General features: G+C 61.8%; 93 protein-coding genes, 3 tRNA genes, 3 rRNA genes, 1 other RNA gene and 1 pseudogene (2 of these 101 cut by a window edge). 68 read left to right on the top strand and 33 right to left on the bottom strand.

Annotated features, from left to right (window positions below; all coding sequences use genetic code 11):
* Positions 1–86, top strand: partial view of a LuxR C-terminal-related transcriptional regulator gene (locus FKL89_RS19460; protein WP_238363436.1) — the end only. 589 nt of this gene lie to the left of the window's left edge; the window shows 86 of its 675 coding nt (coding positions 590–675); its start codon lies beyond the left edge, outside the window; it ends in the stop codon at positions 84–86.
* Positions 87–98: 12 nt separating this feature from the next.
* Here the strand turns inward: FKL89_RS19460 and hemB are convergent, their stop codons facing one another.
* The 5 genes from hemB to FKL89_RS19435 are packed head-to-tail and all read right to left on the bottom strand — an operon-like array spanning position 99 to position 6775.
* Complete coding sequence (hemB, locus tag FKL89_RS19455; protein WP_156864366.1) at positions 99–1112, bottom strand: porphobilinogen synthase; 1014 nt, start codon at positions 1110–1112, stop codon at positions 99–101.
* Positions 1113–1148: 36 nt separating this feature from the next.
* A complete protein-coding gene (locus tag FKL89_RS19450) occupies positions 1149–1742 on the bottom strand; it encodes a 3'-5' exonuclease (RefSeq protein ID WP_162527595.1) in 594 nt (197 codons plus the stop codon).
* A 42-nt stretch (positions 1743–1784) separates the two neighbouring features.
* On the bottom strand, positions 1785–3656 hold the full coding sequence (locus FKL89_RS19445) for a DUF294 nucleotidyltransferase-like domain-containing protein (RefSeq protein WP_156864364.1): 1872 nt from the start codon (positions 3654–3656) through the stop codon (positions 1785–1787).
* The gene (gene pepN / locus FKL89_RS19440) at positions 3653–6307 is read right to left on the bottom strand and encodes an aminopeptidase N (protein WP_156864363.1); all 2655 of its coding nucleotides are present in this window, start codon (positions 6305–6307) and stop codon (positions 3653–3655) included. The genes FKL89_RS19445 and pepN overlap by 4 nt, the downstream gene beginning before the upstream one ends.
* 9 nt (positions 6308–6316) lie before the next feature.
* Positions 6317–6775, bottom strand: a complete 459-nt coding sequence (locus tag FKL89_RS19435) for an FKBP-type peptidyl-prolyl cis-trans isomerase (RefSeq protein ID WP_238363435.1) — start codon at positions 6773–6775, stop codon at positions 6317–6319.
* A gap of 285 nt (positions 6776–7060) precedes the next feature.
* On the opposite strand from FKL89_RS19435, the gene FKL89_RS19430 reads away from it, so the two are divergent.
* From FKL89_RS19430 to FKL89_RS19380, 11 genes are all read left to right on the top strand, one after another.
* Positions 7061–8695, top strand: coding sequence for a hypothetical protein (locus FKL89_RS19430; RefSeq protein WP_156864361.1), 1635 nt, complete (start codon positions 7061–7063; stop codon positions 8693–8695).
* Positions 8696–8698: 3 nt separating this feature from the next.
* Positions 8699–9439, top strand: coding sequence for an alanyl-tRNA editing protein (locus FKL89_RS19425; RefSeq protein ID WP_156864360.1), 741 nt, complete (start codon positions 8699–8701; stop codon positions 9437–9439).
* A gap of 187 nt (positions 9440–9626) precedes the next feature.
* On the top strand, positions 9627–12755 hold the full coding sequence (locus FKL89_RS19420) for an AfsR/SARP family transcriptional regulator (RefSeq protein WP_156864359.1): 3129 nt from the start codon (positions 9627–9629) through the stop codon (positions 12753–12755).
* Between the two features lie 59 nt (positions 12756–12814).
* The gene (locus tag FKL89_RS19415) at positions 12815–14674 is read left to right on the top strand and encodes a TPM domain-containing protein (RefSeq protein WP_156864358.1); all 1860 of its coding nucleotides are present in this window, start codon (positions 12815–12817) and stop codon (positions 14672–14674) included.
* 24 nt (positions 14675–14698) lie between these two features.
* Positions 14699–15511: a DUF3667 domain-containing protein gene (locus FKL89_RS19410; RefSeq protein WP_156864357.1), complete on the top strand. Its 813-nt coding sequence runs from the start codon at positions 14699–14701 to the stop codon at positions 15509–15511.
* 382 nt (positions 15512–15893) lie between these two features.
* Positions 15894–16304, top strand: coding sequence for a DUF4189 domain-containing protein (locus FKL89_RS19405; protein ID WP_156864356.1), 411 nt, complete (start codon positions 15894–15896; stop codon positions 16302–16304).
* A gap of 52 nt (positions 16305–16356) precedes the next feature.
* Positions 16357–18987 (top strand): hypothetical protein, encoded by a 2631-nt coding sequence (locus FKL89_RS19400; RefSeq protein ID WP_156864355.1) that lies wholly within the window; start codon positions 16357–16359, stop codon positions 18985–18987.
* Between the two features lie 2 nt (positions 18988–18989).
* Positions 18990–19490: a hypothetical protein gene (locus FKL89_RS19395; RefSeq protein ID WP_156864354.1), complete on the top strand. Its 501-nt coding sequence runs from the start codon at positions 18990–18992 to the stop codon at positions 19488–19490.
* A 98-nt stretch (positions 19491–19588) separates the two neighbouring features.
* The gene (locus tag FKL89_RS19390) at positions 19589–20248 is read left to right on the top strand and encodes a hypothetical protein (protein WP_156864353.1); all 660 of its coding nucleotides are present in this window, start codon (positions 19589–19591) and stop codon (positions 20246–20248) included.
* Positions 20249–20355: 107 nt separating this feature from the next.
* Positions 20356–20673, top strand: coding sequence for a lysozyme inhibitor LprI family protein (locus tag FKL89_RS19385; protein WP_162527594.1), 318 nt, complete (start codon positions 20356–20358; stop codon positions 20671–20673).
* A gap of 1 nt (position 20674) precedes the next feature.
* Positions 20675–21028: a hypothetical protein gene (locus FKL89_RS19380; RefSeq protein ID WP_156864351.1), complete on the top strand. Its 354-nt coding sequence runs from the start codon at positions 20675–20677 to the stop codon at positions 21026–21028.
* Between the two features lie 201 nt (positions 21029–21229).
* Here FKL89_RS19380 and FKL89_RS19375 read toward each other — a convergent pair whose 3' ends face one another.
* From FKL89_RS19375 to FKL89_RS19365, 3 genes are all read right to left on the bottom strand, one after another.
* Entirely contained in the window at positions 21230–22117 is an 888-nt protein-coding gene (locus FKL89_RS19375) for a dienelactone hydrolase family protein (RefSeq protein ID WP_156864350.1), read from the bottom strand.
* A gap of 140 nt (positions 22118–22257) precedes the next feature.
* Positions 22258–23172: a glutaminase gene (locus tag FKL89_RS19370; RefSeq protein ID WP_156864349.1), complete on the bottom strand. Its 915-nt coding sequence runs from the start codon at positions 23170–23172 to the stop codon at positions 22258–22260.
* 37 nt (positions 23173–23209) lie between these two features.
* Positions 23210–27160, bottom strand: a complete 3951-nt coding sequence (locus tag FKL89_RS19365; RefSeq protein ID WP_395706599.1) for a DUF3683 domain-containing protein — start codon at positions 27158–27160, stop codon at positions 23210–23212.
* Positions 27161–27477: 317 nt separating this feature from the next.
* Between FKL89_RS19365 and FKL89_RS19360 the strand changes: the two genes are divergently transcribed.
* Positions 27478–29721, top strand: a complete 2244-nt coding sequence (locus tag FKL89_RS19360; protein ID WP_156864347.1) for an Orn/Lys/Arg family decarboxylase — start codon at positions 27478–27480, stop codon at positions 29719–29721.
* Between the two features lie 416 nt (positions 29722–30137).
* Here the strand turns inward: FKL89_RS19360 and FKL89_RS19355 are convergent, their stop codons facing one another.
* Positions 30138–30623, bottom strand: coding sequence for a hypothetical protein (locus tag FKL89_RS19355; protein WP_156864346.1), 486 nt, complete (start codon positions 30621–30623; stop codon positions 30138–30140).
* A 577-nt stretch (positions 30624–31200) separates the two neighbouring features.
* Between FKL89_RS19355 and accD the strand changes: the two genes are divergently transcribed.
* The 15 genes from accD to grxD all read left to right on the top strand — a co-directional run bounded on the left by accD (position 31201) and on the right by grxD (position 46111).
* On the top strand, positions 31201–32049 hold the full coding sequence (gene accD / locus FKL89_RS19350; protein ID WP_156864345.1) for an acetyl-CoA carboxylase, carboxyltransferase subunit beta: 849 nt from the start codon (positions 31201–31203) through the stop codon (positions 32047–32049).
* A 172-nt stretch (positions 32050–32221) separates the two neighbouring features.
* Positions 32222–33508, top strand: a complete 1287-nt coding sequence (gene folC, locus FKL89_RS19345; RefSeq protein WP_156864344.1) for a bifunctional tetrahydrofolate synthase/dihydrofolate synthase — start codon at positions 32222–32224, stop codon at positions 33506–33508.
* Positions 33509–33514: 6 nt separating this feature from the next.
* Positions 33515–34237, top strand: a complete 723-nt coding sequence (locus FKL89_RS19340; protein ID WP_156864343.1) for an SPOR domain-containing protein — start codon at positions 33515–33517, stop codon at positions 34235–34237.
* A 24-nt stretch (positions 34238–34261) separates the two neighbouring features.
* Complete coding sequence (locus FKL89_RS19335) at positions 34262–34837, top strand: CvpA family protein (protein WP_156864342.1); 576 nt, start codon at positions 34262–34264, stop codon at positions 34835–34837.
* Positions 34825–36330, top strand: coding sequence for an amidophosphoribosyltransferase (purF, locus tag FKL89_RS19330; RefSeq protein ID WP_156864341.1), 1506 nt, complete (start codon positions 34825–34827; stop codon positions 36328–36330). Before FKL89_RS19335 ends, purF begins: the two co-directional genes overlap by 13 nt.
* Before the next feature lie 14 nt (positions 36331–36344).
* Positions 36345–36956, top strand: a complete 612-nt coding sequence (locus tag FKL89_RS19325; RefSeq protein ID WP_156864340.1) for a hypothetical protein — start codon at positions 36345–36347, stop codon at positions 36954–36956.
* Positions 36957–36982: 26 nt separating this feature from the next.
* Complete coding sequence (locus FKL89_RS19320; protein WP_156864339.1) at positions 36983–38167, top strand: O-succinylhomoserine sulfhydrylase; 1185 nt, start codon at positions 36983–36985, stop codon at positions 38165–38167.
* Positions 38168–38230: 63 nt separating this feature from the next.
* Positions 38231–39505, top strand: a complete 1275-nt coding sequence (locus tag FKL89_RS19315; RefSeq protein WP_156864338.1) for a polyhydroxyalkanoate depolymerase — start codon at positions 38231–38233, stop codon at positions 39503–39505.
* Between the two features lie 247 nt (positions 39506–39752).
* A tRNA-Met gene (locus FKL89_RS19310) sits at positions 39753–39829 on the top strand.
* Between the two features lie 413 nt (positions 39830–40242).
* Positions 40243–41776: ribosomal RNA gene (locus tag FKL89_RS19305) — 16S ribosomal RNA — on the top strand.
* A 169-nt stretch (positions 41777–41945) separates the two neighbouring features.
* Positions 41946–42021: transfer RNA gene (locus tag FKL89_RS19300), tRNA-Ala, on the top strand.
* A 48-nt stretch (positions 42022–42069) separates the two neighbouring features.
* A tRNA-Ile gene (locus tag FKL89_RS19295) sits at positions 42070–42146 on the top strand.
* A 314-nt stretch (positions 42147–42460) separates the two neighbouring features.
* Positions 42461–45342, top strand: a 23S ribosomal RNA gene (locus FKL89_RS19290).
* Between the two features lie 164 nt (positions 45343–45506).
* Positions 45507–45621: ribosomal RNA gene (gene rrf / locus FKL89_RS19285) — 5S ribosomal RNA — on the top strand.
* Together the 16S, 23S and 5S rRNA genes with 3 tRNA genes alongside form the textbook arrangement of a ribosomal RNA operon.
* A gap of 238 nt (positions 45622–45859) precedes the next feature.
* Positions 45860–46111, top strand: a complete 252-nt coding sequence (grxD, locus tag FKL89_RS19280) for a Grx4 family monothiol glutaredoxin (protein WP_238363629.1) — start codon at positions 45860–45862, stop codon at positions 46109–46111.
* Here the strand turns inward: grxD and FKL89_RS19275 are convergent.
* Both FKL89_RS19275 and rpoZ read right to left on the bottom strand, forming a co-directional pair.
* Positions 46094–48223 carry an HD domain-containing protein gene (locus tag FKL89_RS19275; protein WP_156864337.1) on the bottom strand — a complete coding sequence of 710 codons (2130 nt, stop codon included), beginning with the start codon at positions 48221–48223 and terminating at the stop codon, positions 46094–46096. The genes grxD and FKL89_RS19275 overlap by 18 nt on opposite strands.
* 7 nt (positions 48224–48230) lie before the next feature.
* Positions 48231–48440, bottom strand: coding sequence for a DNA-directed RNA polymerase subunit omega (gene rpoZ, locus FKL89_RS19270; RefSeq protein WP_156864336.1), 210 nt, complete (start codon positions 48438–48440; stop codon positions 48231–48233).
* Positions 48441–48726: 286 nt separating this feature from the next.
* On the opposite strand from rpoZ, the gene FKL89_RS19265 reads away from it, so the two are divergent.
* From FKL89_RS19265 to FKL89_RS19225, 9 genes are all read left to right on the top strand, one after another.
* Positions 48727–49686 (top strand): serine/threonine protein kinase, encoded by a 960-nt coding sequence (locus FKL89_RS19265; protein ID WP_156864335.1) that lies wholly within the window; start codon positions 48727–48729, stop codon positions 49684–49686.
* Positions 49687–49746: 60 nt separating this feature from the next.
* Positions 49747–50676: a PP2C family protein-serine/threonine phosphatase gene (locus FKL89_RS19260; protein WP_156864334.1), complete on the top strand. Its 930-nt coding sequence runs from the start codon at positions 49747–49749 to the stop codon at positions 50674–50676.
* Positions 50663–51370: a DNA polymerase III subunit epsilon gene (gene dnaQ / locus FKL89_RS19255; RefSeq protein WP_156864333.1), complete on the top strand. Its 708-nt coding sequence runs from the start codon at positions 50663–50665 to the stop codon at positions 51368–51370. Before FKL89_RS19260 ends, dnaQ begins: the two co-directional genes overlap by 14 nt.
* Positions 51371–51702: 332 nt before the next feature.
* Positions 51703–53235 (top strand): threonine ammonia-lyase, biosynthetic, encoded by a 1533-nt coding sequence (ilvA, locus tag FKL89_RS19250; protein WP_156864332.1) that lies wholly within the window; start codon positions 51703–51705, stop codon positions 53233–53235.
* Positions 53236–53406: 171 nt separating this feature from the next.
* Positions 53407–53832, top strand: a complete 426-nt coding sequence (locus tag FKL89_RS19245; protein WP_272953710.1) for a response regulator — start codon at positions 53407–53409, stop codon at positions 53830–53832.
* Positions 53833–53844: 12 nt separating this feature from the next.
* Positions 53845–54213, top strand: coding sequence for a response regulator (locus FKL89_RS19240; protein WP_156864331.1), 369 nt, complete (start codon positions 53845–53847; stop codon positions 54211–54213).
* Positions 54214–54277: 64 nt separating this feature from the next.
* Positions 54278–54793, top strand: a complete 516-nt coding sequence (locus tag FKL89_RS19235; RefSeq protein WP_156864330.1) for a chemotaxis protein CheW — start codon at positions 54278–54280, stop codon at positions 54791–54793.
* A 21-nt stretch (positions 54794–54814) separates the two neighbouring features.
* Positions 54815–57010, top strand: a complete 2196-nt coding sequence (locus FKL89_RS19230) for a methyl-accepting chemotaxis protein (RefSeq protein WP_156864329.1) — start codon at positions 54815–54817, stop codon at positions 57008–57010.
* A 20-nt stretch (positions 57011–57030) separates the two neighbouring features.
* Positions 57031–63285: a hybrid sensor histidine kinase/response regulator gene (locus FKL89_RS19225; RefSeq protein ID WP_156864328.1), complete on the top strand. Its 6255-nt coding sequence runs from the start codon at positions 57031–57033 to the stop codon at positions 63283–63285.
* A gap of 20 nt (positions 63286–63305) precedes the next feature.
* On the opposite strand, the gene rnpB is transcribed toward FKL89_RS19225, so the two are convergent.
* The 6 genes from rnpB to hyi all read right to left on the bottom strand — a co-directional run bounded on the left by rnpB (position 63306) and on the right by hyi (position 68647).
* Positions 63306–63657, bottom strand: an RNA gene (rnpB, locus tag FKL89_RS19220) — RNase P RNA component class A.
* 201 nt (positions 63658–63858) lie between these two features.
* Positions 63859–65046 carry a urate hydroxylase PuuD gene (locus tag FKL89_RS19215; protein WP_156864327.1) on the bottom strand — a complete coding sequence of 396 codons (1188 nt, stop codon included), beginning with the start codon at positions 65044–65046 and terminating at the stop codon, positions 63859–63861.
* 94 nt (positions 65047–65140) lie between these two features.
* Complete coding sequence (gene uraH, locus FKL89_RS19210) at positions 65141–65491, bottom strand: hydroxyisourate hydrolase (RefSeq protein WP_156864326.1); 351 nt, start codon at positions 65489–65491, stop codon at positions 65141–65143.
* A 2-nt stretch (positions 65492–65493) separates the two neighbouring features.
* The gene (gene uraD / locus FKL89_RS19205) at positions 65494–66012 is read right to left on the bottom strand and encodes a 2-oxo-4-hydroxy-4-carboxy-5-ureidoimidazoline decarboxylase (RefSeq protein ID WP_156864325.1); all 519 of its coding nucleotides are present in this window, start codon (positions 66010–66012) and stop codon (positions 65494–65496) included.
* A 98-nt stretch (positions 66013–66110) separates the two neighbouring features.
* Complete coding sequence (locus FKL89_RS19200; protein ID WP_156864324.1) at positions 66111–67601, bottom strand: nucleobase:cation symporter-2 family protein; 1491 nt, start codon at positions 67599–67601, stop codon at positions 66111–66113.
* Between the two features lie 269 nt (positions 67602–67870).
* A complete protein-coding gene (gene hyi, locus FKL89_RS19195; protein ID WP_156864323.1) occupies positions 67871–68647 on the bottom strand; it encodes a hydroxypyruvate isomerase in 777 nt (258 codons plus the stop codon).
* 155 nt (positions 68648–68802) lie between these two features.
* Here hyi and puuE point away from each other — a divergent pair, with 155 nt between their 5' ends.
* Genes puuE through FKL89_RS19180 form a run of 3 tightly spaced genes read left to right on the top strand, consistent with a single transcriptional unit; the run spans position 68803 to position 72274 of the window.
* Positions 68803–69735 (top strand): allantoinase PuuE, encoded by a 933-nt coding sequence (gene puuE, locus FKL89_RS19190; RefSeq protein WP_156864322.1) that lies wholly within the window; start codon positions 68803–68805, stop codon positions 69733–69735.
* A gap of 13 nt (positions 69736–69748) precedes the next feature.
* Positions 69749–71026 carry an allantoate amidohydrolase gene (locus tag FKL89_RS19185; RefSeq protein WP_156864321.1) on the top strand — a complete coding sequence of 426 codons (1278 nt, stop codon included), beginning with the start codon at positions 69749–69751 and terminating at the stop codon, positions 71024–71026.
* Positions 71027–71035: 9 nt separating this feature from the next.
* Positions 71036–72274, top strand: a complete 1239-nt coding sequence (locus FKL89_RS19180) for an ArgE/DapE family deacylase (RefSeq protein WP_156864320.1) — start codon at positions 71036–71038, stop codon at positions 72272–72274.
* Between the two features lie 6 nt (positions 72275–72280).
* Here FKL89_RS19180 and FKL89_RS19175 read toward each other — a convergent pair whose 3' ends face one another.
* The 5 genes from FKL89_RS19175 to FKL89_RS19155 are packed head-to-tail and all read right to left on the bottom strand — an operon-like array spanning position 72281 to position 76041.
* Complete coding sequence (locus FKL89_RS19175; protein ID WP_156864319.1) at positions 72281–73543, bottom strand: dihydroorotase; 1263 nt, start codon at positions 73541–73543, stop codon at positions 72281–72283.
* Positions 73540–74502 carry an aspartate carbamoyltransferase catalytic subunit gene (locus FKL89_RS19170; protein WP_156864800.1) on the bottom strand — a complete coding sequence of 321 codons (963 nt, stop codon included), beginning with the start codon at positions 74500–74502 and terminating at the stop codon, positions 73540–73542. The genes FKL89_RS19175 and FKL89_RS19170 overlap by 4 nt, the downstream gene beginning before the upstream one ends.
* A complete protein-coding gene (gene pyrR, locus FKL89_RS19165; RefSeq protein WP_156864318.1) occupies positions 74502–75014 on the bottom strand; it encodes a bifunctional pyr operon transcriptional regulator/uracil phosphoribosyltransferase PyrR in 513 nt (170 codons plus the stop codon). The genes FKL89_RS19170 and pyrR overlap by 1 nt, the downstream gene beginning before the upstream one ends.
* Positions 75015–75028: 14 nt before the next feature.
* Positions 75029–75484 carry a Holliday junction resolvase RuvX gene (gene ruvX / locus FKL89_RS19160; RefSeq protein WP_156864317.1) on the bottom strand — a complete coding sequence of 152 codons (456 nt, stop codon included), beginning with the start codon at positions 75482–75484 and terminating at the stop codon, positions 75029–75031.
* Positions 75481–76041 carry a YqgE/AlgH family protein gene (locus FKL89_RS19155; protein WP_156864799.1) on the bottom strand — a complete coding sequence of 187 codons (561 nt, stop codon included), beginning with the start codon at positions 76039–76041 and terminating at the stop codon, positions 75481–75483. Before FKL89_RS19155 ends, ruvX begins: the two co-directional genes overlap by 4 nt.
* Positions 76042–76099: 58 nt before the next feature.
* Here FKL89_RS19155 and FKL89_RS19150 point away from each other — a divergent pair, with 58 nt between their 5' ends.
* The 13 genes from FKL89_RS19150 (at position 76100) to FKL89_RS19090 (ending at position 91168) form a co-directional block, all read left to right on the top strand.
* Positions 76100–77572: a cryptochrome/photolyase family protein gene (locus tag FKL89_RS19150; protein ID WP_156864316.1), complete on the top strand. Its 1473-nt coding sequence runs from the start codon at positions 76100–76102 to the stop codon at positions 77570–77572.
* Between the two features lie 49 nt (positions 77573–77621).
* Positions 77622–78410: a 3-hydroxybutyrate dehydrogenase gene (locus FKL89_RS19145; protein ID WP_156864315.1), complete on the top strand. Its 789-nt coding sequence runs from the start codon at positions 77622–77624 to the stop codon at positions 78408–78410.
* A 35-nt stretch (positions 78411–78445) separates the two neighbouring features.
* Positions 78446–78883, top strand: coding sequence for a putative toxin-antitoxin system toxin component, PIN family (locus tag FKL89_RS19140; RefSeq protein ID WP_156864314.1), 438 nt, complete (start codon positions 78446–78448; stop codon positions 78881–78883).
* Between the two features lie 136 nt (positions 78884–79019).
* The gene (gene dusB / locus FKL89_RS19135) at positions 79020–80048 is read left to right on the top strand and encodes a tRNA dihydrouridine synthase DusB (RefSeq protein ID WP_156864313.1); all 1029 of its coding nucleotides are present in this window, start codon (positions 79020–79022) and stop codon (positions 80046–80048) included.
* Positions 80049–80076: 28 nt separating this feature from the next.
* Positions 80077–80340, top strand: coding sequence for a helix-turn-helix domain-containing protein (locus tag FKL89_RS19130; protein WP_156864312.1), 264 nt, complete (start codon positions 80077–80079; stop codon positions 80338–80340).
* Between the two features lie 19 nt (positions 80341–80359).
* Positions 80360–81934, top strand: a complete 1575-nt coding sequence (gene purH, locus FKL89_RS19125; RefSeq protein WP_156864311.1) for a bifunctional phosphoribosylaminoimidazolecarboxamide formyltransferase/IMP cyclohydrolase — start codon at positions 80360–80362, stop codon at positions 81932–81934.
* Positions 81935–81948: 14 nt separating this feature from the next.
* Positions 81949–83217 (top strand): phosphoribosylamine--glycine ligase, encoded by a 1269-nt coding sequence (purD, locus tag FKL89_RS19120; protein ID WP_156864310.1) that lies wholly within the window; start codon positions 81949–81951, stop codon positions 83215–83217.
* Positions 83214–84143: an oxygen-dependent coproporphyrinogen oxidase gene (gene hemF / locus FKL89_RS19115; protein ID WP_156864309.1), complete on the top strand. Its 930-nt coding sequence runs from the start codon at positions 83214–83216 to the stop codon at positions 84141–84143. Before purD ends, hemF begins: the two co-directional genes overlap by 4 nt.
* Positions 84140–84742, top strand: a complete 603-nt coding sequence (locus FKL89_RS19110; RefSeq protein ID WP_162527593.1) for an NUDIX domain-containing protein — start codon at positions 84140–84142, stop codon at positions 84740–84742. The genes hemF and FKL89_RS19110 overlap by 4 nt, the downstream gene beginning before the upstream one ends.
* Before the next feature lie 7 nt (positions 84743–84749).
* Positions 84750–85610: a formyltetrahydrofolate deformylase gene (purU, locus tag FKL89_RS19105; RefSeq protein ID WP_156864307.1), complete on the top strand. Its 861-nt coding sequence runs from the start codon at positions 84750–84752 to the stop codon at positions 85608–85610.
* 270 nt (positions 85611–85880) lie between these two features.
* Positions 85881–86993: an ABC transporter substrate-binding protein gene (locus FKL89_RS19100; RefSeq protein WP_156864798.1), complete on the top strand. Its 1113-nt coding sequence runs from the start codon at positions 85881–85883 to the stop codon at positions 86991–86993.
* Positions 86994–87056: 63 nt separating this feature from the next.
* Positions 87057–90830, top strand: a complete 3774-nt coding sequence (locus tag FKL89_RS19095) for a DUF748 domain-containing protein (RefSeq protein WP_156864306.1) — start codon at positions 87057–87059, stop codon at positions 90828–90830.
* A gap of 110 nt (positions 90831–90940) precedes the next feature.
* Complete coding sequence (locus FKL89_RS19090; RefSeq protein WP_156864305.1) at positions 90941–91168, top strand: YkvA family protein; 228 nt, start codon at positions 90941–90943, stop codon at positions 91166–91168.
* A 47-nt stretch (positions 91169–91215) separates the two neighbouring features.
* Here FKL89_RS19090 and FKL89_RS19085 read toward each other — a convergent pair whose 3' ends face one another.
* The 4 genes from FKL89_RS19085 to FKL89_RS19070 all read right to left on the bottom strand — a co-directional run bounded on the left by FKL89_RS19085 (position 91216) and on the right by FKL89_RS19070 (position 93743).
* On the bottom strand, positions 91216–91944 hold the full coding sequence (locus FKL89_RS19085; RefSeq protein WP_156864304.1) for a hypothetical protein: 729 nt from the start codon (positions 91942–91944) through the stop codon (positions 91216–91218).
* A 97-nt stretch (positions 91945–92041) separates the two neighbouring features.
* On the bottom strand, positions 92042–92635 hold the full coding sequence (locus tag FKL89_RS19080) for a Swt1 family HEPN domain-containing protein (protein ID WP_156864303.1): 594 nt from the start codon (positions 92633–92635) through the stop codon (positions 92042–92044).
* Positions 92628–93044 carry a DUF5343 domain-containing protein gene (locus FKL89_RS19075; RefSeq protein ID WP_162527617.1) on the bottom strand — a complete coding sequence of 139 codons (417 nt, stop codon included), beginning with the start codon at positions 93042–93044 and terminating at the stop codon, positions 92628–92630. The genes FKL89_RS19080 and FKL89_RS19075 overlap by 8 nt, the downstream gene beginning before the upstream one ends.
* Before the next feature lie 396 nt (positions 93045–93440).
* A complete protein-coding gene (locus tag FKL89_RS19070) occupies positions 93441–93743 on the bottom strand; it encodes a putative quinol monooxygenase (RefSeq protein ID WP_007182542.1) in 303 nt (100 codons plus the stop codon).
* Positions 93744–93806: 63 nt separating this feature from the next.
* Here FKL89_RS19070 and FKL89_RS19065 point away from each other — a divergent pair, with 63 nt between their 5' ends.
* A complete protein-coding gene (locus tag FKL89_RS19065) occupies positions 93807–94820 on the top strand; it encodes a GlxA family transcriptional regulator (protein WP_156864301.1) in 1014 nt (337 codons plus the stop codon).
* Positions 94821–95076: 256 nt separating this feature from the next.
* On the opposite strand, the gene FKL89_RS19060 is transcribed toward FKL89_RS19065, so the two are convergent.
* From FKL89_RS19060 to FKL89_RS19050, 3 genes are all read right to left on the bottom strand, one after another.
* A complete protein-coding gene (locus tag FKL89_RS19060) occupies positions 95077–95532 on the bottom strand; it encodes a DUF5343 domain-containing protein (RefSeq protein ID WP_156864300.1) in 456 nt (151 codons plus the stop codon).
* Positions 95533–95626: 94 nt separating this feature from the next.
* Entirely contained in the window at positions 95627–96181 is a 555-nt protein-coding gene (locus tag FKL89_RS19055; protein WP_156864299.1) for a hypothetical protein, read from the bottom strand.
* Positions 96182–96454: 273 nt separating this feature from the next.
* Complete coding sequence (locus FKL89_RS19050; RefSeq protein WP_156864298.1) at positions 96455–97714, bottom strand: extracellular catalytic domain type 1 short-chain-length polyhydroxyalkanoate depolymerase; 1260 nt, start codon at positions 97712–97714, stop codon at positions 96455–96457.
* Positions 97715–97881: 167 nt separating this feature from the next.
* Between FKL89_RS19050 and guaD the strand changes: the two genes are divergently transcribed.
* Genes guaD through FKL89_RS19035 form a run of 3 tightly spaced genes read left to right on the top strand, consistent with a single transcriptional unit; the run spans position 97882 to position 101007 of the window.
* Positions 97882–99189, top strand: coding sequence for a guanine deaminase (gene guaD, locus FKL89_RS19045; RefSeq protein WP_156864297.1), 1308 nt, complete (start codon positions 97882–97884; stop codon positions 99187–99189).
* Positions 99190–99225: 36 nt separating this feature from the next.
* Positions 99226–100119 carry a DMT family transporter gene (locus FKL89_RS19040; RefSeq protein ID WP_156864296.1) on the top strand — a complete coding sequence of 298 codons (894 nt, stop codon included), beginning with the start codon at positions 99226–99228 and terminating at the stop codon, positions 100117–100119.
* 39 nt (positions 100120–100158) lie between these two features.
* Positions 100159–101007, top strand: a complete 849-nt coding sequence (locus FKL89_RS19035; protein ID WP_156864295.1) for an alpha/beta hydrolase — start codon at positions 100159–100161, stop codon at positions 101005–101007.
* A gap of 270 nt (positions 101008–101277) precedes the next feature.
* On the opposite strand, the gene FKL89_RS19030 is transcribed toward FKL89_RS19035, so the two are convergent.
* Entirely contained in the window at positions 101278–102522 is a 1245-nt protein-coding gene (locus FKL89_RS19030; RefSeq protein ID WP_156864294.1) for a multifunctional CCA addition/repair protein, read from the bottom strand.
* A gap of 89 nt (positions 102523–102611) precedes the next feature.
* Between FKL89_RS19030 and FKL89_RS19025 the strand changes: the two genes are divergently transcribed.
* The gene (locus FKL89_RS19025; RefSeq protein ID WP_162527592.1) at positions 102612–103493 is read left to right on the top strand and encodes a lipase family protein; all 882 of its coding nucleotides are present in this window, start codon (positions 102612–102614) and stop codon (positions 103491–103493) included.
* A 22-nt stretch (positions 103494–103515) separates the two neighbouring features.
* Here FKL89_RS19025 and FKL89_RS19020 read toward each other — a convergent pair whose 3' ends face one another.
* Positions 103516–104136 (bottom strand): DJ-1/PfpI family protein, encoded by a 621-nt coding sequence (locus FKL89_RS19020; protein ID WP_156864292.1) that lies wholly within the window; start codon positions 104134–104136, stop codon positions 103516–103518.
* 135 nt (positions 104137–104271) lie between these two features.
* Between FKL89_RS19020 and FKL89_RS19015 the strand changes: the two genes are divergently transcribed.
* From FKL89_RS19015 to FKL89_RS18970, 10 genes and pseudogenes are all read left to right on the top strand, one after another.
* Positions 104272–105795, top strand: coding sequence for an AlkA N-terminal domain-containing protein (locus FKL89_RS19015; RefSeq protein WP_156864291.1), 1524 nt, complete (start codon positions 104272–104274; stop codon positions 105793–105795).
* Positions 105792–106274, top strand: coding sequence for a methylated-DNA--[protein]-cysteine S-methyltransferase (locus FKL89_RS19010; protein WP_156864290.1), 483 nt, complete (start codon positions 105792–105794; stop codon positions 106272–106274). Before FKL89_RS19015 ends, FKL89_RS19010 begins: the two co-directional genes overlap by 4 nt.
* Positions 106271–107188, top strand: coding sequence for a DMT family transporter (locus tag FKL89_RS19005; protein WP_156864289.1), 918 nt, complete (start codon positions 106271–106273; stop codon positions 107186–107188). The genes FKL89_RS19010 and FKL89_RS19005 overlap by 4 nt, the downstream gene beginning before the upstream one ends.
* Before the next feature lie 102 nt (positions 107189–107290).
* The gene (rpmH, locus tag FKL89_RS19000) at positions 107291–107425 is read left to right on the top strand and encodes a 50S ribosomal protein L34 (RefSeq protein ID WP_156864288.1); all 135 of its coding nucleotides are present in this window, start codon (positions 107291–107293) and stop codon (positions 107423–107425) included.
* 38 nt (positions 107426–107463) lie between these two features.
* Positions 107464–107919, top strand: a complete 456-nt coding sequence (locus FKL89_RS18995; protein ID WP_156864287.1) for a ribonuclease P protein component — start codon at positions 107464–107466, stop codon at positions 107917–107919.
* A gap of 80 nt (positions 107920–107999) precedes the next feature.
* Positions 108000–108259 (top strand): annotated as a pseudogene (gene yidD, locus FKL89_RS18990) (membrane protein insertion efficiency factor YidD).
* Positions 108241–109950, top strand: coding sequence for a membrane protein insertase YidC (yidC, locus tag FKL89_RS18985; protein ID WP_156864285.1), 1710 nt, complete (start codon positions 108241–108243; stop codon positions 109948–109950). Before yidD ends, yidC begins: the two are co-directional and overlap by 19 nt.
* 138 nt (positions 109951–110088) lie before the next feature.
* Positions 110089–111408, top strand: a complete 1320-nt coding sequence (gene mnmE / locus FKL89_RS18980) for a tRNA uridine-5-carboxymethylaminomethyl(34) synthesis GTPase MnmE (protein WP_156864284.1) — start codon at positions 110089–110091, stop codon at positions 111406–111408.
* Positions 111409–111565: 157 nt separating this feature from the next.
* Complete coding sequence (locus FKL89_RS18975) at positions 111566–112435, top strand: hypothetical protein (RefSeq protein WP_156864283.1); 870 nt, start codon at positions 111566–111568, stop codon at positions 112433–112435.
* Between the two features lie 119 nt (positions 112436–112554).
* The gene (locus FKL89_RS18970) at positions 112555–113334 is read left to right on the top strand and encodes a cytidylate kinase family protein (RefSeq protein WP_156864282.1); all 780 of its coding nucleotides are present in this window, start codon (positions 112555–112557) and stop codon (positions 113332–113334) included.
* A gap of 134 nt (positions 113335–113468) precedes the next feature.
* On the opposite strand, the gene FKL89_RS18965 is transcribed toward FKL89_RS18970, so the two are convergent.
* Both FKL89_RS18965 and FKL89_RS18960 read right to left on the bottom strand, forming a co-directional pair.
* Entirely contained in the window at positions 113469–114467 is a 999-nt protein-coding gene (locus FKL89_RS18965; protein ID WP_156864281.1) for a hypothetical protein, read from the bottom strand.
* Positions 114468–114476: 9 nt separating this feature from the next.
* Positions 114477–115343 carry the 3' portion of an MBOAT family O-acyltransferase gene (locus FKL89_RS18960; protein ID WP_156864280.1) on the bottom strand. Its footprint extends 558 nt past the window's final position, so 867 of the gene's 1425 nt are visible here — the last part of the coding sequence; its start codon lies off the right edge, out of view; the stop codon is at positions 114477–114479.

Genomic DNA, 115343 nt, shown 5'->3' with positions numbered 1-115343 from the left:
TGCTGGCAATCTTCCGCACGCTGAACGTCAACAACCGCACCGAAGCCGTAGTGGCCGCGACGGCGTTTTTGGCTGACTCCGGCTAGCGCTTCGGGCGGTTACGATCCGTCACCCCGTATCCACCGTGCCGCATCCAACGCCCCATAGGTGAGAATCGCCGATGCTCCCGCTCGCCGGAAGCAGATCAGCGTTTCCAGCAGACACTTTTTGTAGTCGAGCCAGCCGTTGGCCGCGGCGGCTTTGAGCATGGCGAATTCGCCGCTGACTTGATACACGGCTACCGGCATCTTGAATTCGTCCTTCACGCGGGCGAGGATGTCGAGGTACGGCAGCCCCGGTTTCACCATCAGCATGTCGGCACCTTCGGCCACGTCGAGGGCGCATTCACGGATCGCTTCGTCGCTGTTGGCGAAATCGAGCTGGTAGGTTTCCTTGCTGCTCTTGCCAAGGTTGGTGGCGGAGCCAACGGCGTCACGGAACGGGCCGTAAAAGCTGCTGGCGAATTTGGCGCTGTAGGCGATGATTTTGGTCTGGATAAATCCTTCAGCATCAAGTGCTGCGCGCAGGGCCCCGATGCGTCCATCCATCATGTCGCTGGGGGCCACATAGTCAGCCCCGGCACGCGCGTGGCTGAGCGCCTGCTTGACCAGTACGGCGACCGTTTCGTCGTTCATCACGTAGCCGCTGTCGTCGATCAGCCCATCCTGCCCGTGCGAAATGTAGGGGTCGAGCGCAACATCGGTGATCACGCCGATGTCCGGCACGGCGGCCTTCAGCGCGCGCACCGCGCGGGGGATGAGCCCGTCCTCCCGGTAGGCCTCTTCCGCGAGCAGCGTCTTCGGTCCCTCGAACATCGGGAACAGCGCGATGGCGCCGACACCCAGGGTCGCTGCCTCTTTTGCCCGCTCGACGAGGATGTCGATGGACACCCGCTCAACGCCGGGCATGGAGGCCACCACCTGGGTTCGCTGCTCGCCCTCAATGACGAAGACGGGCCAGATCAGATTGGCGGCCGATAGCTGCGTCTCGCGCACCATGTTGCGACTGAAGGCGTCGCGGCGCAGGCGGCGCATGCGCACCGACGGGAAGGCGGGGTGGGAAGCTGCACTCATGCGCCCATTTTAGGCGCCGGCACAGTGCCGGATTGGCTACAGCCAGCGCCGATCGGACTCGCGCGCCTTGAGCGCATCAAAGTGGCGTTCGCCTGCGGGCAGCGCTGCGACCACGCGTTGCAGCAGATGGGCGGTAGCCAGCGCGTCTGCCAGCGCGCGATGCTGGCGGCGGACGGGTAGCCTGAGCGCCATCGTCCACTCGCCAAGACCGCGGGCCTTGATGTGCGGAAACACGCTGGGCGCGATGACCGCCAGATCGAGATGGCGGGCGCCGAACTGCTGTGCCGTCCGTCCGTCGAAATGCGAGGCCAGCGCCGGACGCAGAAAGCCGATATCGAAGCGGGTGTGAAAGCCGACCAGCGGCGCACCGCGCATCCACGCCAGCAAGTCGTCCAGTGCGCGCGCCAGCGGTGCGCCGTCGCGCTGTTCTGCGGCAGTCACGCCATGCAGCGCACGATTTTCATGCGACAGGCCGCTGCCTTCGGCGTTGATACGCTGGAAGTAATCGGTCAGATCAACCGCGCCGTCATGCAAGGCAACGCCACCAATCTCCACGATGCGGTCCTGCTTCGGGTCAAGCCCGGAGGTCTCCAGATCGAGCACCACCCAGCGGGAGTCGGCGCCGGACACAGCCGGAGGGTTGTCTCGTCTGAACCAGTCGAACATCGGATATCAGGGGTAGTCCACAGCGAGGCGTTGCTGCAGTTTCCGTGCCTGTCGGAAGCACTCTTTCAGAATGCGCGCGTCCATCGGGCTCAGATCGTCGATCGCAACCGCATTGGGGGCCGACGCGATACGGCTGCGCTCCTGTGCCCGCATGCGCAGCCCCTGCACAAAACTGAAGGCATCCGCCCATTCGGTGACCTCGCGCGCCTGCAATTTGCCGGCGGCAGCCAGCGCACGCAAGCGCTCCACCGTGCTGGTTGCGGTGCAGGCGTGCGCCAGCGCCAGCACCCGCGCCGCATCGACAAAAGGCCGCACGCCGAAGCGCTTGAGATCGATCACGCGGCGCCCCTCAACATCGTCGGTAGCGCTCAGGTTACCCAGCCAGTTGAGCGGCGGCTCGACTGCCAGCGCATTGTGGGCGAGCTGTTTGAGAAAGCGTTCGTTGGCTGCCGCGCGGGCGAGGACGTCGGCACGCAGTGTCTCGGCCAGGGTGGCGTCACCCCACAGCGGACGCAGGTCAAAGAAAACGTTGGCCTGCAACAGGCTCTGCGGATCGCCGCGTTCGATCCAGCTTGCAAACTTGCTGCGCCATTCGTCAACCGTGAGGGCAAGCGCCGGATTTCCTGCCATGATGTTGCCGCGACATAGCGGGAAACCGCATTCAGCCAGCGCGGCGTTGACCTCTGTCGCTGCGGCAAGCGCACGCTCCCGGTTGCAACTGGCGCCCAGAATGAGGGCATTGTCCTGATCGGTGCTGATGGTCTGCTCGTGTCGCCCCTCGCTGCCGAGTGCCAGCCAGCAACCGTCACCTGGCTTCAGCCCATGCTTCTGCGCCATCAGATCGAGCAGCCGCCGCGTGATCTGGTCGTTGAGGTGGCTGACGAAGCGCGTCATGGTCAACGCCTCAATGCCCTGCGCGATCAGATTGCGGGCAAGCTGACGTGCATCGGCGGCGCAGATAGCCAGCTGTCCAACGCTGCCCGCGCGGCCAATGGCACCGCTGATACCCGTCAGCGTGTGCCGCTGCAGCGCGAACAGATCGCGCTCGGAAACGATCCCGGCCAGCGCACCATCACCGTCAACAACAACGACATGGCGGAAGCCGTGCTCAGCCATCAGCAATGCAGCGTCGGTGGCGGTGGCGTGGACAGGCAGCGTGCTCACCGATGACGTGGCGATGAACGACACCGGCGCGTCGATGTTGCCGCCAGCGAGTACAACACGCGGAATGATGTCGCGCTCGGTGACAATCGCGACTGGCCGGCGAGCGTCGTCGACGATGACGATCGAGCCCACCGCTGCGTCCTGCATGCGGGTCAGGGCGCTGCGGACTGTCTCGCCGCCGGTCGCGCTGACTGGCGGGCGTCGAATCAATGATGCCAGTGTCCTTGGCAGTTGCTGTTCGGCGATTTCATGGGCTGCGTAACTGGCTTGCAATGCGCGGCGCGACCGCTCCAGCAGGAAGGTAAGACGACGGTCACAGAAGTCGGCGAGAACCGCCGAATGTCGCGTCGCCGCCACGAAGTCGGCAGCCGGAACGCGCAGGATGAAGGCTTCGTCTTCGCAAAAGAAACGGCTGATAGTGGGACGTGAAGTTAGCAGGGCGCCCACCGGAAACATTTCACCTGCCGTGAGTTCAAGCGCGCTCAGCGCACTGCTCTCGCCTGGCTGGCCGCGCTCACCGCGAACGCGACCCTGCAACACCAGCCAGCAATCCTGCACCGTAGCGCCCAGTGCGACCAGCGTCTCGCCCGCCGCGTGGTATGACACCCGCGCATGGGCAAACAGCCGTGCCAGCTCGTCCTCGCTCATCTCGGAGAACGGTGCATAGTGCACCAGTGAATCGAGATAGGGGGCGACTGCGGCAGAGGGCTTCATCTGAGAGCGGCGGTGTCTCCGGCCTTCAGCGTCTTCTCGATGATTTCGCGAACGTTGGGCGACAACGCTTCATGCGCTGCCAGCTTGTGCAGATACATGCCCTGCAGTGCGCGGGCAGGTTCCACGCACTTGTACCAGCGCGAGAACGCATCGCAGAAGCGCGCCGCCAGCGACGGGTTCTGCGCATCAAAGCGCAGGATTTGTTCGGCAATGAAGGCATAACCACTGCCATCGCTGGCATGAAAACCTTCCCAGTTCTGGTCGGCGAAGGCCTGCACTACGGCGCGCACGCGATTCGGGTTCTTGCTGTCGAAACGCTCGTGCGCGAGCAGGGCGCGTACCGCCGACACTGCGCTGGTTGCGCCACGGCGTAGCGCGCCCGCTTCAAGCGCAAACCAGCGGTTGAGCATCGACAGATCGTGTTGCCACTGGTCGTGGAAAGCGCTGTACATGCGATCGCGTTCGGGACAAGGCTGGTCGCGCAATGCAGTCATCGCGTTCATCACGTCGGTGAGATTGTCGGCGCCCTGCCATTGGGCGAGCGAGAGTGCGTGGGTTTCAGTGTCGCCAGCGGTGTTGACGAACGCCAGCAAGGTGCCGGCCAGGGCGCGATGCGCCACGGCAGTCACGTCCGGCGACCAAGCCTTGCCGGAGAGCGCAATTCGTTCATGTCCGTAGCGTTCGATGATGGCGGCACGGTGGGTGGTTGCCAGCTGACGCAGCAGTTCTTCGCGCGTCGAGGCAATTGCTGCCGGGTCAATCTCGGCATCACGGTCTGCCAGCTCGCCATGCGACGGAAAAGCGAGCATGTGCGCAATCAGCGCCGGGTCTGTCGCGTAGTCGGCAAGCAAGGCCGCCACGGCATGATCAAGCGCAGCAACAGCGCCGCCGTCGCCGCGCAGCTTGTCGAAGGCACGGAAGAACAGCTCCCGCACTGCTTGCCAGCGTGAGACGCCATCATTGTCGTGCTCCACCAGCGCCGCGAGCTGGGCGTCGCCATAATCGAACGCCACCTTGACCGGCGCCGAGAACGCGCGCAGCAGCGACGGGATCGGCCGTGCCGGAACATCGGCAAAGGCGAAACTCTGCGTCTTTTCCGTCAGATTCAGCACGCGCTCACGGGTGACTCCGCTGCCTTCCTGCAGCAGCGCTACGGCCAGTGGTATCACCATCGGTTGCTTGTCCAGCTGGCCGGGCGTCGGTGGCATTGTTTGCGAGACGTGCAGAATGTAACGGGATTGCGCAGCATCGTATTCGTCGCGCACCTGCAGCTGCGGCGTGCCGGCCTGGCTGTACCAGCGTTTGAATTGCGCGAGATCGATTCCACTGGCTTCTTCCATTGCTGCAACAAAGTCGTCGCAGGTGGCGGCTGTTCCGTCGTGGCGGGCGAAGTAAAGATCAGTGCCTTTGCGATACGCCTCCGCACCAAGGAGGGTATGCAGCATGCGGATAACTTCAGCACCCTTTTCATACACGGTCACGGTGTAGAAATTGTCGATTGCCTCATATTCATCGGGGCGGATCGGATGCGCCATCGGCCCCGCGTCCTGCGCGAACTGGCGTGACTGCATGAACGCCGTCTCGTCGATGCGCATCACCGCCGGGGAGGCGCGGGTTGCCATGTACTGTTGTTCGCGAAAGACCGTGAAGCCCTCCTTGAGCGAGAGCTGGAACCAGTCACGGCAGGTGACGCGATTGCCGCTCCAGTTGTGGAAATACTCGTGCGCGACAATAGCGTCAACGGTCTGAAAGTCGGCGTCGGTGGCGGTGTCGCGATCGGCGAGTAAGAAGCGGGAGTTGAATATGTTCAATCCCTTGTTTTCCATCGCACCCATGTTGAAATCGTCGGCCGCGTAGATCATGAAGCGGTCGAGGTCGTATTCACGGCCGTACGCCTCTTCATCCCAGCGCATGGCAGCTTTCAGGCACGCCATTGCCCAGGTGCAGCGCGGCAGGTTGGCGGTGGTCGAGTAAATCTCGAGTAGCACCTTGCGCCCCGAGGCCGTCATGAAGTGGTCCTGCAGCCGGTCGATCTTGCCGGCAACGAGTGCAAACAGATAGCAGGGCTTTTTGTGGGGATCGTGCCAGACTGCCTCATGACGACCGTCACCGAGATCGCGCTCGCTGACCAGATTGCCGTTGGATAGCAGCACCGGGAAGTCATCGCGCGACGCACGGATAGTGACCTGGTACTCCGACAACACATCCGGCCGGTCCGGGAAGTAGGTGATGCGGCGGAATCCTTCTGCTTCACACTGGGTGCAGAAGGTGCCGTTGGTGACGTACAACCCTTCGAGGGCGAGGTTGGCGGTCGGGTTGAAACTGGTGACGATGGAGAGCCTCGGTTGCTCGCCCCCGGCAGTCAAAACCGCAGCCGCGATGATGATCCGGTCGCCGTTCCCGGACTTCTGCCAGGCAGACGCCGGCAGCGGCTCGCCATTGAGATGCAGGCTGACCAGCGTCAGGTCAGCACCACATAGCTCCAGTGGGGCGGTCACGTCGCCAGCAGCCCCGTTGCGGCGCAGGGAAAGGGTCGATTCGACGCGGGTGGCGAGGGGATCGAGATCGAAGCAAAGTTCGACCCGATCCACAAGGAAGCCCGGAGCGCGGTAATCGCTCCGACGGATCACCGCGTTTTCCGGATGCTTCATGAGGGTTTCCTACTGCTTGGGTGCGGGCACGTAAGGCGACGGCGTAACCGCAGCATTCGGCGTCTTGCCGAGTACCGACATCAGCTCGACGTCGAATACCAGTGTGGCGTTCGGCGGGATGTCGCCGCCGGCGCCGCGCTCGCCATAACCCTTGTCCGGGGGGATGATCAGCGTACGCTGGCCGCCCACTTTCATCCCGGCAACGCCTTCGTCCCAGCCCTTGATGACGCGACCGGCACCGACAATGAAGCCAAACGGCACTTTACGGTCAGCCGACGAATCGAACTTCTTGCCCTTGTTGTCAGGCGCACTGGCATCCCACAGATAACCGGTGTAATGCACGGCAACGGGCGAGCCGGTTTCGGCAAGGGCTCCGTCGCCCACCTTGCGATCAATGATCTTCAGTGTGGTGGGGGCGGCGGACTTTGCCGCTGCAGCCGCAGCGGCCGGCGGCGGGGTCTGGGCCATCACGACTGTGGAGGAGATGGCAACTGCAAGAGCGGAGACTAGGATGGAGACTTTCATAGCGGTGTAACTCTGATCATGGAAGCACCTCCAACGGAGGCGAGGGGTGCAAGTTGACATTGCTGCTGTCGGCGGCGGAGCGTTCGGCAATGCGGGGCTTCCCGCTTTTGCTTGCCGCCGTCCAGACGGAGCGCTATTCTACGTTTTGACCAACGGGTGCTCGCAGTCGCCGGCCACCCGAACATATTTGATGATTGACCGGACACAATGCTTCGTTGGCTAGCCAGTTTGACAGATTCCAGCCCGCTGGGTTCGGTTGGTGGCGCCCGCAAGTTCGCGGCATCGCTGGATCGCGACATCTTCTCGGCGACCGATGTGGTTTGCGCTCAATTGCGCGCCTTTATCAGCGAAGCAGAGCACAAGGAGACGCTTGCCGCGTCGCCATTGCTTGAGCTGGACGCCCGGCTGGAAGCGACGACGACACGACTTGAGCGCGACTATCTCGCCGCCTCACTGCAGTCGCACTCGCTGCGTGAGCGCCTGTGGGATTCCGGCTACGACTGGGCCATGCGCTTCGCCGACGCCTACCGGGCGATTTTGATGCGGGAAACGGCGTCGGTCGCGGGGCGCGCTGCGACCGAATTTGCGCGCGTCGCGGCACGCTTTTTCTGGTTCCGCACGATGGCTTACCGCTTCCGCCTCTATCGCCATGAGGAGTGGATCCCCGGCATCTGGGCCGAGACACACCAGGTGTTCCGCAAGACCTGCGATCTTGGCGTTGATCACGTCATCGTTGATGACATCAGTAATGCCGGCCAACCGACGTTTCCGGCGCGGGCGTTCTCGGTGCTGCTGTTGCTGCGGGTCGGCAATGCCGGTGGCTATACGCCGTCACAGATCCACGCGCTGTATCGCAAGATTGAAGAATTCACGCACGACATCCGGCTGACCGCGCGCCCGGCCTCGGATGGCGGCTTTGCCATCAATCTGTCCGGTACCGATGGGCTCGTACCGCGCCACTCGGTGCCGCAGGGCGGGCAATACCTCTATTGCGACACCACCACCATCCACGCCCGGGCGCTGGCCTGGCTGGATCAGGTCGAAGCCGAGGATGGCGGCCGCAACGTCACCCTTGGCGGATCGCTGTCGCAAAACCCGCTGCTCGCACTGCGCAGCGCGGTGCTGCGCATTGATCCCGAATTCAAGCCGCTGGCTCGTGCCAGCCAGCGCAGCGATGATCGCGGCCGTGTCGCTGCCACGTATGGTGTCAACAAGGTGGCGACCGCCATCTCTTACGACCCGGCGTTGCTGGCATCCAGCATCGAGGGAGATACTTACGAGTACGCCGACGCGCTGGAAATCGAAACCATCGGCACCCTGAAAGCATCCACCCTCAAGCGCCTGCGCCGCGATTTGCCGCCCGACGCGGCCCGGCTCAACCTGCAGTTCTGGCATCTGCGTGATCGCAGCGACACCGGTTTTCGCTGCGTGGTGCCGAACACATCGACGCAGCGGCTGCGGCTGCGCGACATCGCTGTGGTGACGGAGGAAGCGCCCGCCGCCGGCTGGCAGGTGGCGACCATTGTCCGTTTGCTGAAGTTGCCTGCTGGTCACATTGAGCTTGGGTTGCAGGTGCTGTCTCGCGACATCGACATGGTCGAATTGCGCACCCTGCGCTCGCGGCAAGGTCTGTACCGCGACAATGCTGCCACCATGGTGGCCAGCGCCGTATTCAAGGCGATTCGCCTGAAGAGTGCATTCTTCGGGCGACCGATCATGGGCGCCACCTGGATCATGAACACGGTCGACTATCAGGCCAGTGTGGTCTACGAAGTGCAAGGTTCCGGGCGCCGCTACGAGGCCAGCGAAGTGATCAGCGAAGGGTCCGACTGGGTCTGGGTGCGCCCGAACGAATTGAGCTAGTCGGTGACCCAGCTACTGTTTCGCGACGACGCCTATCTGCGCAGCACCACCGCACGTGTGATGACGGTCACCGAGACTGCGCCACGCGACGGCTCGGCGCCGAAGCCCGCCGTGGTCCTGGACCAGACGGTCTGCTACTACGAAAGCGGCGGCCAGCCCGGCGACGCTGGTGAGCTGAGCTGGTCGGGTGGCAGCGCCACGATCATCGACACGCGGCGTGATCGCGACAGCGGCGCCATTCTGCATGTGCTCGCCGAGGGCGCGGTGCTACCCGCCGTGGGCGAAGGCGTGACGGTCACGCTCGACTGGCCGCGCCGCCATCTGCACATGCGCTACCACACGGCGTTGCATCTGATTTGCGCAGCCTTGCCCGGCATTCTCGCGACGGGCAATGCCATTGACACGACCAAGGCGTGTATCGATTTCGATCTCTCCGGCGTTGCCTTTGATCGCGACGCGACCGAAGCGCGACTCAACGAACTGATCGCCGGCAATCACGACGTCACCACACAGTGGATCAGCGACGAGGAAATGGCGGCCCAGCCGGAACTGGTGCGCACCATGAGCGTCGCGCCACCGACCGGCGCCGGCCGCGTGCGCCTGCTCAACATTGGCAATGGCGTCGACCTGCAGCCCTGCGGCGGCACCCACGTCAAAAACACCCGCGAGATCGGCCCGGTGAAGATTGTGAAGGTCGAAAACAAGGGTAAACAGAACCGCCGACTGATCATTCGGTTACAGTAGCTTTTCATTGAAACCCATATTTAACGGGGCACGAGCTGTTATTTTATAAAAAGTCGACTGCGACAGAAATTATCTTCCACGCTTGGACGGATGGGGCTTCTGGAAAAAGCTGATCCTCTCAATTGCCATGACAGCGGCATCGACGGAATCGCGCCGTCGTCAATAATTGCAGTCCTCCGTTGCAGTATTGACCTTCGTTTTGCCCGCTTCGCCCGCTTCTGCTGATCCATCGTCGTTCCCCGCGCCCCGTCTGCCCGCCACGGTCATTGCCCGTCCGGCGTTGCAGCAGCGCATGCGCGACGCCACGGCGCATGGTGCGCTCTGGGTCTGCGGCCCGGCGGGCGCCGGCAAGACGACCGTCGTCGCGCAATGGCTGCGCAGCTCGCGGCGCACCACCGCCTGGCTCCGGCTCGATGCGGCGGACAGCGACCCCGGCGTGCTGTTGCCGCGCCTGCGCGATGCGCTCGCCGCGCACGCCAGCGACGTCGCGCCCACGTTCGCCTACGGCCCCGAGCACCGCGACCAGCTCGCCCGCTTTGCGCGGCTTTTCTTCCGCACCCTGTTTTCGCGTTTGCGCAAACCGCTGGTCTGGGTGCTCGACAACGTGCAGGATGTCGACGCCGAGGTGATCGACACGCTGCTTGATGTGGCGATTGACGAAGCGCCGGAGCTGCTCACGCTGATCGCCATCAGCCGCAGCGAACCGGGCGCGCGGTTTGCACGCCGCATCGCCCATCAGCAGCTCACCGTGCTTGCGCGTGACGAGCTCAAATTCAGCCTCGACGAAACAGCGGCGCTGTTCGACAAGCGCGCGCTCAAGTTGCCGTCCGAAAGCATCGCGCGTTGCCGCGACGAGCTTGACGGCTGGGCTGTGGGACTGGTGTTCGCGAGCGACGCGCTGCGCCACGATGACCGGCGCGCCGGTGCCTCGCCACCGCCATCATCTGCGTCGTCGGCAGCATCGGCGACCTCGCTCGACGCCCCGGCGCTGATGAACTATCTCGCGGCCGATGTGTTCGATCATCTGCCCGCCGCGCAGCAGTCACTGCTGCGCGCCACCGCTTTCCTGCCGCGCTTCACGGCGGCGCAGGCGGCGCAGGTGTCGGGCGACGCCGACAGCGCCGTGCTGCTCGAACAACTGCACCGCCACAACGGCTTCGTCGAGATCGACGCCGGTGCCGAGACGTACTACCGCGTGCATCCGGTTTTCCGCGCCTTCCTGCAACGCCGCCTCGGGCACGGCAATGCAGCGCTGTCATCAACACAATCATGGCAATCGCAACCGTCGCTGCAACAGTTGCGACTGCAAAGCGCCAACCTGCTGCGTGACGTCGGGCAATTGACGGCGGCTGGCGCGCTTTACGCGCAGGGCGACCAACTGGATCGTCTTGCCGACATGATTGAGCAGGAAGCGCTCGCGCTGTTGCGCCAGGGGCAGGATCACACCGTTGTGGAACTGGTGCGGATGATTCCGGCCGCCTCGCCGGTTCTGCAGGAACGGCCCTGGCTGCACTTCTGGCTCGGCGAAGCGCTGGCGCTGACGACGCCCACCGCCGCGCGCGACGCTGCGCTGAGCGCGGAGCGCCTGTTTGCCAGCGTCTCGGGCGACGCCGCCGCGCTCGGTCGCATTCTCGCGGCGGGGACCCTGTTGAGCCTGCACCGTGCCATGCGGCTTGATGTGCAGGCACCGATGGCGATTGCGGAACGCTGCGAGACCGACTTCTTGAACCACTGGCAACGCGTTCCCGGACCGCTTGCGATCTACGCGGCGGCAGCGTATCTCAGCGCGGTCTCCACGCTCAATCGCGGCACGCAGATTCCGCCGGAAATCATGGCGTGGCTGCTTGCCGCGCTGCAACGCGATGGTCCGGCGAACTTCCGGCTGCGGGTGGCGATGATCCTGCACGAACAGTTCTATATCCGCAACGATCTCGCGAGCGCCCGCGCGGTCGAGGTCGCGGCGAATGCCATCTGCGCCCTGCCCGAGGCGCGTGTCGCGGCGCAGCGCATGTGGCTGGTTGGCCTCAGTATCGGCTATGTCTATCAGCGTCGCCTGCCAGAGGCCGATGCCGTGCTCGAACGCGCCGCGCAGCTCGCCAGTGAACTCGGCGATCTCGAATCGCAATGCCACGTCAACGCCTGGCGCATCATCGTGCGCAGCCGTCAGCGCCGCGCGCAGGAGGCGTTGCCGCTGCTGCTGTCGAACGAGCCGGACTTTGCGCGCGTGCAGCCGCTGATCCGCGCCACGCTGTTGTGGGCCGAGGCCAATCTCTTCATTGCGCTCAAGCAGTACGACGCGGCGCTCGCGCGCTTTGACGCCGCGATCAGCCTCTATCACGAAACCAACACCAACGTCGAGCAGGGTCCGATGCTCTGGCTTGGACAAAGCGTGTGCCGGCTGATGCTTGGCCGTTATGACGCTGCGCTCGCGTCGCTGCAACCCTTGCTCGCCTCCGGCATGGGCGGCATGAGTCGCAAGCGGCTCGATGCCTTCGTGCTGGCGATCCGTGCCGCCGTCGCCACCACGCGTCGCGATGTCGATGCGGTCGCACTGTTGCGGGAGGCGTTCACCGCACTGCGCGAGACCGACTACCGCGATGTCATGCACGGTGCCGAATCGGCGGTTGCCGATCTCTGCGCCGCCGCGCTGCGACACCACATCGAGCCGGACTTCGCCGACACCGTGATTCGTCATCGCCAGCTCGAAGCGCCTGCCGGCGCACCACCCAACTGGCCGTATGCGGTGCGCATCGCGTGCCTCGGCGAACTACAGATCGAGACGCGCGATGGCGATGGCAACGAGCGTGCGATGCGCAAGTCGGTTGAACTGTTGCAACAGGTGCTCGCAGCCCTGCCGCAGCCGGCGCCGATTGATCCGCTGATCAGCAAGCTCTGGCCCGGCGATGGCCGCGAAGGCGCGCAGAAGGCATTCGACGCGGCGCTGCACCGCCTGCGCAAACGGCTGGGCAATGACGCCGCGCTGCGTCTGTCGGAGCGGCGACTGTCGTTGAACCAGGGGGTGGTTCATGTCGATCTGCTGGCACTTCAGGCGATGCTGGACGCGGGCAATCCCGATACGGCTGGCACCGGTCTCTCTGCGCACGTCGGATGCGCCACGCAGGTGGCCGCGCTTTACCGTGATCATGTTTTGTCGGCCGTGCATGACGACGCAGTTACCGCGCAGCGTACCCGCGTGTGGACGCAGGTGCGCAACGCGCTCGTGCGCGGCATCGACGCCGCGAAGCTGGCCGGTGAGGCAGACGTTGCCGCGCAGCTCGCATTGCGGCTGCAAACCCTGGAAAACGCCCTCCCGTAGGTCTGGCGTAGGTCAGACACAGGTGGCTGCGCGCCGCGCGCGCCACAACAATCGCGGCCATGAAGCCGCAATGTTTTCCTCCTCTCCCGTCCGATCCAGGTTCCGCCGCATCAACGATCCGTGCAGAAGCCGTCGCCCCCACGCCGCCGCGCCTGCGGCTGCTTACGATCGCCTGTGCGCTCGCATGTGCAAGCCTGAGCCTGCCCGCGGTGCCCGCGATGGCGCAGAGCAAGGCACCCGCGCCGCCGCCCGCACCCGCCGCGAAGCCGACTAAAGCACAGCTCGCCGCCGATCTAGCCGCCGCGTTGCAGGCCTGCTCCTACGACGGCAGTCCGGTCAAGTTCGCGCCGCCTGATTTGTCGCAGGGTTCTGGTGCAGAGGGCACGCGCGTGGTGGCAGAGATCATGAAATACACCGGCCTGCCGCAGAACTTCGACGTGGTGCGCGGCCAGGTGCCCAATGCCGCTGCCGTGATCGTGGCCGGGCCGGACCGCATTCCGCGTCGCGTGATCGCCTACAACCCGCAGTTCATGGGCGATGTGACGCGTGCCACGAAGAACAACAACTGGGCACCGGTCAGCATCATGGCGCACGAGATCGGGCATCACCTCTCGGGCCACACCATCGTGCCCGGCGGCAGCCAGCCGCCGATTGAGCTGGAGGCCGACAAGTTCAGCGGCTTCGTGCTCTACAAAATGGGTGCCTCGCTCGCCGATTCGCTGAAGGCGATCGAAACGCTGGTGCCGGAGCAGGACGGACAGACGCACCCCGGTCGTCGCAAGCGCGTCGCGGCGATTGCCGAAGGCTGGAAGCAGGCCTGTCGCCAGCAGTCGAATCAGTGCGATGGCACTGCGCTGGCAGTGGCACCGACATCGGCACCCGCCGCGCCGCCTGCTGCTGTAGCCGGCAAATCCGAGCCGCCTGCGCCACCCCCGCCGTCCATCAGCGCCAAGGCGCCCGCTGCCCCGATCGCCAAGGTGTCGTCGCCACCCGAGCCAACCGCAGGTCCGATTGCGAAACTCGATGGCGCGGACGTGATCCCGGCGCCCGGCAAGGATGCGATCCCCTCGAAATTTGACCGTTTCGTGATGGACGAAACAGGCCTCGTGCATCCCAACGCAAAGGCGAAGATCGCCAAGGCGATGTATGACTTTGCGAAGGAAAAGGATGTCGAGGTCGTGACTCTCATCGTCAACAGCACACACGGCATGAGCGCTGACGAATACGCCCACGCGATGATGCGACTCTTGCGCGTTGGCAAGATGGAAACGGGCAACGGCGCGGTACTGGTGGTCGCGCCGAAACAGGAAGCGGTGGGCGTCGCGCTGGGGGCCGGGCTGGCTGCGGAAATCGACGAGACCAGCATCAACTCGCAACTGAAAGAGCCGCTCAGCAATTTCTACAAGATGGGCCTCAAGTTCAGCAAGGGCAAGCCGCTCAGCGAAAGCTCGAGCGAACAGGTCGGCAACGCTGCCGATTTCGTGCGCCGCGCCGCAAAAAACTGGGAGTGGCGCATCAACTACCCGGTGTACGAAGACTATGTCGCCGTACGCAAGGCCGAGGAAGAAGCCAATCGCAACGGCAGCCCCTACAACCCGGCGACGTCGAAAACCTTCCGCCGCCTGGTGCGCGTGCAGGGCGTCGTCACCTCGCTCAATGGCGCGAAGGAATACACCCTGCAGAAGGCCGAAAAGTGGCGCAAGCATGTGCTCGAAGCCAGTCGCGTCAGGGGCGGCAACCTCATCGAGCTGAAGACCAGCAGCGGCGACATCCTGTTGATCCACGTCGACGGCTACGCGCAGAAGATGATGACCACGCAGCTCGCCGAAGGCAAGGCCTACCAGTTCACGCTGCGCACGGCCGAGCCGTGGGACAACAAGTTCAACGCGCTCAGCTTCGATGCGTTGCGCTTCAACTGATGGCCGTGGCAACAACGTGAATCAATGCTGAATCCGACAGCGTCACGGGTGAGTGACTCGCCCGCGCGCGTCAGCAACAGCCACTTCGATCGCGATGACTGCCTGAACTGCGGCGTTCCGCTGACGGGCGCTTACTGCGCGGCTTGCGGCCAGAAGAAAGCCGCGCGCATCGGCGGCAGCACGGTACGCAAGGAGGCGTGGAGCCGCTTCCGCTGGTTCGAACTTGATGCCATCAAGTCGGTGTGGAAACTGATCCGCTCGCCGGGCGGCTTCGCGCGTGACTACGTGCTCGGCAAGCGCAGCGCGCAGATGCATCCGCTCGGCTTGCTGCTGCTGATGATCGGCGCGCTCGTCGTGCTGCTTGGCGAGACGCAGTACCTCGTGCCCACGCTCGCGAGCGAGGAGGCGCAGCGCATGTTTGCGCTGGTGCGCGAGTACTCGAAATGGTCGTTCTCGCTCGGCATCATTGCAATCTACGCGAGCGCGATGCTCGTGTTCCGCAAGCGGCTCGGCTACAACGCGACCGAAATCCTCGCGCTCGCGGTGTACATCCACGCCGTCTGCATCGCGCTGCAAATCGTGAACCAGTTGCCGCTCCTCGTCTGGCGCGCGCCCGAGGTTTTGCAGTGGCACCGCAAGTGGTCGCCGTGGACGATGGGTGTCGCGCAGACGCTGATCGTGGTGTTCGCGTTCCGCCAGTTCTTTCGCGTCACGCGCTGGCGCGAAGTCTGGAAGCTCGTGCTCGCAGGCGGCCTGTTCATCGCCGCGAAGTGGGGCGTGCAGCAACTCTACGCCCGCGCCGTCGTAGAGATCGTGCACTGGCAGATGGGCTTGTGACTGGGCTTTTCGAGCACCAAAAGGCTAGTCAACTTTGCGCTGAAACCCATATTTAACGGGGCGTGGGCCTGCAACGCAGCAAAAGTCGACTAAAGGCATAAATGCGCTTCCAGCCCCCATGGAATGGTCATTTCACGCAAGAGCTGAAAGCGAAAAAGCGGCTCGTGCGGCACCACGTAGGCAAGACGTAGGTGCAACGCATGTAGCCCGCGACGCAGCGCGTCCGAACAATGCTCACGTCGCCAATGCCTGTGGGCGAACCGTCGCGGGGCCGCGCTTCGTTGCTGACGCCTGCCTGTTAGCGCGAAGCGCGTGCCGCTGCTGCGGCCTTTCTCACAGGTCTGCGGGTGACCGCATCACGCAAATCGCACGGGATTGACTCATGAATTTGCCATCAAGCCATCGCAACACGCCGTCACGCCGCTGGAAGCACACGCTGGCTGCACTGACGACGCTTTCGACGCTGACAGCATTAACCGCAGGCGCTGCCCACGCCAGCAATCAGTACGGCGCCATCGCATTCAACAAGCAGACACGCGCCTACGGCTACTCCTACAACCACGCATCCCAGGCCGCTGCCGAAGCCGACGCCGTCGCGCGCTGCGCTGGCAGCCAGTGCCGTTCGATGATGTGGTTCGCCAATGGTTGCGGCGCGCTCGCGGTCGGCAGCATTACTTACGGCGCTGGCAGCGGCCCCACCAAGGCCATTGCACTACAGCAGGCGACGGATCGCTGCGGTCGTGACGATTGCAAAGTCCTCACCTGGACCTGCACGGACCGCCGCAACCACTGAGCCGGATACACCCGCGCCCCTGTTCACCCTGTTTCTCCTCCTCCAGAAATCCATGAAGCAATCACCACTCTCCACCGTGTGTCGGGCAATTTGTCGCGCAGCCCTGGCCGTGATCGCCAGCGCGTGCGTCATGACCGCCAACGCGCAAACCATCAGCACGGTGCTGCTCCCGGCTGATCGCGAGGTGTACTCGAAACAGAGCACCAGCGCGACACTCTTCAACGGTGAACCGTTCATTGCCTATAAACGGTGTGCCACCTCCGGTTGTGGTGTGGTGCAGGAAATCGCCATCACTTATTGCGTCAGCAATTGCGGCACGGCCAATCCGGTGTGGCGAGATCGGGTGATCAGCAACGCGCCCAGCTCCGTCTTTGGAGAGTATGTCGCGGCAGCTATCGCACGCGACGGCAATCCGATGATCACGTGGGTGGACGTCTCGTTTGCGGGCGCGAGCCCGAGCACGGTCATGGTCGCGCGCTGCATCGCAGAATGCGATAGCGAACGGCCACGCTACGTCAGTCACCCCGTCGCAACACTGGCGTCGGGATCGCTGGACCGGATCGCGCTGATCGATGCGGGCGCAAGCGGCAGCGGGCAAACGGTGGCGTTTATCCAGACGGCGGAGGGCCAGCGCCGGCTTCGCGTCGCCACCTGCGTCACGGGTTGCGCCTCGGCGAGCGCCACGTACAACATCGCCACAGTCGACAACCAGACCGGACGCACCACCGAAAACCGCATATCGATGACGGCATACGCCGGCAAACCCATCATCGCCTACACCGACTTTGGCAACGACGTCCAACGCTCCGAGCTTCGCGTCGCGCGTTGCACCGGCGCATGCGATACCGCGAGCCCGGCGTACAGCCTGTCGTCAATTTTCGGCGTCACCGATTCCAGGGCGATGAATCTGTTTTCGTCGATCGCAGTCACCGCAGCCGGCGATCATTTCGTTACCTATCAGGCCGTGGTGCCGGTGAGCCCCGACTATCAGGTGCTCACGAAGGTTGCCCTGTGTATGGCCGCTTGTGAAACGGCTGCTCCGACCTACAGTGATCAGGCGCTCTCCTCACCGACGGCTGTGGCGGGCGCGCGTCGCGCTGCCGCCAGCGGTTTCGTCGCCTTTGGACAGGAATCAGTCGCGGTGTTTCATGCCGGACAGGACAACGCTCAGGCGTTGCGCCGCATCGACTACACGCCGGGCGGCCCGATTCCGGCACCGACCACGGTCGATACGCTCACCAGTGGATCGTCAGTGGCCGCCGTTCACGCACTGGGCCGCACCACGCCGTCGCTGCCTGCCTACGTGGTCTACGAATCGCAAAACAGCAGCAACGTGGTGCGTTTCAAGTTGCTCTCGTACGCAGGCGTTGCTGGCAGCGACACCACGCCCGATGCGTTCAGTTTTTCCGACCAGACCGACGTGCTACCGGGCACGGTGGTGACGTCCGATCCGGTCTCAATTTCCGGCATCGACGCGCCTGCGCCGATTTCGGTGACCGGTGGCAGCTACTCGATCGGCTGCACCGCCACCTACATCACAACCGCATCGACGATCATGAATGGCGACATTGTCTGCGTGCGCCACACCTCGTCTGCTTCACTCGCTACAGCCGTGAACACGACGCTCACGATCGGTGGTGTTTCCGATGTATTCACCAGTACCACCCAGTCAACGCCCGTTGATATGACACCGCTCCCGTTCAGCTTTACTGATCAGTTTGACGTGCCGACTTCGAGCACTCGAACCTCGGAGGTCATGTCGGTCAGTGGCTTTCAAGTGCCAGTGCCCATCAGTGTCACGAACGGCAGTTACTCGGTGGGTTGCACTGCAACCTACATCAGCACCGCATCCACCATCGCGCCGAACGACGTGGTCTGCGTTCGCCACATGAGTGCCGCGACACCATTGACGCGGGTCGATACCGTGCTGACGATTGGCGGCGTGTCCGATACCTTCTCGTCCACCACGGCCGCTGCCGGTGGCACGGACAGCACCCCGGACGCATTCAACATCCCGTTGATGTCAGGACTGACTGTCAACACACTGCAACGCTCGGAAACCATCGCCATCCGCGGCATCAACACCGTCGCTCCGGTCTCGGTGGTGGACGGTGAATACTCGATCGGCTGCAGCGGCACATTCACCTCGTCACCGGGCACCATAAGCAATTTCGACACTGTCTGCGTGCGCCGCACGACCGCCGCGACGCCGCGCACTGCGGTGACGGTGAGACTCACCATTGGCGGCGTCAGCGCCACGTGGTACGCCATCACCGCTGGCGGCGCGACGCCGCCCGTGGTGATCGTGCCGAGTCCGATTGCGCACAACGCCTTCCTCGGTGTGCCGTTCACCTCGCCCGCGCCGGTCGTCAGTGGCGGCACCGGGCCGTACACCTTCGTCGCGTACACGTTGCCAGTCCCCGGCTTGACACTGGGTGCTGACGGTGAATTGCGCGGCACGCCGACCTTCCTGGGCAACTACAGTCTCGACTTCTACGTCGTCGACGCGAACGGGCAGACCAGCAATGGTCGCCTGACCGTGAACGTGAGCGCGGCGGCCGTTGCCGAGGCTATTGCCGTGCCCACCGTGAGCGATGCGATCCTGCTGCTGATGGTGATGCTGACCGCCGTGCTGGCCGCGTGGCAGGCGCGGCGCGAGGCGCTTGCGCAGCGGGCGCACTGAGCGTGCGTGCAACACTGCTGGTCGCGATGCTGGTGGCCGGCGTGATTGATGATGCCGCAGCGCAGCCGGCGCAGGTGCTCATCGATCCGTCAGATCAGTACGCGATGACGCTGATGTCAATTTCGCGGCGGACGCCTGCCGCCGAGCTGGATGCCCTCAACGCAAGGCTCGCCGCGCGCAAGGGCGCGAAGATCGTGTCGTGGGAAACCTTCGCAAAGATGATCGGCAACGAGATCAGCCAGTTCGTGCGCCGCAACGACTATCCCGAGGTCGACCTCGCTGCCGCGATGCCACAGGTGTTGCTGCGCTACGAAGGCACGCCAATCGGCATCACCTGGAACGGCGGCCTCGCGATCACCGGCAACGACTATCGCCATGCCGCAAAAACGTTCACCGCGTACAACGCCGATCCCGCATCGGACGCAGCACGCAAGGTCAGCGACCGTCGCCGCGACCCGGTGCATCCATCCAACCACCTCGACGCATTGCTCTACAAACGATGATTGCCCGAAATACGTCCACTCAAAATCACTTGCAACGGCAAGCCCGAACGCCGCGAATCAGCGCCGTGCTGATTGCCAGCGGCCTCGCATACGCATGCTTGCACGCGCCTGCACATGCGCAACCGGCCGACGGATCAAAGCCGCCGCTCGAGATCACCAACGTTTCCAGTGTCAACGCCGACGTCCAGTTCGTGCGCGTTACTGCTGAAATTCACAACCGCAGCGATCGCTGGGCTTGCGCACCACGCATGCTTTTGCGCCTGCGCGATGCACAGGATCAGGACCTGACAGTGACCTCGATTGCCTCGGGCGGTCGCCCCAATGAACGCGAGGAAATGGCGGTCGCGTCGCGGCAGTGGTTGCCGCCGGGCGGCATGTCGCCGGTCGAATATGTGCGCGACCACAAGAACATTTCGGGCAAGGCGGCCAAGGTCGCTGCCCGCGCGGGTGCGCGCGATTGCAGCGGATCGCCACCTGACGTCAAGGTCGAAGGTTTCGCCACCGAGACGACGAGCAAGGGCTGGATCAAGGCCAGTGGCTCCATCGTCGTTGGCGGCGGCACGTGTCGTGCGCCAGCAGCCGTGATCGCGGTGTACGCGCCCGATGGCACCATCCATCGCGTCTACACCGTCAATCCGGTTGCAACGTCCACAGTCGCCAGCGCGGGCCAGCGTTTCGACTTCACGCGGACGTCGATCCCCGTGTTGTCCGACGCGCCGACGATCAAAGTGTGGGGCGATTGCTCTGCCTATCAATGAGTATCGGACGACGTTTGACGCGACATCGAAGCACGTTGCTGCCAGTCGTCGCGCTGGCGATGTTGATCCCGGCTCAGGCGCACGTTCACGCGCAGACGTCTGCGCCCATGAGTGACGCGCAGCTCGTAAGCGCAGCGCGCAAGGCGTACGAGCGGGCGGACGGTACGCTGAACGCCGTGTGGCGGCAGACGCTCAGGCAACTCGACCAGATGGATCGCGAAGCAAATGACCCCGCGCATAGCGTCACCTCCGCTGACCTGCTGCGCGACGCGCAACGCAAGTGGCTGGCCTTTCGTGATGCCGAGTGTCTTGTGCATGGTCAGTTGACCGGAGGCAGTGCTGATCGCCTCGCGTACTTCGGCTGCATGCAATCGCTGACCGAGGCGCGGACTCGGCAGGTGCGCGACATCGCAACGACACCCTGACATGCGCTGGCCGTGGACGTACCGCCGCGACCTCTATGCATCTGTCGACAACGCGGTCAAGCTGACGCGGCAGTGGATTGACGTGCATCACGTCCCCGTGCGCTACATCGAAACCGTGGCGGCGTTCGAGCGCTGGTCAAAGCATCTTGGCGTCTGGTTCTTTTATGAAACCGATGCCCAGCGTTGCCATGGTGAAGAAAGTGATTTGTCCAACGCGATGCGTGAGCGCTTTCTGCGCGCGCTGAAAGAGTCAGGCTATCCCGACGCGTACCTGCCGCTCGTGAGTTTCGCGTTCGACTCGCACGAGACTGTGCTGCGTGACTACTGCGGCAGTTACTTCAATCGCTTGCGCTAGGGCGCGCTGATGCTTGCCGGTTGCGAGCACGCATGGCTTCGATACGCTTGAAACAAAATCCCGGCCAGAGCCGGGATTGGAGTGCCGCGACGCGGGAAATGCACTGAAAACGGACAAATCCGGCGAAATCGGTCGACTTTTACCGTTTTTGCGCCCTTGCCCCTTGCGCAGCAAAGTTTTCAGCAAAAAGCTGTTGTGATGTCACGCCACGCCATTCACCTTGAACCAGGCGATGAGTTCCTTCCACGCGGCCTCGGCTGTCGCCTTGCGATAGCTCGGGCGATAGTCGGCGTTGAAGGCGTGCGGCGCGTCGGGATAGAGGATGATCTTGCTCTTCTTGCCCTTGGCTTTCAGAGCGTCTTCCATCTTGGCGACCGTGTCGTTCGGGATGCCTGCGTCAGCATCGCCGTACAGTCCGAGCACTGGCGCGTTGATCTTGTCGACCAGATCGATCGGGTGCGCCGGAGTCATCGGATTGGAAGCACCCACCAGACGGCCGTACCAGGCGCCACCGGCCTTGACGTTCTGATTGTGTGCGGCATAGAGCCATGTAATGCGGCCGCCCCAGCAGAAACCCGTCACCGCCAGCTTGTCGGTATTGGCCTTGCCGCTGGCCTTTGCGTACGCAACGCAGGCATCGAGATCGGCCATCACCTGCGCATCGGGCACCTTGCTGACCACATCGCTCATGATCTTCGGGATATCGGTGATTTTGGTCACGTCGCCTTGTCGTGCGAACAGCTCGGGCGAAATCGCGAAGTAGCCGAGTTTGGCGAAGCGACGGCACACGTCCTTGATGTGCTCATGCACGCCGAAGATTTCCTGCACCACCAGCACTACCGGGAAACCGGTGCCAGTGGCTGGCATGGCACGGTAAGCGACCATGTCGCCGTCTTTGGTGGGCACTTTCACTTCGCCGGCAACCAGTCCGTCAGCCGACGTGGTGATCGTCTGCGCGGCGACAGGCAGCACTGACGCAGCAAACCCGGCACCGAGCGACGTGACCATGAAGCCGCGGCGGTTCAGTTTGATTTCGGGTACGAGTGCGTTGACTTCGTCCTGCGCGGCGGAATGGGTTTCATGCAGCATGAGGGAACTCCTGAATCTTGTTGGCTGAAAGGGTGGGCTGCCCGGCGGGGCAACCGAGCCCGGCAGGATAGGACAAGACTTGTGCACTTACGTTCGGGTTTGCCAGTATCGGAGCGCCAGGGCAAACGACGGACAAGTGTCTAAAAGATCGACCGCCTGGTCAGCGAGGTGAACATCTCCAGCGCCAGCGAACCGGCGTGGCTGTTGCCGCTTTCCTCCAGCGCGGGCGACCACACACAGATGCCGCATTCGCCGGGCAGGATCGCCACAATGCCGCCGCCGACGCCGCTCTTCGCCGGCAGACCAACACGATAGGCAAAGTCACCGGCGGCGTCATAGGTGCCGCAAGTGAGCATCAGCGCCGACAGTCGCTTGGCAGAGCTCGGGTCCACTACCGTTTCGCCGTTCCACGGATTCACGCCGTGATTGGCCAGAAAACCCACCGCCCGCGCCAGTTCCACGCAACTCATCTCGATCGCACAGTGGTGGCAATAGGCATGCAGCACCTCGCCCACCTTGTTGTGCAGGTTGCCGAAGCTCTTCATGAAATGCGCCATCGCCGCGTTGCGCGATGAAGTGCTGATTTCCGACTGCGCCACCCGCGTGTTGTAGGTGATGTCCGCCACCCCCGCGAGCTTGCGTACAAAGTCCACCAGCGATTGCGCCGCGTTCACGCTGCGGCTTGCCAGCATGTCGGTGATCACCAGCGCGCCGGCGTTGATGAACGGGTTGCGCGGGATGCCGTTCTCGCGCTCCAGTTGTACCAGCGAGTTGAACGGATTACCGGAGGGTTCACGGCCAACGCGTGTCCACAGCGAATCGCCCTCGCGCTGGAACGCCAGCGTCAGTGCAAACAGCTTCGAAATCGACTGGATCGAAAAGCGCTTGCCCGCGTCACCCACCGCATACACATTGCCCGCGACATCAACCACCGCCATGCCGAACTGATCGGCCGCCACATTCGCCAGCTCCGGAATGTAGGATGCCACCTTGCCCTGCCCGATAACGGGCTGCAACGCAGCGTGGATGCGGTCAAGAACGGGCTGGTAGTCCATCCAGCGGATTATGCCGGCCCCCCGGCCCGGTGGTTGCCTACACCAGCACCCGCTCAATGCCGCCGCTGTTGGCGCGCTCGACGTACTCTGCCATCCAGTTTGGCCCGAGCAGATGCTTCGCCATCTCCACCACGATGTAATCGGCGGTGGTGCCGGCGTCATCGTTGTAGCGCGACAGCCCCTGCAGGCAGCTCGGGCAACTGGTCAGAATCTTGACGTCACCGTCGAACTTCTTCTCGCTGCCGTCAGCGGACTTCACCGGGATCGCGCGCAGGGCATCGGCCCCTTTGCGCATCTCGCCTTCTTTGCGGAAGCGTACCTGCGTCGAGATGTCGGGCCGGGTGACGGCCAGCGTACCGCTCTCGCCGCAGCAGCGGTCATTGAGCGCGACGTCTTGTCCCATCAAACCGTTGACCACCTTCATTGGCGCCTGCGTCTTGATCGGCGTGTGGCAGGGGTCGTGGTACATGTAGCGGGTACCCGTCACGCCTTCGAGTTTGACGCCCTTTTCCAGCAGGTATTCGTGAATGTCGAGCAGGCGGCAGCCCGGGAAGATCTTCTCGAACTGGTACTTCTGCAACTGGTCCATGCAGGTGCCGCAGCTCACGATCACCGTCTTGATGTCGAGATAGTTCAGCGTGTTGGCAACGCGGTGGAACAGCACCCGGTTATCGGTGGTGATTTCCTGGCCCTTGTCGTGATTGCCGCTGGCCGTCTGCGGGTAGCCGCAGCAGAGGTAGCCCGGCGGCAGCACGGTCTGGGCGCCGACGTGCCAGAGCATCGCCTGCGTGGCGAGCCCAACCTGGGAGAACAGGCGCTCCGAGCCGCAACCGGGGAAATAGAACACCGCTTCCTGCTCATGCGCATCCAGCTTCGGGTTGCGGATGATCGGCACGACCTTGTCGTCTTCGATATCCAGCAGTTTGCGCGCGGTCTGCTTGGGCAGGCCGCCGGGCATCGGCTTGTTGATGAAGTGAATCACCTGCGCCTTGATCGGCGGCTTGCCGCCTGTCGTCGATGGCGGCCGCTTGGTCTGCGAGCCGATCAGGCCGAAGCGCCGTGCAAGGCCATGCGCGAAGCGCTGCGCACGGTAGCCGGTGTTGACCACCGTACGCTTGAGCAGATTCACGGTCGCCGGATCGCGCGCGTTGAGCAGTGTCATCGCGATTGCGTTACCGGGATTGAACTTCTTCTTGCCTTCCTTGCGCAGCAGATTGCGCATCGCCATCGACACATCGCCGAAGTCGATGTCCACCGGGCACGGGTTCACGCATTTGTGGCACACCGTGCAGTGGTCTGCCACGTCCGCCAGCTCATCCCAGTGCCTGAGCGAGATGCCGCGCCGGGTCTGCTCCTCGTACAGGAAAGCCTCGACCAGCAGGCCGGTCGCGAGGATCTTGTTGCGTGGGCTGTACAGCAGGTTGGCACGCGGCACATGGGTCGCGCAGACCGGCTTGCACTTGCCACAACGCAGGCAGTCCTTCACCGAATCGCTGATGGCGCCGATGTCGCTCGCCTCCAGAATCAGCGACTCGCTGCCGAGCAGGCCGAACGAGGGGGTGTACGCGTAACGCAGATCGCCACCGGGCAACAGCTTGCCCTTGTTGAACCGGCCCTCGGGGTCAACCTTGTTCTTGTAGCGCTGGAACGGCGTGATCTCGTCGTCGGTGAGGAACTCCAGCTTGGTGAGGCCGATGCCATGCTCGCCCGAAATCACCCCATCAAGCGCGCGTGCAAGCCGCATGATGCGCGCGACGGCGGCGTTGGCCTCCTGCAGCATCTCGTAGTTGTCGCTATTGACCGGAATGTTGGTGTGCACATTGCCGTCACCAGCGTGCATGTGCAGCGCCACCCAGACCCGGCCACGCAGGACCTCCTGATGAATGGCCCGCAGCCGCTCGACGATCGGCTTCAGCGCCTCGCCGGCAAAGATGTCTTCCAGTGGCGACTTGATCTCGGCGCGCCAGCTCACCCGAATCTCGTGCGATTGCAACTGGCGGAACAGCGACAGCGCCCCCGCCTCATCGGCGAACGACGGATCCTGGATGAACGGCTCAGTATTGCAGATGGAGGAAGGCCCAACGCCGTTCAGCAGCGCAGCCCATTTGGTGCGGACTGATGCAACCAGTGCACGCGCCTCGGTTACCTTGTCAGCCAGCAGTTCGGCGGAAACGCCGTATTCCTCGTAACGATGCTGCGGCATCGGCCCCGCGAAGAAGCCGAGCAACTGGTCGCACAGCGCAAGCTTGTTCCGGATCGACAGCTCGATGTTGATGCGCTCAATGCCGTCGCAATAGTCGCCCATGCGCGGCAGCGGGATGACCACGTCCTCGTTCAGCTTGAAGGCATTGGTGTGCTTCGAGATCGCGGCCGTGCGCGCGCGGTCAAGCCAGAATTTCTTGCGCATTTCGCCGCTGACGGCAACGAAGCCCTCACCGCCGCGGGCATTGCAGATACGCACCACTTCGGACGCGGCGCGTGCGACAGCGTCTTCATCGTCACCGACGATGTCGCCAATCAGCACCATCTTCGGCCGGCCATGGCGCTTGGCTTTGGTGGCATAGCCAACGGCGCGGACATAGCGCTCGTCAAGATGTTCGAGCCCTGAGAGCATCACCCGCGCATCGCCGGTCTTGGGCAGTGCATCGAGGTAGTCTTTCACCTCCACGATTGACGGCACCGAATCGCGCACCTGACCGAAGAACTCCATGCACACGGTGCGTGTGTGCGGCGGCATCTTGTGCAGCACCCACTTCGACCAGGTGATCAGGCCGTCGCAACCTTCCTTCTGCACACCGGGCAGACCGGAGAGGAACTTGTCGGTGACGTCCTTGCCGAGTCCGATCTTGCGGAAACTCGGGCCGGGGATGATCAGCGTTTCTTCTCGCAGCGGACGCCGCTTCTCGTCCAGGTACTGCAGGTGAAAGGTCGCGTGATTGGCGTCGTGAATCTTGCCGACGTTGTGATCCATGCGGGTGACTTCGAGCCACTCGCCGTCGGGGGTGACCATGCGCCACTGCACCAGATTGTCGAGCGCGGTGCCCCACAGCACCGCCTTCTTGCCGCCGGCGTTCATGGCAATGTTGCCGCCAATGCAACTGGCGTCGGCGCTGGTCGGGTCGCAGGCCCAGACCAGCCCGGCGTGTTCGGCCGCTTCCATCGCGCGCCGCGTGACGACGCCCGCTTCGCATTCGATGACGCCGTATGGCTCGCCGTTGTTGGCGCCACCGGGCAGCGGCTCAAAACGCACCGGGGACAGCGTCTCCAGCTTCTCGGTGTTGATCACCGCCGACAGCCGCGACAGCGGAATCGCGCCGCCGGTGTAACCGGTACCGCCGCCACGCGGAATGATGGTGAGGCCGAGCTCGATGCAGCCTTTGACCAGGCCAAAAACCTCGTCCTCGCTGTCGGGATGCAGCACCACGAAGGGGTACTCCACACGCCAGTCAGTCGCATCGGTCACGTGCGACACACGGGCGAGGCCGTCAAAGGTGATGTTGTCCTTGTGGGTGATGCGGCCGAGCACCTTCAGCACCCGCTTGCGCAGGTCGTAGGTCTCGCGGAACTGCGCTTCAAAGCGATCGACGGCCTTGGCGGCTCGTGTCACCAGTTCGCCGACTTTCTCCTTGCGTGTCTCACCGTCAGCGTCGGCAACATCCACATTCCGCCGTTTCTCCACCTCACCAAGGCGATGCCGTAAAGCCTCGATCAACTGCGCGCGGCGGCGCGGGTTGTCGATCATGTCGTCCTGCAGATAGGGGTTGCGCTCCACCACCCAGATGTCACCAAGCACCTCGAACAGCATGCGTGCGCTGCGACCAGTCTTGCGCTCCCCGCGCAAGGACTGCAACACGTCCCAGGCGTCGTCGCCGAGCAGGCGGATCACGATCTCACGGTCGGAAAAGCTGGTGTAGTTGTAGGGAATTTCACGGATGCGGCTGCCGCCGTCGTCCGCCGCAGCATCGACGTGCGAGGCCTTCTGGGCAATGGTGCGAGGACGCGTTTCGCTGACCGGGGACGCCGCCGTCGCAGGAAGTGCGTGAGGACGCAGAAAGCGGGCGAGACGCTCAAGTGAGCGTGGGCCGACAAGCGAGACGGGCCACAGCGAAGCCTTCATGACGGCAGGGAAAGCACGCGCGGCGTGCCCGAGTGAATGGGGCCGCAGTATATCGCGGCGCAGCATCGCTGAAACCCGCGTAAAACCGCGCGCGCGGTGGGGTTGGACAGTTCGTTTCGGTAGCATTCGGGGTCACGCCCATACGCTGACGCCGTTGTGTCAATCCGGGCGCTTCTGAAGGTACCCGCATGAAATTTCGCTTCCCCGTAGTCATCATCGATGAAGACTGGCGCGCCGAGTCGGCGTCTGGCCTTGGCATCCGCGCGCTTGCCAAGGCGCTGGAGGATGAAGGCATGGAAGTGGTCGGGGGCTTCACCTACGTTGACGTCGGCATGGTCGCCAATCAGGCGGCGCGGGCCTCGGCCTTTGTGGTGTCGATCGACGATGAGGAGATCAACGAGGACGGCGCCGAGAGCACTGCGGTTGTCGAGTTGCGCAAGTTCATTGCGGCGACCCGCCGGCGCAATGCCGACGTGCCGATCTTCCTGTTCGGTGAGACGCGCACCTCGCAGCATCTGCCGAACGAGATTCTCAAGGAGCTGCACGGTTTCATTCACATGTTCGAGGACACGCCGGAGTTCACCGCGCGGATGATCGTGCGCGAGTCCACCAAGTACCTCAAAGCACTGCCGCCGCCGTTCTTCAAGGAGCTGGTGGACTATGCACGCGACGGCTCGTACTCTTGGCACTGCCCGGGGCACTCCGGTGGGGTGGCGTTTCTGAAGAGCCCGGTGGGACAAATGTTCCACCAGTTCTTTGGCGAGAACATGCTGCGGGCCGACGTCTGCAATGCGGTGGAAGAGCTGGGTCAACTGCTCGATCACACCGGCCCGGTGGCCGCCAGTGAGCGCAATGCCGCACGGATTTTTGGCGCCGATCATCTGTTCTTCGTGACCAATGGCACCAGTACGTCGAACAAGGTGGTGTGGCACGCCAACGTGGCGCGCGATGACATCGTGCTGGTCGACCGCAACTGCCACAAGAGCATCCTGCACGCGATCATGATGACCGGCACGGTGCCGATCTTCCTGCAGCCGACGCGCAATCACCTCGGCATCATCGGGCCGATCACGCGCGACCAGTTCTCGCGCGAATCGATCCAGAAAAAGATCAACGCACATCCGCTGGTCAAGGACAAGAAAGCCAAGCCACGGGTGATGACGATCACCCAGAGCACCTACGACGGCGTGCTCTACAACGTCGAGACGATCAAGAAAGAGCTGGCCGGGTACGTCGAAAACCTGCACTTCGACGAAGCCTGGCTGCCACATGCGGCGTTCCACCCGTTCTATCAGGACATGCACGCCATCGGCCCCGGCCGCAAACCTTGCAAGGATTCGATGGTTTACGCCACACAGAGCACGCACAAGCTGCTGGCAGGGTTGTCGCAGGCGTCGCAGATTCTGGTGCAGGACGCCGAGCACCTGAAACTCGACTTCACGCGCTTCAACGAGGCGTACCTGATGCACACCTCCACCTCCCCGCAGTACGCGATCATCGCCAGCTGCGACGTGGCGGCGGCGATGATGGAGCAGCCGGGCGGTGGCGCACTGGTGGAGGAGAGCATCAGCGAAGCGCTCGACTTCCGCCGCGCGATGGCCAAGGTGGATAAGGAATGGGGCAAGGACTGGTGGTTCAAGACCTGGGGGCCCACCAAGTTTGACTCCAACGGCTCCGGCAAGCGCGAGGAATGGTTCCTGAAGCCGACTGACAAGTGGCACGGCTTCGGCAATATCGCGTCCGGCTTCAACATGCTTGATCCGATCAAGGCGACCATCGTCACACCGGGGCTGGACGTCAACGGCCGTTTCTCGAAGCAGGGTATTCCGGCGTCGCTGGTCACCAAATATCTCGCCGAGCATGGCGTCGTCGTCGAAAAGACCGGTCTCTATAGCTTCTTCGTCATGTTCACCATCGGCATCACCAAGGGCCGCTGGAACTCACTGGTCACCGAGCTGCAGCAGTTCAAGATGGACTACGACCAGAACCAGCCGCTGTGGCGGGTGATGCCCGAGTTCGTGCATGCGCACCCGCAGTACGAGCGCGTGGGCCTGCGCGACCTCGCGCAGCGCATCCATGAGGCCTACCGCAAGTACGACGTCGCGCGGGTGACCACCGAGATGTATCTGTCGCCGATGGAACCAGCGATGAAGCCGAGCGACGCCTTCGAGCATCTCGCGCACCGCAAGGTGGACCGGGTACCGGTGGACGAGCTGCAAGGGCGCGTGACCGCCATGCTGGTGACGCCCTACCCGCCAGGCATTCCGCTACTGCTGCCCGGAGAGCGCTTCAACAAGACGATCGTCGATTACCTCAAGTTCGCCCGCGAATTCAACACGCTGTTGCCCGGCTTCGACACCGATGTGCACGGGCTGGTGATGGAGCACGACAAGGGGGTGGAGCGGTATTTTGTCGATTGCGTGAGGGCGTAGTTCACCCCCGTTCGTGGTGAGCTTGTCGAACCATGAACGCAGCTGGTCCCCTCTCCCCCTGTGGGAGAGGGTTAGGGAGAGGGGGATGGTCGCCCTCCAGACACGGGTTGCGGGCGCCACCAGCGCGCTCAGTGGCCGCGCGGGGCCAGTTACCTTTCTTGCTTCGCCAAGAAAGGTAACCCAAAGAAGGCGACCCCAGCGATTCGCTGTTTCCCTCCGGTGCTCGCAACGCGCGGGACCCGCACAAATCGCCCGATGGCGCGCAAGTCTGCGCGCGGTGGGCTCATGGTGCGGGTCTACGACCGCGCGTTGCTCCGCTCCTCGGGGCGAATCCATGGGGACCCCGTCGAACCGAAGCTTGATCGCTTCGCGATGGCGGTCACGGGAACCCGGATGCGAGCATCCGGGCTACACACCTACCAGTTTCGAGGGAAAGGGCTATCTGACCGATACTGCCTCGCGGCTCTAACTTTGGCGTCGTCAGACGCTTGACGCTCTTGGGTCTTGTAGGTCTGTTTGCAGACGACGCACGAGTAGAGCCCCTTTCCGTCAGTGTGCAGTCGGACTAGGCGACTGTCGCCGTCGTAGCACTTTTGACAGTATGCCTGCTCTTGTCTGCTCTGTGTGGCATCCGGCAAAAAGTAACACGGCGGCTCCCAACGAAGGTCGCGTCGCACCCGAGCTTCCTCGCGCAGCGTACGAATTTCCGCATCGCGTTCAAGGATCAGTTGCTGCACTTCAGCCGCGCCGATCTTTGCATCGGCGAGTGCCTCCATCAACTCCGCGAGCTTCAGCTTTAGTTCAGCGCGCTCCAGCGTGATCCCGCTTTCTCGAATTAGCTTGGCAATATCCGTTGCAGCCTTCAAGCTGCCGAACAATGAGCCGATTGCGGCGACGTCCATGGACAGAGCAATTAATCACTTTAATGCGGACTATGCTCGCATCCGAGGCTTCAAACGTCAATTCCAACACTTTGTAAGCGCCACGTTGTATGCGGACCAATCAGCTCGCAGCGTTGTAGCCCGGATGCTGGCATCCGGGTTCCCGTGAACCCCATCGCGAAGCGATCAAGCGTTAGTTCGACAGGGCCCCATGGATGCGCCCCGAGGAGCGGAGCGACGCGCGGTCGTAGACCCGCACGATGAGCCCACTGCGCGCAGACTTGCGCGCCATCGGGCGATTTGTGCGGGTCCCGCGCGTTGCGAGCACCGCAGGAATCAGGCGAATCGTTGGGGTCGCCTTCTTTTGGTTACTTTTCTTGGCGAAGCAAGAAAAGTGACTGGCCCGCGCGGCCACGAAGCGCGCTGGTGGCATACGAACCTCTTCATTCCATCAGACCCTTCGACAAGCTCAGGGCGAACGGAGGGGTGGCCACGGCGCGCGCTGGCGGCACGCACGCCTGTTAGGCGCTTTCCCCCAAATCCGCGACAATCACGCCCTCACGAGAAAACGGAGCGGGTTACCCGCCCATCGCTGCCTATGTCCTGGATCGAGAAAATCATTCCTTCGGTGAAAGGCGATACCGGCGCCAAGCGTGGCGTGCCGGAGGGCCTTTGGCTCAAGTGTCCCTCGTGCGACACCGTGCTCTACACCTCGGACGTTGAGAAGAACCAGCACGTCTGCATGAAGTGCAACTACCACATGCGGATTGGTGCGCGGGCGCGGCTGGCGGCGCTGCTTGACGAGACCGGCCGCAAGGAGATCGGCGCCGATGTGACGCCGGTGGACTCGCTGAAATTCAAGGACAGCAAGAAGTATCCGGACCGCCTGAAGCAGGCGACCGAGGCGACGGGCGAAACCGACGCGCTGGTGGTGATGCAGGGTGCGATCGAGAAGGTGCCCGCCGTAGTGGCGTGTTTCGAGTTCGAATTCATGGGCGGCTCGATGGGTTCGGTGGTCGGCGAGCGTTTCGCACGCGGCGTTGATGCTGCGATCAAGGCCAAGTGCGGCTTCGTGTCGATCGCGGCGTCGGGCGGCGCGCGCATGCAGGAAGGCTTGGCCTCGCTGATGCAGATGGCCAAGACCACGGCGCGGCTGGCCGAGCTGGCTGAGAAGCAACTGCCCTACATTAGCGTGCTGACTGACCCGACGATGGGTGGTGTGTCAGCGAGCTTTGCCTTTGTGGGCGACGTGGTGATCGCCGAGCCGGGCGCGCTGGTGGGCTTTGCCGGCCCGCGCGTGATCGAGCAGACGGTGCGCGAAAAATTGCCCGAGGGTTTTCAGCGGGCCGAGTTCCTGCTCGACAAGGGCGCCATTGATCTGATCGTCGATCGCCGCGAGCTGAAGCCGACGCTGGCGAAACTGCTGACGTCCCTGCGTGCGTCCTGAGCGACCGTCATCGCAGCCTCGTGGGTGTACAGCTTTTCGCTGAAATGACGTCTAAAAAGGGCTCATTGGCGAAATACGGCAAAAGTCGGCTTTCGCCGAATATTCGGCGTAGCCCTGATGAAATAAGCGTTTCAGCGAAAAGCTGCTTGTCCCCATTGCTTCGTTCCACGCCATGACCACGCTCGCTGACTGGCTGGCACGCATCTACACGATCCGTTCCGGGCCTGAGATTGAAATGGGGCTGGAGCGCATCCGGCCGATCTACGAGCGCATGCAGGTGGCGCCGGCTTGTCCGGTGATTCTGGTGGCGGGCACCAACGGCAAAGGGTCGGTGTGTGCTTACATCGACGCCATCCTTCGTGCATCGGGCTACCGTGTCGGCCGCTACACGTCACCGCACATCCATCGCTTCAACGAGCGGGTGGTCGTCAACGGCGCCGAAGCGAGTGATCAGGCGCTGGTCGCCGCGTTCGACGCCGTGGAGGCGGCGCGCGGCGACGTGTCGCTGACTTTCTTCGAATACACGACGCTGGCAGCGTTTCACCTGTTCGCCGCCACCAGGCTGGACGCCTGGGTGATCGAGGTTGGCCTCGGCGGTCGGCTCGACGCCACCAATATTCTCGATGCTGACTGCGCGGTGATCACCAGCATCGGCGTCGATCACACCGAGTTCCTTGGCGAAACGCGCGAGCTGATCGCGATCGAGAAGGCCGGCATCCTGCGCCGCGGCCGTCACGCGGTGATTGCTGAGCCCGATCCGCCGGTGACCTTGACGCATTCGATGAACGGCCACGGCGCCCACGGCCACTATATCGGGCGTGACTTCGGCTGGCACCGCATCGCCGAAGCGCCGCAGCAATGGGGCTTCTGGATCCGCGACCCGGCGGCGGGCGGCGATGGCGTGGCGCATCGCCACGGTTTGCCGATTCCGGCGCTACGCGGCAGCTACCAGCTTGGCAACGCGGCGGCGGCGCTGGCCGCGCTGCACTGCCTGCGTGATCGGCTGCCGGTGGCGCAGGGGGCGGTCAAGCAGGGCCTGCTCGAAGTCGAATGGCCAGGCAGATTCCAGGTGCTTCCGGGGCGACCGGTGACTGTGCTCGATGTCGGGCATAACGCCCATGCGGCGATTGCGCTTGAGCGAGCGCTCGCTGACATGGCGTACTTTCCAGTGACCTACGCGGTGTTTGCCATGCTGCGCGACAAGGACATTGCGGCGGTGATCGACGCGGTTAAGCGCCGTATCGACGAATGGCACATCGCGCCGCTGCCCGGTCCGCGCGGCGCTGACTTGCCGCTGCTGCTGGCGGCGTTGGCGGAAAACGGTATCCCGGATCGCCAGATTCACCGCCATACCGATGTCGCCACCGCATATGCTGCGGCGCGGAAACTGGCAGCCGAAGCCGATAGAATCGTCGTCTTTGGATCGTTCCTCACGGTGGCGCAAGTCTCCGGGGCCTGAGTTTTAATGGCAGCAGCCGCGCCCAATATCGACGAACCGCAACGCGCCGACCAGTTGCGGCGCCGCGCCAATCGCCGGCTGCTTGGGGCGAGTGTGCTGTTGCTGATCGCCATCGTGGCGGTGCCGATGTTCCTCGAACGCGAGCCGCCGCCGCTGCCGGACAACGTGGATGTGCGCATCCCGCCGGTCGAAGGCACCAAATTCGATCCCAAATTTCCCGACGGCAAGAAAGCCGCTGCCGACAAGCCGGCGGAGATCGCGTCGATCAGCGAGCCGACTGGTGCCCAGGCGGGCGCGCCTGCAGCTGTTGCGGCCGCCGTTCCTGACAAGGCTCCGGCCAAGGTGGTGGCCGATACTTCGCCTGCGAAACCGGCAACCGCAACCGCTCCGGCGACCAAAGTTGCCGAGAAACCCGCCGAAAAAGCGCCGACCAAGGCTAACGAGAAGGCCCCAGCCAAGAGCGCACCAGTGACTGCGGCGGAACCGGTGCGCAAGCCCGGTCAACTGGTCGTACAGGTGATCGCCGTGCGTGACCCAACAGCGGCGAAGCAGGCCTACGATCGCGTCAAGGCACTCAAGTTTCCGGTCTACACCGAGAAGATTGACGTGTCCAACGGCGTTGTCGTCCGCGTGCGTGCGGGACCCTACGACAGCAAACAGGCGGCAGAGGCCGCGCGTGCAAAGCTCGCACAGGCGGGTTTCGAGGCCAAGGTCGTCACGCTGCAATAGCGGACGCCGGGACACCAACACCTCATGACCGGCTTTGATATTGCAGTCATCGTGGTGGTGCTTCTTTCTGCGCTGCTGGGGCTGTGGCGGGGTGTGATCCGTGAGGTGTTCGCGCTGGCCGCCTGGATCGCCGCGATTGTCTGCATGTTTCTGTTCGGCAGTCGGGTGGCGCAGATGTTGCCGATGCTGCAGCTTTCCGCCGAAACCGCGTGGCTGCGCTCACTGGCCGGTTATGCGCTGGTGTTTGTGGGCGTATTTCTGCTGCTGAGCGTGATCGGATTCGCGTTCAGCAAATTGGTCAAGGCGGTGGGGTTGTCCTTTGTTGATCGTGCGCTTGGCATGGTGTTTGGTGTGCTGCGCGGTGTGCTGATTGTGGTGCTGCTGGTGCTGGTCGCTGGCGCCACCAGCCTGCCCTCATTCGCCTGGTGGCGTGACAGCGTGACCGCGAAGCCGCTGGCGACGTTCGCGGCGATCCTGCGCAGCAAGTTGCCGGACGATCTGGCAAAACGCTTCAAGTTTCAGCCGGCGACGCCCACCGTCGCCGGTACCGATTTCAAGATGGCGGCGGCTGCCGCAAGGATGCTCCCATGTGTGGTGTGATCGGCATCGTTTCGCACGGCCCGGTGAACCAGTTGATCTACGACGGCCTGATGACGCTGCAGCATCGCGGGCAGGACGCCGCCGGCATCATGACCGCCGATGGCGCGGTGTTCCACCAGCACAAGGCCAAGGGCATGGCGCGCGACGTGTTCCGCACCCGCAACATGCGCGATCTGCTCGGCAACGCCGGCATTGGCCATGTCCGCTACCCGACGGCCGGCAGCGCGGTGAGCGAGCATGAGGCGCAGCCGTTCTACGTGAATTCGCCATTCGGCATCTCGCTCGTGCACAACGGCAATCTCACTAACGGCGAGCAGTTGAAGGCGGATCTGTTCAAGCTCGACGCGCGCCATATCAATACCAACAGCGACAGTGAAGTGCTGCTCAACGTGCTGGCGCTCGAACTCGAACGCGCTGCGGGCGGCGGTCGCGCGCTGACGCCAGAGATGATCTTCAAGGCGGTCGCCGCGGTGCATCTGCGCTGCAAGGGCGCGTATGCGGTGACCGCGATGATTGCGGGCTACGGCATGCTGGCGTTCCGCGATCCGCATGGCATCCGGCCGATGGTTTATGGCCGCAACGAGACAATGGCCGGGCCGGAATATGCGGTCGCCAGTGAAACCGTGGCGCTTGACGTGCTGGGCTTTCAGTTTGTGCGTGACATCGCACCTGGCGAAGCGCTGTTCATCGATTTCGCGGGCCATGTACATGCCCAGCAGTGCGCGCAGAACCCGAAGCTCAATCCCTGCATCTTCGAATACGTTTACCTCGCAAGGCCGGATTCGGTGATTGATGGCATCAGCGTGTACGACGCCCGCGTCCACCTGGGTGCCGAGCTGGCTGGCGAAATCATGAAGCTGCCCGACTGGCAGGACATCGACGTGGTGGTGCCGATCCCCGATTCATCCCGCCCGAGCGCACTGGAGTTGGCCACCCGCATCGGCCGCCCGTATCGCGAAGGTTTTGTGAAGAACCGCTATGTCGGCCGCACTTTCATCATGCCGGGCCACGCCATGCGCAAGAAGAGTGTGCGCCAGAAGCTGAATCCGATCGCCAGCGAATTTGCCGGCAAAACGGTGCTGCTGGTGGACGACTCCATCGTGCGCGGAACGACGAGCCGTGAGATCGTGCAGATGGCGCGCGAGGCCGGCGCGAAGAAGGTGTTCTTCGCCAGCGCTGCGCCGCCGGTGATCTATCCGAACGTGTACGGCATCGATATGCCCACCCCGAGCGAACTGATCGCGGTGGGCAAGACCCATGAGCAGGTGGCCGAAGCGATTGGCGCGGACCGCGTGATTTATCAAAGCATCGACGGCATGAAGCGCGCAATCCTGCAAAGTCAGAATCCGGCGCATCCGGCGAAGATCGCCGACTTCGATGCGTCCTGCTTCGACGGCTGCTACGTCACTGGCGACATCACGCCGCAGTTCCTCAAGGGGCTGGCGGTGGCGCGCGATGAGTCCCGGGGCGAGGTGGTGGGGGCGGATCAGTGAAGGGAATCGCGACTGTGAATCGTTCAGTCAGCGCGATGTTGCTGTGGTTGTGCATTAGCCATTGGTGTCTCGCGCAAGACATCAATGTTCCAGACGGGTATGCCCTGCAGCGTCTGGAAGCCACCGATGGAGGCATTGCGATGCCAATGGGTTGGCACTATCGCAGCAGCGGGACCGCAAGCGGTTGGCTATACACGTTGTCCAAGGAGAAACCCGAGCCCTACTACGAGACCGGTATGCGAATCCAACTGTTGCTCGGCGTGGAAAAGGGCACAAAGCAGCCTCGCGATATGTTTGTTGATGCGCAAATCGTGAAGAAGAAGACCAGTAGTGACGTGGAAGTAATAAAAGAGTGCGCGCTGCCAGCAGACGCAGGGTTCTTTTGGCGCAAGTGCTTGGAGGTCATCGAGCCGATTCAGTTGGGTTCTGAAGCGCCTAAGCGGTTTCATATTCTCTATACCTTTAGCTGGTCGAAAAGTGGAGACATGGTGGTCGTGCAGACTTTCGGTAGCCCGGTGGAAAAGTGGGAAGAACACAAGCCAATTTCCAATGCTATGAGTGGGGCAATACTGATAGGCGCAAACCTCGGAAAGAATGCGGATAGACACTCGCAGCCGAAACCTTAAGTCCGCGACATTTCGAAGAGAGCACAATGAACGATCACGACTACTCCGTAGACACGCTAGCCATCCGCGCGGGTGGGTTGCGTTCGCCTTTCAACGAACATTCCGAGGCGCTGTTTGCCACGGTGAGCTTTGTGCACGAGTCTGCCGAAATGGCCGCGAAGCGCTTTACCGGCGAGGAGCCTGGCTACATCTACTCGCGCTTCACCAATCCGACGGTGGACATGTTCGAGCGTCGCCTGGCGGCGATGGAGGGTGCCGACGCCGCGATCGCCACGTCCACTGGCATGGCGGCGATTTCGACACTGGCGATGACGCTGTGCTCGGCGGGCGACCATATCGTCACCAGCGGCAGCGTGTTCGGTTCAACGCTCAATGTGTTCGGTGCGCCGGTGATGGGCAAGTTCGGCGTCACTTGCGAGGTGGTGAACTCGACCGGGCTTGATGCCTGGGCGAAGGCAATCCGACCCGGCACCAAACTCGTGTTCCTGGAAACGCCGTCGAATCCGATGGCCGATGTGTTTGACATCGCCGCGATCGCAGAGATGGCGCGTAAGGTCGGCGCAACCTTTGCCGTCGACAATTGTTTCTGCACACCGGTGTTGCAGCGGCCACTGGCGCTCGGCGCCGATGTGGTGATTCATTCAGCATCCAAGCACCTTGATGGACAGGGACGGGTGATGGGGGGGGCAATCGTGGGCACGAAGGAGATGTGCCGCGAACGCGTCTACAACTTCCTGCGTACCACGGGCGCGAGTCTTGCTCCGTTCAACGCATGGGTGATTTTGAAGGGCATGGAGACGCTGCCGATCCGCATGCGCGCGCACAGCGAGAATGCATTGGCGCTTGCAGAGTGGCTGGCGGCCCACCCGAAGGTGGCGAACGTGAACTATCCGTTCCTGGCGTCGCACCCGTCGGTGGCGCTGGCGAAGCGGCAGCAGTCGGGCGGCGGCGCGGTGCTCTCGTTCAACGTCAAGGGCGGCAAGACCGAGGCTTGGAAGGTGGTGGACGCAGTGAAGATCATGTCTATCACCGGCAATCTGGGCGATGTGAAGACCACGATTACGCACCCGGCGACGACCACGCACGGGCGCATGACACAGGCGGCACGCGACGCGGCGGGCATTGGTGACGCGTTGATCCGCGTCGCCGTCGGCCTTGAAGCGCAGGACGACTTGCGCGACGACCTGGCGCGCGGGTTGGCGCAGATTTAGACATCGGTCGCAGCGGACGGCTGACAATCAGTACAGAGAAAGTTTTCAGAGGGATCAAGAGTCATGTTGTACGCGTTTCACGAGATGCAGAAATCCCTGGGGGCGCCAATGCGCTTTATGGCCGAAATGGGCATGAACTGGGCGCAATCCGATGGCAATCCGTGGAAGGATCTGCCGCCGAATGATTTTCTGGCGGCGAGTAGCGAGCTGACGATACGGCTGACGAAGGAGTATCCGAAGCTGCCGTTTGGCATTCACACGATCAGTGTCGACGGGCATACACATGCCATCGAAGAGACGGTTGTCGCCGAGAAGCCGTTTTGCCAGTTGCGCCGTTTCAGCAAGGTAGGCGCCAAGGGCGAGCCGCGCATTCTGCTGGTGGCGCCGCTCTCGGGCCATCATGCGACCTTGCTGCGCGATACGGTGCGCTCACTGGTGCAGGATCACGAAGTGTTCATCACCGACTGGCGCGATGCCCGCATCGTTCCGCTGGCGGAGGGGATCTTCCACCTCGATGACTACGTGACCTATGTGATGGAGTTCCTGCGTTCGCTGGGACCGGAAGTGTTTGTGATGTCGGTGTGCCAGCCGACGGTGCCGGTGCTGTGCGCGGTCAGCCTGATGGCCGCGCAGAACGATCCGTTGCGCCCCAAGGCAATGATCATGATGGGCGGCCCCATTGATACTCGCGTCAATCCGTCAAGCGTCAATAACTACGCCACCAAGCATTCGATCGAATGGTTCGAGCGGCACGTGATTTCGCGCGTGCCCGCGAAGTATCCGGGCTTTGGCCGCCGCGTCTATCCAGGCTTCCTGCAGCACTACGGCTTCGTTGCGATGAATCCTGGGCACCACGCCAAATCGCACTGGGAATATTTCATCAACATGATGCGTGGTGATGGCCCGGGCGATACGGATGCACATCGCAAGTTCTACGACGAGTACAACGCGGTGCTCGACCTCGACGCCGCTTACTATCTGGAAACTGTGCAGCGTGTGTTCCAGGAGTTTCGCCTGCCACGCGGTGTGATGGAGGTGCACGGTGAAAAGGTGGCGCCTGCTGCGATCAAGGATATTGGCCTGATGACGGTCGAGGGCGGCGAAGACGATATTTCCTGCCCGGGCCAGACGTACGCTGCTCACGGTCTCTGTTCGAACATTCCGCAATCGAGGCGCAATCACCTGCTGGTGGAGGGTTGCGGCCACTACGGTATCTTCTCCGGCAGCCGCTGGCGCAGCATTGTTTATCCGGCAATTCGCGATTTTGTGGCGAAGGAACGTCTGGCGGCAAAGTCTGGTGAAGTAACTACTACCCCACGCCGTGCCGGCAAGCGTTAATTCGAAAAAATTCTCTTTTTTTCACAAACTGTTGTGAGTATTGGGTTGGCGGGTGATGTTGCTTAAGGAATGGGCGGTGGAATGCTTAAGAGTTAGGCAAAAAGAGGGGGTAAAGAGGGGTTTTTGGGTGGGATGGGGTTGCAAAGGGTTTTTAGCTGTGCCATAATTTCTGTCTTCGCTGATCGAACGCAACGCAGCAAATAACAACGAGTTAGTTGTGCTGAGTTTGAAAGGCAGAAGCCGCAGGCGCGGGGTGGAGCAGTCTGGCAGCTCGTCGGGCTCATAACCCGAAGGTCGAAGGTTCAAATCCTTCCCCCGCAACCAGTTCAGGTCTGACAAAGATTTGGAAATGGTTGCGAAGTCTGTGAAACAAAGACTTGCTTGATGTGGCGTAAGCGCGTTGAGTAAGTTGAGAGAAATAATTTGCGAGGCATTAGAATAGATGCCCCGGAAATGATTTCTCTCGAAAAAGCCGGAAGGCAGATTCGGGAAAGCCTCGAAAGAGGTGAATGGAGAAATCGCTGCTCTTTAAGAATTGAGACAACCGAAACGTGTAGGTACTTCGGAGAATAGCCAGCCGCTCTAGGGTTTGGCGAGCTTCAGAGGTGCATGCACGGATGGGGAGATGTTCTTCTCTGATTGATCCAGGCTTTGCTAAGCCGCCAAAGGTCAGTTAAGGGAGGGATGTCGAAGAACCGTTCAGTGTAATTTTGAGTATTGTGAAATTAGCAGTGATTGAACTGAAGAGTTTGATCCTGGCTCAGATTGAACGCTGGCGGCATGCTTTACACATGCAAGTCGAACGGCAGCGCGGGGGCAACCCTGGCGGCGAGTGGCGAACGGGTGAGTAATGCATCGGAACGTATCCTGTAATGGGGGATAACGTAGCGAAAGTTACGCTAATACCGCATACGCTCGAGAGAGGAAAGTGGGGGATCGCAAGACCTCACGTTATAGGAGCGGCCGATGTCCGATTAGCTAGTTGGTGGGGTAAAGGCCTACCAAGGCGACGATCGGTAGCTGGTCTGAGAGGATGATCAGCCACACTGGGACTGAGACACGGCCCAGACTCCTACGGGAGGCAGCAGTGGGGAATTTTGGACAATGGGCGAAAGCCTGATCCAGCCATGCCGCGTGCGGGAAGAAGGCCTTCGGGTTGTAAACCGCTTTAGTCCGGGAAAAAGGGGTGCGAGGATAATACCCTCGTGCTTTGATGGTACTGGAAGAATAAGCACCGGCTAACTACGTGCCAGCAGCCGCGGTAATACGTAGGGTGCGAGCGTTAATCGGAATTACTGGGCGTAAAGCGTGCGCAGGCGGTCTTGTAAGACAGTCGTGAAAGCCCCGGGCTTAACCTGGGAACTGCGATTGTGACTGCAAGGCTAGAGTGTGTCAGAGGGGGGTGGAATTCCACGTGTAGCAGTGAAATGCGTAGAGATGTGGAGGAACACCGATGGCGAAGGCAGCCCCCTGGGATAACACTGACGCTCATGCACGAAAGCGTGGGGAGCAAACAGGATTAGATACCCTGGTAGTCCACGCCCTAAACGATGTCAACTGGTTGTTGGAAGGGTAACCTTTTAGTAACGAAGCTAACGCGTGAAGTTGACCGCCTGGGGAGTACGGTCGCAAGATTAAAACTCAAAGGAATTGACGGGGACCCGCACAAGCGGTGGATGATGTGGTTTAATTCGATGCAACGCGAAAAACCTTACCTACACTTGACATGCCAGAAATCCTGCAGAGATGTGGGAGTGCCGCAAGGAATCTGGGCACAGGTGCTGCATGGCTGTCGTCAGCTCGTGTCGTGAGATGTTGGGTTAAGTCCCGCAACGAGCGCAACCCTTGTCACTAGTTGCTACATTTAGTTGGGCACTCTAGTGAGACTGCCGGTGACAAACCGGAGGAAGGTGGGGATGACGTCAAGTCCTCATGGCCCTTATGTGTAGGGCTACACACGTCATACAATGGTCGGTACAGAGGGTTGCCAACCCGCGAGGGGGAGCTAATCTCACAAAGCCGATCGTAGTCCGGATCGCAGTCTGCAACTCGACTGCGTGAAGTCGGAATCGCTAGTAATCGTGGATCAGCATGTCACGGTGAATACGTTCCCGGGTCTTGTACACACCGCCCGTCACACCATGGGAGTGGAATCCGCCAGAAGTAGTTAGCCTAACCGCAAGGAGGGCGATTACCACGGTAGGTTTCATGACTGGGGTGAAGTCGTAACAAGGTAGCCGTATCGGAAGGTGCGGCTGGATCACCTCCTTTCTAGAGAACGCGCCTCGAAGACGTGTTTGATGGTCGAAAGACTCTCAGCATGATCTTCCGAAGTGCCTGCACTCGTTTCGGTTGTCTGAACATAAAGAGACACAACCTGTTGCGCTTTGCGCTGCTGGCTGGCTGACAAGCTGGTTTCGGCGGGCGTAAAGCGGCAAGCGGGGGATTAGCTCAGCTGGGAGAGCACCTGCTTTGCAAGCAGGGGGTCGTCGGTTCGATCCCGTCATCCTCCACCACTTTCGATGAGTTGCGCCAGATGGGTGCCGCTGATTAAAAGTTTCGGAGGGTCTTTAGCTCAGCTGGTTAGAGCACCGTCTTGATAAGGCGGGGGTCGATGGTTCGAGTCCATCAAGACCCACCATTCAAATATCGCGGGTTGTGGTCAGGTGCATAGGCATCAGCAATAAAAGTTGTTCAAGCGCTTATTGCTGATGGCTATCCAATCGGTAGTCTCTGTTCTTTAAAAATCTGGAAGAAGTTTGTTCACGCTCATTGATGAGATGAGATGTGGACATGGGTTTAGATTGTATTTTTGGTGTTCCGATACCGGCCGCTTCCGTTGGTCGGGTTGAAGGTTCGGGGCATCAAGTTCTCATACACACCTGTGACGCGGTGCTGTTGTTTGAGTTAACGCCGAAAGGAGTTGACTCAGGTGATGGTGTTTGAGCGTTATAGGATCAAGTGACCAAGCGCACATGGCGGATGCCTTGGCGGCAACAGGCGATGAAAGACGTGTAAGCCTGCGATAAGTCTCGGGGAGCTGGCAATAGAGCTTTGATCCGGGAATTTCTGAATGGGGAAACCCACCCGCAAGGGTACTCCCTGCTGAATACATAGGCAGGGTAGAGCGAACGCAGTGAATTGAAACATCTCAGTAGCTGCAGGAAAAGACATCAACCGAGATTCCCAAAGTAGTGGCGAGCGAAATGGGAAGAGCCTTCACGATTTAGCTGTTGACATAACCAAACGGTCTGGAAAGTCCGACGATACTGGGTGATAGTCCCGTAGGTGAAATGTTGGCGGTGGAACTAGGCGTGAGAGAAGTAGGGCGGGACACGTGAAATCCTGTCTGAAGATGGGGGGACCATCCTCCAAGGCTAAATACTCGTTGCCGACCGATAGCGAACTAGTACTGTGAAGGAAAGGTGAAAAGAACCCCGGGAGGGGAGTGAAATAGATCCTGAAACCGTGTGCGTACAAACAGTCGGAGCTCGAAAGAGTGACGGCGTACCTTTTGTATAATGGGTCAGCGACTTACGTTCAGTTGCGAGCTTAACCGAATAGGGTAGGCGTAGGGAAACCGAGTCTGATAAGGGCGTTTAGTAGCTGGGCGTAGACCCGAAACCGGATGATCTAGTCATGGCCAGGATGAAGGTGGGGTAACACCTACTGGAGGTCCGAACCGACTGTTGTTGCAAAAACAGCGGATGAGTTGTGACTAGGGGTGAAAGGCTAAACAAATCCGGAGATAGCTGGTTCTCCTCGAAAACTATTGAGGTAGTGCCTCGTGTATATCCACTGGGGGTAGAGCACTGTAATGGCTAGGGGGACATGTAGTCTTACCAAACCATAGCAAACTCCGAATACCAGTGAGAGTGAGCACGGGAGACAGTCCTCGGGTGCTAACGTCCGAGGGCAAGAGGGAAACAACCCAGACCGCCAGCTAAGGTCCCCAAGATATGGCTAAGTGGGAAACGAAGTGGGAAGGCATAGACAGTCAGGATGTTGGCTTAGAAGCAGCCATCATTTAAAGAAAGCGTAATAGCTCACTGATCGAGTCGTCCTGCGCGGAAGATGTAACGGGGCTCAAGCCATACACCGAAGCTGCGGATCGTAGCAATACGATGGTAGAGGAGCGTTCTGTAAGCCTGTGAAGGTGTCTCGTAAGGGATGCTGGAGGTATCAGAAGTGCGAATGCTGACATGAGTAGCGTTAAAACGGGTGAAAAGCCCGTTCGCCGAAAACCCAAGGTTTCCTGCGCAACGTTCATCGGCGCAGGGTGAGTCGGCCCCTAAGGCGAGGCAGAGATGCGTAGTCGATGGGAAGCTGGTTAATATTCCAGCACCGATTGTTGATGCGATGGGGGGACGGAGAAAGCTAACCGAGCTGAGTGTTGGATTACTCAGTGAAAGCCTGTAGACGTGCTGCTTAGGTAAATCCGGGCGGCTTAGTTGAGGGGTGAGACGAAACGCTCTTCGGAGTGCCAAGTCGGCGATGCTCTGCTTCCAAGAAAAGCCTCTAAGCTTCAGTCAACAATTGACCGTACCGCAAACCGACACTGGTGGGTAGGATGAAAATTCTAAGGCGCTTGAGAGAACTCTGGAGAAGGAACTCGGCAAATTGATACCGTAACTTCGGGAGAAGGTATGCCCTGGTAGATTGTAGGAGTACATCCGAAGGTCGAGAGGGTCGCAGAGAATCGGTGGCTGCAACTGTTTACCAAAAACACAGGACTCTGCTAACACGAAAGTGGATGTATAGGGTCTGACGCCTGCCCGGTGCTGGAAGATTAAATGATGGGGTGCAAGCTCTTGATTGAAGTCCCAGTAAACGGCGGCCGTAACTATAACGGTCCTAAGGTAGCGAAATTCCTTGTCGGGTAAGTTCCGACCCGCACGAATGGCGTAATGATGGCCACACTGTCTCCTCCAGAGACTCAGCGAAGTTGAAGTGTTTGTGATGATGCAATCTCCCCGCGGCAAGACGGAAAGACCCCATGAACCTTTACTGTAGCTTTGCATGGGACTGTGACGATGTTTGTGTAGGATAGCTGGGAGGCTTTGAAACCGGGACGCTAGTTTCGGTGGAGCCAACGTTGAAATACCAGCCTGATGGCGTTGCGGTTCTAACCTGGCCCCCTGAATCGGGGGTGGGGACAGTGCATGGTGGGCAGTTTGACTGGGGCGGTCTCCTCCTAAAAGGTAACGGAGGAGCTCGAAGGTGCGCTCAGCGCGGTCGGAAATCGCGCTACTGGAGTGTAATGGCACAAGCGCGCTTGACTGCGAGACTGACAAGTCGAGCAGGTACGAAAGTAGGACATAGTGATCCGGTGGTTCTGTATGGAAGGGCCATCGCTCAACGGACAAAAGGTACTCTGGGGATAACAGGCTGATACCGCCCAAGAGTTCATATCGACGGCGGTGTTTGGCACCTCGATGTCGGCTCATCTCATCCTGGGGCTGTAGCCGGTCCCAAGGGTATGGCTGTTCGCCATTTAAAGAGGTACGTGAGCTGGGTTCAAAACGTCGTGAGACAGTTTGGTCCCTATCTGCCGTGGGCGCTGGAAATTTGACGGGGCCTGTTCCTAGTACGAGAGGACCGGAATGGACGTACCGCTGGTGTACCTGTTGTTTCGCCAGAAGCATCGCAGGGTAGCTATGTACGGAAGAGATAACCGCTGAAAGCATCTAAGCGGGAAACTCGCCCGAAGATTAGATTTCCCCGGGGGCTCGACCCCCCTGAAGAGCCGTTCAAGACCAGGACGTTGATAGGTCAGGTGTGGAAGCGCAGTAATGCGTTGAGCTAACTGATACTAATTACTCGTGCGGCTTGATCCTATAACTCACAAATATCAAAACCCGAATGAGCAGCAATGCTTGTCCGGACAACTCGCACCGCAAGTCAATCAACCGGTGTGACAGAGAGTCAGTCTCAACCCAAAACTTCTTCCAGCGCGTCGCAACAACGATTCAACCCGTTGCCGCGCCGCGTACCCTTTTAGTTTGACGCCCATAGCTAACTGGTCCCACCCCTTCCCATCCCGAACAGGACCGTGAAACAGTTCAGCGCCAATGATAGTCAGCCTTATAGCTCGCGAAAGTAGGTCAGCGTCAAACTACCCCCACACAACAACGCCCCTCCCCTCCACGGTGGGGCGTTCGTCTATCCGCCGATGACTCGTTAGTGTCGTCGCGCCTCTATCAACCGTGCCAACTCTCGCGCACGGATCCCCATATACGCGACACTACAATTGCAGCAAGCAATCTATAGGCGATATTTACCGTGAGCACATCAGAACGAAACGTCCAAGCTGAAATTGCCACGATAGTGGGCAGCAGCCGCGTGGTGCTATTCATGAAGGGGACTCCCCAATTCCCCCAGTGTGGTTTTAGTTCGCGAGCCGCACAGATACTGCAAGCTTGCGGCATCCAAGAATTCGCGTATTGCAATGTGCTCGAAGATGGCGCCATTCGCGAAGGCGTCAAGACTTACTCGTCGTGGCCGACTATCCCGCAGCTTTATGTCGACGGAAATTTTGTCGGCGGTGCTGACATCATGCAGGAGATGTATGCGTCAGGCGAATTGCAATCAATACTCACGACCTGACTCGATCGTTGGCGTCTTCGATTGTAGTTCTGGCGCCAAGCGATAGACGCGCGTAACGCCTGCGACGTCGCGCAGAGCTTCGACACATCGAACCAACGTTGCGCGACTCTTCACATGGACAGTGAACTTCATTTCAGCCAGGTGGTGAGTCAGTTCGTCCACGAATGACTTTGTCAACACCGCCGAAACATTCACATTGGCGTCAGCCACCACGCGCGCGCAGTCTGCCAACAACCCTCTGCGGTCCGTCGCCTCAATCACAACCCGCACCGGCAAAGGCTCAATCATTCGGCCAGCCCACACCGGGACAAAGTGCTCATTGGACGAGCGTCCCGCCCCCAAGGCCGAGCATGCCGGGCGATGTACTACCGCTCCAGAATACGTCGACAAGATGACGACGTGGTCTCCTGGTATTGGCATGCACCTTTCGCAGTACTTCAGCCCATTGCTCGGGCGGCCATCAAGTACCAGTTGTCTGTGGGAGTCCATTCCTGCGGCTCCACCAATGACGTCGTGCATATCCACGCCCTTGGACTTCGATGCCACTGCGTAGGCAGATAACTGGCCGATGCCAATCAACCTAAACAACTCGTCGACGCTAGTTGCACCAAACGACAACAAAAGAGCTTCGGAATCCTGCGACTGAAAGAAGGCGTCAAAGTCGAAATCCGGACTGGCATCAACGAGCAATCGCCTTCCAAAGGTAACAGCCTCACGCCTCGATGCATCGCGTAGCCAAGCACGAAGCTTGGCGCGACTCCTCGGGGACCGGAGCTGCGACAACCACTCAGGTCGGGCGACCACATCATCGCCGGTCAGTACTTCGACAATATCGCCAGAGACCAACTCCGTCCTGCATTCACGAATTACGCCATTGATACGCACAGAGCGAGCGCGCAGACCAATGTCCGTGTGAATCGAGAATGCAAAGTCCAACCCTGTCGAATGGCGGGGAAGCGACAGACGCTTACCCTTTGGCGAGAAAACCTGCACGGTGTCTTGATTGACGAGGTCGCGCAACACTCTTGTGAACTCTCCTGTCGAGTCACCACCCTCTGCGACGGCGAGGAAGTCATCGCCGCCTCCCGCAAACTCGCCGTTAGCGCCGCGAACCCAAGGGTCACGAGTTGCCCGTGGAAACCAGAACAAAAAGTCAGCGACAAGCCCTCGACGATCCATCAGCACCTTGGACGATACAACGCCCTCGCCGGCATCGGAGCGAAAACTTCCCGGAACGTACGCGAACCGGCTATGAAGTTCAGACAAGCGTTGATACGCATCCTCTACGGATGAACAATGCACGTGCAGCGTGGGCAACGAAAAGAGTGCGCGACCTGCACGATCTTCACGCAGGAGAGCAAACGCCTGAACCATTACTTCATCAGCGATGCGGCGATCATCGTCGACGCCCGCTCGCTCGCGGACAAGCTTTGACCATAACGATTGAGGGATGACCGCAGATAGCCGTCGGCGGTCAACCGCTCGCTTGTAGTCACACCATCTCGAAATCACGTCCCAACGCCAAGGATGGAGCCACCGCAAAGATAGCGATTGCAACTCGCGTGCGATCCCGACGAAACCTACGTAACGCGCAAGCGGAAAGAAGATGAGATATGTTTCCAGTGCAACGCGGCGTCTCTTGCTGCGCCCAACGGCACCGAGCGTTCGCATGTTGTGCAATCTGTCGCAAAGTTTGACAGCAAATACGCGCCAATCACGCCCGCCAGCGACAACGAGCTTGCGCAACGTGGCCTCTTTCGCGCCAGCCGAGCCAGTTGTGCGAACGTCATCCAGTTTGGAGACGCCATCAACAATGTGCGCAACCACAGGCCCGAAACGGCTTTCAATGTCGCCGACAGCGACATTGGTATCTTCCACAACGTCATGCAATAACGCCGCACACAGGGCATCAGCGTCTGCTTCCAGCGATTCGAAAAGAATACGGGCTACCGCAAGCGGATGAGTGACGTAAGGCTCACCCGACTGCCGCAGTTGCCCGGAATGGGCCGCGTCGGCGACGGACCAAGCCGCATGGATGCGAGCAAGATCGTCCGGTCGAAAGGCAGGGGCTATAAGATCGAAAAAATCAGAGACCTGAGGGGCAAGCCCCATGGGTGCCTCAGACCCCTATTTTCTTTAGTACCGAACGATCCACCTTCTGCCCGGCGATCTCCCGAAGCGCCACCACTACCGGCTTGTCGCGCTTCGCTGAATCGACCAGAGGCTGATGCCCTCCTGCAAGCTGGCGCGCCCGAACTGCAGCAGCCAGCGACAATTCAAAGCGGTTATCGATAGTGGACAGACAGTCTTCAACAGTAATGCGTGCCATGCAAGCCTCGAAAAGGTAGCGCCACGCCGGCTTGGCCGGCGCCAGTGGGTAAAAGGTAATGGTACACCGCCGCGCGACAATCTCGGCCGTCGCGAGCTATCGACAAGGCGACGCAAGAACCAGTCGTCACAGCTTGATGTATGCTCACTTAATGGGCGTGGATGTGCAGAACAAATACTTGCGGCGGACAGTCTCGCAACTCGTCTGTCCCGCGCAGGTATTGACGCGTGTCATGCCGGAGTGCGCGACCACACAATCGGTGTGCCGTCGGTAAGAGCAGCCGAACATGTCAATCGTCGCTAACAGGGCGCTTCCACAAGGCTACAAGCTGCACAACTATCGCATAGACCGTGCGATCAGTAGGGGCGGTTTCTCGATCGTCTATAGAGCTGTCGACGACAATGGGACAGTCGTGGCTATCAAGGAGTACCTTCCCAGCGGCTTGGTGCTGCGCTCGGAAGGTTCGCGAGTACATGCAAGTTCCATCGAGAATATTGACTCCTTCCGCTTCGGGATGAAGTGCTTTTTCGACGAAGGGAAATCACTGGCCACCATAAGCCATCCCAACGTCGTTCGAGTGCTCAACTTCTTCCGCGCCAACGAGACTGTTTACATGGTGATGAAGTATGAGCGCGGGCGAACACTTCAGCAGTACATTCAAGGCAATCAGGGCATGCTTCCAGAGGGCCTGATTCGCCATGTATTTTCCAGGCTGTTGAACGGCTTGCGTGAGGTACATTCGCGTCGCCTTCTGCATCTTGACATCAAGCCAGCCAACATTTACATCCGCACTGATGGGTCGCCAGTCCTGCTAGATTTTGGGGCCGCGCGTCAAGTTCTCGCATCGCGCGGCAACCGCCTGACGCCAATGTACACACCGGGATTTGCTGCGCCTGAGCAATATAAGGAGGGCGATTCTGACCGGCTGGGCCCATGGACTGACCTGTACGGTGTGGGCGCATCGTTGTTCGCTTGTTTTGCTGCGTTTGCGCCTCAGGCAGCCGACAGTAGGGTCAAGGATGACCATTACGTCTCCGCGGCAAAGCTATGGGCAGGTAAGTATTCGCCCAGACTGCTCGAACTGGTTGACCAGTGCCTAAAGTTGGATCCTCTTCAGCGCCCGCAGTCCGTCTATCAAGTGCAAAAGATGCTCATTGCTGCCCCCGAACCGCCCAAACGGGCGCTTCTGGCGCGAATATCCGAAAAGCTGGGCCTATCGACCAGCGGCGGGAATCGTCGTGCTTGACTTCCCGTCAGGGGCAGTTGACGTGTCACGAGCACCTGACGATCGGCAGGCAGCCTGACTATGGAATTCTCCATTTTTCAGGAGACCCGCCGTGGCGGGCGCAAGGTCAATCAGGATCGTGTCGGCTATATCTATACTCGCGACGCACTCTTTGTCGTTGTTGCCGATGGCATGGGCGGACACGTTGGCGGAGAAATCGCCGCCCACATCACGGTGCGGTTGCTTCTGGAGCGTTTCGAACAGGAGGCGAAACCCGTTCTGGCTTCGCCGGTGCTCTTTTTGCAGAATGCACTAAAAGCTGCGCATAGTGCCTTGGCGGACTACGCCCAACGATTTCGCCTGGTTGATACACCTAGAACAACATGTGTCGCCTGTGTCGTACAGGATGATGCCGCTTACTGGGCGCACGCCGGCGATTCGCGTCTGTACCATATTCGCAGGGGATCCTTGCAGGCACGAACTCGCGACCACTCCAAGGTGCAATACCTGCTTGACAACGGCGTTATTACGGCCGCCGAGGCGGGGAGACATCCAGACCGAAACAAGGTATTCAGCTGTCTAGGCGGCGCATTCGAGCCAACGGTCGACTTCTCACCGCGAATTCCCCTGCAATCAAATGACCTTCTCGTTCTCTGCACCGATGGCCTTTGGAGCGCCTACAACGATGGCGAGCTCGTAGCGCGAATCGGCCAGTCCGAATTGAGCAAGGCAACGCCAGAACTTCTCAATGATGCGGAGAAGCGCGCTGGTGTTGATTGCGACAATCTGAGCATTATTGCGGTCCGTTGGGCTGGCAGTAATGGTGAGTGGTCAGACACTGTCACAACAACTCATACCGAGACACTGGCGATGGGGGAATTCAGCACCCAGATGGATCGTACGATCACGCTGGTTGAGCCGACAACCGGACGCCGAGCCTTGAGTGACAGCGAGATAGAGATGGCAATCAAGGAAATTCAGGAAACGTTGAATCGGCATGGAAGCAGCTGAGCGACTTGTCTTTCTGGACACTGAAACGACAGGCCTTGATGCCCGCTCGGGACATCGCATCATTGAGGTTGCTGGCATAGAAGCTGTCGGTCGCGATCTAACGGGCCGACACCTGCACTTTTATCTTGACCCAGAACGGGAGATCGACGCAGGCGCGACGGCCGTGCACGGCTACACCTGGGACGACCTGCGTGGCAAACCCAAGTTCGCGACCATCGTTCACGAACTGCTGGCCTTTCTGGTTGGGGCGAGCGTCGTCATACATAACGCGCCATTCGATGTATCGTTCCTGAATCACGAACTTGCGCGCTTGCGCATGCCGTCGCTGTCAAGCCTGGATCTGGTCATTGTTGACTCCCTCGCGCTAGCCAAGGAAAAGTTCCCCGGCAAGCGCAATTCACTGGATGCTCTTTGCGATCGTCTCGGAGTGGATAACTCACAGCGCAATCTGCATGGTGCCTTGCTGGATGCAAGGCTCCTTGCGGAGGTGTACTTCGGCCTGACACGTGGCCAGGGCGCCTTTGAAATGGAGCTCCCCGCACAGGTGCCGTCACTGGCGATTGATAACGGTACCGCCGACAGCGTGCCAGCGACGATTCATCCTGTCCTTTTGGAACCCGCCGTGCTGGATACGCACCGTGACTATCTCGGGCGCCTCGCCAAACAGTCTGGCGTCGAACGGCCTTGGGGTTAGCCGTACGATGGCAGAGCTATTGGCCATTGCGTGATGCGCTAATGCATGTGTCGGCCGGCACGGTCGGGCGATCACCAATGCAGACGGCCCTGTTTGCAGCGCTTCAGATGATTTCCTCGCATGTCGGCGCCGAATTCCCGTGAAATCAAGTGTAGTTATCGCCAAGTCAAGTTTCAGCGTTTCCTGGTCCTTTGCCTGCAGAGCCTGCCTGGCAGCCCCCGACCTCTGGCGCAAGTCGCAGCCTGTGAGCCGTCTAGAATTTTGGATCCGGAAGCAAGAAAGCCCGACACCTTGTTCGTGGGCAGTTTCTACCGGATCCACCATCGCGAGGACTGACCTTGGACTATTTGATTCGCATACTGAACGCGAAGGTGTACGACGTCGCTGTTGAGACATCGTTGACCAACGCGCGACTGCTCTCAGAGCGTCTGGGTAACAACGTGCTGATCAAACGGGAGGACGAGCAACCCGTGTTCTCCTTCAAGCTGCGCGGCGCCTACAACAAGATGGCTCACCTGTCGGCGGCGCAGTTGGCCAAGGGAGTCGTTGCTGCGAGTAGCGGCAATCATGCGCAGGGCGTGGCGTTGGCGGCCCAGAAACTTGGCACCGAGGCCACCATCGTAATGCCGCGGACCACGCCAGCCATCAAGGTTGACGCGGTAAAGGCACGCGGGGCAAAGGTGGTGCTACACGGCGAATCTTATTCCGATTCATATGAGCACGCCCAGAAGCTGGTCAAGAAGGGTAACAAGGCATTCATCCATCCCTACGATGATCCGGACGTCATCGCCGGACAGGGAACCATCGGCATGGAAATCCTCCGGCAGCACCAGGGCGATATCGATGCAATTTTTGTTGCTGTTGGTGGCGGTGGTCTGATTTCCGGGATCGCAGCGTACGTCAAGGCGGTGCGCCCCAAGACTAAAGTAATTGCGGTACAGCCAACCGACTCTGCAGCAATGGTCGAGTCGTTGCGAGCCGGCCGCAGGGTGACGTTGCCAACGGTAGGGCTGTTTGCGGACGCGATCGCCGTCAAGCAGGTTGGCAGCGAGACATTCCGGTTGTGTCAGCAGTATGTCGACGACACCGTGCTGGTGAGCACGGATGAGATTTGCGCGGCGATCAAGGACGTTTACACGGACTGCCGGTCAATTCTGGAGCCTGGCGGCGCAGCCGCGATCGCAGGCATGAAAAAATACGCTGAAAAGCACCGCTACCGCGGCAAGACCCTGGTCGCAGTCGCCTGCGGGTCCAACATGAACTTTGACCGCCTCCGCTTCGTAGCGGAGCGTGCTGTCATTGGCGAAGCCCGCGAAGCGGTATTGGCCGTAACGCTGCCCGAGAAAGCAGGCAGCTTTCGGGCATTTTGCGAAGTGCTGGGGCCCCGTTCGGTAACCGAGTTCAACTATCGGTACGCTGGCGGCACCCAAGCTCATGTCTTTGTTGGGGTCGAGCTGTCGCACAAGCGCGAGACCGCCAGCCTCATTCGCGATTTCAAACGGGCCGGTATCGCGGCTGTTGACTTGACCGACAATGAAATGGCCAAACTGCATGTTCGCCACCTCGTTGGCGGGCACGCCCCCGGAGCCGTGGGTGAGCGGCTTTTTCGATTTGACTTTCCAGAGCGACCGGGGGCGCTGGCGCAATTTTTGCGCGTGATGAATGGCGACTGGAATATCACGTTGTTTCACTACCGGAATCACGGTTCGGATATCGGACGCGTACTGGCAGGTATCCAAGTGCCGGAGCGCGATGCGCCGGAACTTGAACGGTTCTTGAATCGCATAGTCGAGCTGGGATATGCATGGATAGAAGAGACGCAAAACGTCGCATACCGACTCTTTCTGGGCCTCAATCAGGGCTGAAACGACGGTCGGTTCAGGGCGATTCAATTGGCGGAATGGGACGCGACCAAGTCATCATGACAGTTGCATCACACCTACAACCTACAGAAAAGTCGCAGAAAAAGGCGCCGGTTCGATGCAAATTTGATCGAGGCGTGGCAAACTGCACCTCACTGTTTTTACTCTGGCAGCATGCACATGCAGGCGACAGGCGCTAACGCGGAACCGTCCGAAGTGGACGGACTCAAGGTAATGGTCATTGACGACAGCAACACCATTCGTCGCAGCGCCGAGATCTTCCTGTTGCAGGCGGGATGTCAGGTTATTCTTGCCGAGGATGGTTTCGATGCGCTGGCAAAAATCGCCGACCATCGACCTGATGTCATCTTCGTCGATATCATGATGCCGCGCCTTGATGGCTATCTGACATGTGCGCTGATCAAGAAGAACGCGAAATTCAAATCCACCCCGGTGGTCATGCTCTCTTCAAAAGACGGGCTTTTTGATCGCGCAAGAGGGCGTATGGTCGGCTCCGATCAGTACCTGACCAAGCCTTTTACCAAGGAGAGCCTCATTTCGGCGGTGGCGTCTTTCGCGGGCCGCGAACGAGCCAATTAGCTAGGAAACACCATGCCTGTGAAGAAAGTTCTTGTTGTTGACGATTCTCCAACCGAGCGCCATGCGCTGTCAGAAATCCTGCGTCGTGCCGGCTATGAAGTCAACACCTGCGACAGCGGCGAAGAGGCGGTTGCCCAGTCCAAGGTTTTGCTGCCCGATCTGATTCTGATGGACGTTGTCATGCCGGGCCTCAACGGCTTCCAGGCCACCCGAGTGATAGCGCGGGATGACGCGACCAAACACATCCCGGTGATCATCTGCACCACGAAGAGTCAGGAGACCGACAAGATCTGGGGGTTGCGGCAGGGGGCGCGCGACTACATTGTCAAGCCGATCGATGCCAATGATCTGCTGGACAAGATTGCGCGCCTTGACGGCTAGCAACAGTCTTCCGCGAAATCCGGCGCCGCGCCGGAGCGGGCAATCGTCGAAGGGGGAGCGCTAAGTGGCGCGAGATCGAAATCGGCTGCGGGATTTTCAGGAAGCGCTGGCGATGCGTTTGCGCCAGGCCGCCGAATTGCCGCAGCGGCAATCGCGTCTGGCCGTACAGGTCGGCGATCGGGGGTTCTTGCTTAACCTGGATGATGTTTCCGAGGTCTCGCCGGTAGGTTCGGTCACGCCGGTGCCGCTGACGCAGCCCTGGTTTCTCGGGGTCACGAACGTGCGGGGCACGCTATACGCGGTTACGGACTTTGCTCTGTGGTTGGGCCTGCACCTCACATCTGACATTGCCGCCAAGCGGCTGATTTTGCTTGGGCAGCGTCTTGGCAAAGTTAGGGCGGGACTGATCGTGACGCGGGTCGTTGGGCTGCGCCTGCTTGACGAGATGCGCGCTGGTGAGACGCCGCTTACCCGAGCGTGGGAAAGCGCCGCCTGGGTGGACAGGGATGGTACGAGTTGGACCGAGGTTGATCTGGAGCGGCTTGCCTCAGATGCTGAGTTTTTGCAGGTCGTTCGCTGAATAATTTATGGGATAGGGGCTATGAAGCTAAAGTTGGGTAAAGTCTTCAAGGGCAAAGGCTCGGCGCCGGCAGCCGACATACCGACTGTTGTTGCAGCGCCGCTGGCGGGCGACACGGGCATGGCGAGCGCCTACGATCCGACTCGCGCTGTGTCAGTGGTCGAGCAGTTGCGTGCGGCTGCCCGTGGCGGCAAGGCGGTGCGGCAATTGCCATTGATTGGCCACTTGTCAACCGCGAAGCAGTTTCAGTACCTCGCGGCGGCGTTGGCGACCAGTTTCGTGCTGATGCTGATCCTGTTCGGTCTGTACGCGATCGAGGCACGCAAAAACGGCGCCCAGAAAGAGGCCGCAACCGAGATGCAGATGCTGGCCCAGCGTCTGGCCCGCGGTGGCGCACAGTCGGAAATGGGTGGTGCAGCTGGTTTTGATGTACTGCAGTCGAGCCGTGAGCAGTTCCGGAGCAACCTGAAGGCACTCTCGTCTGGCGGCGAGTATCGCGGCGTTTCGGTGAGCGAGCCGCAGTCTGAAGCCGTGCGAACCGCAGTAACCGAATTGGAAAAGCGCTGGACGCTCGTTGACGGCAAAGTGGACGAACTGGTAGCCGCTCGTGCGATCCTGACTTCGCTGTCACAAGCTGTAAGTAACGTGAACCAGGGCAATCAGGGTCTGCTGGAGCTTGCAGAGCAACTGGCCACTCAGCTTTCGTCCGGCAGTGGCCGCGAAATCGCACTCGCGAACAATCTGGTGATGCTCACCCAGCGCATCGCCAAGAACGCCAATGCGCTGGTCGGCGATGAAGTGGATTCCGACGTGGCGTTCCTGCTCGGCAAAGATACAGCGACGTTCCGTGACATTGTGAATGGTCTGCTGCAGGGCAGCGACGCGCTCCGCGTCAGTGCCATTCGCGATGGTGAGGCCCGACAGACATTGACTGAGCTGGGGTCCCGATTCCAAGAGACGGAGAAGCGTCTTGTCGAGGTATTGCGGGCCATGCCCAGGCTGCTCGCCGGCAAGCAGGCAGCCAAAGTGATTACTGTGGAAGCCGAGCCACTGATGGCAGGCGCCAAAAATCTCTCGAACGCCTATGAAGGCGCTGGCAACACGGCAAACTTTGCACTCTACCTCGCAGCGGCGCTCGGACTTCTTTCGCTGTTGCTCGGCGCAGCGCTGGGTTACTTGTTCCTCAACGAAGCGCGTGTTCGAGCTGCTGAAAACGAACGTGAGAACCAGCGTAACCAGGAAGCCATTCTGCGCCTGCTGAACGAAATGGGAACCCTGGCCGACGGCGATCTGACGGTCAAGGCGAGCGTTACCGAAGATGTGACGGGGGCAATTGCCGACTCGATCAACTTCACTGTTGACGAGCTGCGCAAGGTGGTGTCGGACATCAATGCGACGACCGGTGAGGTTGCCGGCGCAACCCAGGCTGCACAGGCCATTTCGCAACGCCTCTATCAAGCGTCGCAACGGCAATCTGGCGAGATCCAGCGCTCCAGTGCGCTGGTACTTCAGATGGCACAGTCGATTAACGAGGTGTCAGCCTCCGCGACACAAGGCGCGAAAGTGGCCGAGCAGTCCTTGAATGTGGCGGAAAAGGGTTCCCTGGCGGTGCAAAACCAGATCGCAGGCATGAATGAGATCCGGGCGCAAATTCAGGAAAGCTCCAAGCGCATCAAACGTCTGGGTGAAAGCTCTCAGGAGATCGGTGAAATCGTGGAGCTGATTTCCGACATTACCGAACAGACAAACGTGCTGGCTCTCAACGCCGCCATCCAGGCAGCATCGGCCGGTGAGGCGGGTCGCGGCTTCACGGTGGTTGCGGAAGAGGTGCAGCGACTGGCGGAACGTTCTGCCGAGGCGACCAAGCAGATTGAAGCGCTGGTGCGGGCGATTCAGGCCGACACTCAGGACGCCGTGAACGCTATGGAAAAAACCACTCAGGGGGTGGTTGAAGGTACCCGCCTGTCAGACGCTGCCGGTCAGGCGCTGTCAGAAATCAGTCGAGTTTCGCGCGATCTCGCCAGTCTTGTGGGCAACATCTCAGTGCAAACGCAAACGCAGTCGGCGTCGGTGTCAGAAGTGACGCGCGGCATGCAGGACATTCTGGCGGTGACCGAGGAAACCTCTCGCGGCACGCAGCAAACCAACGTCTCCATTGAAGAACTGGGCCGACTGGCGCAAACGCTGCGTAGCTCGGTGGCAGGCTTCAAGGTGTAATCGGACGGGATCGGCGAACCGTGGCAATTGACATCCCGCTCGAACTCGACAGTGGCCCCATCACATGGGTGAAGGCGGAGATCGATAGCGCGCTTTACCGCGCCCTGGAGAGCATAGAAAAGTTGCGCTCCGCCCCTTCGGCGGAGTTGCGCAATGCCGTACGTTCAGATTTGCACCAGGTCGCGGGCGCCTTCGAGCTGGTCGGCATTGAAGGCCTGGCGGTCTTGGTGCAGGAATTTGAACGCCACTTCAGCAGCGACGTCGAGTCCGTGCCCAAAGAGGCGCTGGATCTTGTCGATCGAGGCTGCCGGCGGCTTCTGTCTCATCTGAAGGAAATGGCCAGCGGTTCACCGCCGGTGCCGCTTCGCTTTATTCCCGAATATCTGGCGCTGGGCAAGCTGCGCAACGCGAAGTACGGCCCCGCCGACCTGTTTTTCCCGGACTTGTCCCGGCGACCGGCGCGCGTTCAGGATGCTGCACCGCCCGAACCGTCACGGATGCCGGCATTTCTGCTTCGGCAGCGTCGTGACTTCCAGCAGGGCTTGCTGCAGTGGCTGCGTGGCAGCGAGGCTGGCCTTGACCAGATGCGCCGCGTCATCTCGGATATCGAGGCGGCCTATCCTCTGCCGTCGCAACGTTCGTTCTGGTGGTCGGCCCACGCGCTGGTGGTGGCAACGCAGACCGGCATGGTGGAGCCATCCACCGCGCTCAAGCAACTGCTTGCCCGCATAGACCTGCAGGTGCGTCGCTTTGTCGAGGGGTCCACGCGTGTCGCGGACCGCCTGCGCCGTGAAGTGCTCTATCACGTTGCCCGTGCGCGCAACGGCAACCCGCTGGTTGACGAAGTCAAGAATCTGTACGAACTTGATGTTCTGGTGCCGAAGCGCGTGCCGCGCGAGATTGATGTGGTTGCGTTGCAACCGGCAATCAATGCACTCGGCGCCATCGTTGGTCGTTGCAAGGATGCCTGGACCAGCCTTAACGCGGGTCGCGGCAATGCCTTTACGAAGTTGCGCGAAGCCACCGGTGAATTGCCGGCCGCATGCGACGCACTGCACATGCCGGAGTTCTCAAGTCTCGGTCGCGGCATCGCCAACGCTGCGATGTCGGTCGGTGAGGGCAAGGTAATCGGCGATGACCTTTCCATTGAGTTCGCGACCAGCCTGATCCTGATCGAGACGGCGCTCGAGCACATTGCGGCGTTGCCGTCGTCGTTCCGGACGCAGGTTGATCGTGCCCTGCAGCGGCTCCACTACGCTACGACAAACGCCCCGATTCCGGTCGAACTGCGTGCTGAGAACGAAGACAACTCGCTTACCCGTCTTGCCCAGGAGCGGCAGACGATTTCGCAAGTTGCGAAGGAAATCCGCGCCAACATGCGGCTCGTCGAACAGGCGCTGGATGCGGTGTTCCGTGACCGCAGTGCGACTGATGAACTCAAGCCTTTGCCTGCCTTGCTGGGTCAGGTATCCGGCGCGATGCGCATGCTTGGCTGGAACGATGCCAATGAGCTGCTCACCAAGACATCGGATCGGTTGATTGATTCAGTTCGCAACGAAGCCGAACTGAGTTCGCAGGACATTGATTCGCTGGCAGACGTGCTGGCCGGTTTGAGTTTCTACATCGATGTTCGCGAGCGTCGCGACCGTGATGCCGACGAGATTCTTGCTGGTCTGAAGCGTCGCTTTCTCGGTGAGGGAGCTGCTGCCTCCGACACCGCAGAAGATGACAGTGTTGAGGCCTCCCTGGCGGAACGTCAACGCATGTTGCGTCCTCTGGCGCGGGCGATCAACGATCAGCCTGACCAGTCGGCGCTGCGCGAAACCCTGCGCTCCACGCTGCAGGGAGTGCGTCAGGACGCAGAACTCCTCTCCGACCCGGGCTTGTCGCACGCGTCCAGCGAAGCCCTGCGCCTGCTTGACAGCAATGACGCGCAGTCGGCAGATTTGAGCGCCGCTGTTGCCGCCGTTGCTGCGGTAGTGGGAGGCAGTGCCGAGGTGCCGCCGACGTCGGCAGAAACGTCGAGGTTGGTGGAGTCGCAACCGGAAGAGCGCGACAGTGCGCTGCTGGACATCTTCGTTGAAGAGGCGACCGAGGTTGCTGCCGCTGTCCGCACCAACTACGCTGAACTGCAGGCCCATCATGGTCGTCGTGACGTGTTGGTGGATATCCGGCGGGCCTTTCATACGCTTAAGGGTAGTGGCCGGATGGTTGGTCAGACCGATCTGGCAGAGGTTGCCTGGCGTGTCGAGCGGGTACTGAACGGCACGCTGGAAGAGGAGCGTCCGGCGACGGAAGCCGAACTGCGCCTGATCGGTGTCGCTGCGGACAAATTCACGGCCTGGATCGATGCACTTCAGGACAAGCGTGCAGTAACCGTAGACGTGGATGCGCTTGATGAATTGATTGCGCAATGTGGGCACAAGCCGCCGGCAGCTGCCGCGGCACCGGACGTTTCGCGTGTTGTCGAACCGACTGTCAGTGCGGCGCAGGAGCACTTGCCGGAGGTAGCGGCCGCTGCCACACACGTCGATCTCGACGCGTTGCTGATGACGGCCAAACCGCCTGTTGCGCACGAAGAGCCGCTGCACGATTCTCTGCTGCCGTTGATCGAGGTCACCGCACTTGAAGAGCCTGAGCCGGCGGTTGAACCCATCGATCACAGTAGCGTTTCCCTGCCTCTCGACGGGCAGGATGATGATTTGCAGGTGCTCGGCGTAACGGTTTCCCGAGCCCTGTTCGCAATACTCACAGACGAAACCCGCGTCCACCTGCAGACGCTCGAGTACGAACTGACGCTGATGCAGTTCGATACCGCGCTGCCGCCCAGTGATGCGATGGTGCGCGCCAGTCACACTTTGTGTGGCATTCACCGTACCGCAGGATTTCTCGAGATCGGCGATTTCGCCGGGCTGCTCGAGGGGGCACTGATGGCGGTTCGCCGCGCCGGGCGTACATCGCAGTCGGTAGGCGTCTTCGCGACGGCGATTCAGTGCCTGCGCACGGCCACCCTGCGTCTGCAGGCGCAGTCACGCTTGTCACCGGAGGAGCTGGCCGACCAGATCCGGACGCGTGCACAGTTGCAGTCGTTGATTGCGGAGACCGGTAGTCGCGACCTCGGCGTCGAGGTCGAATTGATTGAGCAGACGCATGCGGAGGAGCAGGCGCTTGCTACGTTCGCGCCCGAGCCGGTACCCGCGACGGTCACACTGGATTTTGCCGCTGAGCCGCCTGCAGCCAGTACAACCGAGGCAGCCGTCGCCGCTTCTCCGGCAGTCAGCCCCGATGCGCTACTACCCGCCGAGGTTGAAGTGCCGGAGCCGGCATCTGCCTCGATCGAACTGGCTCTGCCCGCCGTTGCCACTGCGGCCGCAGCAGTAACTGCGGCCACGCTGGTAGCGCCGATCGTTGCATCGCCGTCGGCGGTTACACCGCCCGAGCGGACTTTGGTCCCGGAGCTCAGTCAGCCAAGCGTTGCTCCCACATTGGAGTCGCCAGAACCACCGGCGGTTGTTGTCACAGTTTCTGAGAACGTTCAGGCCGCGGCGCCGACAGGTGTCAGCGTCCGCGTGGCAACGCCTTCACTGACGGTGACCGAGCTTGCGCCCGAGCAGCGGCTGGCAGCACCCGCACGGGCGGCCCCCAAAGTCGTGGAAGACCCGCTGTCCGAGATTCGCGACGACATCGACGAGCAGGTCCTGCCGATATTCCTCGAGGAAGCGCAGGAGCTCTATCCGAAGGCGAGCGAACAGGTAACCGGCTGGCGACGCAGCCCGCAGGACGGAAGCTTCTCCGACGGTCTCAAGCGCACGCTGCACACACTCAAGGGTAGCGCCCGCATGGCTGGCGCGATGCGCCTTGGTGAGCTCGCACACAATTTTGAGACACGTCTGGTTGACGTCTCCGGCGTTCCGACGGCATCTGTATTCGATAGTTTCGACGAATATCTAGACGATATCGCCTACCTGCTTGAACGCCTGACACGTGGGGAGAAGGACGTTGTCCTGCCACGCTACCAGCCCAAGGCTGACGAGGCGGTAGCAGCGGTTGATGAGATCAACGTGGCCGAGCCGGTTGTCGCAACCGAAGCGGCTGCGGCGACCGACAGCGTTGCGGAAGTGACGACGACTGTCGCCGCCAAACCGTCCGTTGCGGAAATTGCCCAGCGATTGGCGTCACGCCCGGCGGCAGCGGCGCCGGCAGCAGCGCCGGTTACCCCGGATGCGACCGCGTTCCTGCGCGTTCGCAGCGACTCCGTTGAGCAACTGTCTGACGAGGCTGGCGAAATCTCGATTGCACGGTCGCGTATCGAAGCCGAAATGCGCAATCTCAAGGGTGGGTTGCTCGACCTCACGGCATCGGTGGTCCGTTTGCGTGGGCAATTGCGTGAAATCGAAATTCAGGGCGAGTCGCAAATTCAGTCGCGCCTCGATCAGGAGTCGCAGTTTGATCCGCTGGAGTTCGATCGCTACACGCGATTCCAGGAGCTGACCCGCGGTCTCGCCGAAGGTGTGAACGACGTTGCCACCGTGCAACAGAGCTTGCTCAAGAACCTTGCCGACGCGGAAAACGCGCTGTCGACACAAACCCGCTTGTCACGTTCGGTACAGCTGCGCCTGCAAACGCTGCGTACAGTGCCATTCACCAACGTTTCGGATCGACTCTATCGCACCCTGCGGCAGACTGCGAAAGACCTGAAGAAACGCGCCAACCTGGATATTCGTGGCGGACGAATCGAGGTGGACCGTAGCGTGCTGGAGCGCCTGACGCCGGTGCTGGAGCACTTGGTGCGTAACGCGCTGGCGCATGGCATCGAACCCGAGCTGGTCCGCCAAAGTCGCGGCAAACCGGAAATTGGCGAAATAACGCTGACCGTACGTCAGCAGGGCAATGAAGTCGCCATCTCGCTCGCCGATGATGGTGGCGGCATCCCGCTTGACAAGGTGCGCGACCGGGCTGTTGCTCACGGCCTGATTGGTGCCGACGATGCTGTTGCGGAGTCGCAGCTGCTGGAGTTCATCTTCCAGCCCGGGTTCTCGACTGCAGATGTCGTGACCGCCGTCGCAGGACGTGGCGTTGGCATGGACGTGGTGCGCAACGAGGTCACCGCACTCGGCGGTCGCGTCGAGGCGCATACGGTGACTGGCGTCGGGACGACCTTCACACTGTCGGTGCCGCTGACGCTGGCGGTCACGCAGGTGTTGCTGGTCGGCGTTGGCAAGGCGGTATTTGGTATCCCGTCGTCCATCATTGATCAGGTGCGGCAGATTCCGACGCGCGAGCGCATCGCTGCAGCGAGCAGTGGTGTCTTGCAACATGCGGGTCAGGCGGTTACTTACCGGTCACTCGGCGCCCTGACCCGTGTGCCCCACGACACTTCCGACCAGCGCACGGCGCCTGTCATGGTGCTGCGTTCCGGCGATTTGATGGCTGCGGTTGAGGTTGATCGCATCATCGGCAACCAGGAAGTGGTCGCCAAGCCCTATGGGCCGCAGATGGCTCGTGTGCCGGGTCTTGCGGGGCTGACCGTGCTCGCGGACGGCACCATTACGCTGCTGCTGAACCCGATCAATCTGGTGCTCAGCCAGGAAACCGAGGCTGCACGCCGTCCGCAGCCGGTGGCGGTGCCCGCAGTCACTACTGCGGCACCATCACTGGCGCCGATCGTGGCGGAGGTTGTGGCTCCCGTTGCCGCGGAAATTCCGGCAGTGGCAGCCCCAGTGCCGGCGCTCGAATCACCTGCCACAGCCGATCATGTGGCTGTGCCGGCGCCAGCACCGGTCGTGCAGCAAACGCCTGTGGTAGAGGCGGAACCCGTTGCGGCAGTACCTGTCGCGGCAGCGGCAGCGCCCGTCGCACCGGTGTATGTGCCACCGCCTGTGGTCGCCCCGGCGGAACCGCGAGTTCCGATGGTGCTGGTGGTCGACGACTCGCTGACGGTGCGCAAGATCACCACCCGCCTGCTCGAGCGTGAGGGCTATCGCGCGCTGACGGCGAAGGACGGTCTCGACGCGCTGCAGGTGCTTGCCGACAACAATCCGGATGTGATCCTGCTCGACATCGAAATGCCACGCATGGATGGTTTCGAGTTCACCAAGACGCTCAAGGCGGACAACCGGCAGAGCGACATCCCGATCATCATGATCACGTCGCGCACTGCGGAAAAGCATCGCAGCCACGCGATGGAGCTGGGCGTCAACGAGTACCTTGGCAAGCCGTATCAGGACGACCAGTTGCTGGCGCTGATCGCGAAGTACGCCGGCAAACCGGCGTAACAAGGCCGGCCTGGGCTGAAGATGGAAGCCGGCCTGTAGGCCGGGTTCTGTCGGCGGCCGGTGTGACCCGGTTCGCCGCAGCAGTCATTCCTCTAGGCCCACCGTTGCCGGTGGGCTCAAGCTACCTACCCGCACGCTCCGACGAGCCGCCTTGGGTGAGCGATTGCTCGCTCACGGCGCATGCCTATTTGGTATTGCTCCGGGTAGAGGTTGCCGCGTTTCACCGTAACTGAATACGCTCGTCTCTGTGGCCCTGGTCCTCGCCTTATGCCTTGCGGTTTTCGGCGGACGGCCGTTAGCCGTTACCCTGCTCTATGGAGCCCGGACCTTCCTCCCGTCACTTGCGTGACCAGCGACTGCCCAGCCGGCTTCCGCAGCAATTATCCCGCATCTGCGAGTGGCGACGACAGGTGCGGATGCAACCAGAACGAGCAGCAGCTTTCAGCATAAAAGCCCGTCCCGATTGGGCTAAGAGCCATAAAACACGAAAAGTCGAAATTTAGTCAATCCCGCCATTGAGCCCAAATTCGATAAGGCTTTCAGAGAAAAGCTGTTGCCAACCGAAAGCGCAACTCACTCCGGTTTCGCGCCTGCCTTGACCCAGGCACCAAGCTTGTCGCGCTCACTGTCCGTCATCTGGGTTGAGTTGGCCATCGGCATCACCCGCGCAACCACCGCCTGCTGGTACATCGCCTGGGCGTTCTTGATGATCAGTTCGGGGGTGTGAAGCTGAATGTTCTTTGAGAATACCTGCGCGTTATGACACATCTGGCAACGCTGCTCGACAATCACCTTGACCTCGGCGAACTTTGGCGTTGCCGCCTCGCCGCTCGTCGATGACCGCGGTGACGGAGCGATCCAGATGGCGACCGCTGCCAGCAACGCTGCACCCATCGCGAAGAACTTGTAGTCGCGCTTGCCCTTGTGCTTGAGCACGAAGAATTGCCGGATCAGCGCACCGGCCAGCATGATGAGCGCCAGCACCAGCCAGTTGTTTGGCGCGCTATAGGTCATGCTGTAATGGTTCGAAAGCATCGCGAACAGAACCGGCAGCGTGAAATAGGTGTTGTGCACGCTGCGCTGCTTGGCGCGCATCGGGTGCATCGGGTCGGGCTTCTGCCCGGCCTTCATCGCCGCGACCGTCTTCTTCTGGCCCGGAATGATCACCATTAGCACATTCGCGCTCATTGCAGTCGCCAGCATCGCACCGGTGAGCAGGAACGCGGCGCGGCCGGCAAACAGATGACAGGCGATGAAGGTGGCTGCAATCACGTAAACGAACACCAGTACGCCGACGATCAGATCACCGTTCTTGCGCTGGCCAAACGCGCGGCAGATGCCGTCGTAGACCACCCAGCCCATCACCAGATAGACGAGCGAGGCGACAATCGCCGCCGCCGATGAATCCCACGCGAAGACATTCTTGTCGATCAGGAAAGTCTGCGCGTTGAACAGGTAGAGCACGACGAACAGCGCAAAACCGCTCATCCACGTCCAGTAGCTCTCCCAGTAGAACCAGTGCAGGTGCTCGGGCAACTGTTTCGGCGCGACCATGTACTTCTGCGGGTTGTAAAAGCCGCCGCCGTGCACGGCCCACAGCTCGCCGTCAACGCCCTTGTCCTTGAGATCCTGCGCCGCAGGCCTGACCAGGCTGTTGTCCAGCCAGACAAAGTAGAACGATGAGCCGATCCACGCGATGCCGGTGATCACGTGCAGCCAGCGCAGCAGCAGGTTCAGCCAGTCGCCGATGTAATTTTCCATAGTGCTTCGCAATGACGGGTGACGAATGACGAGTGACGAGACATGCGGGACTCGTCACTCGTCATTGGTCATTCGTCCTGTGCGAGCATGCGCACTAACTTCCCCGATAGGTCGAATAGGTCCACGGCGAACACACCAGCGGTACGTGATAGCTGCCACCATCTTCGGCGATGCCGAAGTCAATCGGCACCACGTCAACGAATGGCGGGTCGGGCAACGGCACGCCTTTGCTGCGGAAGTGCTCGCCAACGTGAAACACCAGCCGGTAGCGACCGCGCTTCACGTCCGCATCTTTCAGCAGCGGTGCGTCAGTACGGCCATCGGCATTGGTGCGCACGGTGACCAGCAGCTTCGGCGACGGCTCCATCGAGTAAAGCTCAATGAGCACATTGGCCGCCGGGCCACCGTGCACGGTGTCGAGGATGTGTGTTGAGAGCTTGCCCATCGCTATTCGGTGATGATGTCGAGCAGACGCAGGCGGGCGATCTCGCCGACCTGCATCAGGTTGTTGTTGAACTCCATGTCGCGAGTGTTCAGCAACCGCGACTTGATGGCGCCGAAGATCGCGCCCTGCGTGTTGTTGCGCGCCGCGATGATGAAAGGAAAACCAAACTTCTCGCGGTATCGCGCATTGAGTTCGCGCAGTTGCGTCACGTCTTCTGCGGTCATTGCCGAGAGCCCGGCGGCCGCCTGTTCCCGTGTTGACTCACTGGTGAGCGTGCCGGCGGCCGCCTCCTTGCCCGCCAGTTCCGGGTGGGCGTTGAGCAGCGCCAGTTTCTCTGCCGCAGACGCCGATTGCACGGTTGCAACCAGCGCCGCGTGGACGGCTGCTCGCGACGCGAAGCCAGCGACCGGCTTCGAGGCAAAGGCGCGCTCGGCGATCCATGACGAATGCTCATAGACCGCACCGAACGCGGCGGAGAAATCAGCGGGCGAGAACTGGTTGATTTGTTGCAGCGTGGGCATGAGCGAAGCTTAATCCTTGTGGCGTTGTGGGAGCGCGTCTGCCCGCGATAGCCAAAGCGGCATTCGCGGGCGAGCCCGCTCCAACAAGACGGGCGCGCTTAGTGAGAATCCGCCTGCTTGGCTGCCTCAACCGCTGCGCTGTCATCGCCACGCGCACCATTGAAGAACAGGTTGAGCAGCACAGCTGCCAGTGACGACAGCAGGATGCCGGATTCGATCAGCGGATGAATGTCGTGCGGCATCCACTGCTTGAAATTCGGCGCCACCAGCGGAATCATGCCGATACCAATCGACACTGCCACGATGAAGGCGTCGTAGCGGCTGTTCTTGAAGTCCACGTTGGCAAGGATGCGTATACCGGTGGCGGCCACCATGCCGAACATCACCAGCCCGGCGCCACCCAGCACCACCGTCGGCAGCGACTCCACCAATGCGGCGAGCTTCGGCAGCAAACCCAGCAGCACCAGAATGATGCCGCCCGCCACGCAGACGAAGCGCGAGCGCACACCGGTCACCGCAACAAGACCAACGTTCTGCGAAAAGCTGGTGTAGGGGAAGGTGTTGAAGATGCCACCAATCAGCGTGCCCAAGCCATCGGTGCGCAGCCCGGCAGCCAGCGCCTTCTGGTCCACCTTGCGGCCGGTCATTTCGCCAAGTGCCAGGAACATGCCGGTGGATTCGATCATCACCACAATCATCACCAGCGTCATGGTCAGGATCAGGATTGGGTCAAAGGTGGGCGTGGCGATCTCAAATGGCAGCACCATGTCGAAGAGCGGCGCTTTGACGACCTTGTCGAAATTCATCTTGCCGGTGATCGTGGCGACCACGCCGCCAATGACGATGCCGATCAACACCGCAATGTTCGAGACAAAGCCCCTGGCGAAGCGCGCAATCAGCAGGATCGATACCAGCACCAGCGCCGCGATCCCCACGCCCGCAAGCTCTGCATATTTCGGGTTGGGCACGCTCGGCGCCAGTGTCACGCCTTTTGGCAGCGCCGGCAGCGCGGAGCCGGGGGCGGAGGCTGCCGCAGTCACATCGGCCAGCCACTTGGCGTGATCGGGGTTGACCATTGACGGCGCGGTTGGCCCGACCGGATTGCCGAAAATCCAGTTGATGCCGATTCGCATCAGGCTAATGCCGATCACGGCGATGATCGTTCCCGTCACGACCGGTGGAAAAAAGCGCAGCATGCGACTGACGATCGGTGCGATCAACATGCTGATTACGCCCGCACCAATAATGGCGCCAAAGATCGCGCCCGCGCCCGCAAGCCCCGGATTGCTGCCCGCCATCGCCACCATCGGCGCAACGGACGCGAAAGTGACCCCCATCATGACCGGCAGGCGGACGCCAAGCCACTGCGTCGCACCCAGCGACTGAATCAGCGTGACGATGCCGCAACAAAACAGATCTGCCTGAATCAGCATGGTGACCTGCTCTGGCGTGAGCTTGAGCGCACGCCCGACGATCAGCGGCACCGCGACCGCGCCGGCATACATCACCAGCACGTGTTGCAGGCCAAGCGCACCGAGTCGGGGCAGTGGCAGCTTTTCATCCACCGGGTGGACAGCGGAATCGGACATCGTTTCCCTCCTTGCGATGACGTTCAATGGCAACCAGAGGCATGCGCGTGGCGCAACAATCATGCCATTCCGCTTCCGGTGCCGCGCGGCGATCAGCGCTCCTCCGCCAATCGCCAGCCTGGCCGTGCCCATGCCCCGTCGCGCCGGTGAAGACCGATGGCGAAGGGGACGCGAGCAAGCCAAGACGCAGGAGTCTAGAGTCAGCTCCAGGCCTTGGCTATAAGCGGTGGTCTATGAGGCCTATGGTGGACGAGAGCCAACACGCAGAGCTAGCGATAGCGGGACATCCAGCCGAGACCGGCCTCGGTATTGGTCTGCGGCCGGTATTCGCATCCCACCCAGCCGTCATAGCCAAGTGCGTCAATGTGCCGGAGTACCCAGTCATAGTTGATTTCACCGGTGCCGGGCTCGTGACGGCCGGGGTTGTCGGCGATCTGGATATGGCCGATGCGTCCGATTTGCGCGCTCAGTGTGGCGCCCAGTTCGCCCTCCATGCGCTGGGCGTGATAGACGTCGTACTGCAAAAACAGATTGTCCGAACCAACTTCGTCCATGATCGACAACGCTTCAGCCGTGCGATTGACAAAGTAGCCGGGGATGTCAAAGTGGTTGATCGGCTCCGTCACCAGCCGGATGCCCTCGCGCTTGCACTCGGCGGCAGCGTGGCGCAGATTGGCCACCATCGTGCGTCGCGCTGTGGCGGGGTCAACAGTGTCGGGGCGCCGTCCGGCAAGGCAGTTCACCCGTTCGCAGCCCAGTGCATGCGCATATTCAATGGCCCTGGCAACGCCATCGCGGAATTCAGCCTCTCGGCCCGGCAGACACGCGAGCCCCCGTTCACCTTGGTCCCAGTCACCCGCCGGCAGGTTGAAGAGCGCCTGCGTCAGCCCATTGGTCTTTAGAACCGCAGCGATCTCGCGGGCATCATAGGGGTAGGGCGCCATGTATTCCACTGCCCGAAAACCGGCGCGGGCGGCGGCCTCGAGACGCTCCATGAACGGCAGCTCCTGAAACAGGAAGGAGAGGTTGGCGGAGAATTTGGGCATGATGCTGACGGCGTGACTTGACGCGGCAAGTATGCCAAGAACCCGCACAATGCGACGGCCCTGGGCGGCGCGGCACAATAGCCCCCATAACCCGCGACCGCTAGGGGCGAGGCATCTCGCTCGCTAGACTGCGCGACTTGCATGCCCCAAACATCATGAGCTGGACTCCCGACTACCCCCGCGACCTCGTTGGCTACGGCCGCACGCCACCCCTTGCGCAATGGCCCAACCGCGCGCGGATCGCCATCAACTTCGTGCTGAACTACGAAGAGGGGGCGGAAAACTGTGTTCTGCACGGCGACGCGGCGTCCGAGACCTTCCTGTCGGAAATCAATGGTGCTGCCGCCTTCGAGGCGCGCCATCTGTCGATGGAGTCGATGTACGAGTACGGTTCTCGCGCCGGCCTGTGGCGCATCCTGCGTGAATTTGCAACGCGCAATCTGCCATTGACCGTCTTCGGCGTAGCGGCGGCACTGCAGCGGCATCGCGAAGCGACGGCCGCGTTCTGCGAACTCGGCCACGAAATTGCCTCGCACGGCCTGCGCTGGATTCATCACCAGCACATGGCGGAAAGTGAAGAACGCCGCCAGATTGCCGAGGCCACGCGCGTCATTCGTGAACTGACCGGTGGGCAATGGCCGTTTGGCTGGTACACCGGTCGTGACAGTCCGAATACCAAACGCCTCGTGCTTGAGCACGGTGGCTTTGAATACGACAGCGATCACTATGGCGATGACCTGCCGTTCTACCTGCCAGTCGCGATGGCCGATGGAGCCGTCAAACGGCAGCTCATCGTGCCCTATACGCTCGACGCCAACGACATGAAATTCTCGTCGGCCGCAGGTTTCGCCAACGGGCAGGATTTTGCGCAGTACCTGATCGACACCTTCGACGTGCTGTACGCCGAGGGCGAGGACCGGCCCAAGATGATGAGCGTGGGCATGCACTGCCGGCTGCTTGGCAAGCCGGCACGACTCAAGGGCTTGCAAAAGTTTCTTGATCACGTCGAAAAACACGACCGCGTCTGGGTGGCGCGCCGCATCGACATCGCGCGGCACTGGCGTGCGGTGCATCCAGACAAGCAGTAAGCGGAGACCCGGCATGAAATTCGGCCCCGACATTCTCAGGCAGGCGGACCTGCTGGCGACATTCAGCGAGGACGCGCCGCAAGTCACCCGCACCTACCTGTCGAAAGAACACAAGCAGGCGGGCGAGTACCTGATCGGCCTCATGCGGGACGCTGGCATGACCGCCGGTTTCGACGAACTCGGCAACATCGTTGGGCGCTACGAGGCGGGTGTGCCTTTCGCGCCGGTGGTGATGACCGGTTCACATCAGGACAGTGTCCGCAACGCCGGCAAGTACGACGGGCTATTCGGCATCCTCTCGCCGATTGCCTGCGTGCGCGAACTGCACCGCCAGGGCAAGCGGCTGCCCTACACGCTGGAAGTCGTTGGCTTCGGTGACGAGGAGGGCGTTCGCTTCCCGGCGACGCTGGTGGGTAGCCGCGCGATGGCAGGGCAGTTCGACCCGGCCTGGCTGGAACGCACCGACTCCAGCGGCGTCAGCATGCGGCAAGCGATCATTGACTTCGGCGGTGACCCTGACGCGTGGCAATCGCTCGATCGTCGCAATGGTGAGCACGGTGACGTGGTGGCGTTTGTCGAGTCGCATATCGAGCAGGGGCCAGTGCTGTTGAACGAGGGGCTGGCCGTGGGTGTGGTGACCGCGATTGCCGGCGCCACGCGCATGCGACTCAATGTCACCGGCCTCGCCGGCCACGCCGGCACCGTGCCCATGGGGGCGCGGCAGGACGCGCTGACCGCTGCTGCCGAGATGATCCTGCTGGTGGAACGCTATTGCACGGAGAACGCCGGGCTGGTCGGTACCGTCGGCAAGCTCACGGTCAAACCCGGCGCCATCAACGTCATTCCGCAGGATGTGGAGTTCACCATCGACGTGCGCTCAGGCACCGACAGCATTCGCACAGCAGCCGTCGCTGCGTTCAAGAGTGAGCTGCTGCGCATCGCAGCGCGACGCAACGTGCGGCTAGCCATTGAAACGCTTTACGACGAGCCTGCAGCATTGTGCGACCCTTCGCTGCAGAAGCAGTTCGAGGTGGCCATCGCCGCCCAGGGCATTGCGCCGCGCTATTTGCCCAGCGGCGCCGGGCACGACGCGATGGTCTTCCCGGCCGTAGCGCCAATGGCAATGCTCTTCATGCGCTGCGGCAACAACGGCATCAGTCACCATCCCGACGAGACGATCACGGCGGAGGATGCTGAAACCGCCACGCAGGTACTTCTGCACTTTTTTGAACACTACCAACCACCAGAATTCAAGGCAGACCGCGCGCAACGTGTGGACCGTGCCATCTGATTCGCTCTTATGACCATCGAAGCCACCCTCGCCCAGTTCATTGATTCCCACCACGCGGAGCAGATCGAATTTCTGCGTCAGATAGTGCGTGTGCCATCCGACACGCCGCCCGGCCATAACAATCCACCGGCAGAAAAAGCAGCCGAACTGCTGACTGCCAAGGGCTACAACGTTGAGCGCTTCGCGGTGCCCGAGCAGCGTGTGCGCGACTATGGCATGCAGTCGATCACCAACCTGATTGTGCGGCAGAAGTTCGGCACTGGCACCGGCCCGACCATTGCGCTTAATGCGCATGGCGATGTGGTGCCACCGGGCGAAGGCTGGTCGTTCGACCCCTACGGTGGCGAAGTCAGGGACGGCCGCATGTACGCCCGCGGCGTGGCCGTGAGCAAAAGCGACATCGCGGGCTTCACCTTTGCGCTGGACGCACTCAAGGCCGCAGAAAGAGCGGGCGCAAAACTCAATGGCAACGTTGAGCTGCACCTCACCTACGATGAGGAATTCGGTGGCCTGGCCGGCCCCGGCTATCTGCTGGAGCAAAAGGCGACGAAACCGGACTATGTCATCGGCGCCAGTTTCAGCTACACCATCGTCACCGCGCACAACGGTTGCCTGCAATTCGAAGTCACCGTGCACGGCACGGCGACGCACGGCTCGATGCCCGAAACCGGCCACGACGCCCTGCAGGCAGCTAACGCGATCCTGAACGCGATCTACGGCAAGCTGCCCGATCTCGCCAAGATCAAATCGAAAGTCCCCGGCATCAACACGCCCACGATGCTGGTCGGCCAGATCGCTGGCGGCACCAACACCAACGTAGTGCCCGGCAAAGTCGTCATGAAGATGGATCGCCGCCTGATCCCGGAGGAGAATCCGGCCGAGGTCGAGGCGCAAGTGCGCGCGATGATCGAAGGCGCCGTGGCGGGGCGTACCGGCATTCGCGTCGAGATCAAGCGTATCCTGCTGGCTAATGCGCTGAAGCCGCTGCCCGGCAACGCAAAGCTGGTCGCTGCCTTGCAGAAGCATGGTGAACGCATCATGGGTGAGCCGATTCCGGCGATTGGTGTGCCGCTTTACACCGATGCCCGTCTGTACGGCGAAGCTGGGATTCCGGTGGTGCTTTATGGCGCTGGCCCGCGCACGGTGCCGGAATCCAACGCAAAACGTGCCGATGAAAATCTGCTGCTCGAAGACTTGCGCAAGGCAACTCAAGTGGTTGCCTGCGCAGTGGCTGATTTGCTGTCCTGATCGCGGTCAGGCAGTCGCCTCATAGGCAACGTGGCCACCAGCGATAGTGGCCCGCACGACGCCGGGAAGCTCGTAGCCTACAAACGGTGAGTTCTTGCCGGCGCTTCGCAGTCCGGCCCGGGTAATCAGCCGGTAAGCGCCAGCGTCGAACACACAAATGTCGGCCGGCAGATCGGCGGCGATGCGCCCTGCCGGCAGCCCGGCAGCGGCAGCGGCGCGGTGCGTGATCCAGCCCAGTGCGTCGGTTAGCGGCACGCGGGAAGTTTCCGCCAGACGCAGCACCAGAGAAAGCAGCACCTCAAGACCCGATGCACCCGGCGCCGCCTCGGCAAATGGCAACTGCTTGGCATCATCCGGGCGGGGCGTATGATCGGAGACGACAGCATCAATGGTGCCGTCAATCACGCCGCTACGCAGCGCATCGCGGTCCCTTGCCGTACGCAAGGGGGGCGACAGCCGGAAGTTGGAATCGTAGTGTCCGATGTCGATGTCGATCAGATGCAAGTGGTTGATTGAGACGTCTGCTGTCACCGCGACGCCACGTGCCTTGGCGTCGCGGATCATCGCTACCGAATCTGCCGTCGAAACCCGGCAGACGTGCAGGCGGGCACCCGTTGCGCGTGCCAGCTCCAGATGGCTGGCCAGTGCTACCACTTCAGCACTGGACGGTATCCCGGCCAGACCGAGACGGGAAGCCACTTCACCTTCGTGCGCAACACCATTTCTGGCCAGATGCAAGTCCTCGGGCTGCAGCCACACCGCATAACCGAAGGTTGCGGCGTACTGCATCGCACGCATCAGGACCTGGGTGTCAGCAATCGCGCAATCGGCCTGCGAAAAGGCGATACAACCCGCCTGCGCGAGCTTCGACAGTTCTGCCAGTTGTGTACCGGCAAGCGCTCGCGTCAGCGCGCCCAGCGGGTAAAGGTGCGTGGCATGAAAGGATTGCGCCCGCAGTCGCAGCATGTCCACGAGGCCCGGTTCGTCAAGCACCGGGTCGGTGTCCGGCGAGCAGACCATGCTGGTAATGCCACCGGCCGAGGCGGCAGCGACTTCGGTCGCCAGCGTGCCGCGCTTGACGTGTACCGCCAGGTCGACCAGCCCCGGTGCGACGATGCAACCGTCGGCATTGATTTCGCGGTTGCTGTGCCAGTCAGTTGGCGCAGCGCCAATGCTGACAATTTTTCCTGCAGCAATGAACAAATCGGCCTGCTTGTCGAACGACGTGGCCGGGTCGACAACACGCCCTTTGCGAATTGCGATCTTCATCGGGTTGCTCCGGCAAGGATGGCCATGACTGCCATGCGCACGGCAATACCAAATGTCACCTGCGGCAGGATGACCGACTGTGTGCCATCGGCGACGGCGGAGTCAATCTCCACGCCACGATTCATTGGTCCGGGATGCAGCACGATCGCATCCGGCTTGGCGAGCGCCAGCTTTTGTGGCGTCAGTCCGTAGCGCGAAAAGTACTCACTGGCCGACGGCAGCAGCGCGCCGCTCATGCGCTCGTTCTGCAGCCGCAACATGGTGACGACATCGACGCCTCTGAGGCCCTCGTCCAGCGAGGTAAATACGCGCACGCCAAGGCGCTCAATGTCCGCGGGCAACAGCGTTCGTGGGCCGATGATGCGCAGCTCGGGCACCCCCAGCGTGGTCAGCGCATGAATCTGTGAACGCGCCACCCGCGAGTGCAGCACGTCGCCCACAATCGCCACCGTCAGGCGGGTGAAATCTTTCTTGTAGTGACGGATCGTGAATACATCCAGCAGGCCCTGCGTGGGGTGCTCGTGACGCCCGTCTCCGGCGTTAACGACATGCACATGTGGCGCCGCGTGCTGTGCGATCAGATGCGGTGCGCCGCTTTCGCTGTGGCGGACCACGAACATGTCGGCATGCATCGCGGTGAGGTTGGCGATGGTGTCAAGGATGGTCTCGCCCTTGTTGGTGCTTGATCGCGCGACGTCAAGACTCACGACGTCGGCCGACAGTCGCTTGGCGGCGATTTCGAAGGTAGTGCGTGTGCGCGTGGAATTCTCGAAGAAGATGTTGAAAATCGATTTGCCACGCAACAGCGGCACCACCTTGACTTCCCGCTCGTTGATGCCGACAAAACTCTCAGCCGTGTCGAGAATTCGCTCGATGATGCGCTTTGGCAAGCCCTCGATCGCGAGCAGGTGATGCAGATCGCCGTTGTCGTTGAGTTGCAGGTTTTTCTTCGACAGCATCAACGTGCTTTCCACGGTTCGGTTGTCAGGACAAACTTGCCGCTTTCGTCGCGATCTAGGGCAAGCATCAGGTCACGGGCCACGATGAGTGGCGCACCCACGTAGTCGGCAGCCACCGGAATCTCGCGACCGCCGCGGTCAACCAGTACCGCCAATTGCACCGAGGCCGGTCGGCCAAAGTCGAACAGCGTATTGATCGCTGCGCGTATGGAGCGCCCGGTGAACAGTACGTCATCGACCAGAACGATATGCGCATCCTGTACCGAAAACGGGATCTGCGTACTGCGGACGTTGGCCTTGAGGCCGCTGGTGGAGAGATCGTCGCGATAGAAGGAGACATCGACGTAGCCAACAGCGTGATCGCCGTCAAGCTCGGCCGCCAGGCGATCGGCCAGCCAGGCGCCGCCGGAATAAACGCCGACCAGTTTTGCGTCACGTGCGATGGCGGGCGCCATCTGCGCCTTCAACGCAGCAAATAACTGCTCGGCATCGGGAAGATTGTGATTGCTCATGGCTGTTCCCATTTTCAGTGAGCATTAGTGGCAGCAAGGCTGTCGATATCAATCGCACCCTCTGCAAAAAAACGGCGCAGAATCTGCGCCGCGGCTTCGGCATCGATGGCCTGCTTTCTGCGCTGCCCGGTCAGCTTGCCACCGGACAACAGTCTCGCCGCTTCCACGCTGGTGTAACGCTCGTCAACCAGAAGAGCGGGGCGCGAGAATCGGCCGCGCAATTGCCTGGCGAACTTCTCGCAGCGTGCCGTCATGGCGTGTGCCGCGCCATCGGGGTGTGTCGGGCGGCCAACGATGAAAGCGGACGGCTGCCACTCGGCCACCAGCGTGGCCACGGCTTCAAACCGTGCTTCGTCGTTGCTGGCGTCAATGGCTGTCAGCGCCCGCGCTGTCGTCGTCAGATCGTTTCCAATGGCGACTCCGATGCGTCGTTCGCCGAAGTCAAACGCGAGATAAGTGCGCGGACTCACGCGTGCCCTGCAATACCGGAAAGCGATAGACGCGAAATGCCGAGCCGGGCCACAGCAGCATCCAGCAGTGCTTCTGGCGCGGTTTCAAACAGCAGATCGGCGTCAGCCGGCACGGTGAGCCACGCGTTGGCGGCGATTTCCTCTTCGAGCTGGCCGGCACCCCAGCCAGCGTAGCCGAGCGTCAGCAACCACTCACGCGGCCCACCTCCCTGCGCAACAGCTTCCAGAATGTCCTTGGAGGTGGTCAGCGATAACTCGTCACTGACGACAATCGAGGAATTCCAGGAGCCGTGCGAGCGATGCAGTACGAAGCCATGCTCGACACTCACCGGGCCGCCGAAATGGACTTTGCGCTGCGATAACGCCAGGTCGGACACCTTGATCTCAATTTGTTCCAGCAGTGATTCCATGGTCAGATCGGTTGGCCGGTTGACGACCACACCCAGCGCACCGCGCTCATTGTGCTCGCACAAATAGGTCACCGTACCCTTGAAATTGGGGTCAACCATGGCGGGCATGGCGATCAGAAAATGACCGGCCAGACAACTGGATTCCATAGGCTCTATTCTACGTGCCGTTTCTCCCGCTTTTCCCCGCCGCTGGCGTCCGCTGCCCATGCAATATCGTTCCGCCCTGATGTGGTTTCGCCGCGACCTCCGCGCCTTCGACAACGCTGCATTGCACGCCGCCCTGGTGAATTCGGCACAAGTTCATTGCGTCTTTGTGTTCGACCGGGAAATACTTGACGGATTGCCAGATCGCCATGATCGGCGGGTAGAGTTCATTCACGCTGCCGTGGTTGAACTGCGGGCGGCGCTGGAGGTTGGCGGTGGCTCGCTCCACGTATTGCATGCTACGGCTGGTGACGCGATACCGGCATTGGCTGCGGAGCTCAATGTTGATGCCGTGTTCACCAATCATGACTATGAACCGTCTGCCTGTGCTCGCGATGGGCGCGTAGCCGCGCAGTTGCAGGCACAGGGCATCACCTTCGAAACGCGAAAGGATCAGGTCATCTTCGAAAAAGACGAGGTACTGACTGGCGCCGGCCGCTTCTTCTCGGTCTTTACACCTTACAAAAACGCGTGGCTAAGGCGACTGGAAGCGTTCTACGTCAAACCCTATCCAATCGAAAAGTACCAGTCGAAGCTGGCAAGGACATTGGAGCCCACTGCAGCGGCGATTCCAATGCTCGCCGAGCTGGGCTTTGAGTCAACCAATCTCCGTCAGCTGTCGTTGCCGACCGGCATGTCTGGCGGTGCCAGTCTGTTCGCCGAATTCCTGCAGCGCATAGACCGTTACGCCGATGCCCGTGACTTTCCGGGAATCAAGGGGCCGTCCTACCTTTCCACGCATCTGCGATTCGGCACGGTGTCGATCCGCAGTCTTGTCGCTGCTGCATGGCAACGCTGGCAGGAAGGCTCGCGCGGGGCCGAGATATGGCTTTCCGAGCTGATCTGGCGTGATTTTTACTTTCATGTCCTGCATCACAACCCGCAGGTGGTCACGCGGTCGTTCAAGCCGGAATACGACAACATTCGCTGGCAGAACGACCACGCGCAGTTTGCCGCGTGGTGCGAGGGACGAACCGGCTATCCGATCGTTGACGCCGCCATGCGCCAGCTCAACCAGACCGGCTACATGCACAACCGCCTGCGCATGATTGCCGCCAGCTTTCTGACCAAGGATCTGCTCGTCGACTGGCGCTGGGGAGAACGCTACTTCGCCGACAAATTAAATGACTACGACCTCGCCGCCAACAATGGCGGCTGGCAGTGGGCCGCATCCACCGGTTGCGATGCACAGCCTTACTTCCGCATTTTCAATCCGGTCAGCCAGAGCGAAAAATTTGATACCCAGGGCGCGTTCATCCGCAAGTATGTGCCGGAAGTCGCCGTGCTGTCCGACCGCGACATCCATGCCCCCTGGTTGACATCGCCGGTCGAGCAGCGGTCGCGAAATTTTGTGCCGGGCCAGAGCTACCCACTGCCGATTGTCGACCACGCTGCGGCACGTGCGCGAACGCTTGCCGAGTTCAAGCGGGTGCTCGGCAGCAAAGCCAGCGCCGGCGTCAGGATGGAGGAATGAAACTCCGATATGATGCGTCGCAGCAATTTTCCGATTCGAGGCCCCGGGCATGAAAACTCTTGAAAACCGTGTTGCGCTGGTGACTGGCTCGACCAGTGGTATCGGCCTGGCGATGGCGAGGCGTCTCGCGATGGCGGGTGCCGAAGTGGTGATGAACGGCTTTGGCGACCCGGCAGAAATCGACTGTCTACGCGAGGAGATCGCCGAATCGGCAAAAACTCGCGTGCATTTCGTGCCGGCAGACTTGTCGAAAGGGGCAGAAGCCCAGATGCTGGTGAAGCAGACCCTCGCGCTTTGTGGCCGCATTGACGTCCTGATCAACAACGCCGGAATCCAGCATGTGTCATCAATCCCGGATTTTCCGGACGACAAATGGGATGCCGTCATTGCCATCAACCTGTCGAGCGCGTTCCACACCAGCAAGATTGCCCTTGCCGACATGCAGAAGCGGGGTTGGGGTCGCATCATCAACGTGGCGTCGGCGCACGGGCTGGTAGCGTCGATCAACAAAAGCGCCTATGTTGCGTCCAAGCACGGCATCATCGGCCTGACCAAGGTAACGGCGCTGGAAAACGCAAAGACGCAGATTACCTGCAACGCGATTTGTCCCGGATGGGTCGATACCCCGCTAGTGCGCAAGCAGATCGAAGCGCGCGCCGCTGCGCAGGGCGTTTCGATTGACGATGCAACGCGGCAACTGGTCGGCGAGAAACAACCCAGCGAGCGCTTCGTGTCGCCGGAGCATCTTGCCGAGCTCGCCCTGTTTCTCACCACGGAAGCCGGCGGCTCCATCACCGGTAGCGCCTACACGATGGATGGTGGCTGGACGGCGCAGTAAACCCGGCCGCACGCGGTGCTGGCGGTGACGGGCAGATGAGCCGGCTGGTTCTCGACACCAACGTCCTTGTCTCGGCGCTGGTTTTCCGCGACTCGCGCCATCAACCACTGCGCGCCGCATGGCAGGCGGGCACACTGGCGCCGCTCTTGTCGGTCGGGACCTTCGGTGAACTGAAGCGGGTACTCACCTATCCGATGTTCAGGCTGGATGAGCCCGGCATCGCTGCGGCACTGGCAACGCTGGAGCCGTTCATCGAGTGGGTTGACATTGATGAAACGCTAGCCGCCACACTGCGTCGCTGCAGCGATCGTGACGACCAGAAATTTCTAGAAACGGCGCTGTGTGGCAATGCCGATGCGCTGTTGACCTACGACCGCGCATTGCTCAAGATGCGCCGCCGGATGCCCTTTCCGGTGTTACAGCCGGAACAGTGGCACGAGACTATTGCCGTGCAGTCTGGAACTTTGGCGTAGGCGCAGCAGGTCCGCAGCGCAACTGCGGCGCTGCGTCATGGTATGCCGCACGTTCTTGCCTAAATATCGGGCACGGCAGCCGCTATAATCATTTTCCACGTCGCGTTCCCCACCCCTGTTTTTCTGCACACATATGTTGCGCATCGGCCCCTATTCCCTCAAAAATCGGCTCGTGATCGCGCCGATGGCCGGGGTCACGGACCGTCCGTTCCGCAAGTTGTGCCGTGAACTGGGCGCGGGTTATGCGGTCAGCGAGATGGTCGCGTCCAAGCCTGACCTGTGGCAGACGCCCAAATCGATGCGCCGCATGAATCACGACGGCGAGCATGCGCCGATCGCGGTGCAGATCGCGGGCAACGATCCGGCGATGATGGCCGAGGCGGCGCAGTTCAACGTGTCGCGTGGCGCCCAGATCATCGACATCAACATGGGTTGCCCCAAGAAGAAGGTGTGCAAGGCCGATGCTGGTTCCGCTTTGCTGCGCGACGAGGCTCTCGTTGCGCGTATCCTCGAGGCGGTGGTCAATGCGGTCGAGGTGCCGGTCACGCTGAAGACGCGCACCGGCTGGAGCCCCGAGAACCGCAATGCCATTCGCATCGCGAAAATTGCCGAGAACGCCGGAATTCAGGCGCTAACGCTGCATGGTCGCACGCGTGCCTGCGACTTCGACGACGGCACCGTTGAGTATGACAGCATCCGTGACGTGAAGGCGAACGTCGGCATTCCGGTCATTGCCAATGGCGATATCGATTCACCACACAAGGCGAAAGCGGTGCTGGATTACACCGGGGCCGACGCAGTGATGATCGGGCGCGCGGCGCAAGGCCGACCGTGGATCTTTCGCGATACCGGATACTTTCTTGGGCACGGCAGCTTGCCGGCGGCACCGACAACGCAAGAGGTCGCTGCCCTGATGGACGCCCATCTGCAGGATCACTACGCGCTGTACGGCAACGATACCGGCGTGCGCAGCGCGCGCAAACACATTGGCTGGTACACCGAAGGTTTGCCGGGGGGCGAATCGTTTCGCGATGAACTCAACCAGCTGACCGAGGCTGACGCGCAACTGGCCGCCGTCCGCCGCTATTTTGCGCGCCTGGCCGATAGCCATGACACGCTGCCTTTGTCGCCTTACCCGGTGGCAGGCGTCGAAACTTTGCACTAGAAAAAACCGAATCGAGAGAACAACAACAATGAAACGACCCAAACTGAATGGTCACGCAGCGATTGCCGAGGCGGTCGGCAATTCGCTTAACGAATACCTGGAAAAGCTGGACGGCGAACCCGCCGACAACCTGTACGAGCTGGTGATTGGCAGTGTCGAGAAGACGCTGATCAGCGACGTGCTGACGCGCACCAAGGGCAATCAGTCGGAAGCGGCAGGGATGCTCGGCATCAATCGCAACACACTGCGTGCCAAGCTCGACAAGTACAAGATCAAACCCTATCAAGCGTAAGCTGCGGCGCGCGAACATCATGAACCGAAAAATTACCCGCGCACTGCTCTCCGTCTCTGACAAATCAGGTCTCCTCGAATTCGCCAAGGCACTGTCTGCGCACGGCGTCGAGCTGCTGTCGACGGGCGGCACGGCCAAGCTGATCCGCGACGCCGGGCTCAAGGTCATTGACGTTGGTGACTACACCGGCTTCCCTGAGATGCTCGACGGCCGCGTGAAGACGCTGCACCCTAAAGTGCACGGCGGCATCCTCGCCAACCGCTTGCTGCCCGAGCACATGACGGCCGTCGAAGGCGCCGGCATTCCGCTCATCGACCTCGTCGTGGTCAACCTCTATCCGTTTCGTGAGACCGTCGCCAAGCCGGGCTGTACGCTGGAGGACGCCATCGAGAACATTGACATTGGCGGTCCGACCATGGTCCGCGCCGCCGCGAAGAACTGGGAAGGTGTCGCGATCGTGGTGGACAGCGATGACTACGCAGCGCTCGCCGACGAGATGAACGCGAACGCTGGCACGCTGTCACGCAAGACGCGGTTCGCGCTCGCGAAGAAGGCGTTTACGCACACCGCCGCATACGACGCCGCAATTGGCAACTACCTGACCTGCCGCGAGCTCGAAGGTGAGCCGCGCGCCTATCCCGATGTGCTGACGTTGCAGTGGACCAAGGCGCAAGACATGCGCTACGGTGAGAATCCGCATCAGAGCGCGGCGTTCTATCGTGATGAAGCGCCGGCCGGTGGCACGCTATCGAAGTACACGCAGTTGCAGGGCAAGGAGCTCTCGTACAACAACGTGGCCGATGCCGACGCAGCGTGGGAATGTGTGCGCGCCTTTGCGGATACCTGCTGCGTGATCGTCAAGCACGCCAATCCCTGCGGTGTGGCGCTGGGCGATACGCCCCTTGCCGCCTACAACCGCGCCTTTGCCACCGATCCGACTTCGGCGTTCGGTGGCATCATCGCCTTCAACCGCACTGTCGATGCGGCTTGCGCAGAGGCTGTCAGCAAACAGTTCCTGGAAGTGCTGATTGCGCCGGAATACACCGCCGATGCATTGGCGCTGCTTGCGAAGAAGACCAATGTGCGGGTGCTGACTGTGCCCCTGCGTAGCCTCTACGACAGTGCCAATGCAATCGAGATGAAACGCGTAGGTGGCGGCCTGCTGGTGCAAAGCGCTGATACGCATCGCCTTGATCCGTCGGCACTCAAGGTCGTCACCAGCAAGGCGCCGACTGCGCAGCAGTTGAAGGACATGCAGTTCGTTTGGACCGTCGCGCAGTTCGTCAAATCGAACGCCATCGTCTTCGCCAAAGATGGCCAGACGATCGGCATCGGTGCCGGGCAGATGAGCCGCCTTGATTCGGCACGTATCGCCAAGATCAAGGCGGAGCACGCCGGTTTGACACTCGCCGGCTCGGTCGCGGCCAGCGATGCCTTCTTCCCGTTCCGCGATGGTCTCGATGTGCTCGCCGACGCAGGCGCCATCGCAGTGATCCAGCCGGGCGGCAGCATGCGCGATGAGGAAGTCATCAACGCGGCTAACGAACGCGGCGTTGCGATGGTGACCACCGGCGTTCGTCACTTCCGCCACTAACACGCAGGAGCCTCATGAAAGTTCTGGTCATCGGCTCCGGCGGGCGCGAGCACGCGCTGGCCTGGAAGCTCGCGCAAAGCGAGCGGGTGCAAAACGTAATTGTCGCCCCTGGCAATGCCGGCACCGCTACTGAAGCCAACTGCGAGAATGCGCTGGCCAACAACGTCGAGCAATGGCTTGCGCTGGCCAAGAACGAGAAAGTCGGCATGACTGTGGTCGGCCCCGAGGCGCCGCTGGCTGCTGGCGTGGTCGATGCCTTTCGGGCGGAAGGTCTGAAGATCTTCGGGCCGACGCAGGCGGCCGCGCAGCTTGAATCGTCAAAGGACTTCGCCAAGGCCTTCATGAAGCGCCATGGCATCCCGACTGCGGAATACGAGACCTTCACCGATGTCTCGGCCGCTCATGCCTACGTTGATGCGAAGGGCGCCCCCATTGTCATCAAGGCTGACGGATTGGCTGCCGGCAAGGGGGTTGTGGTTGCAATGTCGCTAGCCGAGGCGCACGCTGCCATCGACATGATGTTGGCTGACAACACCTTTGGTGCTGCCGGTGCGCGCGTCGTCATCGAAGAATTCCTCGTTGGCGAAGAGGCGAGCTTCATCGTCATGGTTGACGGCAAGAACGTGCTGGCGATGGCGTCAAGCCAGGACCACAAGCGTCTGCTTGATGGCGATGCTGGACCCAACACTGGTGGTATGGGTGCCTACTCGCCCGCGCCCATCGTGACACCGCAGATGCATGCCCGCATCATGCGCGAAATCATCCTGCCGACGGTCGCCGGAATGGCGAAGGACGGCATTACCTACACCGGCTTTCTCTACGCCGGGGTGATGATCGACGAAGCGGGCGATCCCAAAACGCTCGAATTCAACTGTCGATTCGGTGATCCCGAGACGCAGCCGATCATGATGCGCCTCAAAAGCGATCTGGTTGATCTCGTCGAACACGGCATCAATGGCACGCTCGACCAGATTGATACCGATTGGGACCGTCGCGTCGCCCTCGGTGCAGTGCTTGCCGCGCATGGCTACCCGGACAATCCACGCAAGGGCGACGCGATCCGCGGCCTTGGTCCGACGGCCGAGGATGCGCATGTGTTCCATGCGGGTACCGCGCTGGCGGGCGATCAGATTGTCACGTCCGGCGGTCGCGTGCTTTGCGTCACAGCGCTTGGTGACACCGTGAAGATCGCTCAGAAGCGTGCGTATGAAGTGGCTGACAGCATTGCGTTTGAAGGCATGCAGATGCGACGCGATATTGGCTGGCGGGCAATCAAACGATGAGCGAGGCGGCCGTGACCAACGTCAACCGCAACGACGTCGCGCGCGTCCGCGATTTTCTCGTCGGCCTGCAGGCCAGCATCGTCAGTGCACTTGAGGGAGCGGACGGCGGCAGCTTTCTGCGTGATGAATGGCAGCGCCCTGAGGGCGGCGGCGGCATTTCGCGGCTAATCGAAGGCGGCCGCGTCATTGAACGTGGCGGTGTGAACTTTTCGCACGTGCTCGGTACCCGTATGCCTCCTTCGGCCACGGCGCAGCGCCCGGAACTCAAGGGTGCCCCCTGGGAAGCGATGGGCGTGTCGTTGGTGATCCACCCGCGCAATCCGTACGCACCGACCACGCACATGAACGTGCGTTTTTTCATCGCGACCCCGGAAAATTCGGCGCCGGTCTGGTGGTTCGGCGGCGGCATGGATCTCACGCCCTACTATGGCTTCGCCGAGGATGCCATTCACTGGCACACGCAGGCGCAACTCTCCGCGCATCGTTTCGGGCCGCAGTTCTACCCGCGCTTCAAGAAGCAATGCGACGAGTATTTCTTCCTGAAACATCGTAACGAGCCGCGCGGCATCGGCGGCACTTTCTTCGATGATTTCAGCGAACTCGGCTTTGAAGATAGCTTCGCGCTGATGCGCTCGGTCGGCGAGCACTTCGTGCCCGGTTACCTGCCGATCCTCACGCTGCGCTGTGACACGCCCTACAGCGAACGCGAGCGCGACTGGCAGTTATATCGTCGCGGCCGCTATGTTGAATTCAACCTGGTCTGGGATCGTGGCACCCATTTCGGATTGCAGTCGAACGGCCGCACCGAGGCGATTCTGATGAGCATGCCGCCCGAGGTGCGCTGGCGTTACAGCTATGCACCCGAGCCCGGCACACCCGAGCACGCGCTCTACGCAGACTTCCTGGTGGCAAAGGACTGGCTGTGAGCGGGCGGCCCGTCGCGGGCGAGACGGCGGCAGAAAAAACGACCACCGACGACGCCCATCTGACCGAGCACTTTGTGTCACGTGAGGAGATCTTCCACGGCAAACTTCTGCACGTCGTGCGCGACACGGTGGCGCTGCCGAGTGGCCGGCAGGGCACCCGAGAGTACATCAAGCATCCCGGGGCAGCATGCATCGTGGCCGAGTTTGAAGACGGCAAATTGCTCCTTGAGCGCCAATACCGCTACCCGGTCGGTGCCGTGCTGATTGAGTTTCCGGCTGGCAAGCTGGATCGCGATGAGAATCCGCTGGTGGCTGCGCAACGCGAGCTGAAGGAAGAGACTGGCTACTGGGCGCGCTCGTGGCACACGCTGGGGCACATGCACCCTTCCATCGGCTATGCCGATGAAGTGATTCATATCTTTCACGCCAACGGGTTGGTCGCCGGCGATGCCGTTCCCGATCAGGACGAGCTCCTCGAACTGTTCGCCGCGACACCCGATGAGATCGCAGCGATGATCGCCAACAACCGCATCACCGACGGCAAGACCATCACCGCCTTCTGTCGCTGGCAACTGCTGCGCCGGCCCGGCATTGTTTGACGCATCCATGACCAGCAAACCGCAATTCGTACTCGCCCTGTCCTGCCCCGATCGTCCCGGCATTGTGCATCGTGTCTCCGGCTTTCTGGTGGAGCAGGGCGCCAACATTCTCGAAGCGGCGCAGTTTGATGACGTCGGCACCAACCGCTTCTTCATGCGTGTGCAGTTCGAACTGGGCGACGTTGCGACGACGGCTGCCGCGCTGCACGAACGCTTTGCCGCAACGGCACAGGAGCTTGCCATGCAGGCGAATTTCTACCCGACTGCGACGCGTGTTCGTACGCTGATCATGGTGTCGAAGCAGGGGCACTGCCTGAACGATTTGCTGTTCCGTCACAAGAGCGGACAGTTGCCAATCGACATCCCGGCAATCGTCAGCAACCACATGGACTACTACCAGCTCGCGGCGAGTTACAACATTCCGTTCTTCCATCTGCCGGTGACGCCGGAGACCAAGCTGGCACAGGAAGCCAAGTTGCGCGAAATCGTGGCCGAGAAGCAGATTGACCTGGTCGTGCTCGCCCGCTACATGCAGGTGCTGTCGCCCACGCTGTGCGAGCATCTGGCTGGCCGCGCGATCAACATCCATCACTCGTTCCTGCCCAGCTTCAAGGGGGCGCGGCCCTACTATCAGGCCCACGAGCGCGGCGTCAAGCTGATCGGCGCCACCGCGCACTACGTCACTACCGATCTCGACGAAGGCCCGATCATCGAGCAGGATGTAGCCCGTGTGAACCATTCGATGAGTGCCGAGGCGCTGACCGAGGTCGGCAGTGATCTCGAATGCCGCGCCCTTGCGCGCGCCGTCAAGTGGCACGCCGAGCATCGCGTGCTGGTGAACGGCAACAAGACGGTCGTATTCAGCTGATCACGCGCACCGCAGCGTTGGCCAACGCCCTGCAATACGACAGCACGGCATCGCTCCGAGCGGGGCGGTAGGTTCAGATCCTCTTGCATCGCGCCGCAAGCCTAAAAGGTTTCGGCGAACAATCCCTGCCCAAAGGTAGCGCCGGACGTCATTGTCAGCAACATGACTGCGTCATAAGATAGCTTCTCCTGGCTGCAAGCTGCCCGGAACAGGGCGACTGCGGTGTCAACAAAGGAGGTTGTCATGTTGAAACATTGCTCACTGCGACGCATGGTCGTTGCCGCAGCAGGGACACTGGTCATTAGCGGCGGGCTGGTTGCCCAGTGCGCCAGCGCGCAGATCATCGTCGGTCAGACTGCCGGGTTTACCGGCGCGGTTGCTGCCACGGTCAAGGAGGCGACCGACGGCGCCAAGCTCTACATCGATTCGGTCAACGCAAAGGGCGGCGTCAACGGTCAGAAGATCGAGCACGTCATGCTCGACGACAAGTTCGATCCCAAGCTTGCCGCCGCCAACGCCCGCACGCTGATCAGCGAAAAGGGCGCAGTAGCACTATTCCTCACCCGAGGCACGCCGCACAACGAGCAGATCATCCCGGTGCTGGACGAACTGAAGGTGCCGCTGGTGGGCCCCTCCACCGGCGCCATGCTGCTGCACGATCCGGTCCGTCGCAACGTGTTCAACGTACGCTCGACCTATCAGCGCGAGGCGGAAAAGGCGGTCAGCCTGCTTGGCTCGATCGGCATCACCAGCATTGGGGTCCTGCATGTCGATGACACCTTTGGCGCCGACGCGCTGGTCGGGATCAAGGCCGGGTTTGAAGGCGCCAAACTGAAGCCGGTATTTCTCGGCAAATACGACCGCAGCAAGCCTGACTTCGCCCAGCTCTCGCTCGACGTCCGTAACACTTCGCCGCAGGCGGTGATGGTGGTCGGCTCTGGAACCCATGTGGTGGACGCGCTGAAAGCGATCCGCGCGACTGGCTCGCGCGCGCAGCTGGTCACACTCTCGAACAATGCGTCCGGCGGTTTCGTCAAGGCGCTCGGCGAGAACGCCCGTGGCACCATCATCACCCAGGTTTTCCCGAACGAACGTTCGATCGCCTCGCCGCTGATCAAGGAAATCCTGGCGCTGGCGAAAGCGAAGAACCTCACCGAGGTGTCGCCGGCAATGGTCGAGGGTTACACCACTGCCAAGGTGCTGGTGGAGGGCCTGCGCCGCGCAGGCAAGGACCCGAGTGGCGAAAAGGTGCGCGCCGCCCTGGAAGGCATTCGCGGCTACGACCTCGGCGGTCTGGAGGTGGGTTACTCCGCCAGCGATCACACCGGCCTTGATTTCGTCGACTTGTCGATCATCAACAAGGACGGCAAGTTCACCCGCTGACGTTGTCAGCGAGCTGGCGCCTGCGCGGCAACGCGCACCGGCGCCATTTGCAACAATGAAGGCATGGCTCTCGCTGTTTCCTCTTCCTCCACCGCATCTGCTTCCGCGCCACCGCCGTTGCAGCCCCGCCGCAACTGGCATCGACTGCGGCTGATTGCACTGATCGCGCTCGCCGTTGTTGGCCTGCTGCTTGGCCAGCTTGCCGTTACAGTGCCGCATCTGCTGCAATCGGTCGCGCCGGCCTGGATCAAGGACAAGACTGGCCGCGTGCTGCACGTTGGCCAGGCATCGTTCAACCCGTTTACCCTGCATCTCGCCGTCAGTGAGGTGTCGCTCAAGGACGGCGGCGCAACGCTGGCAAGCCTCCATGAGCTTGAGCTGCGCGGCGCATGGTCGTCGCTGTTCAACGTGGCGTGGACGGTCGACAAACTGAGCTTGACCAAGCCCGAAATCAACGCCCGCATCGGCAAGGACGGCAGCATCGACTGGCAGCGCTTCGTCGATGCTTTCCCGAAGTCTGACGGGCCGCCGAGCAGCACCGTCCCGCGCGTCCTGCTGCGTAACGTGACGGTCGATCAGGGCAGTGTGCGGCTGATCGACGAGCGGGAAGCCGCTGGCCGTGACCGTCTGACGCTGACGCCGCTGTCGTTCAGCATCGAAAAACTTTCGACGCTGCCGCGCGATCGCGGCGACTACTCGCTGGAGGCTACGCTCAACGACCAGACCCGTGTGCATTGGCAAGGTAGGGTCGGCCTCAACCCGATCGAAAGCTCCGGCGAACTGACCGTCAGCAATCTGCCGCTCGCGCGCGCCGCAGCGATGGCGGGCGCGAAGCTGCCCGTCACGCTGGACGGCGTTGCGACGTTGCGCGCCAACTACAGCGCTGCGTTCGGCACCGACTTCGCCGCAGCGGGCATTGGTGGCGGTGTGCTGGAGGTGAGCGGGCTGCGCGCCTCGCAGGGCGAAGATGTTGCGGAGATGAAGACTCTGCGTATCACGCCGCTGTCCGCATCGTGGGCAAAAACGCGCATTGATGGCCGTGAACAGCAACTGGTTGCTGTGCTGCCCCTGCAGGTCAGCGCGGGCGGCCTGCAGACGACGGTGGGCGGGCGCAAGGAGCCGCTGCTCGCAATCGGGCAAATCGCCACCACGGCGCCAGTGAATGTGGATCTCGCAGCGCGCCGCATCGACATCCCGCAGCTTCGCATTGACGAGCTGCGTGCCGCTCTCGAGCGCCGTCGTGATGGCACGCTGGCACTGCCGTTCTCCGCCGCCGGCACCACCAACGCCGCTGGCACCGCCACCGTCGCCAGCACGGCCAACGCAGCCGGCGTGGCGGCGATAACACCCCCGACGCTCTCCGTGCCCAGCGCGCTCGCCCCCGCGAGCCCGGCGGCACCGCCGTGGCGCATCACGCTCGGCGAGCTGGTCACCGATGCCGCGCGCATTGGCCTGCTTGATGAGTCCTTTGCTGTGCCGCAGCGCGCGGCGTTGACGCTCAATGCAACGCTCGGCGCCACCGCAGAACTGTCAACGCCCGTCGCGCTGCGCCTGAGCGGCAAGCGGCTCACGCTCAATGACTTGACCCTGCGCGACAGCAAAGCCGACAGCGCCGTTCCGCCGTGGCTGGGCGTGAAGGAGATTCGCGCCGCTGCGTTCGACACCGCGCTGACCGGGCCAAAGATCGAGTTGCCACGCATCGAAATCATCGCGCCGCTGCTCGCGCTCGCGCGTGACGGTAGTGGCGTCGATGTGGCGCGGCGCTTTGCCCCGGCTACGCCGGAGGCCGGCGTTGCAGCAACTACCGCGCCACCAACGGCACCTGCACCAACGGCAGCGCTATCCACTGCAATCAGCATCGCCGGTGTAGCGCTCAGCGGTGGCCGCGTGACCGTCACCGATAGCGCGCTTGCCAAACCGGTCAGCCACATGCTCGACGGCATCGCCGTCAACACGGATCGCATCGAACTCAACGGCGCCGCCGGCAGCAAGCCGCTCACCGCCACTGCCCGTGCCACGCTGCAAAGCGGCGGCACACTGCAGGCGAAGGCCCGCTATGACTTGCGCCAGCAACAGGGCGAGGTTGATCTCGGCATCGAGCGTGCGGCGCTGGCGGCCTTCTCGCCGTATCTCAGCAACAGCACGCGGCTGTCGCTCGACACTGGCGAGGCCAGCCTGGGCGGCAAACTTGCCCTGAACAGCGCGGCCACAGCCAGCAAGACCGGTGAAAGCCTGCGCTTTGCCGGCAAGGCATCCATCCGCGAGCTCAAGCTCACCGATCAATCGACGCAACAGATGTTTGCGCAGTGGGCCGAGCTGTCGTCGCAGGACTTGAAGCTGACTACCGGCGCGGGCGGCACCCGCGTCGAACTTGCTGACCTGCTGCTCGACCAGCCACGCGGCGACATCGTGATCGGTGAAGACGGCTCGCTGAATCTCACCCAGATCGGCAAGGTTGGCGCCCCGGCAACGCCCGCAACAACGGCGCTGTCCTCTGCGCCAGCAGCGGTAGCCGGGCCTGCAGCCCCGGCAACAACAGCCTCATCGGCCCCAGGCGATGCCGCCCCCACCAAAGTGAAGATCGACCGCGTGCAGGTCACCGGTGGCGATGTTCACTTTGCCGATCTCTCGCTGCGACCGCAATTTGGCACCCGCGTGTCCGATCTCTCCGGCCTGATCGTCGGCATCTCCAGCGAGGCTTCGTCGCGCGCCGAGGTATCGCTTGAGGGCAAGGTGGATGAGTTCGGCCTCGCACGCCTCTCCGGCACCGTGGCCCCCGCCAGCGCCGCGCAGTACACCGATCTCAAGGCCAGCTTCCGCAATCTTGAGATGCGCAACCTCACGCCTTATTCGGGCAAGTTCGCCGGGCGCAAGATCGAATCCGGCAAGCTCTCGCTGGAGCTTGAATACAAAGTGCTTGAGCGCAAGCTGAAGGGCGAGAACCAGATCGTCATCGACAACCTGAAGCTGGGCGAGCGGGTGGAAAGCAAGGACGCGACGAGCCTGCCGCTGGACCTTGCCATTGCGCTGCTCTCCGACAGCAAGGGCGTGATCGACCTGGGCCTGCCGGTGCAGGGCTCGCTCGACGACCCGCAGTTCTCGATGGGCGGCCTGGTGTGGAAGGCCATCACCAACCTGCTCACCAAGATTGTTACCGCGCCGTTCCGCGCGCTGGGCGCGCTGCTCGGTGGCAGCGGTGAAGAGTTTGAAGCGGTGCTGTTTGAGCCGGGCGAAGCGCGCCTGCTGCCACCCGAGCGCGAGAAGCTCGCCAAGTTGGCCACCGCGCTGGAAAAGCGGCCGCAACTGAAGCTCGCCATCGAGGGCCGCTTTGACCGTGAGCGTGATCGTGAAGCGCTGGCCGACAACATCCTGAAGCTTGAAGTGAGCAAACGCGCCGGCATGAAGCCACCGGGCGCCAACGAGCCGCTGGTGATCTCGTTCACCGACAGCAAGGTGCAGGCCGCGCTGGACGAGCTGGCCGCCAGCGCCGGTGACGACGCTGCGAAGCTGCGCGCACAGTACCTGCCGCCCGCCGGCAATGCGCTCACGGGCCTGCTGCAGGGCGCCCGCGAGCGGCTGACCGAGAAGGGGCGCAGCGAGGCGGCAGACGCGCGCGGCAAGTATTACCCCGAGCTGTTCCGCCTGTTGCGCGGCAAGCAGCAAGTGCCAGACATTGCCTACGCCACGCTCGCAGGCTTTCGCGCTGAGGCCATCCGCAACACGCTCACGGCTGTCAACAAGTTCGACGCAGCCCGCGTTAGCGTCGCTGCCCCGCAGCCGGCGAAAACCAGCCAGCCGGACCGGGTGGCCACAACGCTAGCGTTGTCTGTGAAGTAGCGTTCGCGTTGTCTGTGAAATGGCGCTAGCGTTGTTTGTGATGGAGCGCAGGTGGCCGCTCTGATCGTGCTGGAGCGTTGCGAATTTGTTGTTGCCCGAGGAGTCGCGTCATGCCTGCCCAACCCACCAACCCGGTTCCCGTCGTCATCCCGGCCAACCAGCAGCCGCTCAAATCACAGGCGAAGTGGAAGCGCGTCATCATCGCGCTGCTGGCACTGCTCTACATCATCTCCCCGCTCGACCTGATCCCGGACGTTATTCCAGTCATCGGCTGGCTCGACGACCTCGGCGTGCTCGCGTGGGCTGCGCGGCAGGTGTTTTTCAAGCGGGATGTGTAGCGTTCGAGCTAAGCCGCGCCGTTGCGCGTCGGCGCTTGGGCGAGGGGTTAGGGAGCATTCGCCGCCAGCCAAGCCTCGAATAGTGCATTCCGAGCACTCTTCATGGCCTTCTTGTGCTCTCCTCGGACGACTGCTAGCCAATTTAGATTGGTGACATCCGTCGAAGGATTCGACTTCAGGTACTCGGCACGCGAAACGCCAACTAGTCGAGCGAACGCAGCTTCGCTGGCAGTCCTGATCGGCTGAGCGCTCAACGCAGCTTCTAGCTCCGCCGTTGAAAATGGCTCCGTCCGGCGATGCTTAACACCTTGAAGAAGAGTCGTGACACCGTCTGAAAATCCGTATGCCTCTTGTACTCCATCGTGAGGAAGGATGTCTTCATAGACGATGCCCGCGACAGGAAATTGTCCGCCAGACTGCTCAAGTACGCGGCGAAACAGACGCTGCGCGCAGTTGGTGAGCGGCTCCGACGGTCGAATGGCTTCACACGCGTTCATGATCCAGGCGCTGAGAACAGTGGAAGAGGGATTAAGTAGAACAACCAAGCCGTCTTTCGTCGCACCCGTCTTCTTATCGGTGACCGTGTACTTGCAACGGACGGTGGCGTAGTCCTCCCAGCCAGCAATCGTTGTGGGTGAGCAAGCATCCACCATGTACCGCGCCGCTCGGAGTGGCGTCTCGATCTTGGCTGCAAATGCTTCGATGTCGGATTGAGGCACCGCTTCCGCGGCGTTGACAACAAACGTGATGAGGATGGCAAACAGAAATCGAGGCATCGTGATGCTCCCTAACGTAAAGCAAACCGGCGCTGCGCCGCTTTATGGTGCAGCGTCCAGCGACCGAAGGGAGCGAGGTTGAGCACGATGTTAGAGATCATTCCATCAAACGAAACCAGTCGCGGACGGTGAGCTGCAACCGCAGCACTTCGTCCTCGGCAAGTGGGCTGCAATGAGCGATTGGATTTCGCAGCGCATTGAGACTAGCCATGACCTTTTCAACCGCCTTCTTACTGTTAAACAGCCCCCCGAAAATATCCCAATTCGATGCAATGATCACGGACAGTTCGCCAAAGGTCGTGTAGTCCAATTCATCTAAGGAACGCCTCGTCACCCCCGCATCAAGTTCTTTCTGAATTCGGCCTGCTACGTCCGCTTGGATGTTCGCCGGAACCCGAGTTGAACTCCACCAATCGTCACGTTTCTCTGCCGCTTCTATAGTCTGCGCCACAAGTTCGCGAATCGACTTTTCCAGAGAGTAGAAGACCTCGTAATGCTTCGCCATTACTGCGGCCTCGCGTCGAACTGCGGCATCAAACTGAGGGTAGTAAACATCTTCCACAGTTTGGGGTACCGTTGGCATGTGGCCGAGTTCAACCGCATGTGTACGCGAAATTCGACTTAGGTCTTCAGCCAGCATTTGGTTTGTCATCCCAAACGCTTTGATACGTTCGAGGGCGGCCTTACTCATTGCCGGATAGCAAATGCTCTTTAAGGCTACGGAAGATCGCGTTGAACACCGCTTGATCAGCCGTTGCGGGCAAATTCAAGTTGATTGTGTAAGAGAGGTTTAATCCGACATGGCCGTTGTTGGAATGAGGAGCAGGCAGGCCGGGAGGTCTTTGAGCATAGTCGTTGGGCGGCGGTTGGATTTCTTCTTCCGTCACCGATGTGGCATCGAAACTGGCGAATACTTTCAATGCTTTTATGCACGACAAGGTGAGTGAGGCAGCGCGGTTGTCCGCTTCGACACCCGTCACTTGCACGATCAACGCAAGCAAATCTTTGTCCGACAGACGATAGAAGTACTCGTTTGCCTGAATTAGTTCCTTGTATCCAAGCCGGATTGCATCGGCGACCGCCGCTCCGAGACCCTGCAGGAGTTCGAATCGTCACGCACGAACCCCCAGAAACCCTCACTAGTCCGCACGGCCCGATGCTAGGTCGTTGATTTTCAACAAGTCGCTCGATCGATCCGCGCTTGCGGACTGCGGACTTCCAATGGGCCGGAAATCTGGCTCGCCCAGACGGCTCTCGGTACCGACACGTTGCAAACAGTCGGTACTTCTCGATAACTACCCGACGAATCGGAACATCTCAGCTAGCCCTGATGTTGCCCCTGCTTGCTGACGCAGCTTGGAAGTTCTGGCTGCAATATTGCCCCCCAATCGCTGCGGAAGGTAGCTCCCTGGCAAGTGCAATCAAGGGGGGATCGCTGCGTAGGGCCGTGTGCCCCCCATCCTGCAGCGTGACCTGACTGGGTCAAGGCCGGGTTGTCATGCAGGCAGTTTGGCTGCAAGCAGTTCGACCTTCTCGATATTGGGCGGAGAACTGAGCAAGGTCGCGGCGTTGGCCATCAAGGCCGCGGCGATCTGGCCGTTCAGATGTGCTTGGCGACCTGCCTCATCGGCAAAGGCATCGAACACACCGAACGTCGAAGGGCCAAACTTCAATGCGAACCAGGCAGTGGTGCCGGACTCGGCGTTGGCGAGCGGCAGTGCGCTGGCCAGGAAGTCGGCAAGCGCAGCCTCCTGGCCGGGTTTGGCTTCGAGACGAACAAACAGGGCGAGCTTGGTCATACTGTAATCCTTTGGGTAAATGGGTTAGGTGAAGGGCTCGACGAGCCTGCAGTCTAAGTCTTCATGACAGCCATCTCTATAGGCAATAATGACAACTTTGATATCATTGTTGCCATGAAACTCCACATCCTTGTTTGTGATGGCGTGTTTGATCTGGGGCTTGCGGCGCTCACTGACACAGTGGGCTTGGCCAATGCGATGTCGGGCTCGCTGCCACAGGCCCCCGCGCACATAGAGCTCACTCTGGTGGGCGTGCGGCGTCGCATCCGAACTGCGCAAGGCTTGACGGTCCCCGTGGTAACTGCGCGTGGTGTGCCGGAACCAGACGTCGTGCTCGTGCCCGCGTTTGGTGACAAGATGCCTGACACGCTCTCGGCTCGGCTCACACGCCCCGACGTGCCCGATGCGGTCACCGCGCTACAGCAGTGGTCCACCGCTGGCGCGCACCTTGGTGCCGCCTGCTCCGGTAGTTTCTTGCTTGCAGAGAGTGGCCTGCTTGATGGGCATCGTGCAACGACGTCATGGTGGCTGGGGCCGATGTTTCGGCAGCGGTATCCGAACGTCACGCTGGACGAGTCACGCATGATCGTGAACTCGACACGCTTCACTACCGCGGGTGCCGCTTTGGCCCACGTCGACTTGGCCTTGCGCGTCATCCGGGGGCGCAGTCCGGCGCTGGCGGCCCTAGTGGCACGCTATCTGCTGGTCGAGGCACGCAGTTCGCAAGCCGAGTTCGTAATTCCCGACCACCTTGCGCATGCCGACCCGATGGTGGAGCGCTTCGAGTGCTGGGCCAGACGTCGGCTCGCGAAGGGGTTCTCGCTGGCCGAGGCGGCCAGCGCCGCGGGCACAAGCGAGCGCACCTTGGCGCGGCGGCTGCAAAGCGTTTTGGGCAAGACACCGCTGTCGTATTTCCAGGACCTGCGCGTGGAGCATGCCGTCCATCTCTTGCGCACCGGAAACGCGAGCGTCGACCAAGTCGCCGCACAGGTCGGGTACTCGGATGGGGTGACCCTGCGGGCCCTGTTGCGCCGCAAGCTGGGCCGGGGTGTCAGGGAGTTGCGACGCGGTGGATGACCAGAGGCGTTTGGCGTATGTACGGCTGGAGACTGCCAGGAAACTGACGCAGGCCAAACGGCGCATTTGGACAAACTGACAAAACTACTGCCCGCCACGGCGCGCAAGCTCCAGTTTGACCCCGGACAAAGTTTTGCTGGCAATGTCGTGGTTGAGCAAATCAATACCTTGATTGAGCAACGCTGTGCCCTGACGATTCGGCGGCTCACCGACCCCGCCGCCAACAATGACGCAGCCGCCGAGCCCACCGTTTGGGCTACCGTGCGGACACGGGTTCGATTCCGGGTTTGGGAATTGAGCCGACATCCCATCGCAGACGAGTTTGATGCCCGTTTCCGGCGACCAGCATGGCTGAGAAACCTGCTTGCAGGTCTACAATCGGGCAGGCTTTACGATCGAGTTCGCAATGGTTCGCAGCAGCCCGCAGCGCTTCTATTGCGTACTTCAATAGTCGTTTGGTGCCGGGTGCTGCCCCTCCACCAGTTGCTGGATTGCGAAACCTCTTATACAGGTCGGTGGGGGCTCCGTCGGACCCGACGAAGCCAATGCGTTTGAGAAAGGGAGGGATATTTCCTCCGGTTCCTCCTTTTATTTGTAGGACGGTAGTAACGAAGTCCTTGGTTACGCGCTCGGGGGTCGCTGCCGAGCGAATCTTTTCTAGCGCCGTCTTTATCGAGCCTGGAGAAGCGACATATGGGAGATTGGCGGACAAGTGGGCTCTCCTGGTTTGTATTGGTGATCTCTAACGTTTGACATGAGGGACGTCCAACGGTTGTCGTCCTTGGACGTCCCTCTCGGCGGAAGGGTTAGGCGTCACTGGCACCACCCTCCTGAGGAATGGCCTCCAATTCGCCGTTGTTGAGGCGAAAGTACGTGACACCGCTAAGCACCGAGTTTGCGCAGCCCGCGAGCGCCTCTGCAAATGGCCGCAATTTCAGAACGTAGAGTTCTCGTGACTTTGACCGATCGGAGTTAAATGCAACAGCGTGAAGTTGGTTCTGCAGCAAGAAAACCGGAACAAAGATGTAGCTATGAATAAGCTGATTTGCGATGTATGAAAGTGGCTTTGAAATCTCTACTCCGGAATCGACTTCATACAACTCATCAACGCGCTGATTGTTTATAGCATCGACCGTCTTGCCTGTGGCAGCGAACGCTGTAAGCGGCAAGTGAGCATTGAAACGTTCGTTAGTGATCTTTTGGGCTTCTGCGAGCTTTCGGATGATGTAGCAGCTCATCATGACGGCTTGCTCGACCTTCAGAAATGACTCGTCACGCCAGCGCTTCTGCCGAAGCTTGACGTTAAGAACTTCGGCGTGGGACGCCAGCGTTCGTTTCCAGTATGAGAAGTCGCTGATCATCGTCTTGGTGACGCCTAACGTGCTTTATCGGGCAAAGCTGTGGTGTTAACAGTAATCACCACACGTACCTGATCTGCAGGATTCTCCTGCAACGCAGTCTGCGTGGAGCGCCCAGTTGTTATACCCGCGCATACGGGTGTTAACAAGGTCACAATTGGGACGGTTTCTCGGCACGTAATTCGGTGCGCCGAGCTTGGCAGCCAGCTCTGGCATTGCATCGATCGACAAAGATAGGTCGCATGGGCAACGGCGCATCCAGCGAGCCGGCAAACGCTACTCCGCCTCCCGCACCTGCCGCTCAAAAAACCGCCAGATCATCGCGGATGCGTCCGGGCCGCGGGCGTCGTTGAATGGCAGTTCGGCGTCGCCGCCGCTCCAGGCGTGGGCGAGGCCGTGGATGCGCACGCCGCGGATGACGATGCGGCCGTCGCGCAGCAGGTCGGTGCGGGTGTATGCGCGGGCGTTGCCATCGGCGGGCACGTCGCGCGTTTCGCGGTCAAGCTGGCGCGCGAGCGGGGCCGATTCGTAGAGCCGTTCCCACAGCCGCACCATCGACGTGGCGTTGCGTTCGGTCACCCGCGCGTCCTCGTCGCCGTGCAGCACCAGCAGCGCGGGCGGCAGCACACCGTGGGTGTTCCAGTAGGCATCGGCCAGCGCTTCGGCATCCACCTTCACACCTTTCTCCATCGCCGAGATCGCGGCCGCGGCAGAGGGCGGCATCATCGGCGGCAGGCCGGAATGCACCGCCGCCGCTGCGAACACCTCGGGGTGGTGGTAGGCGAGCAACCCGGCCAGCGCGCCGCCGGAGGACATGCCTGCAACGCACACGCGGGTGACGTCAACCGCCAGCTCGTCGCGAGCGCGGTTGATCATCTCCAGCAGGATGGCGCATTCGCCGTGGCCAGCGGCGGTGTTGGGCTCAAACCAGTTCCAGCAGCGGCGGATGTTGGCGAAGGTGGCCTGATCGGGGTAGAGCACCGCAAAGCCCTCGCGCGCCGCGATGGCGTTCATGCGGGTGCCCCGCTCAAATTCCTCCGCCGTCTCGCGGCAGCCATGAATCATCATCACCAGCGGCATGGCGCCGGCGTCCGCCGCGCGCGGCGGCACGTAGAGGCGATAAGCCCGCTCGGGCGGCAGCAGCAGCCACGGCGCGGTGGCGCCATCGCTGCTGCGCGCGGTGCCTGTTACGGTGCGGGCATCGGCAAGCGGTGGCGGCGCAGCGGGGGTGACGGTTTCGGCGTGCTGGTGTTGATGGTGCGCAGGTGGCGCAGCAGGTGCAGCCTGTGGTGGATGTGCAGGCGTTGCATGTGGCGGATGCGCTGGTGCTGCGTGGTGTGCTGCGTGCGGCGCGGCGTCGGCGTGTGCGGCGGGCAGATCAGCAGCGGGTGGCGCAGCGTCTTGCTGCGGCGCTGGCGTGGCCGCATCCGATGGACGCCGCCGCTCGAACATCGCGCGCAGCCGCGCACGAAAGCGGTGCAACCGGGTGCCGGTGTGCGGTGCAGTTGGTGCGGGCGCGGGCGTCTTGTTGGCCACGGACTTACATTGCAGCTAAGGTTGGCAAACAGTCTAGCCCGTTCATCTGTCATCGCTGTGTCGGACAACGGCGCATTCGTGGTGATTGCCGGCGTTATCCGCCGCCGCGATGCCGGACATCGCATCCGCCGATATTTGATTGCGAATTTCGCGCATATCATCGCCGCATGACGTTTACTGCCATTCGCTCCGCGCTGCTGCACTGCCTGCGCGACCCCGGCCTTGCTGGCGACGCCAGTGCCATCGAATACCTGCCTGACGCCATTACCGTGATGCGCGATGGCCGTGTGCATGCCGTGGGGGCGGCCGATGCGCTGCTGCCCACGCTCGGCGCCGATGTGCGCATGGACGACCAGCGCGGGCGCATGCTGGCGCCCGGTTTTGTGGACACCCACGTGCACTACCCGCAGGTGGACGTGATCGCCAGCTACGGCACGCAACTGCTTGACTGGCTGAACCGCTACACCTTTCCGGCCGAGCTGGCGTTTGCCGAGCGTGCGCATGCTGATGTGGCGGCCAACTTTTTTCTCGACCGCGTGCTGGAGAACGGCACCACCACGGCCGCCGTGTTCTGTACGGTGCACCCGCAATCGGTGGACGCATTCTTCACCGCCAGCGAAGCGCGCGGCTTGGGCATGATCGCCGGCAAATGCCTGATGGACCGGCACGCGCCGGAGGGCCTGACCGACACCGCCGACACCGGCTATCGCGACAGCAAGGCGCTGATCGAGCGCTGGCACGGCCACGCCCGCTCGCGCTATGCCATCACGCCGCGCTTTGCGCCCACATCCACGTTGCCGCAGATGCAGGCGATGGGGCGGCTTGCGCGCGAGCACCCGGATGTCTACATCCAGTCGCACGTCGCCGAAAACCGCGCCGAGATCGCGTGGGTGAACGAGCTGTTCCCCGGCCATCGCAGCTATCTGGATGTGTACGACCATTACGGCCTGCTGCGCGACCGCGCTATCTACGCGCACTGCATCCACCTCGACGATGCCGACCGCGCGCGGATGACCGCAGCCGGGGCCACACCATCGTTCTGCCCAACGTCGAACCTGTTCATCGGCAGCGGCCTCTACAACCTGCAGCAGGCGCTCGCGGCGGGCAATGCGGTGAGCGTGGGCACCGATATAGGCGGCGGCACCAGTTACTCAATGCTGCGCACGCTGGGCGAGGCGTACAAGGTGCAGCAACTGCTCGGCACTTCGCTATCGCCCGCCTATGCGCTCTACCTGGCCACACTCGGCGGCGCCCGCGCGCTCTCGCTCGACGATGAGATCGGCAGCATCATGCCGGGCAAGTTCGCCGACTTCGCGCTGCTTGACCCTGCCGCCACGCCGTTGCTCGCACGCCGCACCACGCTGCGCGACGATCCGCTCGATACCTTCTTTGCATTGATGACGCTGGGTGATGATCGCGCCATCGCCGCCACCTACGCCAGCGGGCGCTGCGTGCATCGGCGCGCGATGCCGTGACGATGACTCGATGCGCCGCATCGGCATAATCGTTCGATGCGTCAGACTTCTTCCGTCACCGCCCTTGCTGCACTGGCGGCGCTCACCAACGCCAGCGTGTGGGGGTTTTCCTGGTATCCACTGAAATGGCTTGAAGCACACGGCATCGCATCGTTGTGGGCGACTACCTTCGTGTTCGGTGCCAGCGCCCTGGCGGTGCTCGCTGCCCGCCCGGCTGCTGCCCGCGCGCTGTGGTTGCATCGCGGCGCCCTGGGCTGGATGGTGTTTGCCGCCGGCATGACCAACGCCTGCTTCAACACCGCGCTGGCAACCGGGGACGTGGTGCGCTCGGTGCTGCTGTTCTATCTGATGCCGATGTGGGTGGTGGGGCTTGCGCGCTGGCTGCTGGCCGAGCCGATCACGCTCGCGGCGCTGGCGCGTACAGCGTTGGCGCTCGCCGGCGCGATGCTGGTGCTGGGCGACGGCCAGCTGCGAATGCCGCTTCCGGACTCATGGTCTGACGCGCTGGCCATCGCGGCCGGCTTCTTCTTTGGCCTCAACAACGTGCTGCTGCGCAAACATGCGGCGACACCGCAGGAGGCGCGCGCCTTCGGCATGTTCATTGGTGCCGTCGTCATCGCGCCGATGGTGATTGCCGGCATGGCGATCATCGGCAAGCCATTGCTGCTCTCGCCGCAGCCCGTCGCCTGGCTGGTGATCGGACTGTTCACGGTTGCGGTGTTGATTGGCAATCTTGCCTTGCAGTATGGTGCCGCGCACCTGCCGGCCAACGTGCTTTCGGTGCTGATGCTGGCCGAGATCCTGGTGGCCACGCTGAGCTCGTGGCTGGCCGGCGCGGCGAGCATTACGCAGGGCGTTGTGCTCGGCGGCGCCTGCATCGTCTGCGCCAGCGTGCTGGCGATATTCACCGGTCGCAATTCGGCTGCGTGACTTGCGCCGGGTCGCCTGCTGCCACTACATTCCATCTCCATGATTCCTGATCTGCCGATTGAAGAGCTTGCCCGTCGCTACAACAACGGCGCCGCCGTGCCGGACTGGCAGCAGACACTGCTGCCGCGCTGGCAGCGCGAGAGCGAGCGCGTGCGAGATACCGCTGGCGGTTACCGCGACGTGGTGTATGGCCCGCACGAGCGCAACCGGCTGGACGTGTTCACGCCGGCTGGCGCACCGCCGCCGCATGGCTGGCCAACGCTGGTTTTCATCCACGGCGGTTACTGGCAGCGGCTCTACAAGGATGACTGGAGCGTGATCGCGGCGCCGTTCATCGCCAACGGCATGGCGGCGGTGATCCTTGGCTACACGCTGTGTCCGCAAACCACGATTCGCGGCATCGCCGACGAGATTGAGACGGCGATCAGCTATGTGTGGAAGGCGGCCGGTGGGCTCTCGGTCAATCGCGATCGACTAGCGCTGGCGGGGCACTCTGCTGGCGGTCACCTCACGGCGTGGTGCATGACGACCGACTGGGCGGTACGCGGATTGCCGGTCACGCCGTTCGTTGCTGCCACGGCGATCAGCGGCCTCTTCGACCTGGAACCGCTGGTGCCGATCTACCTGAACGAGGCGCTGATGCTCGACAACGCTGAAGCGCTGGCGATGAGCCCGGCGTATCGCCAGCGCCGCGTTGACTGCGAGTTCACCGCAGCGGTCGGTGGTGGCGAACTGGAAGAATTTCACCGTCAGAACGCATTGATCGGCGCCGCATGGCAGGGCGTGCGCGAGTGGACGCTACCAGGCCACAACCATTTCAGCATCGTTGACCAGCTCACTCACGAAGACACGGCGCTATTCGCGCACGTTGCGCAAGCCTTGCGTTAGCCAGCGGCGCACCACACAGCCGTAGCCTCGATGCAGTGAAACGGAATCGAGGCATTTGTTAATCGAACCACCGATGCCCGCGATTCCACTTCGTTGCATCGAGGCTACGTGACTGCGTTGGCCAATCAACTTTTTAGCGAAACCCGCATTCGAATTGGGCTCATCGGGCCAAAAGTCCAATAATCGACTTTTCGCCTATTGCGGCGAAAAGCCCAGCGCCGACGAGCTTTTCGTACTAAAGCCAATGGTGCCGGCGATCACTCGCCAGCGTTACGAAGCAGCGTCGCGCCGATCGCGAATCGCTGCGATGCGGGCATCACGAACCTCCGCCGCAATGCGTTCCGGCTTTCCCGCTGCCACCAGCTGCGCGGCGATCGCACCGGCATCCACCGACTGCATCGCGGCCAGCGCCGCCATCGCGTCTGCCCTCGCGACGAACGGCTCGCCCGCGCTCTCCGGCAGCCCCACCGCGCGTCGCGACGATTTGTCGGCCTCGCAGGCATCAAGCATGTGCACAAAGCGCTCGGGCCGACGGATGGCGTCGCAGCGCATCAGCACGTCGTGCACCGTCGCCGGCCGCATGTCTTTCAGTTTGCCGAGATTGCCGTGTTCGGCCGCCACTGCCCGCGCCAGCTCGGCCACCTCGCGCTGCACGCGCCAGCGCGCGCTGAGCGCATCCACCAGCTTCGCGCTGCGCGCCTCATGCGCGTGGTGCGCGGGCAGGATGTCGGCCGGCGTCAGCCCCTTGCCGAGATCATGGGTCAGTGCGGCGTAGCGCGTCGCCAGCGGCCAGCCACGGTTGGCGGCGTAGTCGATCACCTGCATGATGTGAATGCCGGTGTCGATTTCCGGGTGATAGATCGCTTTCTGCGGCACACCCCACAGGCGGTCCAGCTCCGGCGCCAGCACCGCCAGCGCGCCGCAATCGCGCAGCACGCCGAACATGCGCGACGGCTGCGCTTCCATCAAGCCGCGCGACAGCTCCTGCCACACCCGCTCGGCGACCAGCTCGCGAATCTCGCCTTCATCGACCAATTGCCGGCACAGCGCCATCGTCTCCGGCGCCACGCTGAATTCGGTGAAGCGCGCCGCGAAACGCGCCAGCCGCAGCACGCGCAGCGGGTCTTCGGGGAAGGCTTCGCTGACATGCCGCAGCGTTTTCGATGCGATGTCACGGGCGCCGCCATACGGGTCAACCAGTTGGCCATTCTCATCCAGCGCCATCGCATTGATGGTCAGGTCGCGACGGTGCAGATCGTCTTCCAGCGTCACATCGGGCGCGGCGTGAAAGGCAAAGCCGGTGTAGCCGCGACCGCTCTTGCGTTCGGTGCGGGCGAGGGCGTATTCCTCCTTCGTCTGCGGATGCAGGAAGACGGGAAAGTCCTTGCCAACCGGCTGATAGCCCGATGCCAGCATCTGCTCGGGCGTCGCGCCGACGACGACATAGTCACGGTCCGATGCTGGCAGTCCAAGCAGCCTGTCACGCACCGAGCCGCCGACGAGATAAATCTTCATCCGCCAATTATCAATCGCAGCAACATTTGTTGTCGGCCGAGTATTCCTCCCCTATAGTCAGCGCCTCGTTGCCAACCCAGGGAGTGAACATGACCGCAGCCGTTGCCATGGTGCCCTACGACCCGAAAGCGGCCGTGTTCTGGTCGAATCTCGTGGAGGCGGCGTACAGCACCTTCTACAACAACCCGGGCAATCCGAACCCGCAGCCGCCGGCCTTCCCGCCAGGCTGGACCTACGTGGCCACCCTGCAGGTGGACCTGCAACTGCTCGGCACCTACTACTTCATCGGCTGGATCCTGCGTGGCAGCAGTGGCCAGTACGCCATCGTCTACCTCGGCACCGAAGACCTCGAATGGTTCTACGATGGTGACGCGTTCATGACCCCGCATCCGCTCGGCGGTAACGTTGAGGCGGGCATGTACGACATGTATGGCTCACTGAGCATGACGACACCCACGCAACCGGCGCGGGTGCCGTTCAGCAAATTCCTCGCCACGCTCGATACCTCGAAGCCGATCATGCTCACCGGCCACAGTCTGGGCGGTGCGTTGACCACCTACACTGCGGCAGACATTGCCTTGCTGCCCACGCCACCGGCCGCTGCGAACCTGCAGATTTACAGCATCGCCTCGCCGCGCGTTGGCGACCAGAGCTTCGTGAACGCCTTCAACGCGAAGGTGATCAACAACTTCCGCATCTACAACATCCGCGATTACGTGCCCACACTGCCGCCGGAAGACCTGGGCTACGTGCATGTGAACACTGCCCTGCCGCAGCCGGAGCTGGACTCGTGGCAATACCCGATCTATCACGGCTGGGATCCGGTCAAAGCGGCCGGGTGCTATCACAGCCACGCCGGCTACAACTACATGCTCACGGCGCTGGCCGGCATGACGCCGAACACCGGCGAGCTGGGCAGTTGCTACGCGCCGCAGGCACGCAGCACCAGCGTGCAGTTCACGCGCGCGTAACGGTCACCTGCGAGGCGGCGGATCAAGCCGTCAGCGCGGTCTCCGCAAACAGGTAGGGTTCGATGTTGGCCATCGTGCGATCAACGTAGTCGTCCTTTTCGCCGACCGGGGCGACGTAGTGGATCGCCGCACGCGCGGCTTCCACACCTTCGCTGCGGGCAATGATCCACGCGGCGAGATAGGACGACGCAAGGCAGCCGCCCGCCGTGGCGACATTGCCTTGCGCGAAGAACGGCTGGTTTAGCACCTCAACGCCTGCTTCGATCACCCACGGTTTGGTGGTGAGATCGGTGCACGCGGGCACGGCGCCGAGCAACCCGAGCTTGGCCAGTAGCAGGGTGCCGGAGCATTGGGCGGCGATCAGTTGCCGCGCTGGATCGAGGCGGATGCGCGCCATCAGCGCCGGATCGGCTGCGACGTCACGTGTCTTCATGCCGCTGCCGATGATGACTGCATCGGCGTTCGCCGCGTCTTCCAGCGTCGTCTGGGCACGTACCGTGACGCCGTTCATCGAGGTGACCTCCGGCGCCGGGCAGGCGAGGCGGACGTTCCAGCCGGCGCGCTTGACGCGGTTGAGGATGCCGAGCGCTATCAGCGAATCCAGCTCGTTGAAGCCGTCGAAGGTGAGGATGGCGATGTTCATTCTGTGATTCTGCGGTGGCGAGTAATCGCGCGCTACGGGTCAGGCAAAAACGGCATGAATCGTGCACTACGACTGCACGATCTTGATGTCCGAAAACGGCGAATGATGGCAAGGTCGCGGCGCTAAACTGCCACCATGCAATTCGGACATCTCACCGCACAGGCCTGCTATCAGGCGATGAAGGCGCATGACGCGCGTTTCGACGGGCGCTTTTTTGTTGGCGTTTCGTCGACCCGCATTTATTGCCGGCCGATCTGCCGCGTGCGCATGCCGCAGCAGAAGAATTGCACGTTTCATCCGAGTGCTGCGGCAGCGGAGGCAGCAGGCTTCCGGCCCTGCCTGAAGTGCCGTCCCGAACTGGCACCGGGGTTCGCAGCGACCGAGGCGAGCGCGAAGCTGGCAAGGACCGCAGCGCGCCTGATCGAGGATGGTGTAGCGAACGACATTGATCTCAGACAGATCGCGCACCGCATCGGCGTAACAGACCGTCATCTGCGCCGCATTTTTTCCGACGAGTTTGGTGTGTCACCCGTGCAATACGCGCAGACGCATCGCCTGCTGCTGGCCAAGCGCCTGCTGACCGATACCGCACTGCCGGTGGTTGATGTGGCCTTCGCCAGCGGCTTCTCCAGCGTGCGACGCATGAACACTTTGTTCGCCGAGCGCTACGGCTTCAGCCCGACGCGCCTGCGCAAGGAAGGCCGCAGCGAGGACATGGTAGATAGCGACGCCCTCACCTTTGTGCTGCCGTATCGCCCGCCGTATGACTGGTCGCGGCTGCTGGCTTTTTTTGCGATGCGCGCGATCCCTGGCGTCGAGTCGATTGACGGGGACGGTGGTGGCGCCTATCGGCGCGTCATTCGCGTCAATCGCCAGCATGCCGATAGTGATGACGATGCGGTCACTTCGGGCTGGCTGGAAGTGACGCACCTGCCGCGCCGCAATGCGCTGCAGCTGCGCTTTTCGGCGGTACTGGCGAAGTCCTCGCAGCAAGTGCTGTCGCGCACCAAGCAGGTGTTCGACGTGGCGGCTGATCCGGCGGAGATCGCCGTCGCGCTCGGTGCGCTGGCCGATGGCGCGGATGGCCTGCGACTACCGGGCGCGTTCGACGGTTTTGAGCTGGCGATGCGTGCGATCCTCGGCCAGCAGGTCACGGTGAAGGCGGCCCGCACGCTGGCCACGCGCTTCGTTGATGCCTTTGGGGAACCGGTGACCAGCCCGTTTGCTTCGTTGACGCGTGCGTTCCCGCTGCCGTCACGTGTGGCGCAACTCACGCGTGATGACATCGGTCGTCTCGGCATCGTCGGCGCTCGTGCTGAAGCGATGATCGCAATTGCTCGCGCCGTCAGCAATGGTGAGTTGCAGCTTGGCGGCGGCGCCGATCCGGCGCAAACCATCGCGGCACTGTGCGCGATCAAGGGTATCGGCCCGTGGACAGCGCACTACATCGCAATGCGGGCGCTGGCCTGGCCGGACGCCTGGCCGCCGCAGGACGTGGCGCTGCTCAACGCCATGAATTTGCCCAACACCGCAAAGGGCCAGCGCGAGGCCGACGCCATTGCCGAAGCATGGCGACCGTGGCGCAGCTACGCGGTGCTGCACACCTGGCGGCGGCTGGAAAAGCCTTCCGCTGAAACATCAAAGGAACCCCAATCATGACGACCTACTACTCGCTGCACAACTCGCCGACTGGCGAACTGCTCATGATGTCCGACGGCAAAGCACTGACCGACCTGCACATGACGGCGGGCAAATACGTGCCCGAGGCCCACAAGGATTGGGTACGCGATGACGCGCTGCCGGTGTTCGCGCTGGCGCGGAAGGAACTTGATGCCTACTTCGCCGGCACCCTGCGTGCATTCACGGTGCCGCTGGCGCCGAAAGGCACTGATTTCCAGAAGCGCGTGTGGACAGCGCTGACCAAAATACCGTTCGGTGAAACGCGTACCTATGGCCAGCAGGCTGCGATGATCGGCCAGCCCGCCGCCGTGCGCGCGGTCGGCGCGGCGAATGGCAAAAACCCGATCGGCATCATCGTGCCCTGCCACCGTGTGATCGGTGCGAATGGCACGCTCACTGGGTACGCGGGCGGACTGCACAACAAGGAGCTGCTGCTCAAGCTGGAAGGCATTCTGTGAGTCGCAGCGACGCCATCGACTTTCTGCTGCTCTCGGCCATCTGGGGTGCATCGTTCCTGTTCATGCGGGTGGCCGTGCCGGAGTTCGGGCCGTTCGCGCTGATCGGTTTGCGCTCGGGACTCGCGGCCCTATGCCTGTGGCCGCTGCTGCTTGCGCGCGGTCGCGAAACCGGGTGGGGTCCGGTGCGCACGCATCTGCGCGAGCTGACGGTCGTTGGTGTTGTCAATGCGTTGATTCCGTTTACGCTGTTTGCCTATGCCGCGCTGTCACTGACGGCGGGGTTTACTGCGCTGATCAACGCCTCCACACCGCTGTGGACGGCGCTGGTCGGCGTGTTGTGGTTGCGGTCCGGGCTGAGCCGCGCGCAATGGTGCGGGCTGGCACTGGGTGTGCTCGGCATGGTGATCCTGACCTGGGGCAAGGTGGATTTCAAACCCGGTGGCTCCGGCCTCGCCGTCGTTGCCGGCCTGATCGCCACGCTGGCGTACGGAATTTCCACCCATTACACCAAGCGCAAGCTGGCCGCCGTCTCTCCGTTGGGCGTCGCCGCTGGCAGCCAGACGACTGGCGCACTGATGTTGCTACCCCTGGCCGTGATCTATTGGCCTGCCGCTTCGCCATCACTCAAGGCGTGGATCGCCGCTATCCTGCTCGCGGTGCTGGCGACTGCTTTCGCGCTGATCCTTTATTTCAGGCTCATTTCCCGAGTTGGTGGGCAGAAAGCTTCGACGGTCACCTTCCTGATCCCGGTGTTCGCCATTGGCTGGGGCGCAGCACTGCTGGGCGAGGGCGTGACCGGCCCAATGCTGGCGGGCGGCGCCGTTGTGTTGCTGGGAACCGCGCTAACGCTGGGTATCCTGCGTTTGCCGGGGACAAACCGGGAAGATTTGGGAAAAGCCGCACAAAAGCTATAATTCAAGGCTTTTTCGCAAATTCATGCGTAGTGGCGACGTGCTGTTTCGGCCCGGTTTTCCGGCCGGCAGCGGTGAGCCGTCACAGAAATCGCCCATACCACTATGAAACGTACATTCCAGCCTTCCGTTATCCGCCGCAAGCGCAACCACGGCTTCCGCGCCCGCATGAGCACCAAGGGCGGTCGCCGCGTGATCTCCGCGCGTCGCGCCAAGGGCCGCGCTGTCCTGTCGGCCTAAGACCGCAGCCACAGCAAGCCCTCATTGCAAGTTCCGTTGTGGACGCGCTCGCGGGAGCAGCCTTTCCGCGTGCAGCCCGGCTTCTTGAGCCGGATGATTTCGTTCGCGCGCTGAAAACACGCGCCCAGCGCGGGCGCTATCTCTGGGTCTACCGGCGAACCGACGGCGCAAGCCCCGGTGGCGAAGCTATTGCCGCTGCGACCAGCATAGCGCCGCCGCCCGTGCGGCCGCGTCTCGGCATGATGATCGGCAAGAAGAACGCGCGCACGGCCGTGCTGCGCAATGCCGTCAAGCGCCGCATCCGCGAGCAGTTTCGCCAGCGTCAGTCCGGTTTGCCGCCGTCGCAATACGTTGTCCGCTTGAGTGCATCAGTTTCGGCCAAAGATGTACAGGCAATCATTGCAGAGTGGACGGCGGCACTTGATCACGACATCCGTAAGCATGCCCGCACCCAGGCGCCCGCTGGCAACGCGCCTGCAGAGGTGCGCCCGTGACTGAGGACGCCAGCAACCGCAGCCCCGGTCGTGTGCTTGCGCTCGGCCTGATCAAGGCCTACCAGTACGGCGTGCGCCCCATGCTGGGCCCGCGCTGCCGCTTCTTTCCCAGTTGCTCCGAATACACCGCCGAGGCGATTGCCGAATACGGCGTGCTTCGCGGCAGCGCCCTCGGCGCTCGCCGGCTCGCGAAGTGCCACCCGTGGCACGCAGGCGGGTATGACCCGGTGCCGCCGCGCGATGGCAAATTTGCCACTGCCACTGCGGTAGTCGGCGATGCCTCCCCTTTACCGAATTCCAACCCCTAACTGAAAGCCCACGATGGACTTCCAGCGTCTGATCCTGTTCGTCATCTTCGCCATGTCCGGCGTCTTCCTGTTCCAGGCCTGGCAGAAAGAGAACGCACCGCCGAAGCCGGTAGCGCCGATCACCGCACCGGCCGACGCCAAGAGCGATGTGCCGGCCGCGCCGGCTGCAGCCACCAGCACCAACGGGTCAGTGCCCACCGCCGCGCCGGCAGCCGCCGCCAGCGGCGCTGTACCGTCTGCTGCCAACGCAGCCGCACCGGCGGCGACGGCAGGCGAAGTGTTCACCGTCAAGACCGATCTGTTTGAAGCGAAGATCAACACGCTGGGCGGCGTGATTGAGGAAGTTGCGCTGAAAGAGCATCGCGACGCGGCCGACAAGTCGAAACCGTATCTGGTGCTGCAAAAGAACAAGGACCGCACCCATGTTGCGCAATCCGGGCTGATCGGCGCCGGTCTGCCCAATCACACCACGGTTTACAGCAAGGTCAGCAGCAGTACTGATCTTGGCAGCGCCGAGTCGCTCGAAGTGCGTCTGTCGGCGCCGGTTGCCAGCGGCGGCAAGGCCGATCTGGTCTACACCTTCAAGCGTGGCAGCTACGTGGTGGACGTGACCTACGACATCACCAATGGCGGCAGCGCTGCGCTGAGCCCGACGGCCTACTTCCACCTGCATCGCGACACCAAGATCACCGGCAGCGAAAACGGCATGGTCGGCATCTTCCACGGGCCGGCGGTTTATACCGAGCAGGACAAGTACAAAAAGATCGACTTCAAGGACATCGAAAAGGGCAAGAAAGGCCTTTACACCGCCGCCGCCGACAACGGCTGGGTGGGCATGGTCGAGCACTATTTCGTCAACGCCTGGCTGCCCAAGGCTGGCAGCAAGCGCGAGTACTACACCACCAAGGAAGACGGTGATCTCTATCGCGCTGGCCTGAAAACGCCAGTCGGCGACATCGCCGCAGGCGCCACCGGAAAGATCAGCGTGCCCATCTACATGGGGCCGCAGGAGCAGGACCGCCTGAAGGCTGCCGCCACCGGGCTCGATCTGGTGGTCGACTACGGCATGTTCACCTTCATCGCCGCGCCGATGTTCTGGCTGCTGCGCTGGTTCCACAGCATGGTGGCCAACTGGGGCTGGGCGATTGTGTTGCTCACCATCCTGATCAAGGCCGTGTTCTACCCGCTCAATGCCGCTGCGGGGCGCAGCATGGGCAAGATGAAGCTGGTCGGCCCCAAGATGAAAGAGCTGCAGACCCGCTACGCCGATGATCGCGTCAAGCTCAATCAGGCGATGATGGAGCTCTACAAGAAAGAGAAGATCAACCCGCTCGGCGGCTGCCTGCCGATCGTGATCCAAATCCCGGTATTCATTGCCCTCTACTGGGTGCTGATTGCGGCGGTTGAATTGCGTCACGCACCGTGGATCGGCTGGATCAAGGATCTCTCCGGACCGGATCCCTTCTTTGTGCTGCCGGCACTCTACGCCATCACCGCATTCGCGCAATCCAAGCTGCAACCGCCGGCACCGGGCATGGACCCGATCCAGCAAAAAGTATTGCAGTACATGCCGGTTGCCTTTGCCGTGATGTTCGTGTTCTTCCCGGCCGGTCTGGTGCTCTACTGGACAGTCTCGAACCTGCTGCAGATCGCGCAACAGTGGCAGATCAACCGCATGCTGGAGCGTGACAACGCCGCCGCTGCGGCGGCCGCCAAGCGCTAGCGACATCCTCGCTTCGGGGGTAGGGCGGGCACTGCCCGCCTTGCGCCACGGGCGAAGCGCTGTCTTCCTGACTGCGGCATGAGAGTGGACAAGGCGGGCAATGCCCGCCCTACGTGCATAAGGACATAAGCGGCATTTATGCAAGACACCATCGTCGCCATCGCCACCCCGCCCGGTCGCGGTGGCGTGGGCATCGTGCGGGTGTCAGGCAAGTCGCTCACCGCGATGGCGGCGGTCATCTGCGGCAAGTCACTCACGCCGCGCCTCGCACAACACACACGCTTCCGCGACGCAGCTGACGAGGTCATCGACGATGGCATCGCGCTCTTCTTCGCTGCGCCCGCATCGTTCACCGGTGAGGACGTACTCGAACTGCACGCCCACGGCTCGCCCATCGTGTTGCAGGCGCTGGTGCGCCGCTGCGTTGAGCTCGGCGCACGGCACGCCGGGCCGGGCGAGTTCACCAGACGCGCCTACCTGAACGGAAAACTCGATCTCGCGCAGGCCGAGGCCGTGGCCGACGTGATCGACGCCGCCACTGAGAGCGCCGCCCGCGCCGCCGTGCGCTCCCTCACCGGTGAATTCTCCAGCCGCATCCGCACGCTGCAGGATCGGCTGATCCACCTGCGCATGTTCGTCGAGGCCACGCTCGACTTCCCCGAAGAAGACGTCGAATTCATCGAAGCCGAGCGTGCACGCGACAAGCTCGCCGCCACGCGCGAAGCACTACTGCAGGTGATCAGCGAGGCTACACGCGGGCAACTGCTGCATGACGGCATCCGCATCGTGCTCGCGGGCGAGCCCAACGTCGGCAAATCCAGCCTGCTCAACGCACTGGCCGGCGACGACATCGCCATCGTCACCCCCATCGCCGGCACCACGCGCGACACCGTGCGCTCGCGCATCAGCATCAACGGCCTGCCAGCCGAAGTGATCGACACCGCAGGGCTGCGCGACACCACTGACCCGGTGGAGGCCATGGGCATTGAGCGCACCCGCGCCGCGATCCGCGACGCCGACCTGGCGCTGGTGCTGGTGCAGGCCTCGCAAGCCGTGTCATCCACGCTGCTCGCCGAGCTGCCCGCCACGCTGCCGCGCCTGATCGTGCACAACAAGGTGGACCTCGCGGGTGAGGGCGCGCGCAGCGACGAGCAAGGCCTCTGGGTCTCCGCCAAAACCGGCACCGGGCTTGATCTGCTGACCGATGCCATCGCCGACGCTGTCGGCTTCAACTACCGTGAGGAAGGCCACTTCATGGCCCGCGAGCGGCATGTCGACGCGCTGCGCAAAGCACTCACCCATATTGACGCTGCTGCCCAGCACCTCGATCACGTTGCGCTGGAACTGTTCGCCGAAGAGCTTCGCCTTGCGCATGAAGCGCTGGGCGCCATCACGGGCGAATTCACAGCGGATGACTTGCTTGGTGAAATCTTTAGTCGGTTTTGTATTGGCAAGTGAGCGGGGAAGTTGTCTGCGGCCTTTGCTGCGGACATCGTTGCACCAAGCGTAGCGGTGATGGCATGATGCAGATGGCCAGTTGCCGAAGGTTCGACGGCAGATTTCAACTAAAGACTTTCTGTGAATAGGCTGCGCAAGCGAGATGACTACAAGCTACTTGCAGAATTTGTTCGCCCTTGCAGAAGTAATGCCTGTCGCAAGCAAGATGCTGGACCACGCCGGCTTCAAGCTGCACACAATGACGGCTGCGTATGTTGATTCGCTGAGGCCTCGAAACAAGGAGTGGGAGCGGTGCTACATAGAGTTTGCTTCCCTGCGCGAACGCGAATGGTTCGCCCTTCGCTCAAACAGTGGTTCACACTGGCCCACAGGGCGAAACGACCTTCCCGATGATCAACGGTCTGACTATGTAGACCGCCTTGTCCGTGAATTCGGCCAATTAAGCGCGTCCACAACCGGCGATTTCTCGCGGATTAGTGAAACAGTAGATCCAAATGCCGCCATCTACCTAGCACAGCCGGTGAAGGACACGAACGCGTGGCGGCGTCATCTGGCTGATGTTCGGCGTCAGCGCGATGCGGAGGTCGACCTGATCTGTGAGTGCCGTAGTTGTAATCGCGACGCGAAGCTGACTCCTGCAGCAATGTTGCGTCGTTTAGAGCGGTTGGCGAGCTATTTCCCCGAGTTGCAGGTGTCAACTACAAAGGGGCGACGGGCTTGCTTCGTTGTTGAGTTGGCCATCAGCGATGATTTCGCCTTGCAAGTTCACTGGGATGATCCATACACTTTTTCATCGAGCGGGGATCTGCCCCTATTACTCCGGCCGGTGATCAAACAGGCTCAGACGAGTGTACAGGTCAGCAATCGTAGTGTTGTAGTTAACACGACATTTGATCGCTTGCTACCAGGCTTTCGTTTCTACTTTGAACACGGATGCGATAGTGATGGGCGATTTACTCTGGCGATGTCTGCTGCCTTCAGTGCGCTCAGACTCATTGCTCTGTCGCTGCGCAGGACCGAGCGCTAGGTCGGTAGGCTGGGTCATGACCCAGCGTCGGCTGATTCGATATGAGCGCTGGGTTTTCAACCCAGCCTACGGCGATCGGGTAGGCCAGCGCGGCAATCGCCACCCCCTAAAATCCCGGATTGCCTTTCTCGCGCCAAGGTGCGCCTGCTTACGTGAAGGAAATCGTCACATTGTCGGGGGATATCGGCGGCGGCAAGTCGTCGGTGGCGCGTATTCTTTCCGCTTCGCTGGGTTATCCGATCATTTCGGCCGGTGGCATGCAACGCGAGATCGCGACGAGCATGGGGCTGACCACGTTGCAGCTGAACGAGCAGTCGGCGAAGGACCGCAGCGTGGACGACCGCATCGACGCTTACACCAAGATGCTGGGCGAAACGCGCGATCACATCATTGTCGACTCGCGCCTGGCGTGGCATTTCATCCCACCGGCGTTCAAAGTGTTCCTATCAGTGGACCCGCTGGTCGGCGCCGAGCGCGTGTTCGGCGCGTCGCGCAGCGAGGAGCACCATCATTCGCTGGAGCATGCGGTGGAGAACAACCGCAGCCGCACGCAGCTGGAGACGACGCGCTTCCGTGCGCTGTATGGCATTGAGCTGCGCGACTATCGCAACTACGATCTGATTGTTGATACGTCTTACGTGGCGCCGGAGACAGTGGCCGCCACCATCGAACAGGCGTTCGCCGCGCGCAATCGCGGGCAGGCACATGCGCAGGTGTGGATGTGCCCGCAGCGACTGGCGGCGATGGCGGATGCGTTGGCTGGCGCGGGCGGGCGAGGCGATGCTGCGCCAGTCACGTTGCAGGCGACCGATGGCCAGTTCGTTGTCGTTTCAGGGCGTGAGGCGATTGCGAAGGCGCTGGCGCAGGGCGTGGCGTTGTTGCCGGCCAGCCTGACGTAGCCGCCGAAGCCGTACGAGCGGGAACCCGGACGCGCTTCGCTTCTCCGGGCTACGTCGCGGCGCCGCGCATCGTTCAGGCTTGTAGCCGTGAGAAGCGAAGCGCGTCAAGGCATTTGTCCATCGAGCACCGTTGGCTACAGAACCTTCAACTGCCGCAGCACCTGCACGAAGGCACGGGTGTGACGGTCGATGTCCTTGATGTCAATGTGCGATGTGTCCGGCGTGTCGATGTTGAGCGGCGGATAGTCGCGGAAGTCGATCATCGTGGCCGGCATGATGGCGACCAGTTTGTCCCAATACTTCCCGCGCGGAAAATTCTGCTCGTCGAGCTCGATGTGTTCGCCCGAGACCGGCTCTCGGTAGAACACCACCTTGCCGCCACGCGCGTTGATGCGTTCCACCCAGCGCGCCACCTCACGCATTTCGTTCAGCCAGACATCCGGCGTCGGTGGCGTGTACATGGGGTAGTACTTGCGCAGGTCCGCCACGCGGGCGTTGCGGATGGCATTGATGTCGCTCTTCACGTAATCGGTGCCACCGGCGCGGTCGCGCTCGAAGGTCACGTATTCCTTGTACGGCGCACCGTGGCCGTCGATATAGCGCTTGATCAACGTGACGAAGGCGAAGTCCGGTCGCGCCGCAATCGCGTGCTCCTGCACGCGGGTGAGCAGGCGCCGGTGCACCTCGCGCGAGGGGCTCCAGTCGTGGTGGTAGTGCGCGATCTGCTTTGCCTGCATCTCCCACACCTTGCGGTCCATGCCGCGCGAATCGCAGCCGATGATGACGGTGCCGGTGAACTTCGGGTCGTCAGCCAGATCACGCAGCGCGGCGAGCGGGTAATGCCCGTTGACGGCGAGCATGATGGGGTCCACGTTGAGCCCCATCTTGAACGCCTCGTCGCGGAACACTGCCGGCGAAAAACCGTACTGGATGCGCGACGCACCCAGCAGCGCGATGCGTTGCGGTGGCGCCGGTTTCACGGCGCGGGCGCGATGCTGCGACCAGAGGTCGAGACTGTCCATCACTGTCGGCGCGTAGCCCTGCGTGCGCCAGTACTTCTCAAACGCGAACCAGCCGCCAAGCGTGATTGCTGCGGCCAACAGCCAGGTCAGGAGCCAGCGTGGGTTGCTCACGGCGCTCTCCTAAAACTGAAAGTAGATGAAGGCATTGGTCTTGCCCGGCGACAGGATGATCGCCAGCGACATCAGCGACAGCAACGCTACGCGCCAGGGCCATGCCAGCGCGGGCAGCCAGTCCCAACCCTTGCGCGGCTTCAGCCAGGCTTGCACCGCGAGACCCACGACGAGGGCGACGACGAATACCCACACCTCGCCATTCCAGGCGAGCGTGGCAGCGTCCTTCGCGGCGAAACCGAACATCGCGAGGGTGCGATCCCACGCCAGTGCGATCGTCGGCGCGCGGAAGTAGACCACCGCCCAAGAGAAGAGCGCGAAGGTGAGCAGCGCCAGCAGCCAGCGCACCGGCTTTGCGTCCCACAACTTCCAGTCGCCAATGGAATCCTTCAGGATGCGTTCGCCGACGAGGAATGCGCCGTGCATTGCGCCCCACACCACAAAGTGCCACGCGGCGCCGTGCCAGAAGCCGCAGGCGGTGAAGGTGATCATCACGTTCAGGTAGCCCCGCAATCGGCCCTTGCGGTAATGCCCGAGCGGGTTGAACACATAGTCGCGCAGCCAGTTCGAGAGCGAAATGTGCCAGCGCGTCCACAGCTCGGCAATGCCGACCGAGGCAAACGGTGCCTCGAAGTTCGGCGGCAGGTGAAAGCCGAACATTTTGGCGATGCCGAGCGCCGCCAGTGAGTAGCCGGCGAAATCGCAATACACCTGCATCGAGAACGAGAAGGCACCTGCCCATGCGGCGACGAAGCCAGCCTTGTAGTCCGGCGCAAAGACGATGTCGGACACCGGCGCGAACACCTGATCCGCGCCGACGATCTTCAGGAACAGGCCACCCACCAGCATGAAGGCCCCGGTGGCCACGGCATCGGC

Source organism: Casimicrobium huifangae, from assembly GCF_009746125.1.
Lineage (GTDB): Bacteria > Pseudomonadota > Gammaproteobacteria > Burkholderiales > Casimicrobiaceae > Casimicrobium > Casimicrobium huifangae.
Note: the sequence above shows the minus strand (reverse complement) of the source record. Positions and strands in the feature narration are given on the sequence as shown.

Bases quoted from the DNA above. Each gene is read 5' to 3' on its own strand.
- hemB (WP_156864366.1), bottom strand. From the start codon at position 1,112: ATGAGTGCAGCTTCCCACCCCGCCTTCCCGTCGGTGCGCATGCGCCGC.
- FKL89_RS19445 (WP_156864364.1), bottom strand. From the start codon at position 3,656: ATGAAGCCCTCTGCCGCAGTCGCCCCCTATCTCGATTCACTGGTGCAC.
- pepN (WP_156864363.1), bottom strand. From the start codon at position 6,307: ATGAAGCATCCGGAAAACGCGGTGATCCGTCGGAGCGATTACCGCGCT.
- FKL89_RS19435 (WP_238363435.1), bottom strand. From the start codon at position 6,775: ATGGCCCAGACCCCGCCGCCGGCCGCTGCGGCTGCAGCGGCAAAGTCC.
- FKL89_RS19415 (WP_156864358.1), top strand. From the start codon at position 12,815: ATGAAGCCGCAATGTTTTCCTCCTCTCCCGTCCGATCCAGGTTCCGCC.
- FKL89_RS19410 (WP_156864357.1), top strand. From the start codon at position 14,699: ATGCTGAATCCGACAGCGTCACGGGTGAGTGACTCGCCCGCGCGCGTC.
- FKL89_RS19405 (WP_156864356.1), top strand. From the start codon at position 15,894: ATGAATTTGCCATCAAGCCATCGCAACACGCCGTCACGCCGCTGGAAG.
- FKL89_RS19400 (WP_156864355.1), top strand. From the start codon at position 16,357: ATGAAGCAATCACCACTCTCCACCGTGTGTCGGGCAATTTGTCGCGCA.
- FKL89_RS19385 (WP_162527594.1), top strand. From the start codon at position 20,356: ATGAGTGACGCGCAGCTCGTAAGCGCAGCGCGCAAGGCGTACGAGCGG.
- FKL89_RS19380 (WP_156864351.1), top strand. From the start codon at position 20,675: ATGCGCTGGCCGTGGACGTACCGCCGCGACCTCTATGCATCTGTCGAC.
- FKL89_RS19375 (WP_156864350.1), bottom strand. From the start codon at position 22,117: ATGCTGCATGAAACCCATTCCGCCGCGCAGGACGAAGTCAACGCACTC.
- FKL89_RS19370 (WP_156864349.1), bottom strand. From the start codon at position 23,172: ATGGACTACCAGCCCGTTCTTGACCGCATCCACGCTGCGTTGCAGCCC.
- FKL89_RS19360 (WP_156864347.1), top strand. From the start codon at position 27,478: ATGAAATTTCGCTTCCCCGTAGTCATCATCGATGAAGACTGGCGCGCC.
- FKL89_RS19355 (WP_156864346.1), bottom strand. From the start codon at position 30,623: ATGGACGTCGCCGCAATCGGCTCATTGTTCGGCAGCTTGAAGGCTGCA.
- accD (WP_156864345.1), top strand. From the start codon at position 31,201: ATGTCCTGGATCGAGAAAATCATTCCTTCGGTGAAAGGCGATACCGGC.
- folC (WP_156864344.1), top strand. From the start codon at position 32,222: ATGACCACGCTCGCTGACTGGCTGGCACGCATCTACACGATCCGTTCC.
- FKL89_RS19340 (WP_156864343.1), top strand. From the start codon at position 33,515: ATGGCAGCAGCCGCGCCCAATATCGACGAACCGCAACGCGCCGACCAG.
- FKL89_RS19335 (WP_156864342.1), top strand. From the start codon at position 34,262: ATGACCGGCTTTGATATTGCAGTCATCGTGGTGGTGCTTCTTTCTGCG.
- purF (WP_156864341.1), top strand. From the start codon at position 34,825: ATGTGTGGTGTGATCGGCATCGTTTCGCACGGCCCGGTGAACCAGTTG.
- FKL89_RS19320 (WP_156864339.1), top strand. From the start codon at position 36,983: ATGAACGATCACGACTACTCCGTAGACACGCTAGCCATCCGCGCGGGT.
- FKL89_RS19315 (WP_156864338.1), top strand. From the start codon at position 38,231: ATGTTGTACGCGTTTCACGAGATGCAGAAATCCCTGGGGGCGCCAATG.
- grxD (WP_238363629.1), top strand. From the start codon at position 45,860: ATGAAGGGGACTCCCCAATTCCCCCAGTGTGGTTTTAGTTCGCGAGCC.
- FKL89_RS19275 (WP_156864337.1), bottom strand. From the start codon at position 48,223: ATGGGGCTTGCCCCTCAGGTCTCTGATTTTTTCGATCTTATAGCCCCT.
- rpoZ (WP_156864336.1), bottom strand. From the start codon at position 48,440: ATGGCACGCATTACTGTTGAAGACTGTCTGTCCACTATCGATAACCGC.
- FKL89_RS19265 (WP_156864335.1), top strand. From the start codon at position 48,727: ATGTCAATCGTCGCTAACAGGGCGCTTCCACAAGGCTACAAGCTGCAC.
- FKL89_RS19260 (WP_156864334.1), top strand. From the start codon at position 49,747: ATGGAATTCTCCATTTTTCAGGAGACCCGCCGTGGCGGGCGCAAGGTC.
- dnaQ (WP_156864333.1), top strand. From the start codon at position 50,663: ATGGAAGCAGCTGAGCGACTTGTCTTTCTGGACACTGAAACGACAGGC.
- FKL89_RS19245 (WP_272953710.1), top strand. From the start codon at position 53,407: ATGCACATGCAGGCGACAGGCGCTAACGCGGAACCGTCCGAAGTGGAC.
- FKL89_RS19240 (WP_156864331.1), top strand. From the start codon at position 53,845: ATGCCTGTGAAGAAAGTTCTTGTTGTTGACGATTCTCCAACCGAGCGC.
- FKL89_RS19230 (WP_156864329.1), top strand. From the start codon at position 54,815: ATGAAGCTAAAGTTGGGTAAAGTCTTCAAGGGCAAAGGCTCGGCGCCG.
- FKL89_RS19215 (WP_156864327.1), bottom strand. From the start codon at position 65,046: ATGGAAAATTACATCGGCGACTGGCTGAACCTGCTGCTGCGCTGGCTG.
- uraH (WP_156864326.1), bottom strand. From the start codon at position 65,491: ATGGGCAAGCTCTCAACACACATCCTCGACACCGTGCACGGTGGCCCG.
- uraD (WP_156864325.1), bottom strand. From the start codon at position 66,012: ATGCCCACGCTGCAACAAATCAACCAGTTCTCGCCCGCTGATTTCTCC.
- FKL89_RS19200 (WP_156864324.1), bottom strand. From the start codon at position 67,601: ATGTCCGATTCCGCTGTCCACCCGGTGGATGAAAAGCTGCCACTGCCC.
- hyi (WP_156864323.1), bottom strand. From the start codon at position 68,647: ATGCCCAAATTCTCCGCCAACCTCTCCTTCCTGTTTCAGGAGCTGCCG.
- puuE (WP_156864322.1), top strand. From the start codon at position 68,803: ATGAGCTGGACTCCCGACTACCCCCGCGACCTCGTTGGCTACGGCCGC.
- FKL89_RS19185 (WP_156864321.1), top strand. From the start codon at position 69,749: ATGAAATTCGGCCCCGACATTCTCAGGCAGGCGGACCTGCTGGCGACA.
- FKL89_RS19180 (WP_156864320.1), top strand. From the start codon at position 71,036: ATGACCATCGAAGCCACCCTCGCCCAGTTCATTGATTCCCACCACGCG.
- FKL89_RS19175 (WP_156864319.1), bottom strand. From the start codon at position 73,543: ATGAAGATCGCAATTCGCAAAGGGCGTGTTGTCGACCCGGCCACGTCG.
- FKL89_RS19170 (WP_156864800.1), bottom strand. From the start codon at position 74,502: ATGCTGTCGAAGAAAAACCTGCAACTCAACGACAACGGCGATCTGCAT.
- pyrR (WP_156864318.1), bottom strand. From the start codon at position 75,014: ATGAGCAATCACAATCTTCCCGATGCCGAGCAGTTATTTGCTGCGTTG.
- FKL89_RS19155 (WP_156864799.1), bottom strand. From the start codon at position 76,041: ATGGAATCCAGTTGTCTGGCCGGTCATTTTCTGATCGCCATGCCCGCC.
- FKL89_RS19150 (WP_156864316.1), top strand. From the start codon at position 76,100: ATGCAATATCGTTCCGCCCTGATGTGGTTTCGCCGCGACCTCCGCGCC.
- FKL89_RS19145 (WP_156864315.1), top strand. From the start codon at position 77,622: ATGAAAACTCTTGAAAACCGTGTTGCGCTGGTGACTGGCTCGACCAGT.
- FKL89_RS19140 (WP_156864314.1), top strand. From the start codon at position 78,446: ATGAGCCGGCTGGTTCTCGACACCAACGTCCTTGTCTCGGCGCTGGTT.
- FKL89_RS19130 (WP_156864312.1), top strand. From the start codon at position 80,077: ATGAAACGACCCAAACTGAATGGTCACGCAGCGATTGCCGAGGCGGTC.
- purH (WP_156864311.1), top strand. From the start codon at position 80,360: ATGAACCGAAAAATTACCCGCGCACTGCTCTCCGTCTCTGACAAATCA.
- purD (WP_156864310.1), top strand. From the start codon at position 81,949: ATGAAAGTTCTGGTCATCGGCTCCGGCGGGCGCGAGCACGCGCTGGCC.
- hemF (WP_156864309.1), top strand. From the start codon at position 83,214: ATGAGCGAGGCGGCCGTGACCAACGTCAACCGCAACGACGTCGCGCGC.
- purU (WP_156864307.1), top strand. From the start codon at position 84,750: ATGACCAGCAAACCGCAATTCGTACTCGCCCTGTCCTGCCCCGATCGT.
- FKL89_RS19100 (WP_156864798.1), top strand. From the start codon at position 85,881: ATGGTCGTTGCCGCAGCAGGGACACTGGTCATTAGCGGCGGGCTGGTT.
- FKL89_RS19095 (WP_156864306.1), top strand. From the start codon at position 87,057: ATGGCTCTCGCTGTTTCCTCTTCCTCCACCGCATCTGCTTCCGCGCCA.
- FKL89_RS19090 (WP_156864305.1), top strand. From the start codon at position 90,941: ATGCCTGCCCAACCCACCAACCCGGTTCCCGTCGTCATCCCGGCCAAC.
- FKL89_RS19085 (WP_156864304.1), bottom strand. From the start codon at position 91,944: ATGCCTCGATTTCTGTTTGCCATCCTCATCACGTTTGTTGTCAACGCC.
- FKL89_RS19080 (WP_156864303.1), bottom strand. From the start codon at position 92,635: ATGAGTAAGGCCGCCCTCGAACGTATCAAAGCGTTTGGGATGACAAAC.
- FKL89_RS19070 (WP_007182542.1), bottom strand. From the start codon at position 93,743: ATGACCAAGCTCGCCCTGTTTGTTCGTCTCGAAGCCAAACCCGGCCAG.
- FKL89_RS19065 (WP_156864301.1), top strand. From the start codon at position 93,807: ATGACAGCCATCTCTATAGGCAATAATGACAACTTTGATATCATTGTT.
- FKL89_RS19055 (WP_156864299.1), bottom strand. From the start codon at position 96,181: ATGATCAGCGACTTCTCATACTGGAAACGAACGCTGGCGTCCCACGCC.
- guaD (WP_156864297.1), top strand. From the start codon at position 97,882: ATGACGTTTACTGCCATTCGCTCCGCGCTGCTGCACTGCCTGCGCGAC.
- FKL89_RS19040 (WP_156864296.1), top strand. From the start codon at position 99,226: ATGCGTCAGACTTCTTCCGTCACCGCCCTTGCTGCACTGGCGGCGCTC.
- FKL89_RS19035 (WP_156864295.1), top strand. From the start codon at position 100,159: ATGATTCCTGATCTGCCGATTGAAGAGCTTGCCCGTCGCTACAACAAC.
- FKL89_RS19030 (WP_156864294.1), bottom strand. From the start codon at position 102,522: ATGAAGATTTATCTCGTCGGCGGCTCGGTGCGTGACAGGCTGCTTGGA.
- FKL89_RS19025 (WP_162527592.1), top strand. From the start codon at position 102,612: ATGACCGCAGCCGTTGCCATGGTGCCCTACGACCCGAAAGCGGCCGTG.
- FKL89_RS19020 (WP_156864292.1), bottom strand. From the start codon at position 104,136: ATGAACATCGCCATCCTCACCTTCGACGGCTTCAACGAGCTGGATTCG.
- FKL89_RS19015 (WP_156864291.1), top strand. From the start codon at position 104,272: ATGCAATTCGGACATCTCACCGCACAGGCCTGCTATCAGGCGATGAAG.
- FKL89_RS19010 (WP_156864290.1), top strand. From the start codon at position 105,792: ATGACGACCTACTACTCGCTGCACAACTCGCCGACTGGCGAACTGCTC.
- rpmH (WP_156864288.1), top strand. From the start codon at position 107,291: ATGAAACGTACATTCCAGCCTTCCGTTATCCGCCGCAAGCGCAACCAC.
- yidC (WP_156864285.1), top strand. From the start codon at position 108,241: ATGGACTTCCAGCGTCTGATCCTGTTCGTCATCTTCGCCATGTCCGGC.
- mnmE (WP_156864284.1), top strand. From the start codon at position 110,089: ATGCAAGACACCATCGTCGCCATCGCCACCCCGCCCGGTCGCGGTGGC.